This is a genomic window from Nostoc sp. NMS7, assembly GCF_017115085.1.
Taxonomy (GTDB): domain Bacteria; phylum Cyanobacteriota; class Cyanobacteriia; order Cyanobacteriales; family Nostocaceae; genus Nostoc.
The window spans coordinates 1-103112 of the sequence record NZ_JABXKJ010000097.1 but is presented as its reverse complement, the minus strand read 5'-3'; the positions used below and the strand labels follow the sequence as shown (position 1 = coordinate 103112).

Annotated in this window: 84 protein-coding genes and 1 pseudogene; 54 read left to right on the top strand and 31 right to left on the bottom strand. The window is 40.4% G+C overall.

Annotated elements, in window-relative coordinates; translation table 11 throughout:
- Window positions 1-364: 364 nt before the first annotated feature.
- On the top strand, window positions 365-541 hold the full coding sequence (locus HWQ38_RS10535; RefSeq protein WP_292792987.1) for a hypothetical protein: 177 nt from the start codon (window positions 365-367) through the stop codon (window positions 539-541).
- On the opposite strand, the gene HWQ38_RS10530 is transcribed toward HWQ38_RS10535, so the two are convergent.
- The 3 genes from HWQ38_RS10530 to HWQ38_RS10520 all read right to left on the bottom strand — a co-directional run bounded on the left by HWQ38_RS10530 (window position 505) and on the right by HWQ38_RS10520 (window position 3588).
- Window positions 505-1254, bottom strand: coding sequence for an aldo/keto reductase (locus HWQ38_RS10530; protein ID WP_292792986.1), 750 nt, complete (start codon window positions 1252-1254; stop codon window positions 505-507). The genes HWQ38_RS10535 and HWQ38_RS10530 overlap by 37 nt on opposite strands.
- Window positions 1255-1698: 444 nt before the next feature.
- Window positions 1699-2391, bottom strand: a complete 693-nt coding sequence (locus HWQ38_RS10525; RefSeq protein WP_292792984.1) for a hypothetical protein — start codon at window positions 2389-2391, stop codon at window positions 1699-1701.
- Window positions 2392-2505: 114 nt separating this feature from the next.
- The gene (locus HWQ38_RS10520; protein ID WP_292792982.1) at window positions 2506-3588 is read right to left on the bottom strand and encodes a site-specific integrase; all 1083 of its coding nucleotides are present in this window, start codon (window positions 3586-3588) and stop codon (window positions 2506-2508) included.
- A gap of 258 nt (window positions 3589-3846) precedes the next feature.
- Here HWQ38_RS10520 and HWQ38_RS10515 point away from each other — a divergent pair, with 258 nt between their 5' ends.
- The gene (locus HWQ38_RS10515) at window positions 3847-4329 is read left to right on the top strand and encodes a hypothetical protein (RefSeq protein WP_292792980.1); all 483 of its coding nucleotides are present in this window, start codon (window positions 3847-3849) and stop codon (window positions 4327-4329) included.
- Window positions 4330-4331: 2 nt separating this feature from the next.
- A complete protein-coding gene (locus tag HWQ38_RS10510) occupies window positions 4332-4475 on the top strand; it encodes a hypothetical protein (RefSeq protein ID WP_292792978.1) in 144 nt (47 codons plus the stop codon).
- 42 nt (window positions 4476-4517) lie between these two features.
- On the opposite strand, the gene HWQ38_RS10505 is transcribed toward HWQ38_RS10510, so the two are convergent.
- The 5 genes from HWQ38_RS10505 to HWQ38_RS10485 form a co-directional block, all read right to left on the bottom strand.
- The gene (locus HWQ38_RS10505) at window positions 4518-5723 is read right to left on the bottom strand and encodes an AIPR family protein (protein ID WP_292792998.1); all 1206 of its coding nucleotides are present in this window, start codon (window positions 5721-5723) and stop codon (window positions 4518-4520) included.
- A gap of 118 nt (window positions 5724-5841) precedes the next feature.
- On the bottom strand, window positions 5842-6015 hold the full coding sequence (locus HWQ38_RS10500; RefSeq protein ID WP_292792976.1) for a hypothetical protein: 174 nt from the start codon (window positions 6013-6015) through the stop codon (window positions 5842-5844).
- Between the two features lie 264 nt (window positions 6016-6279).
- Window positions 6280-12645, bottom strand: a complete 6366-nt coding sequence (locus HWQ38_RS10495) for a DEAD/DEAH box helicase (protein ID WP_292792974.1) — start codon at window positions 12643-12645, stop codon at window positions 6280-6282.
- The gene (locus tag HWQ38_RS10490; RefSeq protein WP_292792972.1) at window positions 12642-13565 is read right to left on the bottom strand and encodes a hypothetical protein; all 924 of its coding nucleotides are present in this window, start codon (window positions 13563-13565) and stop codon (window positions 12642-12644) included. Before HWQ38_RS10490 ends, HWQ38_RS10495 begins: the two co-directional genes overlap by 4 nt.
- Window positions 13566-13569: 4 nt before the next feature.
- Complete coding sequence (locus HWQ38_RS10485) at window positions 13570-16473, bottom strand: chromosome partitioning protein ParA (RefSeq protein ID WP_292792970.1); 2904 nt, start codon at window positions 16471-16473, stop codon at window positions 13570-13572.
- Window positions 16474-16942: 469 nt separating this feature from the next.
- Between HWQ38_RS10485 and HWQ38_RS10480 the strand changes: the two genes are divergently transcribed.
- Window positions 16943-18118 (top strand): WYL domain-containing protein, encoded by a 1176-nt coding sequence (locus HWQ38_RS10480; RefSeq protein WP_292792968.1) that lies wholly within the window; start codon window positions 16943-16945, stop codon window positions 18116-18118.
- A 91-nt stretch (window positions 18119-18209) separates the two neighbouring features.
- Here the strand turns inward: HWQ38_RS10480 and HWQ38_RS10475 are convergent, their stop codons facing one another.
- Complete coding sequence (locus HWQ38_RS10475; RefSeq protein WP_292792966.1) at window positions 18210-21446, bottom strand: DEAD/DEAH box helicase; 3237 nt, start codon at window positions 21444-21446, stop codon at window positions 18210-18212.
- A 46-nt stretch (window positions 21447-21492) separates the two neighbouring features.
- On the opposite strand from HWQ38_RS10475, the gene HWQ38_RS10470 reads away from it, so the two are divergent.
- A complete protein-coding gene (locus HWQ38_RS10470) occupies window positions 21493-22029 on the top strand; it encodes a tetratricopeptide repeat protein (protein ID WP_292792964.1) in 537 nt (178 codons plus the stop codon).
- Between the two features lie 212 nt (window positions 22030-22241).
- Here HWQ38_RS10470 and HWQ38_RS10465 read toward each other — a convergent pair whose 3' ends face one another.
- The 5 genes from HWQ38_RS10465 to HWQ38_RS10445 all read right to left on the bottom strand — a co-directional run bounded on the left by HWQ38_RS10465 (window position 22242) and on the right by HWQ38_RS10445 (window position 28216).
- On the bottom strand, window positions 22242-22409 hold the full coding sequence (locus HWQ38_RS10465; protein ID WP_292792962.1) for a hypothetical protein: 168 nt from the start codon (window positions 22407-22409) through the stop codon (window positions 22242-22244).
- The gene (locus HWQ38_RS10460; protein WP_292792960.1) at window positions 22406-24916 is read right to left on the bottom strand and encodes a caspase family protein; all 2511 of its coding nucleotides are present in this window, start codon (window positions 24914-24916) and stop codon (window positions 22406-22408) included. Before HWQ38_RS10460 ends, HWQ38_RS10465 begins: the two co-directional genes overlap by 4 nt.
- 49 nt (window positions 24917-24965) lie before the next feature.
- Window positions 24966-26285, bottom strand: a complete 1320-nt coding sequence (locus tag HWQ38_RS10455) for a DNA cytosine methyltransferase (protein WP_292792958.1) — start codon at window positions 26283-26285, stop codon at window positions 24966-24968.
- Between the two features lie 48 nt (window positions 26286-26333).
- Window positions 26334-27563 carry a hypothetical protein gene (locus tag HWQ38_RS10450; RefSeq protein ID WP_292792956.1) on the bottom strand — a complete coding sequence of 410 codons (1230 nt, stop codon included), beginning with the start codon at window positions 27561-27563 and terminating at the stop codon, window positions 26334-26336.
- Window positions 27564-27625: 62 nt separating this feature from the next.
- Window positions 27626-28216 (bottom strand): hypothetical protein, encoded by a 591-nt coding sequence (locus HWQ38_RS10445; RefSeq protein WP_292792954.1) that lies wholly within the window; start codon window positions 28214-28216, stop codon window positions 27626-27628.
- 305 nt (window positions 28217-28521) lie between these two features.
- Here HWQ38_RS10445 and HWQ38_RS10440 point away from each other — a divergent pair, with 305 nt between their 5' ends.
- The 11 genes from HWQ38_RS10440 to HWQ38_RS10390 all read left to right on the top strand — a co-directional run bounded on the left by HWQ38_RS10440 (window position 28522) and on the right by HWQ38_RS10390 (window position 51333).
- Window positions 28522-29493, top strand: coding sequence for a hypothetical protein (locus HWQ38_RS10440; RefSeq protein ID WP_292792952.1), 972 nt, complete (start codon window positions 28522-28524; stop codon window positions 29491-29493).
- Window positions 29494-29513: 20 nt separating this feature from the next.
- Window positions 29514-30308: a hypothetical protein gene (locus HWQ38_RS10435; protein ID WP_292792950.1), complete on the top strand. Its 795-nt coding sequence runs from the start codon at window positions 29514-29516 to the stop codon at window positions 30306-30308.
- A gap of 14 nt (window positions 30309-30322) precedes the next feature.
- Entirely contained in the window at window positions 30323-31174 is an 852-nt protein-coding gene (locus HWQ38_RS10430; protein ID WP_292792948.1) for a hypothetical protein, read from the top strand.
- A 620-nt stretch (window positions 31175-31794) separates the two neighbouring features.
- Entirely contained in the window at window positions 31795-32043 is a 249-nt protein-coding gene (locus HWQ38_RS10425; protein WP_292792946.1) for a helix-turn-helix transcriptional regulator, read from the top strand.
- 272 nt (window positions 32044-32315) lie between these two features.
- Window positions 32316-34886, top strand: a complete 2571-nt coding sequence (locus HWQ38_RS10420) for a hypothetical protein (RefSeq protein WP_292792944.1) — start codon at window positions 32316-32318, stop codon at window positions 34884-34886.
- On the top strand, window positions 34879-40800 hold the full coding sequence (locus tag HWQ38_RS10415) for a DUF4433 domain-containing protein (RefSeq protein WP_292792942.1): 5922 nt from the start codon (window positions 34879-34881) through the stop codon (window positions 40798-40800). Before HWQ38_RS10420 ends, HWQ38_RS10415 begins: the two co-directional genes overlap by 8 nt.
- Entirely contained in the window at window positions 40781-41470 is a 690-nt protein-coding gene (locus tag HWQ38_RS10410; protein WP_292792940.1) for a macro domain-containing protein, read from the top strand. Before HWQ38_RS10415 ends, HWQ38_RS10410 begins: the two co-directional genes overlap by 20 nt.
- A gap of 501 nt (window positions 41471-41971) precedes the next feature.
- Complete coding sequence (gene drmD / locus HWQ38_RS10405) at window positions 41972-45142, top strand: DISARM system SNF2-like helicase DrmD (protein WP_292792938.1); 3171 nt, start codon at window positions 41972-41974, stop codon at window positions 45140-45142.
- 1 nt (window position 45143) lies between these two features.
- Window positions 45144-46481, top strand: coding sequence for a hypothetical protein (locus HWQ38_RS10400; protein WP_292792936.1), 1338 nt, complete (start codon window positions 45144-45146; stop codon window positions 46479-46481).
- A 67-nt stretch (window positions 46482-46548) separates the two neighbouring features.
- Entirely contained in the window at window positions 46549-50802 is a 4254-nt protein-coding gene (locus HWQ38_RS10395; protein WP_292792935.1) for a DNA methyltransferase, read from the top strand.
- Window positions 50803-50811: 9 nt separating this feature from the next.
- Entirely contained in the window at window positions 50812-51333 is a 522-nt protein-coding gene (locus HWQ38_RS10390; RefSeq protein WP_292792933.1) for a DUF559 domain-containing protein, read from the top strand.
- Between the two features lie 60 nt (window positions 51334-51393).
- On the opposite strand, the gene HWQ38_RS10385 is transcribed toward HWQ38_RS10390, so the two are convergent.
- Window positions 51394-51690, bottom strand: coding sequence for a DUF4351 domain-containing protein (locus HWQ38_RS10385; RefSeq protein WP_292792931.1), 297 nt, complete (start codon window positions 51688-51690; stop codon window positions 51394-51396).
- 156 nt (window positions 51691-51846) lie between these two features.
- On the bottom strand, window positions 51847-52671 hold the full coding sequence (locus HWQ38_RS10380; protein ID WP_292792929.1) for an Rpn family recombination-promoting nuclease/putative transposase: 825 nt from the start codon (window positions 52669-52671) through the stop codon (window positions 51847-51849).
- Between the two features lie 291 nt (window positions 52672-52962).
- Between HWQ38_RS10380 and HWQ38_RS10375 the strand changes: the two genes are divergently transcribed.
- The 7 genes from HWQ38_RS10375 to HWQ38_RS10345 all read left to right on the top strand — a co-directional run bounded on the left by HWQ38_RS10375 (window position 52963) and on the right by HWQ38_RS10345 (window position 64055).
- Complete coding sequence (locus HWQ38_RS10375; protein WP_292792927.1) at window positions 52963-53217, top strand: UPF0175 family protein; 255 nt, start codon at window positions 52963-52965, stop codon at window positions 53215-53217.
- Between the two features lie 199 nt (window positions 53218-53416).
- Window positions 53417-55585: a UvrD-helicase domain-containing protein gene (locus HWQ38_RS10370; RefSeq protein ID WP_292792925.1), complete on the top strand. Its 2169-nt coding sequence runs from the start codon at window positions 53417-53419 to the stop codon at window positions 55583-55585.
- A gap of 64 nt (window positions 55586-55649) precedes the next feature.
- Window positions 55650-59687, top strand: coding sequence for a DISARM system helicase DrmA (gene drmA, locus HWQ38_RS10365; protein WP_292792923.1), 4038 nt, complete (start codon window positions 55650-55652; stop codon window positions 59685-59687).
- A gap of 48 nt (window positions 59688-59735) precedes the next feature.
- Window positions 59736-61688, top strand: coding sequence for a DUF1998 domain-containing protein (locus HWQ38_RS10360; RefSeq protein WP_292792921.1), 1953 nt, complete (start codon window positions 59736-59738; stop codon window positions 61686-61688).
- Entirely contained in the window at window positions 61685-62500 is an 816-nt protein-coding gene (gene drmC, locus HWQ38_RS10355) for a DISARM system phospholipase D-like protein DrmC (RefSeq protein WP_292792919.1), read from the top strand. Before HWQ38_RS10360 ends, drmC begins: the two co-directional genes overlap by 4 nt.
- 468 nt (window positions 62501-62968) lie before the next feature.
- Window positions 62969-63229 (top strand): hypothetical protein, encoded by a 261-nt coding sequence (locus tag HWQ38_RS10350; RefSeq protein WP_292792917.1) that lies wholly within the window; start codon window positions 62969-62971, stop codon window positions 63227-63229.
- 169 nt (window positions 63230-63398) lie between these two features.
- Window positions 63399-64055 carry a hypothetical protein gene (locus HWQ38_RS10345; protein WP_292792915.1) on the top strand — a complete coding sequence of 219 codons (657 nt, stop codon included), beginning with the start codon at window positions 63399-63401 and terminating at the stop codon, window positions 64053-64055.
- A 166-nt stretch (window positions 64056-64221) separates the two neighbouring features.
- On the opposite strand, the gene HWQ38_RS10340 is transcribed toward HWQ38_RS10345, so the two are convergent.
- The gene (locus HWQ38_RS10340; protein ID WP_292792913.1) at window positions 64222-65187 is read right to left on the bottom strand and encodes an aldo/keto reductase; all 966 of its coding nucleotides are present in this window, start codon (window positions 65185-65187) and stop codon (window positions 64222-64224) included.
- A 314-nt stretch (window positions 65188-65501) separates the two neighbouring features.
- Between HWQ38_RS10340 and HWQ38_RS10335 the strand changes: the two genes are divergently transcribed.
- The 4 genes from HWQ38_RS10335 to HWQ38_RS10320 all read left to right on the top strand — a co-directional run bounded on the left by HWQ38_RS10335 (window position 65502) and on the right by HWQ38_RS10320 (window position 68084).
- Entirely contained in the window at window positions 65502-65684 is a 183-nt protein-coding gene (locus HWQ38_RS10335; RefSeq protein ID WP_292792911.1) for a hypothetical protein, read from the top strand.
- A 284-nt stretch (window positions 65685-65968) separates the two neighbouring features.
- Window positions 65969-66664, top strand: a complete 696-nt coding sequence (locus HWQ38_RS10330) for a pentapeptide repeat-containing protein (RefSeq protein ID WP_292792909.1) — start codon at window positions 65969-65971, stop codon at window positions 66662-66664.
- Between the two features lie 105 nt (window positions 66665-66769).
- Complete coding sequence (locus tag HWQ38_RS10325; protein ID WP_292792906.1) at window positions 66770-66973, top strand: hypothetical protein; 204 nt, start codon at window positions 66770-66772, stop codon at window positions 66971-66973.
- A 178-nt stretch (window positions 66974-67151) separates the two neighbouring features.
- Window positions 67152-68084 (top strand): GIY-YIG nuclease family protein, encoded by a 933-nt coding sequence (locus HWQ38_RS10320; protein WP_292792996.1) that lies wholly within the window; start codon window positions 67152-67154, stop codon window positions 68082-68084.
- A gap of 207 nt (window positions 68085-68291) precedes the next feature.
- Here the strand turns inward: HWQ38_RS10320 and HWQ38_RS10315 are convergent, their stop codons facing one another.
- Genes HWQ38_RS10315 through HWQ38_RS10305 form a run of 3 tightly spaced genes read right to left on the bottom strand, consistent with a single transcriptional unit; the run spans window position 68292 to window position 69644 of the window.
- On the bottom strand, window positions 68292-68627 hold the full coding sequence (locus HWQ38_RS10315; protein WP_292792904.1) for a hypothetical protein: 336 nt from the start codon (window positions 68625-68627) through the stop codon (window positions 68292-68294).
- Entirely contained in the window at window positions 68627-68869 is a 243-nt protein-coding gene (locus HWQ38_RS10310) for a DUF5674 family protein (RefSeq protein WP_292792994.1), read from the bottom strand. The genes HWQ38_RS10315 and HWQ38_RS10310 overlap by 1 nt, the downstream gene beginning before the upstream one ends.
- A complete protein-coding gene (locus HWQ38_RS10305; RefSeq protein ID WP_292792902.1) occupies window positions 68862-69644 on the bottom strand; it encodes a peroxiredoxin-like family protein in 783 nt (260 codons plus the stop codon). Before HWQ38_RS10305 ends, HWQ38_RS10310 begins: the two co-directional genes overlap by 8 nt.
- Before the next feature lie 85 nt (window positions 69645-69729).
- On the opposite strand from HWQ38_RS10305, the gene HWQ38_RS10300 reads away from it, so the two are divergent.
- The 17 genes from HWQ38_RS10300 to HWQ38_RS10220 all read left to right on the top strand — a co-directional run bounded on the left by HWQ38_RS10300 (window position 69730) and on the right by HWQ38_RS10220 (window position 82747).
- Window positions 69730-70974: an AAA family ATPase gene (locus HWQ38_RS10300; protein WP_292792900.1), complete on the top strand. Its 1245-nt coding sequence runs from the start codon at window positions 69730-69732 to the stop codon at window positions 70972-70974.
- A 5-nt stretch (window positions 70975-70979) separates the two neighbouring features.
- The gene (locus HWQ38_RS10295) at window positions 70980-71567 is read left to right on the top strand and encodes a hypothetical protein (protein ID WP_292792898.1); all 588 of its coding nucleotides are present in this window, start codon (window positions 70980-70982) and stop codon (window positions 71565-71567) included.
- A 391-nt stretch (window positions 71568-71958) separates the two neighbouring features.
- A complete protein-coding gene (locus HWQ38_RS10290) occupies window positions 71959-72357 on the top strand; it encodes a hypothetical protein (RefSeq protein WP_104899257.1) in 399 nt (132 codons plus the stop codon).
- Window positions 72358-72379: 22 nt separating this feature from the next.
- On the top strand, window positions 72380-72931 hold the full coding sequence (locus HWQ38_RS10285; protein WP_292792993.1) for a hypothetical protein: 552 nt from the start codon (window positions 72380-72382) through the stop codon (window positions 72929-72931).
- Between the two features lie 8 nt (window positions 72932-72939).
- The gene (locus HWQ38_RS10280; RefSeq protein ID WP_292792895.1) at window positions 72940-73200 is read left to right on the top strand and encodes a hypothetical protein; all 261 of its coding nucleotides are present in this window, start codon (window positions 72940-72942) and stop codon (window positions 73198-73200) included.
- 61 nt (window positions 73201-73261) lie between these two features.
- On the top strand, window positions 73262-73480 hold the full coding sequence (locus HWQ38_RS10275; protein ID WP_011316696.1) for a hypothetical protein: 219 nt from the start codon (window positions 73262-73264) through the stop codon (window positions 73478-73480).
- A 10-nt stretch (window positions 73481-73490) separates the two neighbouring features.
- A complete protein-coding gene (locus HWQ38_RS10270; protein WP_292792883.1) occupies window positions 73491-74333 on the top strand; it encodes a phage terminase large subunit family protein in 843 nt (280 codons plus the stop codon).
- 4 nt (window positions 74334-74337) lie between these two features.
- A complete protein-coding gene (locus HWQ38_RS10265; RefSeq protein WP_292792881.1) occupies window positions 74338-74907 on the top strand; it encodes a hypothetical protein in 570 nt (189 codons plus the stop codon).
- 22 nt (window positions 74908-74929) lie between these two features.
- On the top strand, window positions 74930-75418 hold the full coding sequence (locus HWQ38_RS10260; protein WP_292792879.1) for a hypothetical protein: 489 nt from the start codon (window positions 74930-74932) through the stop codon (window positions 75416-75418).
- The gene (locus HWQ38_RS10255; protein WP_292792877.1) at window positions 75418-75759 is read left to right on the top strand and encodes a hypothetical protein; all 342 of its coding nucleotides are present in this window, start codon (window positions 75418-75420) and stop codon (window positions 75757-75759) included. The genes HWQ38_RS10260 and HWQ38_RS10255 overlap by 1 nt, the downstream gene beginning before the upstream one ends.
- Before the next feature lie 4 nt (window positions 75760-75763).
- Window positions 75764-76414, top strand: coding sequence for a M23 family metallopeptidase (locus HWQ38_RS10250; RefSeq protein WP_292792875.1), 651 nt, complete (start codon window positions 75764-75766; stop codon window positions 76412-76414).
- Window positions 76415-76440: 26 nt separating this feature from the next.
- Entirely contained in the window at window positions 76441-77268 is an 828-nt protein-coding gene (locus HWQ38_RS10245; protein ID WP_292792873.1) for a lysozyme, read from the top strand.
- A 9-nt stretch (window positions 77269-77277) separates the two neighbouring features.
- Window positions 77278-79470: a DNA translocase FtsK gene (locus HWQ38_RS10240; protein WP_292792991.1), complete on the top strand. Its 2193-nt coding sequence runs from the start codon at window positions 77278-77280 to the stop codon at window positions 79468-79470.
- Complete coding sequence (locus tag HWQ38_RS10235) at window positions 79460-79918, top strand: hypothetical protein (RefSeq protein WP_292792871.1); 459 nt, start codon at window positions 79460-79462, stop codon at window positions 79916-79918. The genes HWQ38_RS10240 and HWQ38_RS10235 overlap by 11 nt, the downstream gene beginning before the upstream one ends.
- Window positions 79919-79943: 25 nt before the next feature.
- The gene (locus HWQ38_RS10230; protein WP_292792869.1) at window positions 79944-80432 is read left to right on the top strand and encodes an ATP-binding protein; all 489 of its coding nucleotides are present in this window, start codon (window positions 79944-79946) and stop codon (window positions 80430-80432) included.
- A 271-nt stretch (window positions 80433-80703) separates the two neighbouring features.
- The gene (locus HWQ38_RS10225; RefSeq protein WP_292792867.1) at window positions 80704-81969 is read left to right on the top strand and encodes a hypothetical protein; all 1266 of its coding nucleotides are present in this window, start codon (window positions 80704-80706) and stop codon (window positions 81967-81969) included.
- 271 nt (window positions 81970-82240) lie between these two features.
- The gene (locus tag HWQ38_RS10220; protein ID WP_292792865.1) at window positions 82241-82747 is read left to right on the top strand and encodes a hypothetical protein; all 507 of its coding nucleotides are present in this window, start codon (window positions 82241-82243) and stop codon (window positions 82745-82747) included.
- Window positions 82748-82934: 187 nt separating this feature from the next.
- On the opposite strand, the gene HWQ38_RS10215 is transcribed toward HWQ38_RS10220, so the two are convergent.
- Window positions 82935-83390 carry a helix-turn-helix domain-containing protein gene (locus tag HWQ38_RS10215; RefSeq protein ID WP_292792863.1) on the bottom strand — a complete coding sequence of 152 codons (456 nt, stop codon included), beginning with the start codon at window positions 83388-83390 and terminating at the stop codon, window positions 82935-82937.
- 522 nt (window positions 83391-83912) lie between these two features.
- On the opposite strand from HWQ38_RS10215, the gene HWQ38_RS10210 reads away from it, so the two are divergent.
- Together HWQ38_RS10210 and HWQ38_RS10205 are read left to right on the top strand one after the other, a co-directional pair.
- Window positions 83913-85124, top strand: a complete 1212-nt coding sequence (locus tag HWQ38_RS10210; RefSeq protein WP_366933265.1) for a hypothetical protein — start codon at window positions 83913-83915, stop codon at window positions 85122-85124.
- 562 nt (window positions 85125-85686) lie between these two features.
- The gene (locus tag HWQ38_RS10205; RefSeq protein ID WP_292792859.1) at window positions 85687-87915 is read left to right on the top strand and encodes a hypothetical protein; all 2229 of its coding nucleotides are present in this window, start codon (window positions 85687-85689) and stop codon (window positions 87913-87915) included.
- A 137-nt stretch (window positions 87916-88052) separates the two neighbouring features.
- Here HWQ38_RS10205 and HWQ38_RS10200 read toward each other — a convergent pair whose 3' ends face one another.
- The 4 genes from HWQ38_RS10200 to HWQ38_RS10185 all read right to left on the bottom strand — a co-directional run bounded on the left by HWQ38_RS10200 (window position 88053) and on the right by HWQ38_RS10185 (window position 91372).
- Window positions 88053-88193, bottom strand: coding sequence for a hypothetical protein (locus HWQ38_RS10200; protein ID WP_292792857.1), 141 nt, complete (start codon window positions 88191-88193; stop codon window positions 88053-88055).
- Window positions 88194-88360: 167 nt separating this feature from the next.
- Window positions 88361-89164 (bottom strand): hypothetical protein, encoded by an 804-nt coding sequence (locus HWQ38_RS10195; RefSeq protein ID WP_292792855.1) that lies wholly within the window; start codon window positions 89162-89164, stop codon window positions 88361-88363.
- Window positions 89127-90482 carry a replicative DNA helicase gene (dnaB, locus tag HWQ38_RS10190; RefSeq protein WP_292792853.1) on the bottom strand — a complete coding sequence of 452 codons (1356 nt, stop codon included), beginning with the start codon at window positions 90480-90482 and terminating at the stop codon, window positions 89127-89129. Before dnaB ends, HWQ38_RS10195 begins: the two co-directional genes overlap by 38 nt.
- The gene (locus tag HWQ38_RS10185; protein ID WP_292792851.1) at window positions 90479-91372 is read right to left on the bottom strand and encodes a helix-turn-helix domain-containing protein; all 894 of its coding nucleotides are present in this window, start codon (window positions 91370-91372) and stop codon (window positions 90479-90481) included. The genes dnaB and HWQ38_RS10185 overlap by 4 nt, the downstream gene beginning before the upstream one ends.
- Window positions 91373-91655: 283 nt before the next feature.
- Here HWQ38_RS10185 and HWQ38_RS10180 point away from each other — a divergent pair, with 283 nt between their 5' ends.
- From HWQ38_RS10180 to HWQ38_RS10170, 3 genes are all read left to right on the top strand, one after another.
- Complete coding sequence (locus tag HWQ38_RS10180; RefSeq protein WP_292792849.1) at window positions 91656-92030, top strand: XRE family transcriptional regulator; 375 nt, start codon at window positions 91656-91658, stop codon at window positions 92028-92030.
- A 222-nt stretch (window positions 92031-92252) separates the two neighbouring features.
- On the top strand, window positions 92253-92840 hold the full coding sequence (locus tag HWQ38_RS10175; protein ID WP_366933264.1) for an IS607 family transposase: 588 nt from the start codon (window positions 92253-92255) through the stop codon (window positions 92838-92840).
- Window positions 92725-93891 (top strand): transposase, encoded by a 1167-nt coding sequence (locus HWQ38_RS10170; protein WP_366933263.1) that lies wholly within the window; start codon window positions 92725-92727, stop codon window positions 93889-93891. Before HWQ38_RS10175 ends, HWQ38_RS10170 begins: the two co-directional genes overlap by 116 nt.
- Before the next feature lie 29 nt (window positions 93892-93920).
- On the opposite strand, the gene HWQ38_RS10165 is transcribed toward HWQ38_RS10170, so the two are convergent.
- On the bottom strand, window positions 93921-94379 hold the full coding sequence (locus HWQ38_RS10165; protein WP_292792845.1) for a hypothetical protein: 459 nt from the start codon (window positions 94377-94379) through the stop codon (window positions 93921-93923).
- Window positions 94372-95136, bottom strand: coding sequence for an AAA family ATPase (locus HWQ38_RS10160; protein WP_292792843.1), 765 nt, complete (start codon window positions 95134-95136; stop codon window positions 94372-94374). The genes HWQ38_RS10165 and HWQ38_RS10160 overlap by 8 nt, the downstream gene beginning before the upstream one ends.
- Before the next feature lie 585 nt (window positions 95137-95721).
- On the opposite strand from HWQ38_RS10160, the gene HWQ38_RS10155 reads away from it, so the two are divergent.
- Together HWQ38_RS10155 and HWQ38_RS10150 are read left to right on the top strand one after the other, a co-directional pair.
- Complete coding sequence (locus HWQ38_RS10155) at window positions 95722-96684, top strand: ParM/StbA family protein (RefSeq protein ID WP_292792841.1); 963 nt, start codon at window positions 95722-95724, stop codon at window positions 96682-96684.
- A gap of 2 nt (window positions 96685-96686) precedes the next feature.
- Complete coding sequence (locus HWQ38_RS10150; protein ID WP_104902259.1) at window positions 96687-96977, top strand: hypothetical protein; 291 nt, start codon at window positions 96687-96689, stop codon at window positions 96975-96977.
- 331 nt (window positions 96978-97308) lie between these two features.
- On the opposite strand, the gene HWQ38_RS10145 is transcribed toward HWQ38_RS10150, so the two are convergent.
- On the bottom strand, window positions 97309-98940 hold the full coding sequence (locus HWQ38_RS10145; RefSeq protein ID WP_292792839.1) for an AAA family ATPase: 1632 nt from the start codon (window positions 98938-98940) through the stop codon (window positions 97309-97311).
- A 324-nt stretch (window positions 98941-99264) separates the two neighbouring features.
- Here HWQ38_RS10145 and HWQ38_RS10140 point away from each other — a divergent pair, with 324 nt between their 5' ends.
- From HWQ38_RS10140 to HWQ38_RS10130, 3 genes are all read left to right on the top strand, one after another.
- A complete protein-coding gene (locus HWQ38_RS10140; RefSeq protein ID WP_292792837.1) occupies window positions 99265-99921 on the top strand; it encodes a primosomal protein in 657 nt (218 codons plus the stop codon).
- A gap of 172 nt (window positions 99922-100093) precedes the next feature.
- On the top strand, window positions 100094-100525 hold the full coding sequence (locus HWQ38_RS10135; protein WP_292792835.1) for a hypothetical protein: 432 nt from the start codon (window positions 100094-100096) through the stop codon (window positions 100523-100525).
- 185 nt (window positions 100526-100710) lie between these two features.
- On the top strand, window positions 100711-101025 hold the full coding sequence (locus HWQ38_RS10130) for a hypothetical protein (protein ID WP_292792833.1): 315 nt from the start codon (window positions 100711-100713) through the stop codon (window positions 101023-101025).
- An 82-nt stretch (window positions 101026-101107) separates the two neighbouring features.
- Here the strand turns inward: HWQ38_RS10130 and HWQ38_RS10125 are convergent, their stop codons facing one another.
- The 3 genes and pseudogenes from HWQ38_RS10125 to HWQ38_RS10115 all read right to left on the bottom strand — a co-directional run.
- Window positions 101108-101653: a hypothetical protein gene (locus HWQ38_RS10125; RefSeq protein ID WP_292792831.1), complete on the bottom strand. Its 546-nt coding sequence runs from the start codon at window positions 101651-101653 to the stop codon at window positions 101108-101110.
- Window positions 101654-101805: 152 nt separating this feature from the next.
- Window positions 101806-102591 carry a DUF6753 family protein gene (locus HWQ38_RS10120; RefSeq protein WP_292792829.1) on the bottom strand — a complete coding sequence of 262 codons (786 nt, stop codon included), beginning with the start codon at window positions 102589-102591 and terminating at the stop codon, window positions 101806-101808.
- A gap of 19 nt (window positions 102592-102610) precedes the next feature.
- Window positions 102611-103112 (bottom strand): annotated as a pseudogene (locus HWQ38_RS10115) (mobilization protein); the annotation flags it as partial.

The following is a 103112-nucleotide window of genomic DNA, read 5'->3' as shown; positions in this document are numbered from 1 at the left end:
CTACTGCCAAAACAATTTTATCTTAGTTACCGCTCTACACAGCATCATCCATCCAGTTTTACCAAAGAGTGATCGCAGTTGCAACTGATGGTGACACCGGACTACACCAATTCTGTAGATAAAGGATGGCGTAATTACAGCGCTTTCTGCTGTTATGAAGTACAGTTTCTCCCCTTCCTGCTATCTCTTATACCCTTTCAGGACTGAGAACGTACCTCACAATAGCGGGAACTTCTGTATCTGCCACTCCCCTGAATGGTTACGTTTTGAAGTTACACAAGCTGATGAAGTTCAAGATATTGAAAGACTCATAACTAAATCGTTTATATTTTACCGACATCAGTGGGTGTGAAGCCATCGCCTTTTGGTTAATGGCATTATTAATGCGGTGGAAGAAAAAGATAACCACCTAATGCCTTTGGAATTTAAAAAGGGACGTGTGACAAACCACCAAAGCGATCGCACCAAGCTCACTGCCTTCATGCGATCGCAACTGGGATATTTTTATTGTGGAATGCGTTCAGCCCCGAACTTGCGCTGATGCCAGTAAGGATAGATTGGCGCGTTGGCGCTAACCTGATTGAGCCGATTTACTTCCTCTAATGTTAGCTCCCACTGAGCGGCACCAAGGTTGTCTCGAAGTTGTTGTTCATTCCGCGCTCCGATAATAACGGATGTAATACCAGACTGACGTAACAGCCAGTTGAGTGCGACTTGAGCAACACTGACACCACGGTTATTAGCCACTTCGTGCAGAACTTCCACAATGTCGTATCCCTTTTCCAGGTCACTGACAGTGCCAATATCACCGATTTTTGCTCGTCGCGTCCCCTCCGGTTGGGACTGACCACGGCGATACTTACCTGAGAGAAAACCAAAAGCAAGCGGACTCCACACCAAGATACCCACACCTTGATCTAAAGAAAGAGGAATTAGTTCAAATTCCAACTCTCGCGCCACAAGCGAGTAATAAACCTGTTGTGACACATAGCGCTCCAAGTTCAAACGCTCTGATACAGACAGCGCCTTCATTAAATGCCAAGCTGAATAATTAGAGCAGCCAATGTAGCGAACTTTACCACTACGTACAAGTGAATCTAAGGCGCGAAGCGTTTCTTCTAGTGGAGTCAGAGCATCGAAACCATGAACTTGATAGAGGTCGATGTAATCTGTGTCTAATCGTCGCAGGCTGTCCTCACAGGCTCGAATCAGATGATAACGTGACAGTCCAGTATCATTTGCTCCTTTTCCCATACGACCATAAGCTTAAACATAAGTGATTGCACTTGTAAAAGTACGCTTTCGTTTTTATAGATAGTTTTAAGTTTAATTGTATCACGAGTATGATTTAAAAGACTTTTCAGGCTCTATGAGCTATTAGCTATCGAAAAGTGTTTACTTCCTCAATTATGGTCGGGTGCTGTAGTTGTTATGGGTAATGTTCCAGCACATAAAGTCGAAGAGATTGAGCCTTTAATCCTATCAAAAGGCGCAAGTGTTCTTTATCAGTCTCCTTATTCTCCTGACTCGCCTAACTATCTCCTAAGTACAAAAGAATATTTATTACGCTTTCAATAATATTAATATTTAAAGCTGCTATTTTGAGCAAAAAAATATCTAGCACTCGTGAGAGAAATTAAACTGGTGTTATGCCAAAAATCAACAAGTGTGTAGGCGTATTTAAAATTAATAAAAATCCTAACTTACCGGATGATATAATCCCGTATTTTCGTTAAATTCCCACCCCATACCCGATTTATCCTTGCCCTTGCACCATGCCACAAAAAGCGGTGGGTGCAACTTAATTCGCTGTTCGCGTACAGTTTCTACACTGACACCAAGTCTTGAAGCTAAACCTTCTTCGGTTAATGGTTGCATTCGGGGAGTATGCACTTTGAAGGATGAATTGTTGTAGTACGATTTATTGCCCCGCCTCGGTTGGTTGTTGAGATGATTTTGAATTTTAATAATCGCCTCAGTAAACTGTGTCATTCGGGCTGTTATCCCCTCAATTTTTTGTGATAAATCGGCGAGATTATGGATTGCTGTGGTTTCCTTGCTATTAGATTCACTTGAAAACTGTGACTCCAGCTTATCAAGTCGTGAGCAAATAGCTAATATCGTTTCATTGGTCGGGTTGGGGTGACTATTGTTGCCAACAACTAAGTATTCCTCAACACTTGCCTTAATCTTAGAGTCCAAGCGTTTATCTAAATTATCGCCACCAATTGCATCAAGGTTATCTATATCATCTAGGTAAAGTTCGATAAATTGGGTCAGCGTGGCTGTTGCCGTCGTCCCTTTCGACTTACAACGGGCGATAAACTGCTCCCACATCTTTTGGTCGCAGTTAAAAGATGCCAGCTTCTTGTTTTTCCCTGTTTGGCTCATGTCTAGGTAATGTCTAGGTAAAACGAGACTGGACGCGGCTGAGTGAGCGCGTCATCCCGAAAAGATAACTACCTTGACACTATCATTTTGGAGCGCATGAGTGCGATTGCTTTTTTACCGATGTTTGCTTTTTTTACGCAGTGCGTGAGAAGTCCCAACACGCCCGACATGGTGAATGTACTTTGCAGTCGTCGCAGGCGAAGCATGGCCCAAATCTGCTTGCAAGTCAAAATCAGAAGCTCCATTTTTCTTAGCCAGCGTCGCGTGGGTGTGGCGCAGAAAGTGGGCGCTGAACTTAATTCCCGCACTAGCAGAAATGGACGCCATCATCAACCGCAATCCGCGATCGCTTAGAGGTTTACCTCTGTCTCGACGACTGGGACTAGGAAACACCGGCTGATCATTGCTGGCATCGCCACGGTAATCCAGTAGCACCGCACTCGTCTCCGGATCGAGACTAATAGTTCTGGTTTTATTTCGTTTCCCCGTCACAGTTAACAATAGACAATCCCCATCCTCCCGAAACTGCCGCCAAAATAACCCCGGCGTAATTATGCGCTTACCATAATCAGAAGTTTGCCGCGCAATTTCTCCCGCCCTCACTCCACTGTAAAAGACGAGAGTCAACAGCAGCCAATGCATCTTATTAGTGTTGTGTTGCAAATCTACTTCAATCGCCGCTTTTTCCAACTTAGCAATCTCGCGTTCCGACAGAATCCGCTCTGCGAGCTTATCGTCCCACTGGATACTTAAGTCCTTGCCCAAGTCGATAGCAAAATAACCAATAGAAGCCCTAGTACCCCACTCCCACAAACTTTTAATCGCCGCCGTGTATTTAGCCGCCGTATTTTTACTAATTCCATAAGTATTTTTCTGTCCCCGTACTGGCTTTTCATCCTTTAGCCAAGCAAGATTTGCGTGTAGATGGAATAACGTTACCATCCTCAAATCAGATATCCCAAACCGCGACTGCATATAATCAGCAAGCTCATAACCAATTTGCCGATATGCCCGTCGCGTTTGGTCGCTTTTAATAGTGACAGAATGCACCCATAGCTCAATTAGCTGCTCCGTCGAATTAATTCTCTGGCGGTTGGGAAAATAATAATCCACAAGCGCAACCCGAGCTTCATCAAGCGGCAGAGTCACCATCTCCACAGCAAGTGATTCCACGCTTAATACAGGTAAATTTTCCATAAGATAAATCCCCAACCCCCACTGATAATTATGATGCCGAGAATAACAATTCCCGGTATCTTTATGATAGTTGTTTCCCAGACACGATCCAATTGCCCATCTAGAATCATCTATATCGTATATACGCGGATATCCTGTATGCGATGATAGTAGTGGGAGATAGAGAGGTAGGGGGAGTGAGTAAATATTAGAACTCGAAGCAAATGGTTAAAGAACTGGTTAGAAATCACTTCTCCACAACAAAAGCGCGAGGGACTGGTGGAATATCCGCAGATAAATATAAAACTTCTGTCAGAAGAAGACCGGGAGTTGGTGAAGCAGGCCAAGCAGCGTGCTGAGGATTTGCGCTTAACTTTTAAAGAGTTTGTGCTGGATTGTATTAGAAATGCACTCTTTGAAGAGAGTCCCGATAGTGCAGATAGTGCAACTGCTGCCGAAATTGAAGCTTTGAAAGCTCAAATCGCCGCCCTGTCAGAGAAAGTGAGTATTCCTTCTGCGACCAAAACGGAAGTGCATACGCTCCAGGAACGGTTAAATCAATTGCGGGTGGGGATTTCAAATGAAATTAAGAAGGATAGGGAGCAACTTGCTTCTTTGGCGCTGGCGCTCTCCCGGCTTGAAAGCCAAATTGAACAGTTGGTGCCTTCTTTAAATCTTCAAGTGGATGGCGAGGTAAATTCAAACAGTGATGGCGATTGGCTTTTTGGGGAAGACTCCGGTGCTGAACTACCGTTAACTTAAGCATGGGAATTGAAGAATGGGGACGGCGTAAAGCCTGCGGCATAGCTACGCTTAACGCGCAGCGTCTCGTAGAGAATAAATTCGCCTGCGCCTTTCTTCTATGCTTGAAAGCACCAGGTGTCCCCGCAGCAGAACACTTGGTGTAGTTCACCTGACTTGAAATCTGCTGTAATTATTTAGTGGAGATTTTAGCCTTGTGTGAGCGTTAATTCTTCACGCTTGGCGGAATTGACAATTTTCACCAAATGTTGGTTTAAATAACTTTGGGCCGAAATGTACAGACTTTCCCAAATTTCTGAGTTACGACAAATTTTAGTCCCCACTGTATTTCCTGCTGTTTTCTCCGATATCAAGTATTTACGGTAATAGTTAACCCACAGGTGTTGGAGAAAGTTTTCAGCAAATTCCTCAAAAGGAATAATCCAGTTATAGTCTTGGTCTAGGAATACCCGATAGGATGCAATTATGGGTAGTGCCAGGTCAGTTGGCGCACCAAACCCAAACGAGTACTTGCTGTCGGGAAGCAGGGTACTTTTGCGTGTATCAATTGATGCTAAGTCGTTAACACCCTTTCTTCTGGGGTTGCTGATATGTTCTTGGATGATTTCGTACAGTCTTTGCTCAATCCACAGAGCTTTGGGAAGTAGAGGCAATAGAAGAGTTAATCTTTCTCTCTCAGTGTCTGTGATTTGGCTTGGGGTGTTCGTACCTGTAGGGTGCTTGCTTCGTTTATTGCCGTCGGGATTGTATCTATTTCTGTCGAGGCAGTTTAGAAGCTTAAACAAGTGGTTAACATTACACTGAGCATTTCTAGGAGCGCCGCTTTGGTTTTGGTAATAGGCGATTCTAAATTTTCTATCTTCTGCTCTTTCTAACTGGGCTAAATACTGCTTGATGAATTTGTAATCTCCCCTAGCGTTGACTTTGGAGCGAGAATCCACTGGCGATGTGGTATTGGATGCGAGAGCGATATCTTTAGCTTCCTCTTCTTGGAGTCCGATGTGGATGGTAACTTTGACTCTGGCAAGGCTGAGGTCATATTTGTAATTTTTAGCACTTTCAAACGCTAAAACTGTGTGACCTCCGTTGATAATGCCATCGCTACCCCCCTCGCTAGCTTCTAAGACTTCTAACTCCAGTTCGGTTTTGTTTTTGCTGGGCTTAACTTTATTGGCTGACAGAACTATTCCACTGTGACGAGAGAAGAATTTTTCTGGTTGAGTCGTCACAGAGTCGAAGATTTGTCTGTAGGTTGCACTTTTGCGGTTTGGTTCCCGGATGTTGGGTTCTAGGGGTAGGTTTGTGGGAAACGTGTCCACATGGGCGGTGGCGATGATGCAATTGGGGTTTGCATGGAAATAGTTGTCTACTTTAATAATCCAGTTTTTCGGCATAGGTGGTTTCTGCATCTTAGCGATACATTCTCAATTATTCTTCTCGTGGGAAGAAGCTCGCGCTTAAAGATTATATTTTTAATTGATGTCTAAAGTTGTTGCAGTTGACTGGCAACGTCTAAAGTTGTTGCAGTTGACTGGCAACGTCTAAACAACTTGCGGTAGTTACTACTCGAACCCGAAGTAGAGGTTGATGGCGAAGGAAATTCCGACAGTGATAACGACTGGCTTTTTGGGGAAGGCTCCAGTGGTGTGGGAGCAGAAAATACTGAAGGTTTTTGAAATTGATCATAAAACAATTGTATTGACCAAAAATAAGCCCCAATGAATTGAGCCAGAGGTTTTCTGGATTGAGGAGTGAATTTGACGGATAATACAGAGTTCTAAACAGCCCTCTAGGGAACTCCAAAAAATAAATTATCCAATTTCTGGACTTCACTACAGCTTTGCCTCCCCTGCTCCCTACTCCCTGCTCCCTTGCCTTCAGAGCGATGGGATATTTTTTTATTTGGAAATCCCGTATTGTGCAACGCCAATTCTTCGCCATCCTCAAATTTTAAATGGTTTTCTCAACTACTACATAAGTAGTAAATTTAACACGATATTTTCCGCGCTCTCTTGCTAAAAAGGTCATCCCGATGTCAAAAATCACTTGATAATGCAATCCGTCTTGTCGGTAGATTTCCAGAACGCGACCGTGAGGAATAAGGTGACTCCATTGTTTGAAATCAACTGAGCGTTTAACTCGAACCAACAAATTATTTTCATTCGGTTGGAGTTGAACAAATATTTTTTTAAGCTCTTTCTCTATGGTAAAAGCGTTCTTAGCATCCTTATCTTCAGTTGTGAGAATTTCGACATGAGATTGAGTATCAAATCCACCCCATTTTAATAATTCAACTAAAATGGAAGCCCCTTCTTCCCTCAGATAGCGATCGCGGTAGATAATCTTCGTCACCTGGCTTCCAGATAAAGCAGCCTCTAATCTCAGTTTATTTCTAAGTTCTGACATGCTGAAGTCACCGTGCCATTCCTTTTGGGAAGGGTTTAAGAAGATTACGGTAGTGTTTATATCTTCTAACTCAGATGCTTGAACAAGTCTTGCTTCTTGGCGTAATTTTTCTAACCGACTAAAAACTGTTTTAACACCTTCTAGGCTTCGGGTTTGAAACCATACCTGTGGTTCATTGTTTGAGAATTGCTGCAATGACAGTGCAATACGATTACTTTGGTTGCTATTGAAACAGAGAGTTGGGACATCCTGATGTAAATTTTCAGGAAAATGTTCAGCACAAGCCTGATAAAGTTTTACTAAACCTTGGTCTATCAACTGTTGTAAGCGTTTTCGCCAAACCTTGAGGTGATTTCGTTGGTCTAAAGAAGCATCTGAAAGTGTATTCTGGTCTGGCAAATGGTTTACTATTAATTCAAGTGGCTTATTAATCGCTCTCATAGAGTAAACTGCATCTGTAAGCAGATTTAACCAAGGCAAATTTGAACCTTTATTTAAACCAAACTCATCGGTTAGTTTGGGTAAATAAATTAAAGTATCTGGTGCAGCCGCTCGGCAAATTGCTGGTAAGATATCTGCGATGAGAGACAAACTTATTCTGTTAGAGTTGGGAGCAAATTTTTGTAATTCTTCATCCGGACTGACTTGCTCAACTATCGGTCTAAGAAAATCTGCCACTAAATGACGGTTAAATTGGTTGTGAAATGGCTGATTTGAGTAAGTTTGCAAACAGTCATAACAACTAGTTGCACAGTTGCATGATGAAACTATTTTTAATGCTATCTTTAAAACTTCATCAAAGCGTTCGGCAACGCGACGGCTGTATCCTGCCCCTCCAGGCACATTGTCATAAATAATAATGTTAGCGCGTTTGTCCGAACGAGGCGTAAACAGCCCATCTAATTCTGTACGCGGTACGTCAATTACTTGGGCTGCTGCTGCTAACAATGCATAGGTGAGAGAACGCCAAAATTCTAAACCTCGGTTGCGATTTTTTGTATTGGTAAAAATTTCGCCGTCATCTTCGCGTTCTCCATCTTCGCCGAACAGGGGTGTGGGTTCAGTTTTGGAGTCAAAGACAATTTTTAGTAAATCGCTACAAAATTCATGTCCCAAATGCATCAATGTATAGCGGCCAGAACATGGTTTTCCTGTTCTGGGATGAGTATGAGGAATTTGCGATGATTGTTGGCTAGTTGCAGAGTTTTTATTGGCTCCTTTTTTACCTCGGCTTTTTTTCGGTTCTCCTTTGGGTAATAAATCGCTCAAATCGCGTCCACAGGTAGTACAAATTGCAAATCCTTTTCTATCAAATCCTTTGTCTTTACCATAGGAACCTTGATTAGCTAAAAAGAAATTTCCACCTTTGCTAACAGTAAGAGTATACAAACCCAATTGTGGTGGTAAGGTTTCTGATAAATCCCCATCATTTATTAAGAAAATCTGAGATACTGGTTGACGCTGCGGTTTGATATAGGGAGTGACTTCTGGAAGTTTTTCCCAATCAGTTGTAAATGCTTTGGGAACTTTGTAAAGTTTCATTTTTTTAGCCGCAGGTGAGGATGGCTCATCACCGCAGACGGGACAGGATTCTACTAGTTCATCTCCCGTATTAGCATCTAAAAAATGATTACAATTTTGACAAACCCAATAAAATTTTTGTTCTAATTCTGTTGGTTTGAGAATGCCAACACTTTTGTACATTCGGTCATCTACTATTATTTCTTGGTCTGGAGCATATTCACCAAGAGCAAGTCGGCGATCGCGTTCTAGTCGATGTTTTCCTTGTGCCGAATTATACTCATTGCTTTCCCCGGTCAAAAGGCGAACTACGTCAATAGGAAAACCATAAATTGGTAGGATACTGGCTTGCGCTAGTTCGTTGTGTAGGCGACGAGAGCCAACTTTATCAAGTTCGCGCTTTGTCCCAGCGATGAGTCTGGCTATTTTCTCTAAATTTTTTGTTTCAGATGGATCGGTAATGCGGTTTCGTAGTTCAAGCATATCTTCCGCTAAACTATTCCAATCTTGAAGTTGCTGCTCTTGAAAATCTTCAATCCCATCTTTAAAGCCTCTCAGCACTATAGCTGCTTGACTTTCAAAGCTACCTAACCGAGTTAGCCACTGCGCGGTTAGCTCTGCTGCTTCATCACTATTTAACCATTGTTGTAACTTACAAATCTTGGCTTCAGCAGCAGGAGTGAAATTTTCAGAGGAAGCAGGATTTTCTAGTGGTAAATCCAAAAACTCTGCTATTTTTATTTCTTCTGCACTGAGATTCCAGTTTTCTCGTAAAAATGCAGCTAGTAACTCAGCATGAATGTGACGCTGCTGTATTTGGAAGTTAGCAGAATCAAGCTTGGGAATTTGATTGCTACCAGCAATTAACTCTTTTGGTTGCTCAAAATAAAAGCGGTCGTGGGGACGACGTTGACCGTACATTAAAGTAATAGCTACACCATCTGTGCGTCGTCCAGCGCGTCCGGCTCGTTGCTGGTAGTTGCTAACATGGGGAGGGAAATTGCGAAGAACCACCGCTTGCAACTCACCAATATCTACACCCATTTCTAAGGTTGTCGAACAACTGAGCATATTGATGCGACCTTGGCGAAAACGATTTTCGCGTTTTTCTAGTTCCGCAACACCTAGCTGTGCTGTATGTTCTTGCGATCGCAGTGGCAAGGGTGAGCGTTGTTTAATTAAATACTGCTGGTAATGTTCGGCAGAGGTTTGTTCAATTTTTTCAGGTGTGTAAGGCTCAAGAGTACCACCACATTTATAAGCCGAACATCTTTGAACGCTAAGTTTTCCAAGAATGATTTTTGATAAACTTGGAACATGAAAAATCTGCTGGCAGCAATTACATTTATACCAATCTTGCCGCGTCTCTATAATATTTAACAGTCCCCAGTTGAGTTGAAATCCCTTTTTAGCTGAAACAAGTAAGCCAAAGTCTTGAAGTTGCCGGAAAAGCCATATAAAATCTTCTTTACTAGGAAGTTCCTCTTCGCCAAATATTTGTAAGAAGTACCAACCCAAGCGATTTGGTGGTTTTCTCACCTTTCCTTGTTTCCAAGGCATAAAAGAGGGAGAGTCTTTATATTTTTTTGTGTCATCATCTGATTTTTCTAAAAATAGGTAATTTTTAGACTTACCCTGAGCATCTATCATTTCGGGACGGCGACCATCGCCTCCGGTTTCTTGAAAGTAGCTGGATGAGCCTTCAATGCTAACAATTCCTGTGCGACGGATGATGTCAGTAATAACTGTCAAGAAAATCTGTGCCTCATCATTGCTGATTTCAAATTTACCAGCAACTGACTCTATTAAATGCCTCTCCAATTCTATATGACAAGTTAACAATGCAAATGCTTCTAAGGTTAAACGACGGTTAAAATAAAGAGCAAATTCCTTAACTAATATTTCCTTAGCTCGTTTCTGAGCTAAATCTTCCGCATCTATTTTATTTTTTCTATCTTTAGGTTCCTCTTCTGGATCGTTAGGACGGTAGCTTTTATAATTTACATCAGATTTTCGGTCAGGGTGAGGAATATAAAATTCTAAAAAGTCTGCTTTCAGTTGGTGAATTACTTGATTAACAGATGTAATACCTTCAGTATTTTTTACCTGGTTAAATGCTTGCCAAAGCATCTGGCGGTATAGCATTTCGGTATGGGTACGTTGATAGTCAGAGGCAAAAAAGGCTGCATCTTGACGACCATCGGAAAAGGTAAGTATTTTCCGCTTTGAAGAGTTTTTATCAGTCTTTTCTGTTTCGGGTAGTAGTTCAAATAGACTATCAAGCATCGCCTCTAATGGGCCATCTGTATAAGTTACAAATCGATTAATTGCTAGAGTAGTGCGTCCAGTTCCAGCACCACAAGCAGCACATCTGTTTAAATAACAACCGCCTTCATCCTCATCATTTTTTTTGTGATGCCATGCTAAATTAAATTCATTTTCTGGTGTTACTTTGTTTGTAAACGCTTCATCTGGAAGTTTACCAATCCAGCCGTGCTTCTGAAGTTCAAATTTAAAAGTTTTTAGTGTTGTTGATTCTTGTTCCTCTTCATCTTCACCCATTTCCTCTTCTTCTGTTACACTGTCTAAATTGCCAGAAGTCAAAGTGTAAATATTGGTACTATCCTTTAATGCTTGAATTGATCTGGGTAGAGATTCTAGTTCTCCCGAATCTTGACGTTGAGTAAATACATAACCCTGACCGCATTGAGAACAACTACCCAATTCTAATACAGGGGAACCACAGCATTCACAGGTTTTTTTCTCATTCAAATAAAGTTGCCCATACCGTACTTCACGGTCTGAATAAATTGGGTCGTGCGCGGCTCCCGAACATTTGGGATTAATACAGGCATAAAGTCCCTCTAAACTGCGAAATAAAAGATGCAATCTCACAGGAAGTAAAGGTAAATCATCTGGATTTGCACGAGCGAGAGTACCTATTTGCAGCAAATGAGCTAGTGCAACTTCTGCATCTGTATCATCAACGCTACCATCTAATTTAATTGGCAGATTTACACCCCATAATTCTGTAGAGCGAACTATTTCTTCCCAAGGTTTAGGTTCGCGACAAAGTATGTTAATCAGTCGATGTATTAAGGGATGTCCCTTGAGAGCAAACCAGAGGAATTTGTGGATATCGCTATCAGCTTGCGACTCAGCTAATTTTAGTTTTTGTTCGGGTACAATAGCGCTCAGTGGGTCAAACCAAGAACTAATTGGAGAACCTTGTTGTGGTAATTCAATAATACTTAAATATTGTATAATTTCTTCATTAGTAAGTGCAGCAGGTAGGGTATAAGGTTTGCCTAATCGGTCTTTGGCATTGAGACGCTGACCGCGAATTACTTGACTAAAAGTTTCACCAAAAAACTCTCCTGCAAATGCGATAACTTTATCATCAACCGAAGCATCTCCTAAGCTGGCACTGGTAGCGATGCAGCGAATTTTACCTTTTTGTTCCACACCTACGGAAGCTTTAAAACGCTCCAACAGCATGGAAACTTCACTACCCTTAGCACCATCATAGGTGTGAGCTTCATCTACTACTAACATTTTGAAAGTATTTACTGAAGCCTCAAAAATTTTTTCTCGCTCCTTGGGTCGAATCAACATATGCTCCAGCATGGAGTAGTTGGTAATTAAAATATGGGGTGGTGCTTCCCACATTTCTTCTCTTGAGAGTAATTGCACTTGGCTAGTTTTTTCAATAGCTTTATCAATTAATTCCTCATTTTTTATAGATTCTATTTCAGCCAAGGTAAATAATTGCCGCAGTTCTTCTGGATCGTAAGCTGCAAATTCTTCTCTTAATGACTCTATTGCTTTACCTCTGTCCTTTTCGGTGCGACTGGTGTAGAATCCAAATTTGATTTTGGTTGTCGTCTTTTGGCGACATAATAATTGCCGTAGACGTTTAACTTGGTCATTTACCAGAGCGTTCATCGGGTATAAAATTAGCACCCGCACTCCAGCGATCGATAAATTATCTCCTTCTTTCATCAGCATATCGAGCATGGGTGTCAGGAAACACTCAGTTTTTCCCGAACCTGTACCAGTTGCAACGACTATATTTTGCTGTTGTTCCACAACTGCGCGGATAGCTTTTTCTTGATGTTCGTACAACCAACGGCTACTAGGTATAAATAGTGTTGCCATATCAGGGTGTAAAACCCCTTGTTCGACCAAATCATTGATACTAAGACTTGATTTATACGGCTGAGAACCTTCGAGGTAAGGATGTTGCCAAAGGTTTCCAGGTTGCTCTAATAATTCCTTAAAACCGTAGCGGAGATGGGGGTCACGTAGGGGGTAAGCTGTAAGTAAATAGCGAATAAAGTCTGCACGGGGTTGTTCAACTGCTGCAATTGGATCTAGATATTTAGTCATACTAATTTAGCTCCTAAACGTTTAAATGCTTCTTTTACAAGTGGCCAGTTTTTTGATTGAAAATTTCGAGTTCTGTATTCTTCTCCAGGCTCAGAAATATGCCATAACCACCGTGCATAGGTACTGGGAAAATAGACACCTTGCAAATTTAACTTTCCTGGAGGTTCATCCCAAATTATTTTTAAAGGACATCCCATTTGTTTGTCTTGGTAGAACATGGCTAAAATAGCTAAATCTGGCTCTAATTCATAAAAATTTTGGTCTTCAAACCAGAGATATTCACCTGTGGGTAAGTGCAATATATCTTCATTTTTGATACTTTCGCGGCTTGGATTGCGCCAACGTTCTTTCTGCGCTTCATTACAGGGTACGTATCGCTGAATATAGCTTCCATTTTGCCAATTTTTGATAGAAAAAGGGTCTTCTGTCAAAGTTGAACGCAACTCCGATTTCAAGGGTTTTCTTGGGATTGGGAAATTTTCAATACTATCTGAAATAGTCAGCAAACGAATACCAACTTGATTAAGACGGTTTTTAATCCTATGAAATTGATTACTTTGAGGGCGTAACACTAAAGGATTTGGAGGGTTTTGTTGACTTTCTAGGACTTGATGAGCCAGAGTCAAATAAGCGCGATCGCCCCGAAATAGCAAACTTGTTAAATCTTCTTTATTCTGGGCTAAAACCATCGGAGGAGCAATGCAGTAATGGTTTCGCGTTCCTGCTAATATTTCACCTTCTGCTTGTAATTCATTTAAGGTATTTTGAATTGTATCTGTTAGGTTTTCTTGAGATTCGTTGGGAGAAAGACTTGAAACTAGCAGCGAAATAATCTGATGCTTTGTTAAAGGCTGTGGAATTGTCTGATTATCGGAATGACGATGATTGCTGAGTAGTCGAGTAATTTTTTCGGCAAACATGATTTTATGATATTAATATTTTTTGAGCCTCATTTGAGGTTAAAGGCTGAGTTTGTTGAATGTATTCTAGAGGTATATAGCTGTTAATATTATTTATATTCTTGTATTTCAATACTAGAATATCATTGTAAACAGGTTGTTTAGGAAGATGAATACTTAAATTTCCTTTCTGCCGATGATTCTTTTCAATGTTTATTTCTATTTGTTTAAAAACAAAATTACGTTTTTTAGGGTTTGTTAAACTTATTAATAACCAATTTTCTTGAATAGCTGCTACATGAACAGTATCCGCTCCTTTTGATATTGTTACTTTTTGCGTACTTGGCGGACTTTTCAACTTGACTTTTAGATTTTCAACAATAGCTTGGAGTTTCTCTGTAAGAGAATTAATCTGCAACCATTCTGGAAGATAGCAAGGTAAGTTTTTCAGGCTATCAATAGCTGTTTGTAATAAATAGGGGTCATAGTCATATTTATTGGCAGATTTCACAAAATCACTAACAGATTCATTATCTAGAATGGTGTAGCAGTAATCTGCCAAATCTTCATTTTCTAATGTTTCATCCGGTAAATCATTTTGATTGCTATTACACCACCAACCAAGGTTATGTCGTAGTTTACGTGAGCCTAATATCTGAATATTATAAATTCCAGGTTGCAATTTTAACGGAACATTAATTCTATCTTCATTTGACGAAACTCGGGAAATTTTAATTTCTACTGGCGGATTTTCAGGTAAGAGTAAATTCCAGCATGAAAGAGAATAAAGTTCGTTAGGTAATAAACCAGATATTTGAACTGCTTGATTATCCCAAGTGCAGCTAATTACCAGGGAAGCAATTTCCATTTCTATTAAACGTTGTGTTTCTCCACCTATCCTCTGGAAATCTAAAGCATACCAATTAGAATCAGGAGATAATAAATTATAGAAAGATGCCAAGTTTATGTGTAAATTACCCAATGAATCTGCTTGACACTGAGAAATCTGGGTTTCCTGCCCATCATATAAAGATAAACCGATAATTTCTAGAGGTAAAAGACCTTTCATTTTAATTTCTTCTGCCCAAAAAGTATCAGCAGAACCATTATGAATAGGTAAGTTTTCTACCTGTCCTTGCGAACTGCTACTAATTAGTAAATTTTTAATCTCTGGCTTGCTAGCCATCTGATAGTTTGACTGAGTTTCAAACTTATATGACCAGCGATGAAATTGACTCCAAAACCGGGCTTCATATTTCCCTGGTTCAATAATCCATTTATCGAGAGGAATTGCTTGCCATTTATCGCTTGATTGTATTATTTCAGTTGTAGTAATAATTGTTTTTTGATGGGTGATATTTTCGATAGAAACATTTAAGGATATTTGTCCCTCAATAGGCGGATACCAGAACGTGGGAATTTCTAAATAAACAGATTTTTTACCCTTGAGCTTCAGTCCTCTTAAGCTTGGTTGTTCCTCAGAAGAAAGTTTCCAGCTAATCGTTGGGAATGTAGTAATCTCTTCATCGGAGAAAGCTATGAAGACAATTGATGATTCTTTCGTTGTCAGTGTCAGCTGTTTACCTTGCCAGCCTCTAATACTAGATGGTACACAAGTATCTACAATTTCAATACCATTACCAAAGTCTAGACAAACGCCTTTAGGAGTAAAGAAAATAATTTCTTTGGCTCCCCTGATGCTAGGATTAGTAGAGTCTAAATTTAAGTGTTCGCCTGTCCCAGCATCGAATATTAGACAAGGCAGATTCCTGGCTACACCCTCAAGCTTCCACTCATTTAAGCAATTTTTTCGATGATCTAAGAGTTGCCATTCCCATAGTTCAGCCCCACTTTTGATATTTACAACTTGTTCGGGAATCATTAATCCTGGATTATTGGGAATAGTACCTTCCCAATGTGCTGCTGGAATTTGGCAGAAAGTACCACTTAAGCGTTCCCAACCTTTCTTCCAAAGGCTTTGTTCTGGCAGCACTAGCTGCATATTCAATGATTCAGTAACATCTAAAACCAGTGATAGAGGCTTTTGGCGACGACTAATTATTTTACGGCTATTACCAAAACGACGCTGTTTAGGAGTTAAAACCTGAATTAGACTGTTCCAATCCCTCAAGAAAAAATTGTTTGGTAAGTAATAGTTTCTCAGCAGCTTTTCGCGCTCATTGTCATCTTTCAGCGCTTCCGGTAATGTTCCTTGACGTTCAAGTTCAACAGCAATAATAGCAATACCTTGAAGTAACTGCCCGGAGATTGGTTCAACTTCCTCGTTTTCTTTCTGCGGGCAACTAGCTTTGAGAAAATGAATTAGAGTAGCCCATTGAGGATGCTTTTCTTGACAAAAATCAAACAGTTCTTCAGAAATATCTTCACATGAGCTATGGGCAATTTCCCACCATCCATATTCATTTGAGAATTCCTGAACTAAGTGGGCAAAATGATTGAGGTTTTGTTGAGGAATACCACTTTGCAGCCATAAAGTTGATACATAGGGATACCCTCCTTTAGCTTTGACAAGACCAAGTAGGTCAAACCCATCACCAACAATCCGACGTAGTGTCTTCTCTAGGCTTTGATTACACGAAAGTTTTAACTTTTGACAAAAACCATACCAAAATTTTTCTTCAACGCTTGAATAATAATATGCATACTCAGATAGAGCAAAAGTTAGAATTTTCAGCCAGTTTTGCTCAGGTTCATCGAATCTTTCATATAACTTATTATAAGTAACTGTACTTAGGTTGCTCAAGTTATAGCCTACAACATCTAAAACTTGGTCTGTGGCTTTTTGACTAATCTGAATGCTACCCAAAAATCGCTGCTTATCTGGACGATTATAATGAGACCAATGTGACGAAATTGTTTGCCAAAGATGTTGCGTTTGTCTTGGTATAGAGAAGTTAAAAGTAGTCATTGTTTAGTAGATAACTAACTTAGTTAAACTGCGTCGCTAACGCTGGGCTATCGGGCAATCGGAGAAGGGATTTATCCCTTCTGCCTTTTTCCCTCTGCTTTCTTGTTCAATTTTTACTAACCAGACAACCAACAAAGTTCGGTTGCTGCCCTGACAAAAAAGTATCTCTATACTTAAGATTCCCTGCCAAGGGTTTTAAGTAACTATTTTTACACTATATCTACAATTTACGCGGAAAATTATCTATTTAAGATATCGGTCTAGTACTTCTGCCGTTTGAGTGCAATGTAGGCTGAATGCCTTGATTTACCTTGTATAAACTGCATAGTAGCAAAAGGTATTTCAAGAAATCCATTAAATCCGAGTATTTATTTGATTATTTAAAATTACCTAAAAAGCAAGACTAGTAGAGCTTTGAGAGGTTAATTTAAGTACTAGTTGAATATTTTCTTTTACTTGACAGGTCAAAATGCCCAAGAAGTCTATTGCTCATCTTTATACTGACCTCCAGGCGTTTGAACGGTTGATGCTACTGATTGCGACTTTTGTGCGTTATCCCGGAGTGGGCAACAGTGATTTTAATGATTCAATCGATACAAAATCTGGGGGTTATCATGATGCACTTACTGAGGTGTCGGTGCGTTTGCAGGAAGTTGCTCGTGACTGCGGTATTGATTTGCCAGCTTACTCATTACACACGCTGCGAAAAGATTTGCGGACATTGCGTCACTACAATATCCTAGACAACCGTATGTATCGTTGGGGTTATTATCTGGGGACTGGTGCAATGAGTCTGGTCGAATTACAGGTTGCGTTCAATGCCTTAACCTCTCAAGCAAAATATCAACAAGATCCGCAAGTTAACAAAATTTATCAAATATTGATGCAACGATTACGGGGACTGAACTTAGCAGAACAATTTGCCTATCCAGTGCGAGCGCAAATCAATCGAGCAATTATTTACACTGACCCGCAAGAAATGATGGCTGATAGTAAGTATCGTGGCACCCTTTTTGAAAAACTAGAACAGCTAGAAAGCGCTATTATTCGGGGCCAGGCAATAGAAATTTACCGCAGTCGTAATGCTTATCAAAAAGGTATTACTGAGTTTTTAAATATTTACCCTTTACAACTTATCTATTCAGATATAGCTTGGTATCTATTGCATGAAGATTGTCAGAATGGACATTTAGCTATCTCAAGGTTGGATAGGTTTACCGAACACTTTAAGTTGCTTGACTCTAAAGGACGGGATTCAACAGAACAATGGCAAAGCCTCCAAGTCGCACATCAACTACTGGAGAATGGCTGGGGGTTATATTTAGGTAAACAAGAAGAACAAAGTTTAGAGCGACAGGGAAAATTAGATTTTGTTAAAGTAACCGTGCGCTTCTTCCCTGATGTTATGGTGTTTATTCAAGAAGGCGAAAAACGCCATAAAAGCCAGAAAATTTCTTTTGGAACGAAAACTCCAGATGGAAAACCAAGCTACCTAGATTACAGACTCAAACTTCCATCGCGATCGCTGACGGAATTTAGCCGTTGGGTTTATCGCTTTATGGGTAGCGCCCAATTCCTTACACCCAAGGAATTGGTGGAAAAACACAAGCAAGCTGCTCAGGAATTGCTCGCTCGTTATCTTTGAACTATTGGCATCTCCTTTCTTTTCTAGCCCTAATTGATTAAATGCTTGGTTAGAGCGATCGCAAAGGACACTAAGCGGTTAATTTCAGCGGCTAACTTTCAAAAGGTTCAAGAATTGGTGAAAGGAGAGTTGGCTCAAGTTCTTGCTGACGGTGTTGTTCCACAGCCTTTCTCACAATGGCTAGCTTTTCGACATCATGGTTGAGGTGAGGGAGAATATCTGAATCAGACACTGTTTCGATCACGTCTATATTGCAAAGTCCAGCATTAAGTAATTGCAGATATTCACCCCGTGTCAAACGGGTGGCCACCTGCCTTGCCAAATCAACAGCTGCTGGCGGAACTCCAACATTCAGCCGTATAAGCAAACGAGAAATAGGTTCGTCTAAATCAAGGTTAGGATGCAGTATTCCTGCGACTTGAGCCACAGTAGGTAATAAATCACAGGTTCGTTCAGCAACGTCACGAATTGCTCCTGCTGCTCCACCGGGCGCACCTCCAAACTGTGTAAGAATACTCTCAATTTCAGCTGTTGGTCGATGGGTTACAAATAGAAGACAAGCAACTGCTTTCTTTGCTCTTAAAGTGCTTTGATGCTGAGTGGTAACACCCCGTTCCAGAGCATTCAGTAACAAATGAGGAACACCTTGTCTTAAAAGTTCTTGTTTCCAAACAGTAGGTTCTTTGTTTGTGCTTCTCCAATTGATCGGAAACAAAAGTCGATCCAACTCAACTGTTAACTGTGTTGCAGCCAAAAGCGTTGGTTCAAGAATAGATTCAGGATTGAGTTGGGAGAGGCAGGCGACTAGACGAATGACCGACTCAACCTCAACGCCTGCCTCTCCAGCTAATCGTCCCAAAGGGGTTAGATAATAGAAATTGTTTTCATCTGGCTCAATCAGTCTATGCTGCGACAAACTCTGAAGTGCTGTTATAAGCTGGTTACGATCCCATTTCCATTGGTGGGCAAATTGCATTTGTTGAAATGCACCAAAGCTAGATTCCAAAAACTCAATTAAATCCTCTGCCTGCATTCCTTGCATATGTAACTGCTGGGTTGCTTTTAGCTTGGATAACTTTTGGATTGCAGAAAGAATCCGTAACAGCAGTGCTCGTGGATCTGTATCAGTACTTAAGAAGCGAGAAGTAAGGGATTCTGGATGACCTTTGACGTATTGTGTCCAAAAGTTGTGTACTTGGAGTGGATCTAAAGCTAAGAGGTAAGACGTTCCTCTTTCTGTCAACTGAAGCCGTCCGGCACGTCCAGCCAAGTTTTTGTACTCTGCTACTGAATAAGGACTAGATCCTTTGTTAGCCAAAGGATGGTTTAGACCAACAATAACAACAGCTTCAGCTGGTGTGTTAATTCCCATTGCCAGAGTGGTTGTAGCCGCAATCACTCGCAAAGTTGTCTTTTTGGCACGAAACCGCTCTTCAACGACTCGTCGTTCTTCTGCGGTAAGTTCGCTAGTATGGAATGCAACGCCAGCTTGCAATGCTAACTTCAAATCGTTTGAAGCTTTCGAGTCGTCGCCAGTTGGTAAAGAATCTAAAGCTATTTGATCTGATGGCAATCCTAGTTCTCTAGCCAAATAAAGTGCACATCCACGAGCCTCTCCCTTTTTCTCACGGAAAACAAGCACCTGTTTCCCTTCACTAATCAATTTCTGAACCAGTGGAATCACATAGTCCTGGCTAGAATTCTTAATGGGCTGGGGTTGAAAGAGTGGCTCCGTTATCTTTTCTTCACCAGAATCTCCATCAATAAACCGGAAACGCCCATCTGCGAGTAAAATTCCTTCATCCAAAGGAACAGGTCGTTCTTCCCGCCGCAGTAAGCGTGCACCTAGCCAATGTTCCAGCCCATTTGTATTTCCAATAACCGCTGAAAGCGCAATGACTTGAGGCTCAAGCCCTTGTTGTCGTCTCACTCGGAGCAAAGTTAAGATAAACTCTAAATTCACACCCCGCGTTTCATCCGCGATCATCTGCACTTCATCAATTACGACTGTACCAACCAGATTCAGAATATGTGGATTTGTCAAAACAACAGATGCAAATTTCTCATAGGTGAGCAGGCAAATGTCATACCGTCCTTGTAGTAAGGGTGTAATATCGTCTGTTTCCCCTGTAGCTTGCATTGTGATAATGCCAAACGAACCGTAAGATTCATTAAAAGTTCTAAATTTGTCACTAACTAATGCTTTGAGTGGCAATAGGAATAGCGCCCGCTTGCGCTCTAGCACACTTTTCAACGCAGCCAGCTCTCCTATGGTCGTCTTGCCTGAAGAAGTGGGTGCTGACACAACCAGATGCTCTCCTTCTAATACCTTAAATTCATTGATTGCTGCAAGTTGGAGCGCATTGAAGGAGGGAATGACTGTTGCCCAAGTTTGAAGTAAAGTTTCTGGAAAACCATAGGCAGCAAGGCTTTGAAGATCAGATGTGACTTTAGGATGCGATCGTTCTGGAAATGCCGTTCGGTACAATGAACCAGGTTTAAAAATAGGTAAAAGTAACTTACCGTCAATTTTGCCCCTTAGTGTGGGATGCTGTGGCTTACCAAGCTGAGTGGATGCGTCAATAACTCGCTGCGTAATGTATTGAAGCATGGGGTAAACAGCGAGTTTGCCAGATTGTTGTACTTCTTCTGCTCCTTGTAGGGCTTCCAATAAATAATGGGTCAGTAAGCCATGCCCAAGTCGTATATTTTCATAGGCTGATTCCGCTGAACCTGATGCCGTCAAAATTATTCGTCCTTCCCCGGACAATTGAGATAGCGCAGCATCAACAGATTCCAAATTGCGTGCCACAGTTTCAACCCGAAATACTTTGGCTTCCACACCACCAGAAAAGCAGCAATCTAAGAAGCAGATGAGCCGACGTGCTGGAATTTGTGCAATTTGCTCAGCTAAAAATTCAAGAGAGATTGATGTGTTATCTAAGTTGTAAGTATCCGTGTCATACGCAACAAGCTGATGAGAATTGGTTCCATGGCCAGAGAACGCGATAACAACAAGATCCTCTTCGTTACAAGTTGCTAGAGCGGCCAAACATTCGAGAATGGCTTGGTAAGTGGCTTGCTGGTCAATCAAAAGCTCAGCTTCACCACCCAACGTGTCACAGAATAAAGCATGGAGTGCTGTGGCATCACGTTTGGCACAGCTTAACCACGAGATTTTGGATGAGTCGTGGCGATCAATACCAATGAATAATCCTTTGAATCTCATACCCTGACGTTCCGTGCTTGGCAGTTCATTAAGCTCAGGCTGAAAGGCCATGGCATCGCGTAGGTTGGTAAGTAGATGACAATGTTCAGCAGAACTCACGCTAAGCTCCTAAGAAAGGGTAGGTTAATTTTTAACAGGTATGTAAGTGGACAATATAGCAAAAATACAAGCTGACGATCTTATTCATCAGGGCTTGGAATTTTATCAAAACCATCAGTTTTCTCAAGCACTTCAAACTTTGCAGCAAGCCTTAGACCTGTATCGAGTAATAGGAGATCGTGAATGGGAGTCTAATACGCTTGGTACATTAGGTATTATTTACTATCAGTTACAGGACTACCCAAACGCGATTGCATATTCTCAACAGAATTTAATAATCGCTCGGCAACTGGAAGACCAATGGGGAAAGACTCAAGCGTGGATAAATTTGAGTAATGCTTATCAAGCGCAAGGAAATTACGGCCAGGCGCTGGAATACCATCAACAGAGCTTAAAACGAGCTAAAGAAATGGCAGATCGGGAATGTGAAGAACAAGCCTTAACAAACCTAGTAAATCTCTATCTTGCACTAGGAGAATTTGAAAAAGCTGTAGAGTTACACCAAGCCTGTTTAAAAATCTTGCGAACTTTAAACGATCGCCAACACGAAGGTGAAACATTGAGTAATATCATGTCCGGGTAATTAGTTATGATATAAAATTTCCAGAGTCGTTATATTTCAACATCTCAGCGTCATTTTTATCGTAAGTGTTCAGGCGGACATGATATAACTTGGGCATTGCCTATCATGCCTGTGCAGAATACGAACGAGCCATTCGTTCGTAAAGCATAGTTTTTACCTATCAGTTGCTTTGCAAGAGCCACATGTTCAAATATTTTGTTCGCTGGGCGAAGTTATCCTGAATTAGTATCAATGTTCTTTTGAGAGGTATAAAGCGCTTGAGCTAGGTTTTTCAATCCATGAGGATTGGTAAAGTAGGTAAAGTGATCGCAGGCTGCATCAGGTTCCAAAATGATAGGTTTGGGCGAACGCTCGGCATTAACACTTTTAATGCTAGTCAAGAGTACTGCAATGTCGTTTGGTGGTTTGGAGTATTTATACCTCTACCTAAAGGCAAGAAAAACTCGCCATCATACGCAAATGGCAACAAATGCTCACCTTCTCTAAGACTAGTGTTTACCAGTATCTTCAACGGTGACTCTGGAGTTACTGCCTCCGGATTTGCGACTTCAGATAGTTGTAAGACGCTAAGTCCAGGATCGCTTCCCCGACTTGTAGTAAACTGGAAGGGCTGAATAATACTCGCGTCAGATTGCAAAATAGCAGGCAAAACAGAACTACTTAGCGATCGCACTTGCGGTACAGTTGTTAAACATGCTTTCGCCTCCAAACTTGGATGGGGCAGGATTTTAGCAATACCTTCTTGCAAAACAACATCTTGATTGGATTGGATAAGTTTAGCGTCTTGAGGGCGTACAATTGTGATTGTGATCGCCTGCGTCGTCCAATGGTCATTGCTTTCATTAGAAAACGGAACGCCATTGCGAGTATAAACCTGATCCATTAAACGATTCAAAAGTCCCTTGGGAATTATGGCAGAGCGTGTTCTAGTGGCGGGAGCTAAACCTTCTTGTTCCAAGAGACTGGCATCAAAGTCAGTTGTATTGACAATCAACTTGAGAATATCCTTGTATTCGGTAATACCCTGCTCCAGATAATCAGGTGGGATAAACAAACCAATCTGCTTACTCGCAATCTGTTCATTGGGTGGAATTCTTACACTACTCTGTGCTTCAAAAAATGGCAGATCCACCTTGTAATTTTCTGATAGCAGCAAAACATTACAATAAAGTGTTTTATTACTATGATTAGTAAGTGTTAGTTGAATGCCTGGAAATTGCCACTCAGTATTGTCATTGTCATAGACATATTCAAGACGCATGTCTGCAATTGTGGATTTGCTATGAGTAGAATCTGAAACTGGAGTAGTTGCTTGATCTCCTCGCAAAATCTCAATTTCCAGGGTAATATCGGTAGACTTAATGCCACTATTTGCTGGGCTGGCAAGATCCAAAATGTTCTGCCAACGTGCGATCGCTTCCAGATGTCGAATCACCTCGGAAGCGGACTGGGGTGTGTAATCACCTTGTGGATGAGGTTTACTTGGAACGGGAGGGATCAAAAGACGATTATCCGCAGGATGGATGATCCAATACTGTCCACAGCGAGCTAGAAGGTGATAATCAGCAGTTTCCGGCTCTGTTGTTTGACTGAGATATAGTGAAGGGCGTTGATTATAATTCCGAGTCTGAAGAGCTTGCGTGGCATGGTCTATTCCTACTGTACTATGAGTATCGCTCTCAAAGTAAATATTCAACCGTTTGAGCGGCAAACTGATAATCACTGCCCAATAGCTTGATTGGTCATCCAATGGTTTTTCGTTATCAATAATTTGGACAACACTGTAATTTGACCGTACTTTTGCAATCTTGGCTGTAGCTAAAGGATCTGACAAGTGACGTAAGCGCTCTTCATCGTTGGTTGGAAAAATTGCCACTAGAGCTTCTTCCCGCTCAGCAATCTTAGGAACACCGTGTATAACACCTCCATTAATTACCCAGTTATTTTCTTGGTTGCGGGTCAAGACAAAATAAAAGGGACGTTCTTTAATTGCATCTTTACCTAGAAAACTTTGCTTAAGGTCGTCGGGGTTGATTGCCTCTGCTTGAGGTGACTGACCTTGAACTTTACCTGTGACCAACGCATTAATATTCCAGTTTAAATCACGATAAGAAATGTTTCCCTTTGTCTGTTGTAGTGTTTGTAACAAGAAGTAAGAAAACACACCTCTGCGTGACCCATCCTCTGTCAAATATTCCTTAGCTTCCTGATGATCGCGGCAGGCGGCGAGGAGGACGTGCTTCCCTCGAGGGAACAGCAGACGGTTGGGCTTTTGGGCAGCATCGTTAGAAGTGAGTAAATATTCTGCAAATGCTCGATCTTCTGCAAAGATGAAATCGTGCAGTGATCGTACTCGTGCATCTGGCGGTGCAGTACGCACATCCGTAACCAAAACTCCCTCTCGTGTACCAGAACTAGAGTGACAGCAATCTAAAATTACAATAATGTGTGGTTTTCGTTCAGCAAGTTTAGCAATCAAATAAGATAATTCCTTATCAACTAAATCCCAACTACCTGCTGTGCGGCTGTCGTAGCAAACTAGGGTTTCGTTCAAGTGGTCAGGCTCGATATGCCAGAACTCTTCTGGTGCCTTCTCCTGAGAACCGTGACCAGCATAGTAGAAAAGCACAACATCATCAGAACCTGCATTGCATAGATGGTGGTCAAAGCCATCTATAATTGCTTGACGGGTTGCATCTTGATTCAGTAGTATGCATTTTATATCTTGAGGTTTTACTAGTTCATACTCATCCTTATTAATTCGTTCATCTAAGTAATCTCCGATAGCTTCAATATCAGCAACACAGCCTTGTAGAGAGGGTACTGGAGGATAAGAAGCAGGATGATAATTGTTAATCCCAACAAGAAGTGCATAAATCTTACGCATAATTTTTTTGTTTACACATGCTTGCGCTTAAAGATGTAGAAAAGGTCAACTAACAATCACTGCATCCCTGAATATTCTTTAGTAGTTTCCGCTCCTTAATAAAGTTAATGTTGATCCTAACATCTGCTCTTTGCTTTCTTTTAGCCAGATGTGGAGGCGATCGCCCTTTGCCGATTTTGCTTAACCCGCTTAAAGACAGCATTTCATTGACAAAAACGAATATATTCTTAAAATTGCAACAAATTGGTAAAAATAGGCAGTTTTGCCAATTTTGGCACTTAATCTGATAAGTGATATTGCATTCTAGATGTTCTCTAACCTGCATTCCCACAGCATATGCAAGCAATGGGGGCACCGAATTTCCAATTTCTCTTTGAGCGTGGAGTATTGCCTCACTGAAATTAAACCAATCAGGATAACTGTGCAAACGAGCAGCTTCTCTAACTGAGATAACCCGTGGTTGTTCTGGATGGAGGGGACGTAATGCGGTGCGGTTGCCACTCCCCGCTCTTAACGTCACGCAGAATCCATCCCATTGCAGCTTTTTTGATTTGGATTTAGCTTCCCTTGCACCTGGGGGAGTGTTGATAAATTGCTGAATTACTTGTGGTGCATGTATTGTCGCTGCGAATCCCGTCTCAATGTTAGTTACTATACCAATATTTGGGAATATTTTTTCAAGATACTTAGCATATTCTCCCTTCACCCAATCTGGATGCCATTCTTGAGTGTTTTGCTTGGGGAGTAGGGGGACTGGCGACAAGTCCGCGATCGCATCTCTAACTGTATGTTGAGATTGATGCTCTGGCAGTATAATTTCTCCAAACTTAGATGCAACAAAAAACACCCTTTTTCTAGCTTGCGGAACCCCGTAATCTGAAGCGGTGAGGTTCCATTTGCTAAGGAAATAATGTTCTTCTAGCACTGCTTGGAGGTTAGCAGTAATGCAGCCAAACTTCTGATTCTCAATCCCCGGCACATTCTCCATGATTGCCGCAAGGGGATTGAGTTCCAACACCAGCCGAACAAACTCCCCTACCAACGAGTTTCTCTCATCTTCAACATTTTGCAGTCCAGCAACACTAAATCCTTGGCATGGTGGCCCACCAAAAACGGCATAAATTTCCCCGTCCCAATCTACATACTTCGCCTGAATATGGGCGCGTATTTCTTCCGCCGTCACCTCCCGAATGTCTTTGCACAAAACTGTGGCGTGCGGGAAATTATGTTGGTATGTTGCTAGGGCGATGGGATTGTTATCAATGGCGATCGCTATTTCAAACCCTGCTGCTTTAAATCCCAAGTCAAATCCACCCACCCCGGAGAATAGGCTAACAGCTATTTTTTTGTTTGTTGCTGTTGAGTTCATTGAGATTCCAATTAATGTTAACTTCTTGCACTTGGCTTTAAAGACATGTCAATTACAATCGGAGTTCTGCCTGACTTTCAAATCTGCCAGCCATCTGTCTAACCGACTATTACTAACTGTTTCTTCTATTAGTGGGTAATCTGTAGTGAAGACTTTATATACCCCTCCTGACTCCATCTCATAAAAGTTGACAATCAACCCTTCACGTTTGGCATTACTAAGCTTTTTGATTGCCTCTGGAAGCATCTGCCATACAGATTTCCTTTCCGAATCCGAGAGGAGGTTCCAAGCTTCTTCCTTAGCTTGTTGATATTGCCATAGCCCCCGGCGCACTGAGGAATAATCTGAAGCTTTCCGCAATATGTCTGCGAGGACTTCTGCATCAGTTCCTGGAACTTGATTTGTACCGAACATCCCAGCCAATGTACTTTCTACTGCCTCAATCTGATCTTCTTCAAAGTCAATATTTGACTCTTCAGGTTCTTCCAGGTATTCTTCGCAGTCATATTCTTCTGTATCCCTTTGCCACAAGGTTTCAAGTTCTCGCTGCATTACCTCAAGGTTTGTTGGGTTGACGACACTTTCATCGTTGGCAGGAATCAATTCTTCTATGGTGTCAGTGAGTTGTTCACAAGGGATTAGTTCTTCAAAAGAGCCGATTTCATTCTTGGCTATTTCAGCTTGATGCTTTTCATATAAATCAGCGATCGCCATTCTGACAATTCGCTGCGGTGACAATCCCAATTCCTCTATTAACTTCTCGGTAAACACCCCTGTTTGGTGGTCATCCTCCATAATTTTGCCGAAGGTGTAATATCTATTTCCATCTGGTGTTGCTCGCCAGTTGCCATCTTTTCTTTCTTGATTCATGGCTCTGAGAAATAATCTTCTTTCCTCAATCAGTTCTAACACTAATCCACAAGTCAATCCACCAATAGGAATATCTTTCAATTGATCAATTAGGATTTTGTAGTTCACAGAACATAACCGAAGTAGTACCGATATTGGTAAAACCGCTAAGTGTTGCGGGCAACTGATAAATGCTTGAAAATTCTCGGCAATTCGGAGCGATCGCCTTGACTCAGCACTGCCCTTGTCCCACCCGTACTCTTCTAACAGTGCGCGATATTCTTTTTTGGTGTAAGTCTGCTTGTACTCATAGAGTAGGAAAGCCGTATGGAGGTACTCTAGGGTACTTTGCTCTATGTGGGTGGTAGGATTGGAATCTACCTGATGCTGCTCGACGTATAATTTATTTGCAAAAGTTGTTGTAGTCATGATATTATATGCGCGGTCTTAATCTCTAAGACCAAGTTTCCTAATTCGACTAGTTGAATAAGTCAAGCTGCTTTCTGCAAGTTTTTTGATGATGATTTAGAAATAGCAGCCAAGGCATAGCCCAAGGTGTACTTGTGAATTTTAGGCATTTTGTGAAACGACATATCCTGACCCCAATCTTGGACTGACTTGGTGCCAATATGTAATACTTGCGTGAGAGTTTTGACACAAGTTGCGCGAAAATTGGCGTGAGAGACAGTTTGTAATACTTGTTGTTCGCTTAATCCTTCGAGGAGTATTTTTTCTAGAAACGTTTGAGCATTTACTTCCGGTGCGTTGTATTCTCTTCTCAAGATGCTTTTTAGCTGCTTTGGCACGATTTCGGCAGCATGAATGTAAGCAAGTGAAACTTTGCAGTAGTTGGGTATCCCATCAAAATTGAGATCACTTCCCCACTTGCGAACTGTTGGTCTTTGTACACCTAAGACTGCACATAGTACAGTGATACATTTTTTGCGGTATTGTGAGTCGGTTTCTTCTTCGAGCAGTTCTCTGGGAGTGAGTTCGGCGATATCAAAACATTGGCGTAGAAATTGTCTGGGTTCTAGTCCTTGTTTTGGTAGTACTTCTAGTATTTTGTAGTTATTTGGCATCTTTATTAGCTCTTGCACGATTTTTACCGAGTTAGCTCGATTTATCTCAAGCCCTTCTTTTGTGCTTTTTAGGTAAAGTTTACCGATTTGCCGAGTTAGTGATGCATTAAATTAATATTATTTAACATTTAGTGATGTACTAATCAGATTTAGTGCATCACTAAAATGACAAGGTTTATTGATGGTGAGGTGTTTAGTTGTTCTAGCGATATAGGTTTTGATATAAAACTTAAGGTTTGTAACTAAAACCCCTGTTGTTTCTATAAACTGAAGAGAAATCTCGATAAACCAAGTTCAAAAAACGTGTGTCAAATCAGCGCGAACGCTTTTCTGGAGGGGATACTGACCGAGTATCTTTTACCCTTGCGCCCGGTGTGCGGCAAAAGGTAGATGATTTACTGCCGATATTGGGTGGCACTTTGGCGAAAGCTTTAAGGCGTTTAGTTGATTTGGGTTTAGATTTAGTTGACCTAGCTCAAAAAAGTGGTAAGCCGGTTCCTCAACCGGGTAGTTTGGAGCAGATGTTTTCTGGTTATACCTCTTTGGGCATAGAACTGATATTTGCGTGCGAATCCTTGGGTTTATCAGTACCAGAAGTAGGCCAGGTAGGGGTTTGGTTTGTAGATAATCTCTCCCTTGGCCTGGGTGATATTGAGGGTATCAAGAAAGACAATGATTTTCAGGCATCACGTATATTTCGCTTAAGTCGAGAAATTCAAAAGTTTTTTCAGCAGCAGCTTAATGTCTTATCGGAAGACGAGTATGCTGCATTTCTGAAAAATTTGCATAGAGAAGCTGTTATTGGACAAGAGTTTGTAGCTGCTTGTCGGACGCTGGATTTGCAGCTACCAGAGATAGGAAAACTACAGGAGTGGTTGCAGGATTTGGTGGTGCGATCGCCCTTGGCGGCTCCTCAAGGAGCATCGCGCAGCGTTTCCGCAGTAGAATTGCAATTATCAAACGAGTTATTAGAAGAATGCGATCGACTGGGGATAGACCCGCCAAAACCTGGTGAGGTTGTAGCATGGCTACAAAATACCCGCCCTGCGGTATTTGAGCAGTCAATGCACCAACATAGGTTACCTTTTACGGATGATGGTTTGCCTTTAGGGGGGTCGCAACCTTTTTTGGAGCATTTACTTACACTAAATGCACCGCCAACTGAAGATGAGGAGTATGACATTGCTCATAGGTTTGGTGTAGATCCAGCGCATCTTAAGGATTTGATATCCCGCATGAGGTTTGACAAAAACGGACAGACAAATAATTGTCATTAATAAGCTTGGGGCATAAATGCATGGATGCCATTGAAGATTCTTCTGCGTTATGGGCTTTACTATGCAAGCCTGGATGGGAAATTAAACCCAATCCAGTAAAGCATCTACTCAAAATTAAAGCTCCTGACTATCAGGAAGCATTAATGCTTTATACCAACTATCGAAAATTTCTAGCAATGTGGGCGGCATCCCTCGATTGTACCTGTGCTTTGATTGGAATTCAGGGAATGCGTGGGTCTGCATTTAAAATTATTGCAGCAACGCCAGCATCGCAGCAGAAGTTATATGAAGACTTGATTTTTGCAAGCTTACGAAAGTCGGTTAGTTGTGACTCCGAAAGACTAGTTGATCGGGAATTTGAGAAAGATATCAGCAAGTATTCAGGGTTTTACATTGCCGAAACTTGTTTGCACCCTGAGCTTAGACCAATTGTTGATGAAATATTCTCAAACCCAGACAAGAAACTTGCCTTAACGCGAATGTCTGACAATTTGCAATTGATCGTGTCCGCATCAGCAGCACGGGCGATGAGTTCTGACTCCCAAGATGTGGTGCGTCGCCGAACAACTGATTTTTGGCACGCTAGAGACTACGAATGTTTTTTGCGGATGTTCAAGCAAGATGGGGGAGCGGGGTTTGAAATTACTTACCAAGCAACAACCAATCTCCCAAAAATTAATCCTTTGGCACCGTGGGCGCGGTTTACTACAAGCTATCGGTTTTTTGAAATTGATGTTGGCGATCGCACAGAAGTGTACCGTTTGGGCGAAGGTAAAGATATCACCCTAATCAGTCGTCCCAAGGTTGTCTCATAATATAACGAGGTTTTATGGCAGTAAGATTCCTAGAAAACAAGGGCAGTGGCAATATCTTAGAAATTAGTCGAGCTAGGCTTTTAGAACTTACCCCCAATGTTTATCCCCTGACTTGGGAAGCGATTCTTTCAGGTAATGGTGATAGTGCAGCTATCTTGGGTGCAGGTTTTGCCGAGCGTGAAGTTTTTTTTGGTTTTGAGGGAGTTGACTTGACGCGCTACCAACTTCCGACAATCGACTGTTACGACATTGCTACTAATCCGCCAGAAAAGTTTTTAGCTTTACGCAGCCAATACCCAAACCTACAGTTAAATTATTTTTGCGATCGCAATCTAGCAGAACTAGAACTGACAAAACTTTATGCTCCTAAAACCTTACGGTTGGTTTCGGTTCATGGAGTGTTAGATTATTTACAACCAGATGCTGTTATGCAGCTGTTACTCGATATAGCGAAGGTGCAACCGGAGGCAATATCAGTGCGGCTATTTTTAATGGGCAACCCGTGGTCGCGGAATTTTGCGAGTATAGAGCAACTGGCGATGGAATTAGATTCAATAGAAATTACTACAAGTGGCTTAGTCGAGTCGATTGATTTTGATATATTTTGTCGTACAGGTGTTGTGCAATTAAATATTTTAGACCAGGATAAAATTGAACATAATTTGTTACCAAGTTACGGTGCATCTCATGTAATGCCTGATAAATTAGTTGGTTATTTCAATACTCAAGGATATCAGCTTGTTGAAACTGATGTGTACTCACTTTCAAGTCAAGATTTACAAGGGGATAAGTCGCAGGATCACAATAGTAATACAGATGTATCTTTAGATAATCCACATGGAATGTTGTTATTTTTTAAACGATAAAACACTCATTTTAATCGAGCTAATCAACGAAAATGAATCCGTCCACAATGAGAATTTATGAAATAATGTTGGTAATTAATATTGGCGACTGAGGTGAAGTAATTGATTCTGGTGATCCGCGATGGCTGCGCCAACGTCTTCTCTTCGAGACGCTGCGCGAACGACGAACGCGCGACAAAAGAGCAACTTGACGAAATGCTCAAAACCTGGGGAGTGTTTATAAAATCGATATAGACAGATAAATTCTTGCTGGAGGCAGTCAACTTCATTATGAATGTGAAGAATTTTTTCTGAAAAATGATAGCAGATAAAAAGATATTTGGGGTGAAATTTTCACAATTAACTTATTATAAATCAAAGGTTTGTTATAAGTCAAAGGTTATTTTACTTGACGGGGAATGCCTGTTTCAACAATGAAACGGAGCCATCAGCAATAAACCGTTAGGTTAAATTCAAGTTCAACATCACTTAAAAAATTCCCTTAACCAAAGAAAAAATTTTACTATCACAAACACAAATTCCGCGTATTTACTGATGAATGCTCAGGTTTACTATGGTTAATATGTAGCAAATAATATAGCATTGGCTACTTAAGCTAGTGGATCAAGTTTAGAAGTTAAATGACTATCAAAAAACCCTTGGCTATCAACCAGCCAGAGGTGGGGCAGATCATTCGTGATCTGCGGCTTTTGGCTGCGCTAACGCAAGAACAATTTGCAGCCAATCTAGGCGTTACTTATACCACGATTAATCGTTGGGAAAATGGACGCTCTAAACCGTCGCCGATGGCGATGAAGCTTATTGAGCAGAAGCTTGATGAGATGGGCAGTCAGGGTCAGGATTTATTGGCTAAGTATTTACCGAATTAGCTGTTTGCTCAGTTTTGGTATGGGCGGTGGGTTTTGCCCATCGCAGATTTAAGCCGCAAATTCAGGATTAATGAAGATAAACGCACTATTTTCAATTGGCTTAAATGTCAACAGTCAGATTTTCCCCCACCAGAGAAACTACCGCCAGTTGAGTTTGACAGGATGGGATCGCACCTTACGTAATTATTGCGTCAAAGCTTTATCCTGTATGAACTTTGCTCGTTTTATGTGCAATTAGACGGAAAATTTCAATTACAAGAAGAGTATTAACTATGGCAGGTTATCAAATTCCACCTGGAACAATTGTCAATAATATTAAAAGTCTATTACGGGAGAGGTATAAGCAAGGGTTTCCTATCATTAAAGAAATAATTCAAAATGCCAACGATGGACGAGCCACAACTTTAGAATTTGGAATAGTCAAAGAACTGGGAGATGCAGTTAAGCATCCCCTTTTAAAGATACCGGGACTATTTTTCCTCAATAATGGTACATTTTCTAAATCTGATAAAGAATCTATATCTTGCTTTGGCATTGATGCTAATGCTAAAGATAAAGGTAAAATCGGTAAATTTGGACTTGGACAAAAGAGTATTTTTCATTTTTGTGAAGCCTTCTTTTATATTGCTCGTTCTCAGGATATTCAAGAAGGTTGTGGTGAATTTATTAATCCTTGGGCTAATCGTGATGGGATTGATTCTAAACGCCCAGAGTGGGGAGAAATTTCTCTTGAAGATCGCCAGTTTTTACAAAATTATTTAATCCAGCAAAACTTAGTAAAACCTACATCTAATTACTTTTTATTATGGATACCACTGCGCCAAAGAATGCCAGATGAACGTTGTATTTTGGCTAACTATTATAATGATGCCAAATCAGTGGAATCCAATCTACCTGAAGACATGAAAATGAGGATTGGGCAATTATTACCCTTGTTACGTCATATTAGAAAAGTTAGATATTGGCTAGAAAATAATAGCGGTTCTCTTCAGGCGCAATTTTCTGTTACTTTAGATAGCCAGAATCCCTGCGATCGCTGTATTTATCCAAATTCAGAAAGTAAAATAATACAACAAGATGAACACGATTTGCAAGGGAGAATTATCATTAGTGCAGATGCAACAGGAATCCGGTTTGCAGGTAAAGAACGAATTTTACCAGCGAGTGACTTTTCATTACTACTAGGTCAAGATTCAGAAAGCGTATCAAATACTTTTTGGGATGATTTACAACAGTCACCTTATTGGACAAAAAGAGTATCAATTAATGAATCGGCGGAATCAGAAAGTATACCTGATAAATCAATCCCTCATTGTGCTGTAGTTTTTACCAAGCAATCGCTAAACAATAGACATAAAGCTAGATTAATGCTGCAATGGTCGGTTTTTCTACCTTTAGCCAGTGATGAAGCTAGCTATAGTCAAGAGGGAGCCGAACAAGAAGCTTATGAAGTAATTGATTGCAAAGGTGAGCAAGATTATACAATTTTTTTACATGGTTATTTCTTTCTTGATTCTGGTAGAAAATATATTGAAGGATTGCAAAAAATTCGCACTGATGGGTTTGTGCAAAAGACTCCCACGAATGAAGATGAAATGATAGCTCAGTGGAATTATTTGCTGGCGACTAAAGGAACTTTAAAAGTTTTTCTTCCTTCCCTTGAGAAATTTGTGAAAATTCATAGTTTATCTACTCCAGATATATCTAACCTTTCTGAAGGAATTTTGCGATCGCAGTTTTTCAAAAGTAAAGTATACAAACAGAGTATTTGTAGAGAGGCTCAGTGGGTATTTAGGATTAAACCATCTCGTAGTGCTTGGGAACTAATTCCGGTTAATGCAAATGTGCGATCACTGCCTGGTGTTCCCCCCAACTGGGAAATCTTCCCTGAATTAAGCAATTTAGTAGAAAGGTATTATTTAATTGACAAGGAACAACCTAATCTTCTGTCAAATGAAACATCTGTAGATTGGCAAAAGCAAGAAATTATTAATCTACTGACATCGTTAGATTTAAATTTGCTTTTTGCTCAACCTAAAAATGTCAACTACTTTGTGAATTTTCTCATCCAAAATAGACAACTTATTGGACAATCGGAAATTCAAACCTGCCTAATAAATATAGTTCGAGAAGCATTTATAACCATTGGTATCGAAAACCTCCAACAAGAGCAATACAATGAAGCTATTAAAAAAATAGTTGCATTAATTCATCCTGAAAAAAGGTTGAAACTTAAACAAGTTACTTACAATTGGCAAGCTATACAACTTGTTTTAAACGCATTATATCAGCTAGATATTGAACAACCACTATTAATTTATGAATTATTTGAGCCAAATTCCCCTGTTAGTACTGGTTCTTTGAGTAATGAACAAGTAAAATTTATTCTGACTTGTCTTAGCCAATTATTGATAACAGCAACTACCGAGCAGGTAGCTAAAAAAATTCTTGAGCAAATTCTTGAGCAGATTAATTCACTAGAAACTGTTTTAAACCTTGTGTCGAATCTTACATTATTTTTTGGGTATAATCATCAGCAGAATAAAACCTATATTTGCTCCTACTTAAGTTTACAACAATACAAACAAAAATATTTGCTATTTCAAGTTCATAAAAGAGACTATGAGACACCTATTGCTACTGCTGTAAAAGCAGCATTACCAGAATGCAAACTAATTTTCATAGAACCAAAAATTTCGCTGATTTTAGAAAAAACTAGCACCTTAAAAGCTATCCCTAAATTGGAACCTCAAACTTGCTTACAGCTTTTAGCCACAAAACCAGATTTAGGCAATTCCAGGCAACGAACTAATTTATTGAAGGAGTTAATTAATCATGTCTAAGCAATTGCGTTACTTGTTGCATGGAAATAAAGAAAAATACGAAGATATTACAACTCCTTTATATATCACTTCGCAAGAAAGTACAGTATGGCAAAAAGTTGGACAACAAGTTTTACAAATACGAGGTGAAGATTGGCGATTAATCGATCCGCTCATTGTTGAGTATATTCCCTCGGCTAAACGCCAAATACTGGGAATTAAATTATTACAAACTGAAGAAGTTGTAGATTTAATTCGTGAGTTAGGAGCAGACTGTGTAGATGGGAATTTGCTAGAACCATCTGAGAGATATGAGCTATTGCGCCATATTAGGCCAAGATATAGCAATCAAGAGTTATGGAAATCTCTACAACTGCATGAAACAGTAAATGGGGAGCTAGTTTGTATTGAATCTGGCAAAATGTATTTAGAAAATCCAGATTTTTTCCTTGATGAACGCCTTAAAGAATATATTATACTGATTCGTCAAAACAAGCAGGAAATAGATCAAGATTGGATTCCCTTGTGGACACCAGATCAAGCATTATCCACAATTTTAAAATTTTCTAATGTTAATAAATACTGTGATTTAATTTTGAATGCTATAGAAAAATTATCTCTAGCAGAAAAAGATAAATGGGAAACTGAACTGAAAAATATTCATTGGTTAGTGGATATAAATGGTAATGCAATACAACCAAGAGATATCATTAAATTACCAGCTAAATTATCAAAACATCAACAAATAATCTCCACTTTAGACGATAGTAAATATTCTGAATCTTCCTTACTTAACTGGATAAAAAAACATCAGGTATATAATTGGTTAAGAAATTTATTTATTTTGTGGAATGCACAAATCATATTAGAAAAAGTTTTTTCTTATCCTCAAAAATCAGTTATTTATTGGAATAACTTTGAGTTAGTAATTTTAGACGTATTACAAGATATAGACATTTCTAAAAATCAAAATCTAGCAACATTACTGAAAACAGAAACATGGTTAGTTGTAGATCACGAATTAACTTCTCCACAACAAGTAATTGAAATTATACCCAAAAGAATTAGTAAATATTTATCTAAATTAGTGGAAATTAGTAATAGTGAATATACAGAATTATCATTGTTATCTAAAGAAATTCAAAATCATGATAGTTTGAAAAGAATTAGAATATTATTTACAAAATGGCATGAAAATGATGTAATTGAATTTATTCTATATCAGTCTCAATCTCATTTATATATTGATATAATTCTTGATAGTTTAGAAGGTTTATTGAAAAAAGAAAACTTCAAACTTACTGAGCAAAATTTTAAACATCTAAAAACAAAATCTTGGCTTATAGATATAGATAAAAATGCTATTTATCCTCAAGATATTCTTCATTATCCAGATATTGAAATTGAAATTGAAGAATTACTACAAACAGTTTCTAGTAATTATATAGCATCATCACAATTAAATAAAAAAATTCGTGATCATCAAACTTGCTGGGAATGGTTAACTAAAGAATTATTTGTAACTCAAGATAAAGCATTATCGGAAATTGGCAAAATTTTAGAAATAGCAAATGATTATAAATTAGGAGAATTTAATATTAATGAATTTCCATTAGATGAGATATTGCAAGTATTTAATAATATTGATGTTAGTTTTTTACCAGCTTGGCAATTTGCACAAAAATTAAGTAAAGAACAATTCAAAAAATATTTACTACCAAAATTATTAGGTAAATTAGAACAACAGAGACTCAGTAAAATTTTGCAAAATATTGTTTTTGTAAATAACAAACCAGATTGCAATACAATTAATGTTTTTAACTGTTATCTACAATTAGCAGTTAATTATGATAGTTTCTCACAAATTCTAGAGAAAATTCGCTTGATTAACGGTCGTGGAGATTGGGAAATACCTTATCAATTAACTTGGGGAAATAGAGAAAACATTGACAATATACATCTTTTAGATAAAAAACAGGAGTTTATTCTTAAAGTTTATTTAGAAAAGGTAGAAACAAGTGAATTATTGTCAATTTTAGAACCTCCTGAAAAAGAAGTAGATCAAAGTAACTTTGATGTATTAAAAAATTATTTCCAGAATTGGGAAAAAGATTGTCCTTCCGAACCAATAGGAGCATTTTTGACATTATTATATGGTGGTGAAGGTAATGTTAAACAATTGGCTCATCTTTATCTTGGTAAAACAGATTTAGGAGGTTTACGGCAAAGTTTATTTGAAAATAAACCTATTCAAAATCATATAAACAACAAAAATTTCAAGATTTATGTAGGTCAAGCTAGTGAACGCACTAGAAAAGTACAATCTATTATGGGATCTACCTTTACAGCCAGTCTTATAAGTACACAAAATCCTCCTCATCTTTTTGTTAGTAAATTATCACCTGATATTACAGAAATTGAATTATTGCCTATTCAACCTCAACAGTTGATTCAATCAGAATTAGTCAATCTTTTAAAGAACTCAAGCAAGCTATTACTAGAAGAAGTTTATCAAATAGTTCCTAAATCACTAGAAATAACTTGGGAAAATTTAGAAAATTCAGATCAGCTAGATATTCAAATAGCAAAAGACTTGTTATTAGATACAGCAATACATACTTTACAAGAATTAGGTTTAAAGAAACATAGTCATGCGTTTCAAAAATTTATCAAGTCATTTGATGAATTACGTGAAAAGAAAGCTAACTTACAAATCAACAACCAATCTATAGAAAACATAGAGAAGCAAATTTATAATCTCAAGTCAGAACTAGTTACTTTACTTACTGGTGAATCTAGTGAAAGTATGCAAATACAAGAACAAACTTTAAAAGCTGTTAGAGAGGAAATACAAGAATGTGGTTACAGATATCCAAGTATTCCCTTTGAATTATTTCAAAATGCTGATGATGCAGTAGTTGAATGGCAATTGATGTCATTATCACCCAAGTTGGATGATACTAGAAAACAATTTATTGTTAAATACGATGATCGTAAAATTCAATTTATTCATGCAGGTAGACCTATTGGTTGTTTTCAACATCCCGACTATCCAGATAAAGAATATCGTGATAAATATCGTGATAAAGGATTTCATCGTGATTTAGAAAAAATGCTAACTTTCAATATTTCTGATAAAGAAAAAGGAGTAACAGGTAAATTTGGTTTAGGATTTAAAAGTATATATCTTGTGTGTAAAAAACCTTATGTACTTAGTAAAAACTTAGGTTTTACCGTAGAAGGTGGATTAATACCTTCACGGTTAAATACAGAAAAAACTAATCAACTACGAAATGATATTAACAGTTATATTAGCCTCTCTGACAGTACAATTATAGAATTAAATCTTGATGAAAAGCTGTCTGTTGACAATGTACTTCAATATTTCTGTTCTGTAGCTAATCTTCTTTTAGTTTTTTCCAAAGTTATCAAAAAATGTACATTTGTTAATCATCAAAATCAAATAACCAATTTATCTTGGTATCCTACTTCTGTGTTGAATATTTCGGGAGTAGAAATAGGTAAATATCAAACAGGTGATGATCATGAAAGTTCTCTCCTATTATGCCTAAAAACTACCCAAGAAAAAAACGCAACTTTAGTTTTAGGAATTTCTGAAAACAATGAAGGTATTAATAATATCTTACCTAAAAATACTGCTACTTTTTGGGTAACAGCACCTACTAGAGAACAATTATTTTTAGGTTTTGTTTTAAATGCTGATTTTGATATTACTAAAGGAAGAGAAAGTTTAGTAAAATCTTCAGAACACAATCGTTATTTAGCTAGAAAGATAGGAGAAGATTTAGGCAAAATTCTTGATAATCTTTTCTGTAAAAGTCATGAAAATTGGCAAGATTTTACAAATACTTTAGGCTTTAAAAACATTGATCAATATGAATTTTGGAACTTTTTATGGAATGAATTAGCAGTAAATTGGCAACAAAAAGACCCCAGTGAAGGAATTGATATTATCAGTAATATGTTGGCGGGCGATCGCGCTATGGGTTATCTCATCACTCGCTGTCAGTCTTTACCCAGTGGTTTGTATGGTCGCTACCGTCAACTCGTCTCACTTGATAATGTGAACTATAAATTAACAGGTAAAATCTCAGAGCAAAACACTTTTTTACAAGTCGCAAATTGGCCATGTTTTCAGCAACAGTATCAAAATAATCTCATCGCCCGTGATAAATGGCAAGAAGTTAAGAAGCTATTAGGAGAAGATTTGGTTCAAACACGTTATGTTGTCAATGATTTACGGTTAGTTGATATATTAAAAAATGAAATAGGAAATAGTCAGCCAAGAGTGGGAGTATCCCAAGCTATATATCTTGGTAGTCTGATTTCCAAAGATTTTCTTAATAACTTTAGTGCAGCTTATGAACTTAATGAACTTCAGAATTTTTTAGAGACAGTTTACTTTATGTCTCAAGCTGGTAGTTATTTGCCTTGTCAGCAACTATTAATCAGTAATTCTAATGCTATTGAGGAAAAATTGTTAGTTGATTTTGCACCAGATAGCCGCATCCTCCACAATGAGTATAAGGATACTGCTTTAAATTTATTCTATGCTTGTCGTTCCAGGAGAGATAGTATTTCTAAAGACGAAATTATTAGGTGGGCGCTACAGGCAAAAACTGAAGAACAGCGTCAAGCAGTATGTGTTTATCTTTTGAAGGGAGAGAAAAAACAAGAAATAGCTCCTTTATTATATTCTAATCGTGAACATTCTTGGTTTGCCAATGATAAACAGATTATAGACATACTTGAATACATGGTATTAATTGCTATAGAAATAGCGAATTTAGATGGTGAACCTAACCCTCTGCAAACTGCAACCATAGAGATAGAGACTACAGGGACAGAAGAAGTAGATAATTATAACCCTTTCTTTGAAATACACAGCAATTGCATAAGTAATGATTTTTATTTAGAGAGAACACCAGAAGAAATAGAAGAATTTGCACGTAAATTTCAAGCTGGGCTAAATCGTCAGAATTCCACTTGGAAAGGATACATCTACCACTTTACCCATATTGAAAATGCTGTTTCAATTCTCACAGATGAAAAACTACTAGCCAGAAATCTTTGTGGTAACTTCAGCAATTCAGCTGGCGCAAACCTTATCGGCCGGACCAGAAGCGATGTAAAAGATTTTGCACGTTTCTATTGCCGACCACAAACTCCAACTCAATGGCATAATGAAGGGTTAGGCAAACGTAGAGGAAATATTTATGCTCTTTGTCCTGTACCAATTTTCTTCCGCTTCGATCTAAAGCGAGTGCTGGAAACTCATGGCAGCAAATGTGGTATAAGTAGTGGGAATCTTGCAGCTTCAGGCTCTCATTATGGTAACAGTACAACTTTCTTGGAGCAGTGTTTTGATTTTGATCATGTCTATTCTACACTGGCAGCTGGCAAAGAGACTTTTCTGAGAGCATCCCAACAAGAATTTATCGTTCATAATTACCTCGATTTTACTGAGTTTAATTTAGAGGATATAAGTATTATTTGTCGTACAACCCAGGATAAAGATACTTTGCTAAAGCTCATTGGTACAGAATCAAAATATGCTAATCGCGTATTTCAAGAATTGGAAATTGTTCGTGAAGGGAGTTTGTTCTATCATAATAATCCTTATGTAACAATTAACGATCGGGGAAATTTTATTGATATCCAAATTGATAACTACGATAAATATGGAAACATTCATGGAGAATTAATTCTTAGCTTTACAGAACAGCTTCCATTTAATAGAGAAATTATTTCGCCGTTTAAAGACATTTCAAAAATTAACTTTGGACAATCTATTAATGTTAGTTCATCTCGTTCTATCCAGCTACAATATAAGCCTAATACTCCTATGAGTGTTAGGTTTCAAGAAAATGGTCAAGAATGGTTAATTTATACAAATGAGTCTCAAAATTATTAAAGGCAATTTATTTACTTCAAATTGTCAAACACTAGTCAACACTGTTAACTGTGTGGGGGTGATGGGTGCTGGTATTGCATTGGAATTTCGCTTAAGATATCAAGAAATGTATACATATTATGTAGAAATATGTAATCAAAATTTGATGGATATTGGTAAGCTGTGGCTGTATAAATGTGACAAACATTGGGTTCTTAACTTCCCAACTAAAAAGCACTGGAAGAAACCATCAAAGTTAGAATATCTGGAATTGGGTTTGCAAAAATTCGTCGATACCTACATAGAAAAAGAGATAACTTCTATCGCTTTTCCTCTGCTTGGAACACAAAATGGAGGAATTCCCCAAGAGCAATCTCTAGAAATTATGAATAAGTATTTAGGTGAATGTGAATTACCTATAGAAATATATATATACGATCCTCATGCACCTGATGATATATTTAATGAATTAAAAACTGTTTTTCTTTCACTATCAGATAGAGAAATTTTAGAGGTAACTGGCTTGGGGAAAACATACATTAAAAAAGTCAAGCAAGCAATGCAAGAGGAAAGTATATGTAATTTATCTAAATTTTTATCAACGAAAGGAATAGGGATTACTACAGTACAAAAAACTTTACTCCTACTCCAAAAATTTTACCCAACTATCTTACCTAACACTTACCAATAAATTTTCATTCAAAATCTAGGTGCGGAAATATCAGCGTTCGAGTTGGGTGTTGTTAGTTGACGAGACAGATTGCAATACAAACGACATTAGCGATAGCGAGGAACGAGCGTCAGCTATCCCGAAGGGAATCGCGCGACAAAGGAGCAACTTGACCAAATGCTCAAAACCTGTCTACGACAGTCACTGAGCTTTGTCGTACCTTTCGGGATCTTGCTACGCGCAGCGTCTCGTAGAGAAGTGCGGGCTGCGCCTACGCAAACTACAAAAATTCCAATGAAGTAAAAAATTTAGCATACATTTCACGGTTTGAGTTACTGAGTGTGTTCTCACGGCAGATGCTTTGCACCACTATCTTGAGAACATATCACTGAGAATTTTGACTGTATAGGAAAAGAGAAGTAACAATAATAACAACACAAACCTGTCTTTGATAATTGGTGATTGGAAATTCCCAATTTCCAATTCCCTACTCCCCACTCCCAATTCCCCATTCCCCAAATCATGGCTATAGTCAGAGCTATCCCAGAACAAGGTCAACTGGTTAACGTTCGCTCCCGGCAATTCGTCGTCACGGATGTGCGTAATACGACTTTACCCACCAATCCAATGCTGAGTGCAGTGGAAAAAACTCAGCATTTGGTCAGTCTGTCCTCTGTTGAAGATGATGGTTTGGGTGAAGAACTACAAGTAATTTGGGAATTAGAGCCTGGGGCATTAGTTTATGAAAAGATGGAGTTGCCCAAACCCACGGGTTTTGACGCACCCGCAAGGTTAGATGCATTTCTCGATGCTGTGCGCTGGGGTGCAGCATCAATAGCTGATATTCGCACTTTACAATCCCCCTTTCGCAGTGGCATTGATATTGAAGATTATCAGCTTGATCCAGTAGTGCGAGCAATTCAAATGCCTCGCGTTAATTTATTGATTGCAGATGATGTCGGATTAGGTAAAACCATTGAGGCGGGGTTAGTTGCTCAAGAATTAATTATCCGTCATCGCTGTCGGCGGATTTTGATAGTTTGTCCATCTTCACTGCAAATTCAGTGGCGAGACCAAATGCGCGATAAGTTTGGTTTAGATTTCCGCGTCGTGGACAGTACCTTAATGAAGGAACTGCGAAGGAAGCGGGGAATTCACGTCAACCCTTGGCAGCATTTTCCCCGGTTGATTACCTCAATAGATTTTCTCAAACGCGATCGCCCTCTGCGCTTATTCCGCGAAATCTTACCAGGAGAAGGCGAACCGATGTATCCCCGGCGATTTGATTTGCTGATTGTGGATGAAGCACATAATGTTGCTCCCTCTGGCGGTGGGAACTATGCTGTTGATTCCTTGAGAACTGCTGCTATTCGGTTTTTAGTACCGCATTTTGAACACAAGCTATTTTTGACGGCGACACCGCACAACGGTTATCCCGAAAGTTTTACAGCGCTGTTGGAATTACTTGATAGCCAACGGTTTGCACGGGGGGTATCACCCGATCGCAAGCAGTTACAAGTAATCATGGTTCGCCGTCTCAAATCCGAAATGAAAGGTTGGGACGGTTCTGATTTATTTCCGCAGCGCCAGCTAGAAGCTATACCTGTAGACTATCCTGAAGCAGAAAGGCAGGCACACGCTAACCTCAAAAGATATACTGAATTGCGCTGTAAGGGCGTAGCAGATAATACTGAAAAATATGCCACTGAATTTGTCCTCAAGCTGTTAAAAAAACGCTTGTTTTCCTCTTCACAAGCCTTTGCAACTACTTTGGCACAGCATGAAGAATCGCTAAAAAATGCCCGTCGCCGCACTTATAGCAGTTTATCTCGACCGACAGAAGGTATTTTGCGCCGTCAATTGGCACAAATTGAAGAAGATTTTGCGGATGATGAAGTTTATGAAGAATCGACAGATGAGGCAATTACTAATACAACTAGGTTATTTCGAGAACTGAGTGCAGAGGAACAAGGTTTGCTGCGACAGATGCGGGAATGGGCAGAAACGACATCGAGAGTGTCTGATGCCAAAGCCAAAGAATTACTTAACTGGATTCATACCCACATTCAACCAAATGGCAAATGGTCAAATGAAAGAGTGATAATTTTTACAGAATATCGAGCTACCCAGAAATGGTTGTATAACTTGTTAGCGGTAGAAGGTTTGGTGCAGGGCGATTCCCCTTCGGGGACGCGATGCGAACGCCTAATGACACTTTACGGCGGGATGAAGTCAGAAGACCGAGAACAGGTAAAAGCCGCGTTTCAAGCATCTCCTGATATATCCCCAGTGCGGATTTTGCTGGCGACGGATGCGGCGAGTGAGGGTTTAGATTTGCAGAATTTTTGTTCGCGCCTCATCCACTATGAAATTCCCTGGAACCCGAACCGGATGGAACAGCGTAACGGTCGAATTGACCGTCACGGGCAAAAAGCTCAAGAAGTGAAGATTTACCACTTTGTCGGCAAAGATTATCAACATAATACAACTGGGCTACGTCCCGGTGAGTTAGAAGGCGATTTAGAATTTTTGATGCGGGCGGTGTTAAAAATTAACAATATCCGCGAAGATTTAGGCAAGGTGGGGCCTGTCATTGCGGCACAGGTAGAAGAAGCGATGTTGGGGTATCGTACAGTTTTGGATACCACGGTGGCGGAACGGGAATCTGAAGTTGTACGGCGGATGTTAAAGTTTGAGCGTCAGGTGCGGGAGCAAATTGAGAAACTGAGAGAACAGTTAGATGAAACGCGCCAGCATTTGCGACTAACGCCAGATAATATTGAGGCTGTAGTCAAAATTGGTTTGAAATTAGCCCAACAACCACCTTTGATTGCTACCGAGATAGAGGGAATAGATGGACAAGGGTTTTACTTACCACCATTAAAAAGCAGTTGGGCAGTTTGCAGCGAAGGTTTAGCCCATCCCCACACCAAAGAAATTCGTCCGATTGTTTTTGACCCGCAATTAGCACATGGTAGAGATGATGTAGTGTTAGCGCACTTGAATCATCGTTTAGTGCAGATGTGCTTGCGGTTGTTACGCGCTGAAGTTTGGTCAAAAGAAGGTAGAAAAGCTTTGCACCGAGTAACGGCGCGTTTGGTTCCCAATTCGGTGTTGGATACACCAGCAGTTATAGCTTACGGTCGATTGGTGATTTTAGGTAGTGACCAGCAACGATTACATGAAGAAGTAATTACGGCGGGTGGGTTGCTCAAAGAAGGAAAATTTAACCGTTTGGGTGTGATGAAGATTCAATCGTGTTTAGCAGCTGCTTTACCAGAATTAGCGCCGTCAGATATCAGAGAGAAATTGGCGCAGTTATGGGATAGCCACGCATCAGCTTTGATGCAAGCTTTGGAGGCGCGAATGCAAGACCGTAGTAAAAGTTTACAACGAGATTTAGGCGATCGCGCTCAAAAAGAAGCGGCTGATATTACAGCAATTTTAACGGAATTGCGTCAAAGCATTCTCAATGAACTGGATGAACCTGAGTTTAAGCAGTTGGAATTGTTTAATACCGCAGAAAGAGAACAGTTTGAGCGCAATGTCAACAGTCTTAAGGTGAGAGTAGAGCAAATTCCAGCAGAAATTGAGCGCGAAGTGGCTGCAATTCAAGCTAGGTTTGCAAATCCGACACCGCGACTGTTTCCCCTGGCGGTTACTTATTTAATTCCCCAAAAGCTAGCACGATAATGTGACTGAAAGGATTCGAGAATTTACTGAAAAGAAAATTCACCGATTTTATGCTCCCTATGAAATTTTGATTGTAAACCAAATGAACATTGATATTGAATTAATTCCTACCGTCAAAAAATCAAGTATTAAGGAAAGGTTGAAGGAGTCTTTGTGTAAATGTGAAAATGTTAAAGGGGCTGTTGCTTACTGGACAATTGATACTGACTTTATTAAGGAATTAGCATTAGTCCTCAAAAGAGAGAATTCCTATTATTGTATTGATCTACACAGCCCTACTAATATTGATTATTTAGCAAATTTTAAACGTTCTGGCTCTAATATTTTTTTACATAATTACGAGATTAAAAAAAACTCAGAGAATTATGAGCTAAAAGACAAAAAGAAAGTATCTTATTTATTACATTCCAAAATAATTCTGTTTGAGATGCCTGATAACAATGTTGAAATTTGGTTAGGGAGCCATAATTTCACTCAAAGAGCTATTCTTGGGGTGAATATTGAATCTTCTTTTATTGTTAAAAGTAATAAAGATAGCAAAATATACAAAGATGTATTAGATTATCTTACTTTTATTAAAGATAATTGTATTGTTTTTGATGTTAATGATGTAGAGTTTTATAAGAAATTGCAAGGAGAGCAGGAACAAGATACTGGGGATTTGGTTTTAGAGTTAATTGGTGAAAATGTAGATAAGTTAGTTGACGAGAAAACGATACAGTTATTAGGTGTTGGTAATAACGATATAGGTGATATATTAGGGAAAGAAATTATTATTCAGATTTTAGATTTAGATAACGGTAAAGAATATCTTTATAAAGCTAAAGTCATCCAAGCAGGAGAAATAGATCCGCAAAATCCAAAGTCATTAGAAATTGAATTTTCGGCGAGACGATATGCTGTACGCGGGTTAGATAGAATTCCATATTTAAAAAAAGAAAAGGAAATAGATTCAGCGATTTTAATGGAGCACAATTACTTTATCAATTTGGAAGTCACTAATTTAGTGACGGAGCATAAGATTTATGTGAAACCACAAAGAGGTAAATCTATTTGGAGTGATATTTCAAGCTCTCCTCATTTAGAAAGAATGAACGAGGAAGATGTAAAAATAGTATTTAAAGGTACAGTTAAACCTATCAAACGTTCATGTAAATCCGAAGTGAAATATAAAGAGTTTTCGCTAAAAAAGATTTATAGTTTTAGGAGTGAAATCACAAATTACTTGTTAGAAGACAATATTACTTCCTCTAAAAATGAAGAAATGATAAAGGAAATGAAAAGAAAAACTATCCTAATTCAAAGATTATTAAAACCAGTGAATAAAGATGAGAAATAATTTCAAACTTATCGCTAACTTGATCATGTAACTCTTCAAATTATAATCTCTCCCTTATTTATTTCCTATGTCTACAGCCCGTCACCACGCCGAATGGTTATCGCTAGTTGAAGCTTCTGGCCCCTTTCTCAGTCTACCTGTACTCCTCAAAGTATTTCCTAATGGTTTAGATGCCCACGATCCAGAACACTTAAAGCTATTACGATTAGCATACGAAGAATGGCAAGATAATCAATTAGGGGCAAAACCTGAAACAGCAATTCATCGGGCGTGGGTAGATTTTGTGCTGCGGCAGACTTTAGAATTGCCGGATGAAGTTTTATTAACAGGTCAACGCATTCCCACGGGGCTGGCTGCCACAATTGCTGAACAGGGTGAAACTTTGCGTCCCGACTGGGTGGTAGTTGAACCGGATGGGAACAAACCTCGCTTATTAGTGCAGATTGTATCGCCTCAGCAGAATTTAGAAAAACCCCTCAAAGACCGCCGTTGGAAAGCAAGTCCAGCGACGCGGATGATGGAGTTGCTGCACGCCTGTAATGTGCGGTTGGGATTGGTGACGAATGGAGAACATTGGCTGCTGGTAAACGCCCCACGGGGGGAAACGACTGGTTTTATTTCCTGGTATGGGGCGCTGTGGCTGGAAGAACACATCACACTGCGGGCATTTCGGAGTTTGCTGGGTGTACAGCGCTTTTTTGGGGTAGATGACTCGCAAAGCTTGGAGGCGTTGCTGCAAGCAAGTGTTAACGACCAGCAAGAAGTTACCGACCAACTTGGCTATCAAGTCCGCAAGGCGGTGGAAGTGTTGGTAGAGGCGTTAGACCACATCGACCAAGATAAAAACCGCACTCTCCTTCAAGGTATTTCTGAAACCGAACTTTACGAAGCTGCGTTGACGGTGATGATGCGGCTGGTGTTTTTGTTTTCGGCGGAGGAACGGGGTTTGTTGCTACTGGGCGACCCGCTTTATGACCAGTATTATGCTGTTTCCACTCTGCGGGAACAGTTACAGCAACGGGCTGATAAAGAAGGGGAAGAGGTATTAGAACGGCTTTATGATGCTTGGTGTCGGCTGTTGGCGACATTTCGGGCAGTTTATGGCGGTGTTCAGCATGATATTTTGCAACTTCCCGCCTATGGTGGTAGTTTATTTGACCCTGACAGGTTCCCATTTTTAGAAGGTCGAATGTCGGGGACAAGCTGGGAAGAAACTCCCGCAGAACCGATTCCAGTAAATAACCGGATTGTGCTGCACTTATTGGAAGCTTTACAAATATTACAAGTTAAGGTAGCTGGTACTGTAGAACCACGTAGGCTATCTTTCCGGGCGTTAGATATTGAACAAATTGGTCATGTTTATGAAGGTTTACTCGACCATACAGCAGTAAGGGCAACTGCGCCTGTTTTAGGGTTGATGGGAACGCGATCGCAGGAACCTGAGATAGCGCTGGAGACTTTGGAGGATAAGCTGGCGCAAGGTGAGGAGGAGTTAATTAAGTTTCTTAAAGATGAAACTGGTAGGTCAATTTTGGCACTGCGTAAGACCCTCACCCCAGCCCTCTCCCCCTGGGAGAGGGGGCAAGATCAAGATGGGGGGCAAAATCGCCCCTCGCCTAGAGGGAGAGGGGACGGGGGTGAGGGCAAACTTCTCATTGCGTGTAATAATGACCAGGAATTATTTAACCGGGTGTTGCCTTTTGCTGGATTAGTCAGATTAGATACTTTAGGTTATCCGGTGGTGATTCCTACGGGAAGCGTGTATGTGACGCAGGGAAGCGATCGCCGGGAGACGGGGACACACTACACGCCGCGTAGTTTGACGGAAGAAATTGTGCAGTACACTTTGGAACCGTTGGTGTATGAGGGTGTGGCTGAGGGGAAGCCGAAGGAACAGTGGAAACTCAAGTCAGCAGCAGAGTTATTAAAGTTGAAAATCTGCGATATGGCGATGGGTTCGGGGGCGTTTTTGGTGCAGACTTGTCGCTATTTGGCGGAACGGTTGGTGGAAGCGTGGGAAAATGCGGAAAAGGCGAATCCGGGGAAGGTGGTGACTGCACCGGAGGGAACTTTATCTAAGTCGCGTCCAGAGGAGTGTGTAATTCCCAAGGATGCGGATGAACGGTTGATGGTGGCGCGGCGGATAATTGCGGACAGGTGTTTGTATGGGGTGGATAAAAACCGCTTGGCGGTGGAAATGGCAAAGTTATCGCTGTGGTTGATAACGTTGCAAAAGAATCGTCCGTTTACCTTTGTGGATCATGCCCTGAAGTGTGGGGATTCGCTGATTGGGGTGAGTTTGGAACAGTTGCGTTATTGGAATTTAGACACAACTGGGACACCGGAGTTATTTGCTGAGGAGATTCGGCGGGAAGTTGATAAGGTGATTGAGTTACGGCGAGAGATTGCATCGCTTCCGGTGTTGACGAGGGAAGACCAAAATCGCAAGGTGTATTTGTTAGCGCAAGCGAATGCGAGAAGTTTTGATTTACGCAGAGGTTGCGATTTATTAGTTGGGAGTTATTTTAATGATTGGTCGGAGAAGGAACGGGAAGGTTTAAGGAAGACTTTGTTAACTACTTTTCGGGAAGGTGCAGATATTCCTGAAGGGATGGGTAAGGCTTTACCTGATTTTGAAAAGTTGCGATCGTTTCATTGGGAGTTGGAATTTCCAGAGGTGTTTTTGCCCTCACCCCAGCCCTCGCCCTCTGGGAGAGGGAGTAAAGTCACCCCTCGCCCAGAGGGAGAGGGGACGGGGGTGACGGTTGGATTTGATGCGATCGTGGGAAATCCGCCGTTTATGGGTGGATCAAAAATTACAGGTGCATTGAGTACAGCTTATCGAGATTTTTTAGTTAAATGGATTGCGAATGATAAACGTGGTAGTGCTGACCTTTGTGCTTATTTTTTCTTACACGCCAAGCAGTTATTAAATATAAATGGTGGGTTTGGGTTAATTGCTACGAATACGATAGCGCAGGGTGATACGCGAGAAGTAGGATTAGACCAATTAGTTGCTGATAAATGTGTAATTACTCGTGCTGTACCGAGTAGAAAATGGTCGGGTATTGCTAATTTAGAAGTTGCTTATGTGTGGTTGCGACAAAATAATTGGTTGGGTGAGTTTGTTTTAGATGATAAGGTTCTTGATGGCATTACAGCATTTTTAACAAATCCGGGTAAAGCTGTCGGAAATCCACATAACTTAATAGCGAATCAAAGTAAATCTTTCATCGGTTCTTATGTGCTGGGAATGGGTTTTGTGATGACACCAGAGGAAGCACAAGCACTGATTGAAAAAGATGCTAAAAATAAAGATGTATTATTTCCCTATTTGAATGGTGAGGATTTAAATTCTAGTCAAACTCAATCACCAAGTCGTTGGGTAATTAATTTTAAGGATTATCCTTTGGATGCTGAACATGATGACTTAAAGAAGCCTAAAGGTAGACCTTATGCAAGTGATTATCCTGATTGTTTGGAGATTATAAGAGAGAAAGTAAAGCCAGAGAGAGATAGACTGAAAAACAATAATTCAACTGACCGTGACACAGCAAGACGTTGGTGGCAATTTAAAAGACCAACAAAAATTCTATATGATGCGATCGTAAACCTAAAACGAGTGTTAGTCCTTTCCATCGTTAATAATCATTTGGGATTTGCATTTGCATCAGAAAACATTGTTTTTGCTCATAGATTAGCTGTTTTTCCATTTGATAACTACACTGCATTTACAATACTACAATGTAATTTTCATTATCAATGGGCTTGGGAATATAGTTCTACGTTACGAAAAGATATAAATTACTCCCCCTCAGACTGTTTTCAAACCTTTCCCTTCCCCGCATCAACCGCAAACCTAGAAGAAATAGGCGATCGCTACTACAATCATCGCCAAAATATCATGCAAACACGCCAAGAAGGATTAACCAAAACCTACAATCGCTTCCACAATCCCGACGAAACCGCCGCCGATATTCAACAATTGCGCGAATTGCACATAGAAATGGATAATGCTGTAGCTGCTGCTTACGGTTGGCAAGATTTACTCCCCTCTCCCAGTGGGAGAGGGGCTGGGGGTGAGGGTTTATCTCATGGTTTCCACCAAACCAAACAAGGCTTACGCTTCACCATCAGCGAAACTGCACGGCGAGAAGTGCTAGATAGATTATTAGAATTAAATCACCAACGCTATGCTGAAGAGGTAGCACAGGGTTTACATGATAAAGGTAAGAAAAAAGGTAAATCTGGAGGTAAGAATAAGGCGCAAGCGGAATCTAAAAAGCAAGATAATGATAATGGGCAATTAAGTTTTTTTTAGGTTGAGAATATGGAAGATGAACCCTCACCCCAACCCTCTCCCTCTGGGAGAGGGAGTAAAGAAAGAGAAAAAGAACCACAGAATAAAAATAAACAAGAAAAATATAACGATAAATCTTGTCCCCCTCTCCCAGAGGAAGAGGGGCTAGGGGTGAGGGCAGAAATCTCTAAATTAGCTGGTAGCAACCGACAAATTCCCAAACTATTATTAGAACGCGCCCGCGAGTTAAGACAACGACAAACACCAGCAGAGCAAATATTATGGGAATGTTTAAGAAATCGACGTTTATTAAATACAAAATTTCGCCGACAACATAATATTGGTAGATATATCGCTGATTTTTATTGTCACGAAAAATTATTAATTATTGAGTTAGATGGTAGTATTCATGCAAATCAGCAAACTCAAGATTCTATCAGAGAAAACTGGTTAAAATCTAATCAGTTTATTGTAATCCGCTTTAGTAATGAGCAAATATTTGATGATATCGAGTTTGTTTTATATACAATTGCTCAAGCCCTCATCCCCTAGCCCCTTCTCCCTTGGGGAGAAGGGGGACTGGAACTATAATTTGGCAGGGTGGGTTATAATTTATCGCCAATTAAATACCTTTTTTACAAACCGATTTTTCCAATCCTTTTCATGTTCATATTCATCTAACCAAACCTTTAAATCAATTGAATCCGTAAATTCCATAAAAGCTATTGCAAATCCTTCTAACTGTTGCAGATTCAATCTGCGAATGCGTTCGGATATTCCAGGTATTTCTTCCTCAAGTTCACTAATATCACAAAAACGACTACGAACTAAACAATTAAACAAATGATATACACCTGGATATAAAATATCTTCATCATTGACTGACTCTTGCATAAAATCTTCACTCAATAATTGATCGGATATGAATATAGTACATTTTTACTATAATAGCCTATTGTTGTAAAAATATGAATTAAGTTAAATTTACTTTAATAATTATGAACAATCACTATATAAAAGACCGGAGTTTTTACCTCCGGCTTTATAGTTTATCAAAACCTAAAACTAATTACTTTCCTGCTGATCTAACCAAGTAATTAAATCAGATACTTCTGAAATGTTGAACAATGCAGCACCTAAAGCTTCGAGCTTCTCAACAGATAAAACTTGAACTCTCTCAATTGTGAATGAATTAAGCTCCCCAAAACGTTGATTGAGTAACCGCAAACAAAATGAAAACGCTTCTTGTTGTTTCCCCTTCTGCAAAATATCCTGATAAATTACAGATTCTTGCATAATTTCCTCTCCTAAAAATTGCTGAATTAAATCCTTCTCAAACTTCAAACCTGCTAATATTTCTGTGTAAGCGGCGATATTCTGCCTTGTCTCCCTATCCGAAATTCTAGCAACACTTTGGGCAACCTGCGATAATAACCTTTGGGGTGAATCTGTCTGTGTTAAAGGTGCTAACGGTAATAATGCAGGATTATCCAGAAATAACGCCGAATCTTGCTCCCACATTCTGACAACACGATAGCGGTGATGTGTCATTTCATTTACATATTCTTCGGTAAAAGCGATTTCGTTACTTGTCTCTTGTAAGAAAATTACTACTTGCGTTATTGGAACATCATACTGTCGCACTAACCTAACAAAGTAATCCAACATTCGTAAAGGAATGGGAGTTTCAGATTTTGCTCTTGTTTGAAATTCCAAATGCAAAATACGATTCTCTGTTTGTAAAAAAGTGACAGAATCTGCTCGAATTGGTTCGATGCTTAATTCAGTCTTTAATACTTTGATTTGTCGCGGTTCATGAGGTAGCAGCCACCGGGCAAAATCGGTTGGATATTTTTCTGCTAATATTTTACAAACGTTGTCAAAAGCCACTAATTTCACCCAAATTTATACTGATATAAACCACGTCTATCTTGAAACCTGTAGTTCAACTCTTTTGAAAAAGATTTGCCCTCATCCCCCAACCCCTTCTCCCCAAGGGAGAAGGGGAGCTAGAATTTCAAAGTCCCTCTCCCAGATATGGGAGAGGGATTTAGGGTGAGGGCGAAAACTACGGTTCTCAACTTAGATGAGATTTAGTAATTATAAAATTACATTGGATATAATAAGCACATAATTTTACTTTTGTTATGATTCATTCAACCTGATAAACCGAAAAGAATTATGCGAACAGTACCAATCCAATTACCAGAAACAGCATTTTCAGCACTCCGCAAAAATCCTGAAGAATTCATCCAAGAAATGCGAATTGCAGCAGCAGCTAAATGGTATGAATTAGGTGAAATATCACAAGCTAAAGCAGCAGAAATTGCTGGGCTAACTCGTGCTGAATTTATTAATGCATTATCACGCTACCAAGTAGACTTTATGCAATATACTGCCCAAGAGTTAGCCGAGGAACTAACAAATGTCGATTAATCGTCTAATTATTAACTCTTCACCTTTGATTGTTCTTTTGAAAAGTCAACAAGCGCAATTAATTCGCTAACTTTTTCGATAACCTGTAAACCTCCAAATCTTCAAAATCCGGTCTTCCCATCCCCATTCACCATTGAGTATAATTTTGAATAACACTTAAAAAAACCTAATCATATCTACGTATAGATACCCATCTACCATGATCTTCGAGATTATCCACAAACCCACCTTCACCAATCAACTCTTAGCTATCCCTAAAGAGTATGTGGTGCAAATATTGGAGAAAATCGAAGTATTGCGGGATGATCCCAAACCCCACGGTAATTTAAAGAAGAAATTACATGGCTACAAGGGTGATGTCTATCGCCTGCGTTCAGGCGACTACCGCATAATTTATACTTTTGCTGATCAATGGGTAATCTTGCTAGGTGTAGATGCCCGTAAAGATGTATACAAAGGCGATAAGCTAGTTGCTGAAACAACCGATATTGATATCAGCACTCTGCCAGATGTAGAAGCATTGCTGGCTGTAAAACCAACTTATACCCCAAACTTGGTTTTACCTGATACATCCAAGACAGAAAGCCCGCTACCCGTGGAAATTACCGAAGATTTGCTTCATAGGTTGCGACTACCGGAAGAATATTGGGCAACATTAACCGCGTGTCGGACGTTAGATGATTTAATGGCAGTCAATTTACCAGGGAAGTGGTGCGATCGCATTTTTGATTGTATCGCTGAACCCAATTTTGACCAAGTTCTGAACCAACCCAGCTTTGTTACGGGTAGCACTGATGATTTATTGCGCTTCACTGAAGGTGAGTTGCTGGGATTTTTACTCAAACTCAATCCCGAACAAGAAAAGTTCGTCAGTTGGGCAATCAACGCTTCTGGCCCTACACTGCTAAAAGGTGGCCCCGGTACGGGAAAAAGTACCGTTGCACTTTACCGTGTTCGTGCGTTGGTAGAAACACTCCAAGCCAACGGAATCGAAAAACCTAAAATCCTATTTACAACCTATACAAATGCACTGGTTGCGTTTTCTCAACAACTTTTAGCAAGTCTGCTAGGCGAAGACATACAGTATGTTAATGTCAAAACTGCCGATGCAATAATTGCGTCAGTCATTTCCCAAAGTACCGGAAAACCCAATATTGCTTCTGGTAATGTCCTGCGAAAAACCATCAAGCAGGCGCTAATCTACGCAATTGATTCTCTAGAAGGGAATTTACTACAACGTCAAGCGCAAGAACAAACGTTAAAACGTCTGAGTATTGATTATCTCATCGATGAAATTTGTACAGTTATCGAAGCACGCGAAATCAAAACTCTCGAAGCATATCAAGCAACGCCACGAAGCGGTAGGGCAATTTCCCTTAACAAAACGCAACGTCAAGCAATCTGGCACTTGCGTCAACAATTTTACCAGCTGATAGAAAAACAAGAACTCGAAACTTGGCAGCAAGTCCGTACCCGTGCCTTGGAAACGTTACGGGAGATGGATAATCCGCCGATTTATGATGCAGTGGTAATTGACGAAGCCCAAGATTTAGACCCCAATACTTTACGTATTTTGACTCAAGTCTGCCGTCACCCTAACCGCCTGTTTATTACCGCCGATGCCAATCAATCCATATATGGTAGTAGCTTCCGATGGAGTGACGTTAGCCAAGACTTGAAATTTGTCGGACGCACAGGAGTACTGCGCGTTAATCACCGCACCACCCGCGAAATTAACGAAGCTGCAATATCTTACTTGGCAAATTCGATTTTAGATGATGAGGGAATCGGAGAAATTTCCCATTCTTCATCCCCCATACTTCGACTGCACTCAGTACAAGTTCCCCATTCCCCAACTAGAGACTATATCCACAATGGCCCACCACCGGCTGTCCGTGCCGTAAATAATCCAGGGGATGAAGCAGAACTACTGGTACGATTTTGTAAAGGTGCTGCCCGTGAATTTCGGTTGGGTATTAACGCTTGTGCCGTAATTGTGCCGACAGAAAGTGCTGGTACAAAAATAGCTGGTCAACTTTCATACTTAGGTTTAGAAGCGCATTTCATGTCTAGCAAAGACTTGGACTTAAATAAACAAGGTGTTAAAGTTATTACGCTTAAAGCTGCAAAGGGGTTAGAATTTCCCATTGTAGCGATCGCCGGATTTTCGGATGCAACCTATCCAACAATTCCCAAAGGTACACCAGAGGATGAAATTACAGAAATTTTAGCACGCGATCGCCGGACTTTGTTTGTTGGTATGACTCGCGCCATGCGAGCATTGTTGGTTATTGTTCCTGCAAGCAACTCTTCTCTCCTCTTGGAAAAATTTGATTCTCAATTGTGGAATCTTGGGAATAGGGAATAGGGAATGGGGGATGGGGAATAGAATGATTATTAATATTTAGTAGGTTATTACTTTTATCAGCAATATGGAAATTATTAAGCTTCTTTCTGTACTTCCAGGTGAATTAGATTTACTAAATATCAATAAAGAACTGCGGGAACATAACATTCAGCTTGATTGGAGTGCGGTTGTATCTGCACCAGAATCTCAGCTTGTGGTTTTGCTGGACGGAATTGATCAAGTAGAAGATGCCGATTGGTTGATAAATGGAGATATTGCAGAGAAAATTGCCACTGATATCATCAATTTTTTGAACAAGCAGAAGCCGAAAGTTAAAAAATCGCGTTCTAAGAAAAAGCCGCTAGAAACTAAAGTAACTCCTCAACTTTGGGAACAGAGGAAACTATTAGAAACGCAATTTATACCTTCAACAAACGAAGGTCAATTATTAGAAGAAAAATTTATACTTGCGATTGATCCGCTTATTGAGGAAAAGCTAGAAGTAAAAGCAGATGAAACTAATAAAATTCTGGAATCGCAGTTACCCACACCTTATAAAATCCGTGATGAATTAGAAAAAGCAGTATTGGCAGATTTACTTGGACCTGCGGGTGGTGAGGAAGAAGAAGTAGATGAGGATAGTGTAAGCGATCGCTATCTTGTAGGGTTACTCGCACCGCAACAACGCCGTATCAGTGCTGAGACTGTAAATAAATCGGTTGTGGCTGACGAAGTGCAAGACGAATTATTTAGAGAAGTTGACTATCAACAACCAGAACTTCTTGATGAATTGGCTGTAGTTGGTAAAGGTACTGTCGAGGAAGGCACAACTGAGGTTAGTGTACCACCTGCTGAAACGATGTTTCCGTCATCTTTTGGGATGACTTTTTGCGTTAGTGGTGCAGCCAAAGTATTGCAAATTAACGCAGGTTGGGGACAATATAAACGCACTAAAAGCGAAACTATTACCAAAAAAGATGATACACCAAAAATGGTGTGGAAGCGCCAACAAATTATCGGAAATTCACCTCCCATTCCTCTAATTGAGGGAGAAATTCCTAAATGGACGGTGCATTCAGAATATCCCCAGGTGCAAGTACAAGGCAAAATTCGCCAACAAAGTAACGGGGATTGGATTGTTAGCTTGTTTTTAATTAACGGACAAAAAGAACCCGCCAAGTTACGTGATGAAGCGTGGTTATTTCAACCAGAATTAAGCGTACAATCAGCAGATTTTCAACATCTTGATATTTTTCTCAAGCGACACAAACCGCGTCAGGCTGGTAGGCTTGACCCGGTGATTTATGCTGAAGAAAAAGCAATGGCGATGCTTTATCGTAAACAGGTAGAGTTCGCCATTGGTCATGGGGTAAGCGTCCATGCCGAAACAGCACAAAATACTACAGAATGTGCTGTTAAATTATCTACCAACGTTGTACCTGTCTACGAAGTTCCCAAAACCTCTCCACCTCAAGCAGATGAAATTCCTGAATTGGCGGGATTGGTTTTAGATATGAAAGAACTGGCGCAAACTCCAACCGCAGATTTTATAAGTAAACTAAATCCCCTGGTAACAGCTTACACAGTCTGGATTCAACAACAAGCACAACGCATTTCTAATCCTAATGAAGGATTGACAGATTACCAAGATGTAGCTGAGGATGCAATTAAAAATTGCGATCGCACTCTTCAACGCATTCAGTCAGGTTTGACGCTGCTGCAAACTAACCCGGAAGCAGCCGAAGCTTTCCGATTTATGAATCAAGCCATGCACTTACAGCGTCTTCATTCTATTTACTCAGAACAAGTACGCCAAGGTAAAATACCAAAACCAGAATTAGACAAAATCCCCAATCCTACTTGGTTTCCCTTCCAATTAGCCTTTATCTTGCTGAATTTACCCAGCATAACCGACTTACACCATTGCGATCGTAGTCACGAAACCGATGCTGTTGCAGACTTACTTTGGTTCCCCACTGGTGGTGGTAAAACCGAAGCTTACCTGGGATTAACCGCCTACACAATCGGCTTGCGGAGGTTACAAGGGGTAATTTCGGGACGTTCTGGAGAATATGGCGTTGCAGTCCTGATGCGCTATACCCTGCGCCTGCTTACCCTGCAACAATTTCAACGCGCTACCACCTTAATTTGTGCTTGCGAATCTATCCGTCGAGACAACCCAGCTAAATGGGGGAAAGAACCATTCCGTATCGGGTTGTGGGTAGGTCAACGCACCACTCCCAACCACACTGACCAAAGTGAAGAATTTTGTAAGCAAGCACGAGGACAGTACCAACAAAGTGCTAGTGGTTCCCCTCACCAACTCAGAAATTGCCCCTGGTGTGGTTCTCAAATCGACCCAGGCAAAAATATTGAAGTCGAATCTTTTAGTAAAGGTCGCGCCCGTACCCTAATTTATTGTGGCGATTCTTTGGGGCATTGCCTATTTAGTAAAAAACAATCTTCAACCGAAGGTTTACCCATTCTTGTAGTTGATGAAGAAATCTACCGTCGCTTACCCACATTACTAATTGCTACTGTAGATAAATTTGCCCAAATGCCTTGGAAAGGGGAAATTCAAATGCTATTTGGGCAAGTAGATGGTTACTGTGAACGGCATGGTTTTCGGACATCAGATATCGAAGATACTGATTCACATAAAAAAACTACGTATTTACCCGCAGCCAAAACAATTCACAGCAACCCTTTACGTCCACCCGACTTAATCATCCAAGATGAGTTGCACTTGATTAGCGGCCCCCTCGGTACGTTAGTAGGACTTTATGAAACCGCAGTAGACCAACTCTCCTCTTGGGAAGTCGATGGTAAAAAGGTTCGCCCCAAAGTCATAGCTTCTACTGCAACAATACGTCAAGCAGAAACTCAGATGCATAACCTATTTCTGCGGAAAGTACAGGTTTTTCCACCCCAGGGCTTAGATGTGGAAGATAATTTCTTCTCACGCCAGAGGAAACCAAATGAGACTAATCCAGGACGGCGCTATGTCGGTATTTGTGCCACAGGGCGACGGCTAAAAGCTGCATTAATTCGAGTTTATGTTGCTATTCTTGCTGCTTCTCAAGACCTGTATGAAAACAAACAATACGGAAATCGTGCTGACCCCTGGATGACGTTGGTCGGTTACTTCAACTCTATGCGGGAATTAGGGGGTATGCGACGCTTGGTGGATGATGATATTCGCATCCGCCTTGCGAAAATGGATAGCCGAGGACTAGCAAAACGTCTGCGGATTAACTTGGAGGAACTTACATCCCGTAAGGATTCTACAGATATTCCCGTAGTTTTAGATAGGCTAGAAACATCCTTCGATCCGGTGCGAGAAGCACAAATCAAAGCCAAACGCAAAGCTGGGCAAAAAGTCGAGCAGCTTGAACCACTGGATGTTTTACTTGCTACTAATATGATTTCCGTGGGTGTAGACGTGAAACGCCTGGGTGTGATGGCTGTTACAGGTCAACCAAAAAATACTGCCGAGTATATTCAAGCTACCAGCCGTGTCGGGCGGACATTTCCTGGTATTGTATTTACAGTTTATAATTGGGCGCGTCCTAGAGATTTATCCCACTACGAAAGATTTGAGCATTACCACGCTACATTTTATCAACACGTAGAAGCGCTATCTTTAACTCCCTTTGCGCCCCGTGCGATTGACAGGGGTTTAGCCGCGTTATTTATATCACTGGTGCGGTTGGCGGGTAGAGAATTTAACGGTAACAACCAAGCAGGACGAATTGAACGCAACCATCCTTATATCCAGTCTGCCATTAATACAATTTGCGATCGCGCTAATTTAGTTGCGGGTACAGAAGCCCAAAAACTCGTTAAACAAGCACTGGAAGCCAAATTAGATATCTGGTTGAGTAAAGCACAAAACTTGATTGGAGGCGGTACTCTCAAATATCAGACAGACAAGCGTGATGGTTTAACCATTGAACTATTAGAATCAGCAGGTCAAGGAATTTGGCAAGAATTTACTTGTTTGAACTCCCTGCGAAACGTCGAACCGACAGTAGGGTTAATTTTTCAAGATCAAGTACCCGATGATGACTTTAGTCGCTTACCTCAAGCAATGAAAGAAGAGGGAATGGGGAATGGGGAATAGGTAAAAAATACAGTTTAATGATCCACAATTCTCAATTCCCAATGCCCAATGCCCAATGCCCAATTCCCAATGCCCAATGCCCAATGCCCAATTCCCAATCCCCAATTCCCCAAAATGAGCCAATCTAACTATAAATACAGAGTAGGCGAACTACGACCCAGCCAAATTTTATTTTCCTTCGGTGTAGGTGCTGTACTCGACCTGCCAAACCTTTCAGTTATGGTTATGGGTTTGGAGGACTGGAACACCCAACAGGGAGTAGTTGAATTGGGTGAACAGCGCCTCCTTGCAGCCATTCGCCGCGAATTGGGTCAACAAGTTAAAAAACTACTTGCGCCTCCAATACCTGCTGAAGATGCCTCTTCATCTAGTCCCTTTGACGAATATGCCAGAATAGGAATTCCCGTCGCTCCCTTTCCTGGATGGATGGTATGTCCGAGATGTCGATTGCTAGCCCCTTTATATCCTTATTTCCAACTTAAAGAAAATTCTTATCGTCCAGACCAAACCCGTTACGTTCATCTAAACTGTCCCAAAAGTCAAAGAAAAGACCCAACCGCAATACCATCGCGCTTCCTCGTTTCCTGCGATCGCGGACATTTAGATGACTTTCCTTGGTTATATTTTGTTCATCGTGGCAATACAGCCTGTAAGGGACCACTCAGGCTGGAGGAATACGGTGTATCGGGTTCACCTACAGATATTGTAGTGAAATGCAATGGCTGCAACACCGAACGTCGATTATCCGATGCTTTTGGTGAATTAGGCAAAAAAAATATGCCGCGTTGTCGCGCTCGTCACCCGCATCTACGTAACTTCGATGATAGCTGCGACGAACAGATGAAAACCATCTTGTTGGGAGCATCCAATAGTTGGTTTCCAATTACACTTTCAGCCTTATCAATTCCCATCACCTCCAATCAATTAGAGCAGTTGGTCAATCAAAACTGGACTATTTTGGGAAAAGCGAGTAACTTTAGTGCCTTAGATGCTGTACTGCAAGCTTTCTTCGCTATGGGGCAACTTCAGGAATTATCTAAATACACAACAGACAAAATCTGGTCGCTAGTTGAACAAAAACAACTTCAGCAGCAAAGCAATTTTGATGATGAAAGCGTCAGGGACTTGAAAACACCTGAATGGCAAATTTTCTCAGCAGCAGACCCAAATCTTAATACCCCAGATTTTCAACTGCGGACTGTAAACCCACCATCTGGGTATGAAAATTACTTTTCGCAGGTGGTGTTGGTAGAAAGATTGCGAGAAGTTCGTGCCTTAATTGGCTTTACACGCATTCAATCCCCAGGTGATTTTATTGACTCTGGAGAAATTCTCACAGAGCATCGGGTTCCATTGAGTCGCAGCAAACCTAAATGGGTATCAGCAAGTGAAGTCAAAGGCGAGGGTATCTTTATCCAGTTCAAAGAAACGACACTTCATCAATGGGAGCAAAATCAACTATTGCGAGATTATGAGCGTCAAGCATTCGATGCTCATAAAAAGTGGTGTAATGTTCGTTCTCTCGATCCAGACAAAGTTAAATTTCCCAGTGTACGCTACATTTTACTACACTCCTTTGCTCACGCCCTGATGCGGCAAATGGCCCTTGAGTGTGGTTATAATGCTGCCAGCTTAAAGGAGCGAATTTACTCCAAACGACCAGAAGAAGAAGGCGGCCCAATGGCAGGCATACTAATTTATACCGCCGCACCTGATAGTGAAGGTACCTTGGGTGGTTTAGTCAGTTTGGGAGAGCCTAAAATACTTGGATATCATATAGACCAAGCTTTAGAACAAATGCGGTTATGTGCTTCTGACCCCTTGTGTGCAGAACATACCCCCTTTAAAGGAGCTACATCACTACATTGGGCAGCTTGCCATGCTTGTCTGTTTAGCCCAGAAACCTCCTGTGAACGCGGCAATAAGTATCTGGATCGCGCGGTACTTATTCCCACTGTACTATCCGCAGACTTAGCGTTCTTCCCAGAGGAGAAAACGTGAGCTTTTTACCACCGCTTTTATTGGCTCAAATTCGTACCTGTGCCAAACAACTTCCATCTCCTGTTTTAGATGCTGTAATTAATTTGTTGATAGCTACTCCAGCAAGATATTGTGATTTTGCGTTGAAAGCATCAATCTTGAAACAACTGCCCAATACTAATTTTCGCCGACTAGTAGGGGAATTGTTAGAAACTTGGTGTCGGGAAGCTGTTTATTTGGACAGTAGTGCGATCGCGTCTGCATTAGCTACAGCAATTTACTGTGAGGTGGCGGCAAAGGATGAGTTGTCTGTTGAGTTGGTTTGGACTGGCCCCACAAGTGAGGGAATACCACTTCGCAGAACAGAACAAGTGTTACTACAATTAATTCACGAAGCGCAACGGGAAATAATTCTTGTCAGTTTTGCTGTTTATAAGATTCCAGAGATTGCAAAAGCATTATTAACAGCAATGAAACGAGAAGTCACTGTGCGAATTATTGCTGAAACCCCCGAATCTAGCAAGGGTAAAATACCTTTTGGAGTCAGTGCAGCATTGGGACTGGAAATTGCCCAACAAGCACACATTTTTATTTGGCCACGAAATAAGCGGCTTACAGATTCAGAAGGAAGGTATGGTTCCTTACACGTTAAATGTGCGATCGCCGATAGAAAGCACCTGTTTATTTCCAGTGCTAACCTCACTGAGTACGCTCTGACATTAAATATGGAAATGGGACTACTAGTTCATGGTGAAGATTTAGCTCATCAAGTAGCGGAACATATCGACCGTTTAATTCAGGAAGAGTTTCTCGTATCTTTAAACTCGCTGTAGGCATAAGTATTCAGTAGGTAACTCATTTTTGGCTATACATTTCTGTTAGAGCAGTTTTTTACCTAAAGAGTTATTTTTCTATTTCTTTTACTCATATATACAAACGTGCTTGCATTCTCAACAAGTACGTTTGTAACTTGGCAAGTATGCAGGTTAGGTAATACAAACATAGAATAGCTCCTGCTGAACTGATATATGCCAGTTTGATTTTGGGAATCAATGGCTCCTACGAGGCTAACGAGTGCCCAAAATATCTGTGTAAAGTATTGTTACATCTGCGCGAAAAAGAAATTTGTATCCAATTGATAAATTCTTCAGCAAGGGACTCGTATTTTCCATAGATTTGCTGTATCTTGTTTATTCCGTGCAATTAATTATTAACACCCAATTTCTCCCAACTTTGCTGTCATCCAGATTTTCAGCCAATGCCTTGGGGAGCAGTGAATGAAAACATTAACAAGATAAATTATGAAGATCATCAAAAAATCCGACAAGCTGACTCTGAAGAAAATGATGGAAATCCAACACGCTGAAGACCAAAATCTTCTCTTCTGTACCGTCAATTCTTCAGCCTCTGTGGTTGATGAGCAACCAGCAGCAATTCCAGTGGCTAGAGTTCCTGACTATATTCCATTCTTTGACAATCCTCCAGTACAGTCTGTTGGCAACTCTGGCTGGCAGATTTCTGACATTTGGCGGGATATCCGGGTGGATGATTTTTGTAGGTGATAATCATCGCAAATATAGGTAAAAAAGAATACGTTGCTCTTGTGGTGTACGTACCGTCACAAACAGGAGTTGCTCTTTGGTAAAGAAGCCTACCAAATAATCAACGATAGCATTAAAGTTGAGTGCGTAGACGTTTAGGCGGCAAGGCGATAGACATTGCAATGGATCAATGGGTAAACGAAAGAGAAAACATCAGAAGACATCCTTCCCTTGGATGGTAGAAGAAGAGAATCTGTTCATTGCAAAGACTGGTAACGAAATAGTTACAGATGCTGGATGGGAGAAAATTTCATTTGAAGAAGCGAGAAAACTATTTAGTCCCGAAACATTTCAAGAATGGTACGAACTGTTCCTAGAAAATACAGATATCTCGGAAATACTTTCAGAATCTAGCGTAGATATAGATTTAGATGATGAATCAGCAATAGATAAGTTTTTACAAAGGAGCAACTGGACACCAAAACAAGTCAATTTAGTTGTAGCGAAGGCTATCTATAAAAATCATGCCTGGGTGAGAGTATTGCTGATTTCTACACCTGATGTTGAAGAACCCTACTTTCAAAATTATGAAATGGAGGCAATTCGTTTAGGAGTCCAATTGCGGAAATACATCAAAGAAGATATTCCAGTAATTAATGACTGCAAAAATGCTGTCAGACATTTACATGGAAGATATGCCCTCATTGGCTGGCAACCAATAAATTGTGTGACAGCAGCTCACAACCTAAAAATATCTCAAGCAACTAAGGTTTACAATGAACTTCTCTGGGATGAAGATTGGGTAGATGAAGAAGACTGTGCAGCAGTGGATAAATCAGCACCATGACTATAATTAAATTCTGCCGTATTAGTTAGTTGTCTTTGCTGCGATCGCCCTCACCCCCCAGCCCTTCACCCAAGCCAACCATCGAAATGTGCCGCCCTTTTTCAAAAAGGAAAGCTCTTTATATGGGGGGAATAACTGTTGACTATTGACTGACAAGGTAGCCGTACTAGCTATTTGAGGAACTAGCTTGATTAAGAAGGTCAATAGCATCTTGATCGAGATGAAGATTGACAGCTTTGATGATATCGTTGAGTTGTTCAACCTTTGTTGCACTAACAATAGGGGAGGTAATGGTAGGATTAGCAATCAGCCACGCCAAAGAAACTTGGGTGGGAGTAGAATTATAAGTCTTTGCCACCTGATCAATTGCCTTTAGAATTCGCAAACCACGAGGGTTTAAATATCTTTTTACAGAACTACCACGGAGACTAATAGACAAATCTTCTTCTGAGCGATATTTACCAGAGAGAAAGCCACTGCACAGAGAGGAATAGCTAATCACACCAATTTCCTGTTCTTGGGAAATTTGTTGTAAATCCTGCTCATAACCATCTCGGTCATACAAGTTATAACGGGGCTGAAGGCTTTCGTAGCGAGGATAGCCATGCTGACGGCTAATTTCTAATGCCTGTAATAAACGCTCTGCACTATAGTTGGAAGCACCAATCGCACGTACTTTTCCCTGACGAATCAATTCTGCGTAGGTTTCAAGGGTTTCTTCAAGTGGAGTGTTTTCATCGTCGATATGCGATTGATATAGATCGATATAATCAGTTTGTAACCTCTGCAACGAGTCTTCAACAGCTTGTTGGATGTATTTGCGAGAAAGCCCTTTGCCTTTAACACCCATATCGTTGCCAACCTTCGTTGCAATCACAACTCGATCGCGGTTGCCACGCTGCTTGAGCCACTTTCCTAAGATGATCTCCGACTCTCCACCCTGATTCCCAGTAACCCATTTGGAATAAACATCAGCAGTGTCAATAAAATTACCTCCAGCTTCAATAAAGTGATCTAAAATGTCAAATGAACTATTTTCATCAATAGTCCAGCCAAACACGTTGCCACCAAAAGATAGTGGCGATACTTCTAGTTCTGAACGTCCAAGTTTACGTCTTTGTGTAATGACCATAAGTTTTCTCTCAAGACAGTTTTGGAATTACTTCTGCCAACTATGACTTTATAAAAAATACAATATGCTATTTTGCGATAAGGCTATCGAGAAACAGTATTTTAAGAGGTATACGTAGATTATCATGGAAAATCATCCAAAATCAAGTCTTCTTATCGTAATGGTCAAATACCTCTGCCAATTCAAGAGACAACTTTTAGCAAGCGTTCGTTAAGCACGTCTAATAATGGTCGGTTGTTACACACACCAGTCTGATTGCTATTCGTCAGAATATAGTAGTGCACTGTTACAAAAGCTAAATACAGAGGTAAAATATGTTTCCTTTTTGGGGTAATGCCTGTTATGGAAGCGAACCCATTTCGCACAAAGCTAGCTTAGAGCGGAAATTAAAATTCTTGATTTGGATGCGAGATGATTTAGAGTCCAAATTGGCTGGCATCAATGCTTCTATTGATACCATTCGGCAGCAAATAGAACGCTCCTCTTCAGCTGCTTAGAACTTAGTTCTTGCAGACATTTTTACTTAAGTCGATTGTAACTATGAAAGTGACTGGGGGCTGTAAAGGTGCTGCAAAGCGTGTTGTAGGTCTTTGTGCAGCGCTCTGTCACCTTCGTAGCATACAAAAGAGGCAGTCTTGAAAAAGTCAGCCCAGTTCTTTGTGCTAGTGACTGGTGAAACTAACCCTCAATATTTAACTCAAGACAGAGGTAAAGTAAGCAGAGTTGATTAATATCTGGAAGTTAGAGCCGTAATCGTTTGAAAGTGCCAAAACTTATAGAAATGAAAAATATTATCTCGATTGGTTTGAATAATTGGTTAAAACGGCACAAAGACTCTGTTTTACTATTTGACTCAATTGCTGCCGCTAGTGAGATTGCCCTGATGCTTAACGGTGAGTGGGATGGCTGCAATGGTGTAATCATAGCTAAATGTGATGAAGTAGCTGTTAACACTGCTACTAAACTATTAGAAGCTGGATGGTGTTATCAAGGCGCATCAAAAGCTGTTTTAGGCAGAGTAACAACTGATCAAATTTTACGCCGTTATGCAATCGGAGAAAGAAATTTTGTTAATGCTAACTTGAGGTGTGCAATACTTGCATCAGTGAAACTGAGTGAAATTAACCTAAGTTATGCCTCGTTGAGTTGGGCAGACCTCAGTCAAGCCAATCTCAGTAAAGCTGATTTAACAGCAGCAGACCTAAGCCAAGCTAATTTAAGTGGAGCGGATCTGAGTAAAGCATACCTAATGAGGACAAACCTAAGCGGGGCAGACCTGCAACAAGCTTCACTTCATGGGGCTAACTTAAGTAGTGCTAATTTAAGTGAAGTTAACCTCACTGGTGCAGATTTAACTCTCGCTAATCTATCACTAGCAGACCTAAGAGGGGCAAATTTTCACTTGTGCAATTTGAGTGGGGCTAATCTAACAGGTGCCTTGTTTATTGAAAGTGACTTGGCTTTTGCTAGACAATGATCGCGTCTGGAAGCGATCGCACCTACAAATGATTAACTGTGATGCATAAGTTGTTAGATTATTTCAGTTAAATATATATATTCAATAACCAACACAGAATAACCTATGAAACTCGCTAAACCGCTCAATTTGGCAAATCTTGTTGGTTCTATTTTACTGCCTAGAATCGCTAACAATCAAACAGCTACTTCTAACAAGAGTGAAACATCAATTACTTTACCCAGTAATCCCATAAATATCAATTACCTGCAACCCTTTGATACTGCTGTTATTGCTTATTACATGATGGGTATTGGCAACTTTGAATAAAGCATAGTTTCAGTACAGCCTTTGAAAAGCTACTTTACCTCTCCAACCTTGGAGGGGTTTTTAGTTAGTGCATTAATTATTCAAATCAACATTATATTACTCCAGAAGATAGAGACATATTGGAAAAGTTAAAGCACACTAGTAAGAGCAACTTTAACTATTCAGTAATGGTGTGGCAATGTGGCTAAAATATGGTGTAAATGAAGAAGGTATCTTGATATGTATTGAAGATATCAACAGGGGTAAGACTTCACTTAAGTGTCCTTACTGTAATAGTAGTCTAACTGCTAAAAAAGGCAAGGTGAAAGAGCATCATTTTGCTCATAATGAAGAAACCTGCCGCCCCATAGCTAACCGAGAATTCCCTACTCTGCCACTCTATGACAATTTCAACGTTCAATTATCTGGCAAGGATTTGGCACAGTTAAAGCTGCTTTGGCAGGAGTACGGAGCCAAAAATTACCCTATTAGTTCCTACTTAATTACTTCTGGTTTACTCAAAGCAGGAGTGTTAAGAAAAAACCTATACTTAACCCCAACAGAATATGAATTTAGTGATTTGGGTAAAATTCCTGTTGGATCGCTAGAGTTTGCGCGGTTCAATGATGTACAGGAGCCACTATTACTTAAAAAACTGCTGAAACTGGAGCTAGCTTTTAAACACGCCGAATACAAAAATGCTCCAGATTTAGCATATCGATTTACTGATTTGAAGCTGTATCGCGCTCAACTTCAACGTATTCTATCCTCTAGCCTATATTTTTTAGAGATTGAAACGAATATTGGCATTTTGTACAAGATAGGAGTAACCCAAAGACCCGTTGTCAAGCGAGTAGCAGAAGTAAAAATTGATTTACTTGCTCATTATTCGAGTGTTGCTATTAGAGTATTAGGAACTTGGGAGCATAGAGGGAATATTGAACTGTATTTCAAACACCGCTATCAGGGCTTTAATTATCCCATCGGCAGTTTAACTGAGTATTATAAGCTTAATAATGAGGATGTCAAAATTCTGCTGCATTATCTCCACCAAATGCAACCTAAAATACTATCTCAAGATGAAATAGATATTCTTGAGGAGAATTATAGCTGGGAGCAAATTGCTGTGTAGTATTCTCATAATCCCGTAGCAAAATCTAATTAATTACCAGGTAAAAATAATTATTTTATTGCTATATCTCTAAATACTCTACCACTGATGATGAGGCAACTGCCGACTCTTGATACAGCAGTATTTACCGAGGAGCGATGGCGTAACCGCCCAGCGTAGCTGATCGCAGTGGTCAAGCGCATTACTTAAGACTATGCACTCAACGATTTAAGAAGCTAGCAAACCCGACATCTCCAATACTCGCTGTGACCAAGTAGACGCAACAGATGCAATATCTGTAATTTCCATTGATTTGCCCCAAACATTAATCCAGTTTTGTAATAAGTCTTGGAGTTGATTTAATTCAACATTATTTATTTCACTTTTCTGTTGTATTAAAGACACGTACAACAAACTTTCTGACAACAATATTGGAACTAATTCACGAATTGCACTCTTTTGTGACCAAGAGTTAAGGCGTGCCAAACTTGCTGCCAATTCTCCTAATTGTTGCGCGTAGGGTTGACGTAAAAAACTCGCTTCAATTGCACTCCAGTTAGGCATTACAATCCTCCTAGCAATTGCTTGGTAATTTGGCTAACTTGTTCTCGAATTTGGTTAGACTGTATTATCATACTACGGTTATTCTGGCTTGGGCGAATGTTGATGATTGACTCAAACACGATTTCTTGAGTGAAAGGAGACCAATCCACACCCCAAATATCTCGTTGTCTGCTACCGTCTTTAAGTAACTCTTGTTCACATTCGTAATGGCGAACGCCACCACCTGCAAGAACTTTAGCTATTTGCTTCGATAAAGGATAAAAATGATAGAGGCTGACTCATATTAGCAGCAAAGCCCAGAATTCCTGGATCTCGATGAGAGTAAAGTAACTGGCCTTTGCTATCAAACAAAAAAGTTCCACCACGCTGAGTTAAGTAGGCAGAATTTGGTACATAAGTGTGCCAATTGCTTAGAACTTCCACCATGTTACGTAGCCGGAGAGTTGCTAATTCAAAAGGACGTTGAAAACCATTTGGGCCAGCTAATCGGAAAAATGAGCCTTTAAAAGCAGGTAGAGGAGTACCTTGAATAATTTCATCATCAAGAATTAGTTGAGGGGCTTGACGATCTCCTCTGTATCCCCGAAAAACTTCTCTTAGTGTTCCTGGACTTCCAAACCCTGCACACATTAACATTAGATTTAGCCAAGCTTGATGAGAAAGAGAAAGTCCAGGGAGAGTCAGATTCAGACCTGAATAAAGATTGAGTTGGTGATGTAGTTCTGCATTGGGTTCAACAAATAAATTTTCGGGTGGAAATCCTGTATATTGACAGAATCTTGTTCCAGAGGTGCGTGAGCCAATTCCCACTGCACGAATAGTGAGTTTTTCAGGAGTCAATTTTTTAGCTTTGCGCTGTAACCACCATGCATATTCAAGACTATCAAAATCCCCAAGTTGTGGCCAGACTAAAATCAGGATATGTGAGGCAGTCTCGCAATTTTCTAGTAGGGGTCGGGTTATGCCATCACTAACACACTGAAGTTCAGTCTGATTAAGGATATTGTAGGGATTCATTAAAAATGATTAACTACTATTGAGCTATCCAATTTTAATTTATAAGAAGTAAGTTGATCAATATAAATTTGTGTATGAGTGCCAAATGTTAAAAGAACTTCACCTCCAACAAGTTGGTCCTGCTGCCCATTTTGATGTCGCATTTGCCGATAGGCTCAATATATTTACGGGTGATAATGGTTTAGGTAAAAGTTTTTTACTCGATATTGCATGGTGGGTGATGACTACAAATTGGGCAGAGCAACCAGCGTACCCACAGCGAGTCAAAGGTGAAAATCCACAAATTACAGCCGTAGTTAGCAATAAAAAAAATATAAGAGAGTATCAGAGCTACTTTGATTTTTCTGAACAGCAATGGCGTAATTTACAAATGCCTCCTTTATTAAAAGAGGTAGTTATTTATGTGCGGGTTGATGGTAGTTTTTCTGTTTTTGACCCAGCTCGCCAACGCGATATTCCTTTTGACTTTAATCCAAATACACTTTGGAATGGATTAAAGTCAAAAGATAAAGTTATTTGTAATGGTCTAATTCAAGATTGGGTTACATGGCAGAATCAACCCAATAAATATCCATTTGAACTCTTTTCTAATGTCATTAAAAAACTTGCACCTCACCCTTCCGAATGGATACAAGTGGGAGAACCAACGCGAGTTTCTATTGAAGACGTGCGCGATATTCCTACAGTTGATCTGCCTTATGGGAATGTTCCTGTTACTCAAACATCAGCCGGAATGAAGCGTATTTTGGGACTGGCTTATTTACTAGTGTGGACTTGGTACGAACATAAAAAAGCTTCAGAACTGCGACAACAAAAGCCAGTAAATCAGATAGTTTTACTAATTGATGAAATTGAATCTCATTTGCATCCTCGCTGGCAGAGGGTGATTTTACCAGCTATTTTATCTGTGGTGACAGAATTACAACCCAGGATGAAGATACAGGCTTTAGTAACTACTCATTCTCCACTTATTCTTGCTTCCTTAGAGCCAAATTTTCATGAGCAAGAAGATAAACTATTTTTATTTAAATTACAAGATAGAGAGGTTAGCCTTGACGAAGTACCTTGGTCAAAACAAGGGGACATAGTTGGATGGTTAACCTCAGACATTTTTGGACTCAAACAAGCCCGTTCCAAAGAAGCAGAAATCGCAATTGAAGCAGCAGAGGCTTGGATGCGTGATGATGATATGAATGCGTTTCCAGAAAATCTGAAAATACCAACAAAAATTCATCAGGAACTTCAAAGAGTTTTACCAGGACATGATCCATTTTGGCCCCGTTGGATAGTTACAACGGAGAAAAGAAATTCTGGGTTATCAGGGGTATAACACAGATGATGCCATTTAATCCTCCTCCAGAACCACCTGATTTTGATAAAAAAGTGCGACAACCAGGAAATGCTTGGTTGGCAAAAAATCCAACCCCTAAAAAAGGAACCAGAGATTATTGGTCGCCTTTCAAAAGTGATTTAGCTGATGGATTTAATAATCTTTGTGGCTATAGCGTTATGTATGAACCAGTTGGTACAGTAGAGCATTATCTCAGCCGGGAAAATTATCGCAATTTAGCTTACGAATGGAGAAATTTACGCTTTGCTTCTGCTTGGATAAATAGTAGTAAAGGTACGCTTGATGACCAAGTACTTGACCCTTTTGATTTGGGAGAAGATTGGTTTGAAATTTTGCTTCCTTCCCTACAATTAGTATTAACAGATAAAGTTCCTCCGCAACAACGTCAAAAGGCAGAATTTACTTTGGAACGGTTGCGATTACGGGATGATGAAAGAGTCCTGCGCCAGCGTCAACAATGGTATCAACTTTATTTGGATGGGGATTTGACTCTACAAGGATTAGAAAAAAAAGCTCCTTTGATAGCGCGTGCGGTAAAGAAACAGCAGCAGGCTATTTCTCAACAAGAATAAGCTTTGCAGTCATCAGATTGTGAAGGCAAATATTTTCATAACATGATACGGCAAGATAAATGGGTAAAAGTCCGATTAACTTGTCACAGACTCTTAAGTTGCACATCGCGTTATATATTTCTGTTAGAGCAGTTTCTTACCAAAAGAGGTATTGTTCTATTTTTTTTACTCATATATACAAACGTGCTTGCATTCTCAACAGGCAGTATGTAACTTGGCAAGTGTGCAGTTTAGTAGGAGAGGAACTGAAGTTTAGTTGTATCTGAGTTGAGCTATACCTGTACTAAAGTGACATAAATTGTAAATTACTTTTTAATTTACAAGCAGTTTGGTAAGGTGCTAGTTTAATTTGCTTTCAATTGATGTTGTCTTTCAGTTGGAATAGAGTTTGATGATATGTGAGAACGTTATCTATACCCAGAAAACCCTTGCCGAAAGATACGGGATTTCCATTGCTGCTTTACAACGGTGGTATCCCTATGCCGGTATAGTCAAACCCCGAAAGCGGGGAGGATATTTTGATGCAACAACAGTCGAAATTGCCGACATTTTTTACGTTGCTATCAAGATTCGGCGGTTAACTTGTGAAGAATATTTACAACAGGTGATTCCTGCTGGTGGCTTAGATGCTTATTTGCAAAAAGTCAATGATGTAAGCCTTTATGACTTTTTGACTAAGCATATATCTGATGAAGAAAAAAATAACCCAATTGTGCAGGCAGTAATTAGGAGAATTGAGCGAAATGAAGCATATCAACAAAGTGGCAGAGACTTTGCAGGTGTCGCCTGATGTAGTACGTACATGCTGTCGGTTGTTAGATTTAGCTTTGCAGCCAAATGATACACTTGACGAAACTGTTGAGCAGCAGCTAGTTAAACTTAAAGAGATAGCCTCTGGTGAAGGTATGTCCCTTGAAGAAGCTGCCCAGCATTTGATTGCAATGCGCGATCGCAAATCAGAAGTAGGCGAACATAAGTTCGACAAGCGTGAGTATATCAAACAGCGGTTTGGAATAGACCCAGAACAAGCTTCACCCGACAGCTTTGTAGGAATACTTTACCGAGATGCAGATAGGGGTATTCAGTTAGGGGAATTACGCCATAAAGTGGTGCTTGAATCTTCGACACTTGCTCTAGAAGAATTTGTTTTTCATGGCAGCAGTTCGCCTGCTGAAGGTGATACTTCCGTTCCGCCTGGTTACGATGAAGCGCAAGAGCGAATTAACTCGCGCATTAATAACGATTTTTTCGGCAAAGTGAACTGGGGGGAAGAGACTCATCCACTGTTAGTCGGTACATCGACACCGCAGCCGAGACAGTTGAAGTCCTCGCAGCCGAAAACCGGGCAATCTCCGAAGAAATAGTTAGCCAGATGCTACCTATCTGCTATCGAATACGGGATGATAGTTTACTCAACTTGAGAAAGACATCTACCCAGGCAGTTGGTATAAATTTGCTTTCGATAGTAGCTGGGACTGTGATTGGGATGTGGGTAGCAGTCCCCCCAACTCAAGAGAGACAGGAAATTCCGAGTATTCAGCCAATTTTGATTGGTGTGGGTATAGGTGAATTAGTTGGTTTAATTTTGGCACTAGTAATAATCTGGTTTACCACGGACGAACAAAAAACCTAATCAACTTTTCTCTCATCAAGGGAATTACTCATTTTAGTCGCATTATTGCCAGGGAGCAGGTATGAGTGCAGCATTTGACTTTTTGGTTAACACGGCAGGTGGTTTGTTGATGAACCTGGGTGTTTCCGGGATGGTAGGACAATTATTGGGAGTGGGGGCGACCCTTGCCTTGCATCCTCTGTTGCTACTTACTGGGATAGTTGTGGGTGGTGCGGGAATTGCGATCGCGCGCGAGTTAAACAAGCGCCCTCAGTTGCAGTTGGTTGTTGATAATACATGAGGGGTAAATTATGTTTACTCCTACACCTGTACGAAATAAACAACCAAGTCGCAGAAAGAAAAAGGTAAATGTTACCCTGTGGACGGTTTGTTCAACTGTTAGTGCGCTGTCTGTTATAGGGGCGGTTGCATTGATGGTTGGATGGAAGCAACAGGTTCCAGGTAATCAAATATCGGAGGTACAACAGGTAAAGGCGCAAGTTTCCCAAATTCGGGAAGTGTACTTAGAAAAGCTTTCTCGTACTGACTACAATATAGACCATCTTTCCAGTTACTCCTCAGTCGAGGGTGCGCCTACTCTTACAGGCTGGCGACAGTTGGCGGCGGCATTGTGGGGACAGCAATTGCGGAGTGAAATATCCAGAATGCAGGCTAATGATAAATCTGGGTTTTACCGCCTTCACTATATGCCGGCACTGGAGATAGTTAAGTTCAACTCGCTGGATGTTTTACTAGAAGCGGCTTCTGGAAATAATACTTTTTACTGGGGATACCGCAAAACCGATGGTACGAAAGTTGAGGAGAAGATACCAACTGGAGCGGCTGCTGTTTTGATTTTGGGTAAATTAGAGGCGATTGATTACGCTCAAAACTTGGAATCTCAACCATCGGTTGATCTGAATCAAATGCTAATTCAGATTAAGAATGCTCAAGAACCATATTCTCTTGCACAGGCACAGCTGTTACGAGCGCGGGGGTATTTAGACCCAGTAGAGCAGATGGCACAGGTGGCAGACATCCGCGAGAGAATACACCAACGGGAGGAGGAAAGGCGGATGTATATCCAACAAATGAAGAAGCAATTACCTCAGCCAGTTCCTAATAAACAGCCTGTTAATAAATCAGGGGGGTGATGTTATGTATGCCAAGTTTGCTGCTGCGATAATTTGCATAGCTTTGTGTTCGCTCAATGTTGTAGCGGCAGTCAAACGTACCCCTATTCGTACTACCCTTGAAGGTTCAACTCGCACGACCGTCGAGATGATGCCATCTCCCAATTCAGGAGTGCATTGGATGAGTGCAGTTATATTTCTGGCTGGATTTGCTTATTTTTTGGGCTGGGGAATTTCTGACTATAACAATGCAATTGAAGAAAGAGATGAACTGTCTGATAACTTGGCTAATCCTGGCAATCGACAACTTCATGTTGGTGTTTCTGATACTGATATTCAGCCTTCTTTAATGCCCCCAGTGTCACCTACTCCTGGGATGAGATTAAATAGCGAGTTTTCTGCCAAGAATGTAGTCCAATTTTCTCCTCGTTCTAGTGTTTCTGGATTAGGGCGAGTACATAGTAGCCAATTTGTTGAAGATGGAGTGCAAAATCAATCTGGAATGTTATCTCCAGAGGAGTTTTACGCCCAACTTCAGGATGAAGATTTCTGGGAAGATACTAACTCCCAGGTAAATGATAAACCCGCCAGCTAGTTACTTAATTTGAGGTCATATTATGAGCAGAAATCAGCGCCGCAACTTTGATGTTGATTATTCTGAAGGTGGAGCAATTGTGCCTGCAAACCGCTTGCAAAATATGTTGCAGCAGGTACAGCAGGGAGGAATAGTAAATCAGCAACCTAACGTTTCTCCTATGACTACTTATGATACTCAGCCAGTAGAAGTTAGATATATTAATGCACCGACTGCTTACAAGCCGAGGGTTCCTCAAATAGAAATTCCTTACATTGAGATTTGGAAAGCACATCGGCTGCACCCACAAAACCCCTGGAGATTTGGCTGGTATCCAGTATATTTTTTATCGGATGTAATTAAATCTCCTGTGGGTGTGGCTGGTGTGGGAGTGTGGTTGTTAATAATGCTGTTGAATTTTTTCCTTAATGGCAGTTATACCGGGCCGGGGTATGCGTCTGGAAAGAAGATTGAAGTTGTACCCAAGGAAGTTCCCTCTTTTGCCCTGCCTGTGGTTAAGCAGTTGGAATAATGTGGGTAAAGGCAATTTTTTGGTTCGTACTGCTGGTATGGATTGCAGATATTTTGCAACCGGGATATTTGCAGTTTTATAACTGGCGTAATGCTGTGGCATTGGTACAAAAGCTTCAGTTTTCATCGTCGGCTGTTGTCCCAACTGCCGCACCTGGCCTGAATATGTCTTCTACTCCTGTTCCTACACGGTATTCCCCTAAAGTTAGCGAACCTGCAACATCTGGGGATGGGCTAAATTCTCCTGATTGCCGTGTGGCTAGGAATGACTTTGAGGAAGTATTGAGTACTGCAAAGATTGGTTGTTGGCAGGTTTCTCCTGCTAATGCAAAAAGGCGTTGAGGGAATGCGAATAATCTTTGAAACTGACGGTGACAAGGAGGTTAGTAATTCGACTGTAACTAGTTTGAATGAGACGGTCGATACTAGTTCGAGTGCAAATTGGGGATATGCGATCGCAACCTCAGTTTTGATTGCAGCTATGGTCATTCCCCAAGTTTCTGCGTGGGTTGAATCTCAGTTGTTAGTTAAATCTCTCCAAAGTCTAATACTACCTAAAACTATTGGTAGTAATCATGTTTTAAATAACGATCGAATTGCCTTTCCAACTGCGGCTGGTACTCCTATTACCTCAGAGTTTGGTTGGCGGACACACCCCATTACAGGCGATCGCAAGTTTCATGCGGGGATTGATTTTGGTGCAGCAAAGGGTACGCCAATTTATGCGATTGATGCTGGCCGAGTGGTTTTTGCAGGCGACAAGGGTGGTTATGGCAAAGCAGTTATTATTCAGCATCAGGGAAGTTTATCTACTCTGTACGGTCATGCCAGTCAGCTGTATGTACAGCAAGGACAACAAGTTGTGCGTGGGCAGATGATTGCGGCAGTAGGTAGTACGGGCTTTTCAACGGGGCCGCATTTGCATTTTGAAGTTCGCTCTTATGGTGTAGCGCAGAACCCCCGCCCTTATTTACACAAGTATTTAGCTAACCGTTGAAGGTTATTTAGCTATTGGCAAGAGAGATGCAAATTGTACCGATTTTTATATCAGGTGTAGTTGGTGCAGCCGGCTCTGTTGCATTTTCTTACGGAGTAGCTTCACTGCCATGTGGATTGGTATCAAAGGGTGCGGATACTGTTTGTCAGGTACGTAGTTTTGATAAGGCACTTGATAGTTGGAAATTTGGGTTTATTGTTGGTGGTTTGGTTGGGTCGATTTTGAGTCATCGCCGTCAATTTATACTCCGTTTTCAACCCATTCATTTGTCAACTGCTTCCTTAATTACTTTGGGTATTTATTTTTCAATTTCTCAAAGTACTGGGGTTTCTTCAGCATCATTAAATAGTTTAAGAGGAAGAGTTAGTACAAGTTCTTCCTTACCACATCCTTATTCACCACGATTAAGTGCTTTTTTAGCGACAATTCGTTGGGCAGAAACAGGAAATAGTGAGCCAGAAAGTTATCGCAAATTAGTATTTAACGGAACTTTTAATAATTTTTCTACACACCCGTTAAAGAAACAGTGCGCTCCTATTAATGGCAAAAATGTTTGTTCAACTGCGGCTGGTGCTTATCAAATGTTGGATAAAAGTTGGTATGATATTCAGCCAAAGTTAAACTTAAAGGACTTTAGTCCAGCTTCTCAGGACAAGATGGCAATTGAATATATTCGTCGTAATAATGCCTTAAGTGACATTGAAGCAGGAAGGTTTGATACTGCGATATGTAAAGTAGGTAGGGTATGGGCCAGTCTTATTTGCAACTCGTACAATCAAAACCCAAAATCTTTAGCGCAGTTGAGAATTTACTATCAGCAGCAATTACAAAAATTTGAAATTTCTAGGAGGTAAAAATCAGTGATGTTATTACCATACAATAACACTAATGGTAATATTGAAGTTCAAAAACAACAGCTTTTGACTGCAATTGTGCAGGCAAAAAAAGATGGTTTGGGCAATGAAGAGATTACAGAGAATATACGGGAAGCTTTACCTGACGTAATGGTTTCTTATGCTGAAACTGTTTTAAAGCAGATTGACTTTAGAGCAAAATTATCACGTCAGGTTATAGAATTTAATTTAGAATTTTTATTTCAGGTAATATACGAATCAGTAATTGCAGGTACAAACGATGAAGAAATATTATCAATATGTGCAGAACACTGTACTTTAAACCAGTACGAGTTTGCACGTTATGCACTTCAATATATTCATCTCAATCGGATGCCATCACAGTGGGAGCAAAATAACGTATATAATAAGATGATTGAGATAGTTAATCTATCACCCATTGAATGTTTATTTGAATATATTGGGGCAATCAAAAATATTTATCTCAAGCAGATTGGTTATAAAGTAGTTCAGGAGAATCTTTATAATTTATTTTTGAGCAATAAACAAACTAGTTATTTTACTGATTTAGCTAATAAATCTAGAGATAAATTCATTAAAAACTATTGCTGCCGAACGGCAGTGCTTGTTGCGCGTGCCACAGGTAAGCCATTAGATTCAACGCTGACAGCAGATGGCTTAATTATTTTAAAAGAGCCTAAATATTTAGATATAAATACTGGTGCAAATGAGATTGTTGCTTCACAGATTTTAACTATGGGACAGGCAGGTAAACTATTAGTAGATACTCTCGAAGAATTTAGTATTAATGCCAAATATGTTGATGCTAAAACGGGTCCAACATTCAACCGCATTAAGGTAAAATTAGGACGAGGTGTAAGTTATAAAAAAGTAGAAGATATTGGCAATGACTTAGTGCAGCAGCTTGGTGAAGAGTTAAACTTGAAAGTTGCACCAATGGTAAGTGTTGTGCCTGGGGGAGTTGTATTTGACATACCCCGGTTAGACAGACAATTTGCCTATTTCCGCGAATATCTTACTTTTGACGGCGAACCTGATATTCATTCCGTATCTATCCCCGGTGGTGTTGATGTTGATGGCACCTATGTGGAAATTCAGCTTTATAGCGACAATGTAACCCATATCCTGGGTGGTGGACGGACGCGGGGTGGAAAGTCGCAGTTTGAGAAAGCAGCAATCTTATATTTAGTGCGACGATATCCCCCTTCGATTGTTAGATTAGCGCTTTCGGATGTAAAACGCGTGACCTTTGGTAAATTTGATGGGCTACCCCATCTTGTTGCCCCAGTTGCGCGTGATGCAAAGTCTACCGCTAACTTGCTAGATTACTTGGTTGAAGAAATGGAATTGCGTTACCAGGAATTTGAGCGCCACAGTAGTATTGAAACGATCGCACAGTACAACCTGCGGTTTGCACCTAATTTTGTCATGCCGCGAGTAATTTGTCTGATTGACGAGTGTTTTGATCTACTTTCCGATGATAACTACTGCGATCGCATTGAGACTGCGCTGATGAAGTTGCTTGCAAAAGCGGGTGGTGCGGGTATTCACGTATTGTTATACACCCAGCGGCCTGACAAAAATGTGATAGACCCATTGATTCGCTCAAATTTTCCAGCCAAGACAGCCTTTGTTACGACTCGCCCTGAAGACAGTTGTATTATCCTTGGGGACGATAAAGACAAGCGTGCGGTTTATTTACTGGGATACGGAGATTTCTTGTACAAAACGACTGAGGTGGTGCGACTCCAGGCGCTTTATGTAGCTGACGATGAAGACCCTGAATACTTCCAGCAGTTACTCTTGGAAGCAAAAAATCAAAACGACCCCTACACAGCTTGGCAGTCTGGGTTAGACTTTGATGAATTTGTTGCTAATTTGTATGGAGAGAGTAGTAATAATGACAGTAGTAAATTTAAAGCCACTGCTGGTACTAAAACTCATACTAAAACTAAGCAGCCTAAGACCGATTTTGAGGGCAGTTTTAACTTTAAGGTACAGCTTGACGAGGAAGCAAGAAACTCAATTTTGAATTTGCATCAAAAGGACTATCAACTTGATGAAATTGTCAAAGCGGTATTCAATTTATCCCGTCAAGATGGTAGGTCTTATAAGAAATTTAGAAATGTTGTTGAGGAGTTTTTAAATAGCTTGAAAGAGGGCGAGGAAGATGATATTTGAACTAACCATGCCTTTACCCCCTTGTATGAACGAAATTATTAACCAGGCACGGTCGAGTTGGCAAGCTAGTGCTGAACTTAAGAAATATTGGACAAACTTAATTGGTGAATTTGTTAGAGAATGTGATTTTTGTTTGGATAGTAAAGTTTGGATTGAGTTCCATTGGTATCTCAAAAATTTTGGACGAGATAGCGATAACGTAGCTGCTGCCGCCAAATTTATCATGGATGGTCTGGTTACAGGACAAGCAATCCGTAACGATAACTTGACAGTTATCCAATCACCTGTTGTACATTACTATCATCGCAGTAGTGGTGATGATGGTGTGCTGTTGAGACTTTCACAATCACCTGACTTTCTGTTAGATAATTTTATTTTATCTAACCAATTTTCTAGAAAAAGTTTAGAAAGACACAATCAAAAAATCACATATTTAGTGTCAATTTAATTTATGGATAGATTGGATTTAAAGGATGACGATAATGTTACGTTATAAAGACTACCGTCAGTTAATCGCTCAGGTAAATGCAGGCAAGAATATTAACCTATGGGGCAAGCCAAATATTGGTAAGACTCTTACTGTTAAAAACTGTTTATTCAAGGATATTAACTTAGAGTCTGTTTACCTCAATCTTGAATATCCTTTTAGTGTGGCTCATCTATTCAAAGTTATTCCTATTAGCTTCAGCTTTTACTACCAGCAGGATTGGCAAAATATCATAAGCAAATTATCTGATGGTTATAATAGGCTGCTGGTGATAGATAGTTTTGATAGATTGCACTTTGTTAGCAATACTTTTATCGACGACTTGTTCCAATTACAACAGTTAGCTCAACTAGAAAATTTTTCTTTAATATTAATATCTCGGATGCGGCTAGAATATTTCCACTTTCCAGGTTTCGCTAACTATTTTGAAGAATTGGAATTAAACGAAACTAATACTTGGACTCTTGGACAGTAGATATGTGGCTTATAGATATCGTTTTTTGATGATATTCCACTCTGGGTGGATGATTGTTTTAAGCAATCAAGCAAGTTCGACTCTTGCTATCACCATTGAGGATGAAACTACTGCCGATACTGAAAATTAACCAGGACGAATCTATGAAATAGTTTTGGAATTGTTAATAGAGTAAGGGGTAGGTTAGTCGTGTAGTTCTCAAGAAATCCCAATCCTTACCGGGGCGAGAGTAATTAAAAACCTTGTAACCTGCATTTTGGAGGGATGAATTATGTTGAAGAAGTTTGCGTTTAATTGCTTAAGAAACATTAATGCTGCTTTTGGAATGGTGTCTTTGACTGCTATTGGTTTGGGCGCTATAGCAACTTTTTCTGGTTTGGGCTTATTGTACTTAGCTAGGGGCGGATTCCCAATTGTTGAGAAAGAACGCTCTGAACAAATTGCCTATATTGGCACTGGTGCTATTGTATTAGGCTTTACCGGAATTATTTTTGCTTCCTTGGGTGGTGCTTTCTTAAGTATTGTTGAAGAATCGGAGGAAACTAATTCGAGTAGAGAAACTGCACAAATAGCTGACACAAAACCGCTTGTATTAACAAAACCTGAGAGCTTTGAAAAATCTAATGGTGTACCTTTTATTTACACTTACACGGTGATTAATTTTGAGGGACATCCTGATTCAAAGGGCTTGGTTGTTTGTAGATTTGAGGAAGAACCGTATAGGAAATTGCTACTTTACGAGGAATTACGTTCTCACCACATTGACGACTTGGCAGTAATCTGTGATGAAATTGATCCAGATAAATTAATTGGACAAACCTTTTCCTCATATAAGTCTTTACCTTGTGAAGCTTTAGAGGAACATTTAGATATACACCGACGCTATGTTAATGCAGTTAATAGCGAAGAATTTACTTCTTGCTATTTGCAAGTGTGTGCTGGGTGTAAGTTACTGCATGGTGCCAATAATATTGTTTGTGGCATTCATCCATACGGATGGTTTGAAGATGGTTGCTGTCCAGATAAGCAATGGGATGAACGTAAGGCGTTGTTTCCATTTGAAGATGATGCTGTTGTCGAAAGCTTAAATAGAGAAATATCGTCCAATCAGGCGAATCTTTGGAAGTTTTACGGCGACCTTATTTTGTGGGATGAATACGCTAATCGTAGGTTTTCTTTTTCTTATTCCGGTATCTTGCTGAAACATTCTGATAGACTACTTGAGCTTGGTACGGAAGCGAGACTTCTTTCTTACATCCAGTATTTCCGCACTCGAAATGTAGTGGTCTTTGACTACGTAGCATCAAGGCGAGTTTCGGAGTTTGCGAAGGAACTTAAGGGCATAGCCAAAATCGAGTTTGATGGTGATGAGATATCTATCTTTTTTGATATATATGCGCCATGTCACCGCTTTCGCCGTGATGGTGTAGCGCTGCATCCTTACTCAACTTTTGTTCCCCAAGAACTCAAATATAACTACAACTTGGTTAGTTACGTCAACTACCTTAAGAGTAAAAAATTTGGAGTGCTGGGATGAATAAGGAAGTTTCTAAAAGCTGCGGGTGCAAGTTGGAAAAATCACATTTTTGCAATTTCTGTATCTTGGATTGGTAATTTCTAAAATTCAACAACTGCAAATTTTGGAAAACTTCGTTTGTCTAATTGCTTAAAGGCAATTTACCCTCCTTCCTCCTACTGGTGGATGGGATACGTATAAAAGCTTTCACTCAGTACGGGGGTTTTCCCCCGCTACTGGGTGGTAAGCCGCTATAACGCCGCCCATCAGTAATTCATGGAGGAATCACATTATGTCTGCTTTTGCAATATCACCTTTTGTGCAATCTGTTAACGATGTTTTGTTTCCAATCGAGTTGTTTTTAATTATCTTCCCAATCTTATACGTGATTTTTGTCCCTGCTAAATCAGTATCACTTCAAGTTAGTAATAACGCTGCGGTGATTTCTGAGGAGTCGTCAGTTTTTGAAACTCAGAGGGATTTGACTGTAGTTGGTGCTATTTCTAATGAGAAAGAATTTTCTGAACCAGAATCTTCGATTATTGAAACTGCGCCGCCACTTGTTGAAACTAGGTTTGCGGATGAAGCCAAACAACTTGTGTTAATAGATGTTACGGAAGAGAGGAAGAAGCTTTTGGATTTAGGTGCGCGGAAGCTGCGACAGTTCTGCAAGGAACGCCAAATTCAAGGCTATTCTACCGTCTACAACCGTAAAAAACTCGATGGACTCGTTGACTTTCTGATTGCACAACAAGTCACTTCTGCTCAAGTGGTCGAGTTTGTGGAAATGCTTGCTTAGAGTTTGATGAAAAGCCCCGGTTGGTACTGGGATTTAAAAAGTTGTCGTGAACAATAGACTTATCCAAAAAATCACAAACCAGTCTGTGCAAAGCTTTGAGATCAAGTTTTGAAATTGTGCAACTATTTTTGGTGTCAACTAAAAACCACCCCTTTAGGATAGGATGGTTCTTGCTTGATAATTTTTTCTATTGGAGTTGGGCTTCCAAGATGCGTCCTATACTTCTTGGCGATAATGTCGGTAATCCCCTCTGAGTGGCTTCCTCAGCTACCTGCATATGGTAATGATGCTTTGAACGACTGGGTTTTCGGTTCTTGCTCCATTTGCTGATTTCGACGATTTTGCTCGTTTCTGTACTTTTGCACTTCTTAGGTCTGCCCACGTTGACACCTAATACCTCGTTAGCTTTTGCGATCGCCGACTCCTGGGTTTCTGACAAGATGGTACTTGATGTCCATCTTTTCTTCCACTTTGCTATTGAGTTTTCGGTTACGCCAATCTCTTGGGCTAAGGCTACATATTTTTTGCCTTCGTTTAGTCCCAGCAGAATTTTCGCTCTTTTGCTAACTTCATCGCTGCTGGTTGCTGCTATGTACTCTAGTGCTTGCTTTTCAATAGAATTTAATATCTGAAGACGAGGCATCTAAAAATTTACCCCTCTTTACTGTACAATTTTGCCAAATGGAATGAAGCCTGATATACTTTTTTTGTAGAGTCCATTTTTCCTAAAGATTCACTCAAGGCCCTGGTGCAAACAGGGCTTTGAGGAAAAAACAAGCCCACCTGTTACTAGAACAGGACGGAATTTTGTTTTGTCAATTTAGTTATCTAGAGCCATCATATCATGAGTTTACACACTTTTACAAATCTTTCTTTAGATAGATGCTTTTTTTTTCAATGCCATTGTGTTAAATATCTCTTCAGTCGTATTTCTTTTCAATGGGTTGGGAATAATAGTTACTGCGCGAGAAAATTCTCTTTGAGAGGTTTTCTGGTAGTTAATCCTTTGCCATTTACAAGATTTAATTATTTTTTCAAATTGTCACTTTTTCCAAGGGATGAAAGTGCTATAAGTCTTGCTGGTTAAGATTTTTCTGCTTTCTGCTTAGGTTTTTCAAGATGGAACCTATCTTTTGAGTGACAATTTGTGACCCGGAGTATAAATATGTCTGAGGTGAAGAATCCGGCAATTGTATATATTTCTCCTGCGGAGTTGGTTATTCATCCGAAGCTGATAGAAATATATGGTGAGAATGAGGAACGTCCCGCTTTAGAAAAAAGTATCTCTGAAAGAGGGATTATTGAATCTTTGAAGGTATCTGCACGTACTGGTGTCAATGTAGTCTTGGCAGGTAAGTGTCGCTTGCAGATAGCTCGCAAGCTCTTAATTTCCTCTGTGAAAGTGGAATTTGTTGAGTCTGGTTCACCTGAAGAAGATTTGAAGCTAGTGCTTGACTTTAATCTCCACCGGGAAGGTGGGAAAACTCATTACCAGAAATTTCACCAGGGGCAGTACTGGGAGAGCGTACTTCGTCCCCAAGCGAAAGAAAGACAAAGGGAGAGCGCTCGTCGTTTGAATGAATCGAAGTGTTCAAATTTGAATCATTCGATAAATGAGAGTACCTCTCAATTAAAGAAGGGTAAACCTGTGATTCAGGAGGTTTCGGAGAATCTAAATATAAGTGTTGGCAGTTATCACAAGGGTAAGAAAGTTTTTGAGTTGATTTCTCAATTACGAGAAATGGGAAAATTTAAGGCAGTTGTTGCACTGGAGATGGAATTTAACCGGAGTATTGATGCAGCGTACAAGTTTGTTTGCAATCAAGATATCTGTTACCAAGTGATAGACCTTCTGGAAGCAGATGAGATAGGTAGTATAGGCGATGGTATTGCTTGGATGCTGAATGGCGATAAGCAAAGCTTTAACCCTTCGGGTTATCGCAATCCGTTTCGACGCTTCCAGCTTGACCAAGTATATCAATTCAAGAAGAGACTGCGGCCCGAATTGGAAATTGTGGGACGGGTTATTGGTATAACTAATGAGTTTGTTGTATTTGGATTGAGGAATTTAGGGAATATGAGCCTAGAAATTGTGAATCTACGTCCGCGACAAATCGATGCAGAATTGCAGGATGAACCATCTGCATCACAGAGGAAGAGAATATTTCACTTAATGCAAAAGTTTAGTGATGTTTTCCCCGTTCAGGTGTCTTTGGCGGAGTTGTTAAAACTCCCAAATTTAACTGATAAAGAGGAGGTTTTATTGCGGATGTATGAGTCTGACGTATTTGAAAAAACTTGGGAGGATTATAAGACCCAAATGAAAGCAATGGAAGTTTCTACAAATAGAAAAAAGGATAAGATTTGTGCTGCATAGGTAGCTGTAAGCAGTTAATCTAGCAGAGAATTTATCCCACAATTTAACATTACTTACTAGATTAGCATCTCAATACTGATTACAGTACGAGTTCACTGTTTTGAGTGCTGAACTCGTATCAAGATATTTGACTGTTTTTTGTTTTTTAACTCGATGGTGGAGTATGAGTAATTTCATCTTCACCAGTTGTACTAACAAGAGCCAATGTGGGGTGACACTTGTGGGTGTTACTAGCTTTGCATTGTTATCCCAAAACTAAGAATGTCGATTTAGTGACAACTTCGCTAGAACTGCCTCATTTAAATAATAACCAAAAAAAAGTTGGGTAGTCGCATTGTTGTTGGTGAAGCGTGTTGGACTAAATCTTAGCCTAAGCCTACGTATGTCTAAGCCTAAACAAGTATAAACCTTTGTTTGCTTTCAACCACGAGACGATTACCAGTCGCCTCCAACAAGCGGATAACCAACCGCTTAATTCAAAATAAAATTTCAAATTTAGGCTAACACATTTTGACCAACAGCGAGACTACCTGATGCACAAAAATCATCAGGACAGTCACTCATGTACCAAGAAAGTTTCTCTTCAGATGTCGAGAACAAGCCCCAATTAAGCCTTTCACAGCCTTCAAAAAAGAAAATCAAACCCCACCTGCTCGCAGATTATGTGGGCAAACGCTACGTAGAGCGTTTTTGGCATCCATTTGGGGCAATTATCGCCCCAAATCAAGCAGAAGGTGATGAAAAACCAGCATGGCGTACCATCGATTATTACCTGCAACCCTCCCAACTGTGGAACCTACACCAAGACAAGTCGAAACTAGTAGGTCTGCGCTTTAACGACACAACACGTTACGCCACAATCGATTTAGACTTAGAAGGCGACTACCATAACATTGAATCCATAAATCGGATCAAAGCAGCGCTAGAGGACATTGGCATAGTCGATATCATTATCCTCCAGTCCAGCTTTAGTGGCGGCTATCACCTAATCCTAACCTTTGCATCTCCCCTGCCCACTTTTGCCCTAGCCTGCGCCTTAGAGATTACCTTGAGGAATGCAGGTTTTATCCTGCGCCAAGGACACCTAGAAATCTTCCCCAACACCAAACCATATAGTGCCAAACAAATAACCAACTACAAAGCTATCCGTTGCCCCATGCAACCGGGTAGCGGGTCATTTTTACTTAATGACGACCTGCAAGCTATTAGTGACTCAGTTTCTATCTTCCTCGACCATTGCGATCGCGCGGCAAGTCGGCAAGATTTAACCAAACTAAAACGGGTAGCGAACAAAGCCAAAAAACAAATTTCACGGGAGAGATATCGCAAGCAAGAATCTGCTGACGTTGTACAGTGGCGTGCCAACTGGGAAGAAATCATCACCACAGGCTGGACAGGAAAAGGACAAACAAACACCCTCCTACAAATCTTCGTAGGCTACGGAATCGTCTTTTTAGACTTAGAGAGTGATAAATTAGTTGAATTTTGCCTTACTACCGCAATTAACGCCCCTGGCTACAGCCAATATTGCCGACACCAGCACGAAATCGAAGCTAGAGTGCGGCATTGGGTAGAATCCACAATTCGCAACAAATGGTACAGCGCCTATATTAGTTATCCCGAACGGCTATTGGGTACATTCGCCAACACATTTGCAGAAGCCATAGCAGGCATTAGCAGCATCCATAAACCCAAAGACAACGTAATCCCATTTGACCGTCGTAAGCAACAGAACTGGGAACGCAGCCAAAAAGCTCAACAACGTATCCAGTTAGTGGTAAGGGCAATAGAGTGGGATAGAGGGTTGCCAGTAGGGGCTACTGAACGGGGGAAAGCAATACGTGCTGAATACAAACGCCGTTTTCACAAAACTATCTCACAAGAGACATTACAAAAGCACTTGCATTTGTGGCATCCTACGCGCTACATCTTAGACCCTTGGACAGAAAATAGCTCAAACCCTTATAAATCAACAAATGACGGGCAATTTAATAGCTTTCAAAACTCATTTGCAAAACAAAGTGCTGAAAACCCTTACCAAAAGGAAAATGACGGTCATTCTTTCTATATGAAGGTTTTTTGTAAATGGTTACCTCCTGCTGCCGATGCCCCTACAGGGCAGCAGGCAGTAGCAAGTTTTGAAGAAGTTGCTGTGTCTGAAGGAGAATTGTTTTTACTGCAAATCCAAGATGAATCTGAAGAAATTAATATTAATTCCGAAGAATTGAATTTATTACAGCTAGAAGATTTGTCTTTAACCTCAACTGTCAAGAAATCTGATAATTCATTAGTTTCTTCAAATATTATACAACTAGCTGAAAATGTTAATGAAAGTAATTCACATAAGGATTTTAAATACCTTTCTAACCCCGGCGCGGTTGAAAATTGCAATAACAAAAACTTATCAATCAATTCTGTGAGTATTCCACCTACTGCGCCTACATCTGCAATTGTGCCGCCTGAAACGTCACAAAAAGCTGAAGTTAGTGAGCAAAGCACATCTTCAGGCGACCCAGCAGCAACTCTCGCTTTGTCAGAACTGAAGAAACTGACTAAGTTGCGACTCCAAGCAGCATCCCACGCCAAGCGTGTAGCTAGAGAGTACTGCCTAATTGCGCGACGCTTGATAGGAGGCAGGGAACGCGAAAGACTGGAGCAGAGTGCCAAAATGCAATTTTATCTCGATTCGGGTAACAAAACTCTAATTGCAGAAGCTAATGAGTGGGCAGCTGCTAATCCTGGGTGCCTACCGTTTTCGTTGGAGTTAGCGTTTCAAGAAAGTGAGACGTGATAGCCGAATTTTACAAGTGGGAGTGATTTGGATGCCTATAGGGTTGCTGATAATAAATACTTACTTCTCAGTAAAACGCCAAACACCATCCCATTTCTCTGTCCTATTACCTGATTCTAAAAGATAATTGACTCGACTCAGATATAAATCAGCAGTTTAATTACTTTTTTTAATTCTTGGATAGACGAAGCCTGCTCAATTACCATCTCTACCAGTTGTCCTTGTGACAACTGGTAGAGGCTTTCACGAGCTAGTTCGAGAGGCTGGTTTTTATCCATAACTTTGATAATCTGCCTTGCGTGTTACACCTGTCAATACCCCAAAACATTTTTGGCGTTTTGACAATATTTTTTTATTTTTATGGCGCCGTGACCCCCAAAGGGGGTCACGAGCTTAAAGTTTTGGGAAGGAGAGCAAACTAGCGACCTGAATCCTTACGGTTTTTCTATAATTTTACCCGCAATATTAGCAAAATTTCTCTAACTGGGGCTTTATCTGCTTCTAGCTTCTCTATTCTGCTTAATAGTCGTTTTGGAATATACTTGCACTTTTTAACCAGGCGATTACCATCTTTCCAAAACTCATAGTGATACCAAGCTTGGGGATAATCTTTGCCGTGAAGGGTGATGGTTTTCCACTGAATGGAGCCACTACCTAATCCTTTGTGTCGTCTAGTTTTACTAGGGTTATTTTTACTGGGGGTTATTTCTGACTGTTCGACATCGTTACTAGGGTTATTTTTACTGGGGGGTATTTCTTTGTGTGGTCTAGTTTTACTAGGGTTATTTTCGATATCCCCCAGTAATGTGTTTTTACTAGGGCTAGGCACAACACCCAGTAATGTCAAAATTTCTCTAATTGGGCGCTTGTTGAACTCTGCTTCTTGAATATCCCCAAGTATTTGCTTGGGAATGTACTTGGTCTTCTTTCTCCCTTGTTCTTGCCAATGATAATAAGCCTGGGGGTAGTCCTTTCCACCCCTAGTAATGGTGCGCCAATAAATAGTGCCGTTACCCTCACCCCAATTTCTGCGCTTTTTACCAGGGTTGTCTTTACTGGGGGATATCTCTATTTGTTCAGGCTTTTTACTAGGGTTATCTTTACTGGGGGATATCTCTATTTGTTCAGAGTTTTTACTAGGGCTATTATCAATACCCCCCAGTAAAAGTTCCGATACAGGAGGCGGATGGGTTTGACAGCAGTTTGAAGACTCAGATATTTCCGGAGCGCAAATTCTGGATAATTCCATAGGACTTGTCAAAAAATACCGTTGCTGTGCCTGTTTCACCGTGTCGTGCCTTAGCCATGATGAGTTCTAATATTCCTTGATCTGTAGTATCTGAGTTGTAGTACTCATCCCGGTAAGCGAGAATAATATTGTCTGCCACCATTTCTAAAATTCCCGATTGGCTGAGGTCGCTCATCATTGGGCGCTTATTCTGTCTGCCCTCAACTCCCCTAGAGATTTGCGACAGTGCTAGCACAGGTACATCCAGTTCCCCTGCCATTTTGTAAAGTCCCCTGGCCACATCTCCTAGTTCATAGCTACGGTTCCCTCCAGAGTCCTCTGCCATCATTTGTAGGTAATCAACTACAACCAACCCCAGTTTTCCTTCTTTGACCTTAATTTGACGGCATTCTGACGCAATTTGTGAAACGGTGATGCCCCTTGAGTCATTCATGTACAGCGGTAATTCTGAAGCAACACCGACGATTTTGGCAATGCTTGTAAATTCCCAGTCTGCTAGGGGTTTATTACCTGAGCGATGTCTGCGGATGCGATCGCTTTTTAGTGGCGTTAACTCTAGATGCTTGTAAGCGTTGGTAATACTAATTAAGCTCCACAGCCTGTACTCCAATTGTTTCTTTGTCATCTCCAAGGAGAAGATGACCACAGGTAGCTCATGGAACAGTATCATTTGGAAAGCCAAAAACAAGGCAATTTGGGACTTTCCCATTGATGGCCTACCCGCAACTATGGTGAGTGTGCCGCTTTCAAATCCCACCATCAAATTATCGAGTTCATGAAGTCCTGTAGGGTAAATGGGGTTTCCTGAATTTAAATCCTCGTAAGCAGCAACGTTAATCGTGCTGTTGTGTTCAGTGTTTGAAGATAGGGTTTGATTAGATAATTGGAAAACTTTCTGTTCTGATTGGTCAAGGATTTGTGGTAACTCAGTTTCTGTCTCGTAACCCAGATGTACAATTTCATTTCCAGCCTTGATTAACTGTCTACGCGCGAATTTGTCCATTACCAACTCGGCTAAAGTGTCAATGTTGACAGCTGACACTGTGCGGTCTACCAGAGTTGCTAATTTATTTCTCCCGCCGATACGGACTAGTAAATCGTGGTCAGTAAGCCAAGCTGTAACTGTGAGTAAATCAGTGGGTTTACCAGAGTAATGAAGGCGCTGGACGGCTTGATAGATATCTTTATGGGCGCTAATGTAAAAGGCTTCGGGAATAAGGCGATCGCTGACTCTACCAATTGCTTCTGGGTCAAGCATGATACCGCCTAAAATCGCCTCTTCCGCTTCGATGTTTTGGGGTGGCAATTTATCAATCATGTCGCACCTCCAGTATCAAGAGCGAGATTTTGCCTTTGCGACTCTTCCCAAGCTCTTTGAGCCTGTCGCTGCCGTTCCTCGATTTCTCGGTGGAATTCGTCTCGAGCATTTTTTGTTTCAGTTTTTTTGGCTTGTACCTGTTTTGAAGCCAGATATTTTTCGTAATAAACCTCCCAGCGATTTCTTCCGGCTTTGTTCTTATGAGCTAACCAAGCCTCAATGTCGTTCACTGGCTGGCTAAGATTTTTGGTTTTTTCCTCACAAAATTCCAAAAAATTCGCTCGCTCGTCTTCTGAGAGAGTCTTTATAAAGTCTAAATAATTCTTATTGATCTTAGGGTTTTGTAATCCTCTCTCCACAAGGCTTTCAGCCTCCGCATGGTGCGTGGCGATCGCGCATGGTGCGTCATGATCCATCGTGGTGTGTGGTGATCCAGCGTGGTGCGTGGCGATCGCGCTCGGTGCGTCATCACACCTTGGGTGCGTCATCACACCATCGGTGTCTTCACACACCTTGGGTGCGTCATCACACCTTGGGTACGTCATCACACCATCGGTGTCTTCAATAAATTCAGGTGTGTTATTGCACCATAATCCCTTTGGCTTCACCTTGGTTCTGACTTGCAATAGCTCTAGATCAATGAATCCCTTTGCGTCTAATTCCTTGAGAGCGCGGCTTACAGTTTGCCTGTGGACTATCCGCTCTGGTGCTGACAGCTTACGAGCTACCTCGGCGGCATTGATGTCAATCCCTTGGTTATAAGGATCAATGGTTCGGATGTAGTAGAGGATATCCCTCTGTGCTGGTGTGAGTTCACGGCAGGCTTTCAGCCATTCTTCATGCTGAAGTGGATAGAAACGTCCCTGAATTTTTGAATTTGGTTGTGTCACAATTTTGCTAATACAAATGAAAAGACAAAATTTCACCTCGATCCGTTGGGATAGAGACTAATTTTTTAGGTGTCCATCATTAACACTTAGTCAACGAACTTTTATATTCAATCGTGACAAGGTATTTATTTGATGGCTATGCTAGTAATCTGAAGATTAAAGATATGTCTGGAAAAAAGCACTCCTAGCAAGAGTTTGGTAAGATTAGGGTATACATCATCGTTGTTGTTTCATCAAACATCAAATAGTATAACCGTTAAACTTAAGTATAATTAGCAAAGCAATGCAAAGTTTTGTATCAGAAAAAACTCAAAGTTATCAGCAGTTATTCGATGAGATGATGAATCGCTTCAATTTGGAAGCGAAGAAAACTGCTGAACAGGCTAAAGTGTCGGAAGTAATGTTATCCCGCTTTCGTCGCGGGAAGGCGGATCTAGGAGCATCAAAACTAATATCGCTACTTTTGGCTATTCCGGTAGAAGCTAGGGTGTGGTATTTATCTGAGTTATTTGGTCAAAGGCCAGGAATTAGCCTGCGATCGCTAATTGCTGAAGCACCTCCAGAAGAACAGGCTGAAGTTTTACGACTAATTGCTGATATTTTTGTGAATAACAGCCGTGAGGCTACAGAACCAGTGCAGTTCCTTAAAGCTTTATAACTCACCATTGGCAATAGAATTTGACTAAGAGTAATTATCCACCAAGTTGCAAATATCCAGCAATTCTCATTATGAGAATTACTGCTTTTTCCTACAACATCCCAGATATTAGTGCAATTACCTTAACCTCTCACGGATGGATTAGGGTTAGCCAATAGCTAACTATTTGCTAACAATAGATTACGTATACTAACAAATGCTTCTCGTAGTGGTACATAAACCATACCACTACGAGAAGCAGTCAAAAGACTTGGACTGCATCCAAACACTTTAAAGAAGTACGCAGGTAATGGCAAGATCGAAAGCATCAAAAACGAGGCAGGGCAAAGACTGTTTAACGTCGAGTCTTACCTCTGTGGTGCAAGCCAGAAGCTCTCCTTTATTTGTTACTGCCGAGTCAGTTCAACCAAACAACGAGACGACCTTGGTAGACAAATTGCTTACATGCAATCACTCTACCCAGATGCCGAAATCATCAAAGACATTGGCAGTGGAATCAACTTCAAGCGGAAAGGACTGCAAGCCTTATTGGACAGACTTATGCGAGGAGATAAGCTCACGCTTGTTATTGCCTGTCGTGACCGGCTCGCAAGGTTTGGATTCGAGCTTATTCAGTACATGGTCGAGCAAAACGGTGGACAAATCGTGGTTCTCGACAATACTGTACACTGCCCCGAATCAGAACTTACCTCGGATCTTCTCTCCATCTTCTACGTCTTCTCTTGTCGGATGCACGGATTCAGGAAGTACAGTAAAAAAATCAAGGAAGATCCGGATCTTCCTCACGGCGGCACAAAGGCAGATTCTTAAATCTTGGTTTGGTGTGTCTAGATTTGTCTATAACACTACTGTTAAATCGCTGCAAGATTCTAGCATCAAGGCTAACTGGAAAGCGATTAAGACTGACATATTGAATGGACTACCAGAATGGAGTAAATCAGTCCCTTATCAAATTAAATCAATCGCCATCAAAGATGCCTGTAAAGCTGTTAGTAACGCCAAGAAAAAATTTAAAAATGGTGGTGGTATTAGCAAGGTTAGATTTAGGTCAAGGAAAGACACTGTACAATCTTGCTACATTCCCAAGTCTGCGGTAAAAGACTTAGGAATTTACCACACTATATTAGGTGAGGCAATCTTCAAAGAAGCCTTGCCGCAAAGCTTTGGCGACTGTCGTTTAATATTTGCCTACCGTGATTACTATCTGACAGTTCCAGAGAACGTGCCACAAGAAAAATCTGATAACCAAGGACGCGTTGTGGCACTTGACCCCGGTATCAGGACGTTTATCACATTCTTTTCTGAATCTAGTTTTGGTGAAATTGGAACAGCTGCTAATTTGCAAATTCAGAAGCTATGCTTCCGCTTAGATAAGTTGATTTCTAAACTCACCAAAGCTAAATGCAAACAGAAAAGAAGAATGAAACTTGCGGCAAGTTCACTACGAGGTAAAATCAAAAATCTTGTAGACGAACTGCACAAGAAAACTGCTCGATTTTTGGTTGACAACTTTGACATTATTTTGCTACCAACTTTTGAAACATCTCAGATGTCTAAGAAAGCAAAGCGGCGAATTAGGTCAAAGTCAGTACGCCAGATGTTAACACTCTCCCACTACCGATTTAAGCAGTTTCTTAAACACAAAGCTTTTGAAACTAGCAAGTCAGTTATGGATGTTAACGAGGCATACACATCAAAAACAGTCAGTTGGACTGGTGAAATAATCCCCAATCTTGGTGGCGCTAAATTCGTCAAGTCTCCATCTGATGGGCAAGTGATGAGCCGGGATCTAAATGGTGCGCGAGGGATTTTCCTTCGTGCATTGCTTGATACGCCCTCTCTCCAAGAGTGTATTTGTTAATGAATGTTAGCAAAAAGGTATCGGTTAACTTAATCGTTAACGTTGATTTTCTTAGACAATGTCTGAAATTTGCGTTGTTCACCAGCTTGTTTACGCTGTTGATAACGTTTTCTAGCTTGGTTTAGTACCTCTTGCAATAATTCCTCATTTTCTGAGCAGACGATAAATGCAGCTTCTAGGAAAGTATCTCTAGTAATTTTATTTACATTGCAAAACGTATCTAGTTTGGTATCAATATCCTGTTCTAACCTAATTGTTCGCCTGATGATCTGGGTTAACTCTAACTGCTGTTCTTGATTAGAAGTGCTTACCTTATCGTTTATTACTTCCTCACTATCTAAATCTGGTTTTGGTTTTTCAGGTAAATGACTAAATTCAGTAATTTCGTCATTTATTAATTTATCATGTTGTACTTTTACAAGTGTTGTATCCCGTGCTGGAACACTTGGACGTGTCTTTTTCTTAAGGCGCTCAAAAACATCAGACATTCTTTTGTAACCTCTCGATAATTTGTTGGAAGGGAGTTTCGAGTTGTTCAAATCCTAGAGAGGACAAACTTACACCTTTATCTATGGCCTTTTTAAATTGTTCAGATTCTAAAATTGAAGGTAAAACGACTATTTCTTCGGCAATTGTTCGCATTGCACTGATACTCGCCTTACTTTGTGCGACTTGGTTATTACCTACCCATTTATCTCTGAATGGCAAGATGCCAAGTACTATCCCTGAAAAAGCATCAATTTCTTGAAGCTCCTCAACTAAACTCAGAGTTCGGATGAGAGAATTTACACCTTTGGATGATGCTTCTACAGGAATGATGATATGGTCAGCTGCCCCCAACGATGTAAGGCAGATTTGCGATCGCTGAGGTGGCGCATCGACAATGCAATATTGGAATAAATCTGATATCTCTTTTAAGCGTTTGCTCAGAACAATAGCTCCCATACCGCTCCCAGACAAAAATTCTTGAGCATTATCTAATCCATCATCAGCAGGAATTAACCATAGGTTTTCTCCGATTTCGTAAATACCATCTTCAGTATTGATCTGTTTTTTGAGAACTTCTAGAAGCGTGGGTTGATTCTGCTGAACTTCGTGCCCCAGGTAAAAAGTTAGGTTCGCTTGGGGATCGGCATCAATCATCAGTACACGCTGTCCTGTTTGAGCAAGCATTCTACCCAACAAGATTGCAACAGTTGTTTTTCCCTGGCCACCGGACAAGGATGCACAAGTAAGAGTTAACATTTTACTGACTATCAGCAGCATAGTGTAAATTAGTCAATATCATAATGCATAATGTTGTTTTTAAGTTGTTTAGTCATTATATAATTTAGTCATTTATAAATGACTAAATTGTGCTTAACGCTATTTAGTCATTACTTTAGCTCTCAAAAAGTCCTACTCTTCGAGAAGATAGCTGTAAAGATAGGTTTTTGTCCCGTTTAGTTGTTGCTGATTTTAGTCAAGACATAATTTAGTCATTCAAAAAAGACTAAATTGTATAATGACGTAATCTAGTAAAATAGTTTTATTTTATTCATAAAATAAAACTTAAAAAAATGCTGTTGGGGGCTATGTAGGGGCTATATGTACCCCAAAATGGTTTGGGACTTTGATGAATACTTAACACCTACATAGGGTATATATAGGGGTCTTATGGGGTATATTTGACTGTTTGACACTTTATACCCCACTTAGCCCCCAAGGGGGTATGATAAGCTCTTGAGGCTGGAGAAAAAAGAGGTAGTCATTTTATTCTTCTATCCTCTGCTCCCCCATATCTCCTCAACTGCTAACTTTTACAAATTGAACCGTATTACCTTTCCCCCAATGTCGAACATTCATACCTTACAAAAAATTTTTCCTGCTGGCTTTGATAACGGTTATGGAAGCCTAAAACTTTTAGTCGATGGCTTTGAAGTTGTTCGTGTCCCCAGCTATATTTCCACAGCCGAGATGGAAGATGTACCCGGACGAGTAGTTTTTAATGGTACTGCTTACACTGTTGGAGAATCAGCCTTCCGCACAGGTTATCATTTTGACCGGAATACAGACAACAATGAAAATAAAGTCAATAATGCGCTATTGACATTATTCGGTGCATTGGCACATCTGCCACACCGTAAGGCTTGGCACTTAAAATTAGTCGTCAGCTTACATGATGTTGGTCTGGCTGACGAATTACAAAAAGTACTAAGTGGAGAATATCAGCCAATACTTGCTGGCAAACAATCAGAGGTGAAAGTAGAAGTGCTGAAAGTTGTGCTAGAGGGGATGGGTGCATTATTTGGGCATCAACTACCGAAAAAATTAACCATTTTAGACTTTGGTAATGGTACGACTCTGTATTCTCGTTACAACCAGGGGAAACGAGAAGTTCACACTGCCTATCCCATTGGTGTAGAAGTTCTCATTGATGATATTTCCCAAAAAATGAAACATCTAAATGGCGGAAAAATCGGGGATGCATCCAAAATCCGATTTTGTCTGGAGATGGGACATACCAAGTACAGCCGTGACATCGATATCAAAGATATATACAGTGCTTGTTTGAAAGATTGGTATGAAAAATACTTGAAGAAAGTGGTGAATCTGACACTTGATGCCAAGCACCAAGGGGATGAAATCTGGGCTATAGGTGGAGGTTGCCTCTTACCTGGATTTAAGAAGCTCTTAGAAAAGAACGGTTTCAAAATTCTGGATAATCCAGTGGAAGCTAATGTTTTTGGGCTTCTAGAAATGGCAAAAACCATTATGAGCAAGAATCCAACAACCACATCTGGGAAGCTATAACAATGACAGACAAACAAGACTTGACACCGGAAAAAGTTCGGATCAAAGATAGCTACCGGGAGCGGATATTTGCAGAATCACAGCAATTAGGTAAAAGTTACCTGGAGACGCTTTACTTTATCATTGATTGTTATTTTGCTTTCAGAAAGGGTACATTCCCTACCCAACAAGTAGCTTTCACCCCGATTAATACTGAGTCAAACCAACTTATTCAGCCGACTAAAGAGCTATCTACAGACTCTAAACCAGAGGATTCTGATGACCAAACCTTCAGCCTTGATTTTGATTTGTAAGGGAAATATAGGGCTCCCGTGAGGTTGGTCAGCCGATGCTGTAGTCTCTGAGTCAGCGCCCAAGGATGTCACCAGTCGAAGTTAAAGAGCTGTTCACCCAGACATTTTGGTTGTGATAAAAATTACCACGTTGTTCTAATGTAAACCCACCCAGCAATAATCCCAACCATACTTCTAAGCTAAAACACATTTAATTTGCATATTAAAATTTTCTCAATGTCTTGTGGAATGGGCATCTTGCCCGCCCTGATTATGCAACTTTAATGCTGATTAGCTTACCATCGGCATTTTAAAATCCGACACAAGCTGAATTTCAAAAATTCCACTCATATCACCCAAATAACTCCCGATGCTGATAAGCAAATCGAGAAACATCCAGACTAGCTACAGGTTTAGCATAAATAGCCTGATTGCGAATTGCCTGTATCTGTTCTGACTCTCGCTCCATAGCTGGTGTGAATTCTTGTCGCTGTTTCAGCAAATCCTCAAACTCAATTTCCCCTGGCCTACCTTGATAAAAAGCCGACTCTGCACAACGACGGACTGCATTACCAATTTCTGCCGGACTGCAAATGCGATATTCAGCCAACAGTCTACGCCATTGATCATCGCTCCAAGGTGAGTTATTGTCTCGAAAAGCTGGAAAATACTTAGCTAGATGTAGATTGAAAACTTCATATCTTGCCCCTTCATGGGGTAAATCCACAAAAAAGATATCATCAAAACGGCGCACTAATTCCGCAGGTAGCATTGACAAGCGATTAACAGTAGCAATGGTATAAACAGGCTCTTGATGCTCTTGCATCCAAGTCAACAAAGCCGCAGATAGCCGCCGTGCTACACCTCCATCTGCATTGGAATCCCAGCCAGCAAAGCCTTTATCAAAGTCATCCCAATAAAGTACACAGGGAGCAAGGGAAGTCACCAAAGCAATAAACTCCTTTAATGCTCTGTCGGGATGAGGATCACTCAGTAGTACACCCCAATTAGCTGCTAACAGTGGCAATCCCATTTTCTGAGCTGCCAACTTGGCAGAAAGACTTTTACCAGTACCCGGTGGCCCCCATAAGAGCATCCCAGTGGGAAACTTCAATCCATATTGCTTTGCTTTAGGTTGAAGTAGACAGGTAATAGTTTCCAACCTTTTCTCCAGTAAATCTAATCCCCCGGCTGAAGGTACATCCGGTTGAGCAATGTACTCTAAACCCCGACCCCGCAATTTGCTAACTTTATGCTCTAGCACTAATTGGGCGATTTCCTCAAGCTGCTCTGTAAAACCCAGACATTGCTGTAGTAGCATATTTATCTCGCCTATGGGTAAACCTTGACAGGCACGAAAGAGCAATTGTAGTGCTGATGTTTTTTCTGTTGTCTTTAACCAAGAATTGCGATCGGTTACGGCGCGGCGATCGCACTCCGCAAACTGCTGAAGCTGGGGATGGCTACTTCCAACCCACGCATCACAAAACTGCTGCACAACCATCTGCACCTGCTGTTGATCTGGAAGTGGATTTGATAGCACAGGAATAAAAGGCTGTAATTCTAGAGGTAGTTGAACGTAAGTTTCCAATAACACCCAGTAATGACGTTGCTGACTCCAGAGAGCTTGATGACAGGCATTGAGTAATTGATAGCTACATTTTTGACTTATTTTGCTCCCATCACCCTGATTTAGCACTCCCTCCAGTAAATAAATACCCGGTTGATATTCCTCCAGAAGATACTGAATAATGTCCCCGTCTTTACCCCTGTCAGTTGACTGTAAGATGTACTGACCTTGATGCTGAATTAATTGCTGTAGTCCACAGTAACCAGGATTCCAGACAAAGACTGACAAAGAACGTTCTTCACCCCAATGGTAAAACTGCTGTAATATTTGCATTCTGTCAGGCGTATGATACTCCAAAGCTACAATTGCAGTATTTTGGTCAGCCAGAGGAGGCCAGTCTGTTATCAATTTCATAAACCTTACTTTAACAACTTACTTTCCCCTTGTAGAGCAAATTTATTACTGGTGCTTTAGCCACATGGATAGTTATCACTCACGGGTTGGCTATATTTCTGACGTGAAAAAGAGCGATGGCTACGCCCGCCGCAGGCATCGCCTCCATCACAGCGTTAATTTCGGAAACTGCTCCTAGTCCGCTTCTTTATCTCTTAAAAGCATAAATTTATCGTCGCAGCAAAGACAGGTTTGAAATCGCAAAAAAATTGAAATGAAATGGATGTGAAAGCCGCGATTGCGGCAAGGAGGTGAAAAATTCACTTTATTAAAGGAAGCTGTAAAATGGCTTACGCAAAACGCTCCGAAGGAATCGCTAAAGCTAGAACCAATAACAACAATCGCAACGTAGCTAATACTAAAACATCTGCCAAAACCAATGGCACATCCGCTACAACTAAATCAAAGGTAGCGAATGCTTCACCGCAAGAAGAGGCATTAGCATTGTTGAAAGAATTGCGGAACCTAATCTTCAAGGAATACGGCGTTAAATTACAACTACGGGATTCGCGTGTTTCCACAAAAATCGGTCATGCAGCGCGTGAAAAACTCGGACTTGATATTGCAGCCCAAGTCAAAAAGAAAGGTGGTAACAAAAAGTTTGATTGGCAGAAATGGAATACCAAATTATTTACTAAATTGTTTGGACAACCAGATGCACTCAAATATGCACCAGAAGTAGTGGCAATTTTCATGAGTATGCTGTACGACACTATCAGCACTGACCCAGAGCAAGCAATAGTAGATTTAGTGGAATTCAACCGCGCATCTCTGGAACGTCGTAATTCTTTCCAAGAACAAGAAGAGGAAGAACTTGACGATTTAGATGACGAATTGGACGAAGACGTGGATGAAGATGAGGAGGATGACGATATCGAAGATGAACTCGACGAAGATTTAGATGAAGATGACGAATTAGATGAGTCAGATGAAGACGAGTAAATAATTCTGACTTATTCTCAGTAATTGACAGAATAATAACCCAAAATAACCATGTATTGCCTCAAACAATACAGGTTATTTTTTTGCCGAATAAAGAATTTAAATTGGAGCGAATTGCATCTTTCGATGCTGTTTCTATGAGAAAAATACTAAATATCAAGGAGTAATTCTCATGGTTAACGCTAACGCTCGCAAAACTGCTAAAGCATCACGTAAAATTGAAAGGCATATTCCTGCTTTAGAACGAGTAATGACTTATCAGGAAAAAGTACACCTGATGGTAATTGAAGTATTGCGAGAAGAATCAGGAAGAGAATTAGCAGCAGCAGCTAGATTTAACGGACAAGAGTTTGATTGGGATAAGCACAATTCCCAATTCCGTAAGGACTATGTAAATACACTATTAAAAGAACTGGTGAATTATGCCCGCAAGCTTTACGGCTTGAATAATCTTGATGAAATTCGAGATAGACGTGCTTCTCATAAAGCTGCTCGGTCTAAACGAATGGACGGACTCAATGGTTTAAGTAGCAACTCTGATGACTTGATAAATGACGATTTTGAACAAGATGAAGATGACGAAGATGTAGAAATTGACGATTAATTATAATGCCCCGAATTATCTAATTCAGGGCATTCTATTTCCCACCCACCCGCATCCAAAAAACAGAATTGAATGCAGCGATTGCTGCTGAATTCAAGAGATTAAAAAGTGAACTCTAACTCAGAAGGCATCTGTCGATGCTATCTAGGTGAGATGTAGTAATTCGTTAATCAAAGGATAATCAAATGACTCGTAATCAGCAACAAACAAAAGCGTTGGATCAAGTAATAGGTTATCAGGATAAAGTGCGATTAATGGTACTAGAAGTTTTACGTGAGGAATCAGGCAGAGAACTTGCTGCTCAAGCACGTTTTAATCAGCAAGAGTTTGATTGGAACGAACATAACATTCAGTTTCGCCAGGACTATAGCGAAACTCCCATCAATGAACTACTAGCATACGCCAAACGTCTGTATGGACTGAAAGATTTGGATGCAGTACGGGAGCGGCGTAAAGCTCATAAACAACAACGTACAGCTAGATGGGCTGAAGCTTCATAATTAATTACCTGCTGGCTCTCACAGCAGCCCCACTAAAATGTGGGGTAACTTTTTTGCCCACCCACCCTCAACCGTAAAAGCTTTATTTTACCGAAGATGCAGCTTCGCACCCCACCCCACCAAATGTTGTAATTGTCCGACTGGAAAGTTTACTGGTCATCAACTCATAAATCTGCTGGTTTGAAAGTTGAGTTAGCTTGACTTCGACTGTGGGTGCAGTATCTCCCCTGTTGACTTGAATAATGGAATTAGTCCAATAAAACTGCTGCTGGTCAGGTTGGGAATAAACAGGATAACAGCCTTTCGAGGCGATCGCTAATTTATGCTCTACGCTAGAAACTGATGGTAGAGAAATACCAGCACGAACTAATTTTGCCTCTCCTACTGGCCCCCACAAACGTAATTGTTGATTGACACAACGTTTTCCATCTTTTAGCGGGGCAATGATGTTGCCACAAACTTTAACATCCACATCATACATCGGCGGATAATCAGGTACAGTTTGAGCTTGAGCTTGAGTCGTATTCTTCTCATCCTTGCCACTGACATTTACAGTAGTAGGGGTACAAGCTGTAACTATACCTCCTATTACCAGCAGCCAAAGCCAGTTAACTTTGCGGGTAAACATCTGCTGAATCCTCTTCTACGATTGAGAAATTGACAACTAATTTTTTAACTTAAACCCCGTCCATTTTGAAACCTGGAGTTTTTAAGGAGAGTGTATTATTCGTTCATGGCTTGAGTTCTGAACTTTACCCTGATTCCAAAAAACTATGGTTTTCAAGGTAGACGCGGTTTAGATACAAACTGGCGCTGATTGCTAGGTGATGTCCATAATGTGCAGAACCCGGACGAGGCTTTTCTGCTACTTGCTCCAATTTCTAGTGTTACCCCCAAACGCTTGACATCCTTAGCACAAGTAAGTTGACCGTTTTGGTCACGACTCAGCAAATCTTGATTCCATTGCATTAGGTTGTGAGCAAACTTACCTTCATTACTGGTTGCCCATTCCAAAGCATTGGCTTCCGTTTGTGTGAGTTGGCGTGGCCCGGCAGGATCTAGATGACTAGATTGATACCAGGACATTCCACCTACACTTACTAGTCCGCCTACTCCAGCTGCAATTAATAGCAGTATTCCCGCAGCAATTAAAGAGGGAACTGAATGAATAGCACGCTCAAATTCAGTACGCCTAATTAATGCCGCCACTGACTGAGCGATCGCTTTTTGCTGACCTTTTACTGCTGCCTTTTCATATGTCTGGAGATGATCATAAAGCTGCGTTTGCCACAGGTCAAACATTGCTTCCATTTCTTTGGGATTGTCTTCCAACAGTACTTGTAGCCTACCAGTAGCAATCATCATCAGAAATGCTGGGTCATCAGGGTCAAGCCCAGTTTGGACTACTATTTCCCAAACCCTAGCTTTAAATGAATCATCTTTACCTCGAATGGCTAAATCTAGTAAAGTTGGGTAAGGAATTTGGCTCAGTCCTTTGCCTCTAGCAGCTACTGAATCCAAAAACTCATCGTCTAAATCGAGTTCTTCAGTGTGAGAATTACTCATATTTGTATTTGCTTTTAGATTACTTCTTGGTAGCAACCTTGCTGTTGACATTAGCATCATCAACTTTTTCTGTGGGGGAAGTAATTGAAGCTGCCGGAGGGTTCCAAATTTTAGCTTGATCAATTTCCTCAGAAGTTCTTTTGAGAAAATTGTGTAATCGCTGCTTACCCAATACACCTAACTCTCCATAATCTCTAGCCGCAGAAAAATTTATCTGATTTGCATCAAGGATATCCCGCTCTCGATAGCTGAATTTGGGAAAATTGATGACAGCTACTTTATAAGCTTTGATTAATTCCTGTAAATCCTTACGTCCATCTACGTGTTTCCAGTCATCACATAAACCATAATTGCGTACAAAGATATGCTTAATCTTGGTTTCAAAGCGTTCGAGAGATTGAATAAATAATTGAACACTGTCATATCCACCACTACAAACAAACCACTTGTATATTTTGACCTTATTTTGTATCCACTCAGTAAATTGGGGTAAGGAGAAAAAAGAAGAAGGAAGATTGTAC

What these genes read in the sequence shown, in the direction of transcription:
- HWQ38_RS10530 (WP_292792986.1), bottom strand. Translation starts at nt 1,254, where the DNA reads ATGGGAAAAGGAGCAAATGATACTGGACTGTCACGTTATCATCTGATT.
- HWQ38_RS10525 (WP_292792984.1), bottom strand. Translation starts at nt 2,391, where the DNA reads ATGAGCCAAACAGGGAAAAACAAGAAGCTGGCATCTTTTAACTGCGAC.
- HWQ38_RS10520 (WP_292792982.1), bottom strand. Translation starts at nt 3,588, where the DNA reads ATGGAAAATTTACCTGTATTAAGCGTGGAATCACTTGCTGTGGAGATG.
- HWQ38_RS10510 (WP_292792978.1), top strand. Translation starts at nt 4,332, where the DNA reads ATGGGAATTGAAGAATGGGGACGGCGTAAAGCCTGCGGCATAGCTACG.
- HWQ38_RS10505 (WP_292792998.1), bottom strand. Translation starts at nt 5,723, where the DNA reads ATGCCGAAAAACTGGATTATTAAAGTAGACAACTATTTCCATGCAAAC.
- HWQ38_RS10500 (WP_292792976.1), bottom strand. Translation starts at nt 6,015, where the DNA reads ATGATCAATTTCAAAAACCTTCAGTATTTTCTGCTCCCACACCACTGG.
- HWQ38_RS10495 (WP_292792974.1), bottom strand. Translation starts at nt 12,645, where the DNA reads ATGACTAAATATCTAGATCCAATTGCAGCAGTTGAACAACCCCGTGCA.
- HWQ38_RS10490 (WP_292792972.1), bottom strand. Translation starts at nt 13,565, where the DNA reads ATGTTTGCCGAAAAAATTACTCGACTACTCAGCAATCATCGTCATTCC.
- HWQ38_RS10485 (WP_292792970.1), bottom strand. Translation starts at nt 16,473, where the DNA reads ATGACTACTTTTAACTTCTCTATACCAAGACAAACGCAACATCTTTGG.
- HWQ38_RS10480 (WP_292792968.1), top strand. Translation starts at nt 16,943, where the DNA reads ATGCCCAAGAAGTCTATTGCTCATCTTTATACTGACCTCCAGGCGTTT.
- HWQ38_RS10460 (WP_292792960.1), bottom strand. Translation starts at nt 24,916, where the DNA reads ATGCGTAAGATTTATGCACTTCTTGTTGGGATTAACAATTATCATCCT.
- HWQ38_RS10455 (WP_292792958.1), bottom strand. Translation starts at nt 26,285, where the DNA reads ATGAACTCAACAGCAACAAACAAAAAAATAGCTGTTAGCCTATTCTCC.
- HWQ38_RS10450 (WP_292792956.1), bottom strand. Translation starts at nt 27,563, where the DNA reads ATGACTACAACAACTTTTGCAAATAAATTATACGTCGAGCAGCATCAG.
- HWQ38_RS10445 (WP_292792954.1), bottom strand. Translation starts at nt 28,216, where the DNA reads ATGCCAAATAACTACAAAATACTAGAAGTACTACCAAAACAAGGACTA.
- HWQ38_RS10435 (WP_292792950.1), top strand. Translation starts at nt 29,514, where the DNA reads ATGGATGCCATTGAAGATTCTTCTGCGTTATGGGCTTTACTATGCAAG.
- HWQ38_RS10430 (WP_292792948.1), top strand. Translation starts at nt 30,323, where the DNA reads ATGGCAGTAAGATTCCTAGAAAACAAGGGCAGTGGCAATATCTTAGAA.
- HWQ38_RS10425 (WP_292792946.1), top strand. Translation starts at nt 31,795, where the DNA reads ATGACTATCAAAAAACCCTTGGCTATCAACCAGCCAGAGGTGGGGCAG.
- HWQ38_RS10420 (WP_292792944.1), top strand. Translation starts at nt 32,316, where the DNA reads ATGGCAGGTTATCAAATTCCACCTGGAACAATTGTCAATAATATTAAA.
- HWQ38_RS10415 (WP_292792942.1), top strand. Translation starts at nt 34,879, where the DNA reads ATGTCTAAGCAATTGCGTTACTTGTTGCATGGAAATAAAGAAAAATAC.
- HWQ38_RS10410 (WP_292792940.1), top strand. Translation starts at nt 40,781, where the DNA reads ATGAGTCTCAAAATTATTAAAGGCAATTTATTTACTTCAAATTGTCAA.
- drmD (WP_292792938.1), top strand. Translation starts at nt 41,972, where the DNA reads ATGGCTATAGTCAGAGCTATCCCAGAACAAGGTCAACTGGTTAACGTT.
- HWQ38_RS10395 (WP_292792935.1), top strand. Translation starts at nt 46,549, where the DNA reads ATGTCTACAGCCCGTCACCACGCCGAATGGTTATCGCTAGTTGAAGCT.
- HWQ38_RS10390 (WP_292792933.1), top strand. Translation starts at nt 50,812, where the DNA reads ATGGAAGATGAACCCTCACCCCAACCCTCTCCCTCTGGGAGAGGGAGT.
- HWQ38_RS10375 (WP_292792927.1), top strand. Translation starts at nt 52,963, where the DNA reads ATGCGAACAGTACCAATCCAATTACCAGAAACAGCATTTTCAGCACTC.
- HWQ38_RS10370 (WP_292792925.1), top strand. Translation starts at nt 53,417, where the DNA reads ATGATCTTCGAGATTATCCACAAACCCACCTTCACCAATCAACTCTTA.
- drmA (WP_292792923.1), top strand. Translation starts at nt 55,650, where the DNA reads ATGGAAATTATTAAGCTTCTTTCTGTACTTCCAGGTGAATTAGATTTA.
- HWQ38_RS10360 (WP_292792921.1), top strand. Translation starts at nt 59,736, where the DNA reads ATGCCCAATGCCCAATTCCCAATGCCCAATGCCCAATGCCCAATTCCC.
- HWQ38_RS10350 (WP_292792917.1), top strand. Translation starts at nt 62,969, where the DNA reads ATGAAGATCATCAAAAAATCCGACAAGCTGACTCTGAAGAAAATGATG.
- HWQ38_RS10345 (WP_292792915.1), top strand. Translation starts at nt 63,399, where the DNA reads ATGGGTAAACGAAAGAGAAAACATCAGAAGACATCCTTCCCTTGGATG.
- HWQ38_RS10340 (WP_292792913.1), bottom strand. Translation starts at nt 65,187, where the DNA reads ATGGTCATTACACAAAGACGTAAACTTGGACGTTCAGAACTAGAAGTA.
- HWQ38_RS10335 (WP_292792911.1), top strand. Translation starts at nt 65,502, where the DNA reads ATGTTTCCTTTTTGGGGTAATGCCTGTTATGGAAGCGAACCCATTTCG.
- HWQ38_RS10330 (WP_292792909.1), top strand. Translation starts at nt 65,969, where the DNA reads ATGAAAAATATTATCTCGATTGGTTTGAATAATTGGTTAAAACGGCAC.
- HWQ38_RS10325 (WP_292792906.1), top strand. Translation starts at nt 66,770, where the DNA reads ATGAAACTCGCTAAACCGCTCAATTTGGCAAATCTTGTTGGTTCTATT.
- HWQ38_RS10320 (WP_292792996.1), top strand. Translation starts at nt 67,152, where the DNA reads ATGTGGCTAAAATATGGTGTAAATGAAGAAGGTATCTTGATATGTATT.
- HWQ38_RS10315 (WP_292792904.1), bottom strand. Translation starts at nt 68,627, where the DNA reads ATGCCTAACTGGAGTGCAATTGAAGCGAGTTTTTTACGTCAACCCTAC.
- HWQ38_RS10305 (WP_292792902.1), bottom strand. Translation starts at nt 69,644, where the DNA reads ATGAATCCCTACAATATCCTTAATCAGACTGAACTTCAGTGTGTTAGT.
- HWQ38_RS10300 (WP_292792900.1), top strand. Translation starts at nt 69,730, where the DNA reads ATGTTAAAAGAACTTCACCTCCAACAAGTTGGTCCTGCTGCCCATTTT.
- HWQ38_RS10295 (WP_292792898.1), top strand. Translation starts at nt 70,980, where the DNA reads ATGATGCCATTTAATCCTCCTCCAGAACCACCTGATTTTGATAAAAAA.
- HWQ38_RS10290 (WP_104899257.1), top strand. Translation starts at nt 71,959, where the DNA reads ATGATATGTGAGAACGTTATCTATACCCAGAAAACCCTTGCCGAAAGA.
- HWQ38_RS10280 (WP_292792895.1), top strand. Translation starts at nt 72,940, where the DNA reads ATGCTACCTATCTGCTATCGAATACGGGATGATAGTTTACTCAACTTG.
- HWQ38_RS10275 (WP_011316696.1), top strand. Translation starts at nt 73,262, where the DNA reads ATGAGTGCAGCATTTGACTTTTTGGTTAACACGGCAGGTGGTTTGTTG.
- HWQ38_RS10270 (WP_292792883.1), top strand. Translation starts at nt 73,491, where the DNA reads ATGTTTACTCCTACACCTGTACGAAATAAACAACCAAGTCGCAGAAAG.
- HWQ38_RS10265 (WP_292792881.1), top strand. Translation starts at nt 74,338, where the DNA reads ATGTATGCCAAGTTTGCTGCTGCGATAATTTGCATAGCTTTGTGTTCG.
- HWQ38_RS10260 (WP_292792879.1), top strand. Translation starts at nt 74,930, where the DNA reads ATGAGCAGAAATCAGCGCCGCAACTTTGATGTTGATTATTCTGAAGGT.
- HWQ38_RS10255 (WP_292792877.1), top strand. Translation starts at nt 75,418, where the DNA reads ATGTGGGTAAAGGCAATTTTTTGGTTCGTACTGCTGGTATGGATTGCA.
- HWQ38_RS10250 (WP_292792875.1), top strand. Translation starts at nt 75,764, where the DNA reads ATGCGAATAATCTTTGAAACTGACGGTGACAAGGAGGTTAGTAATTCG.
- HWQ38_RS10245 (WP_292792873.1), top strand. Translation starts at nt 76,441, where the DNA reads ATGCAAATTGTACCGATTTTTATATCAGGTGTAGTTGGTGCAGCCGGC.
- HWQ38_RS10240 (WP_292792991.1), top strand. Translation starts at nt 77,278, where the DNA reads ATGTTATTACCATACAATAACACTAATGGTAATATTGAAGTTCAAAAA.
- HWQ38_RS10235 (WP_292792871.1), top strand. Translation starts at nt 79,460, where the DNA reads ATGATATTTGAACTAACCATGCCTTTACCCCCTTGTATGAACGAAATT.
- HWQ38_RS10230 (WP_292792869.1), top strand. Translation starts at nt 79,944, where the DNA reads ATGACGATAATGTTACGTTATAAAGACTACCGTCAGTTAATCGCTCAG.
- HWQ38_RS10225 (WP_292792867.1), top strand. Translation starts at nt 80,704, where the DNA reads ATGTTGAAGAAGTTTGCGTTTAATTGCTTAAGAAACATTAATGCTGCT.
- HWQ38_RS10220 (WP_292792865.1), top strand. Translation starts at nt 82,241, where the DNA reads ATGTCTGCTTTTGCAATATCACCTTTTGTGCAATCTGTTAACGATGTT.
- HWQ38_RS10215 (WP_292792863.1), bottom strand. Translation starts at nt 83,390, where the DNA reads ATGCCTCGTCTTCAGATATTAAATTCTATTGAAAAGCAAGCACTAGAG.
- HWQ38_RS10210 (WP_366933265.1), top strand. Translation starts at nt 83,913, where the DNA reads ATGTCTGAGGTGAAGAATCCGGCAATTGTATATATTTCTCCTGCGGAG.
- HWQ38_RS10205 (WP_292792859.1), top strand. Translation starts at nt 85,687, where the DNA reads ATGTACCAAGAAAGTTTCTCTTCAGATGTCGAGAACAAGCCCCAATTA.
- HWQ38_RS10200 (WP_292792857.1), bottom strand. Translation starts at nt 88,193, where the DNA reads ATGGATAAAAACCAGCCTCTCGAACTAGCTCGTGAAAGCCTCTACCAG.
- HWQ38_RS10195 (WP_292792855.1), bottom strand. Translation starts at nt 89,164, where the DNA reads ATGGAATTATCCAGAATTTGCGCTCCGGAAATATCTGAGTCTTCAAAC.
- dnaB (WP_292792853.1), bottom strand. Translation starts at nt 90,482, where the DNA reads ATGATTGATAAATTGCCACCCCAAAACATCGAAGCGGAAGAGGCGATT.
- HWQ38_RS10180 (WP_292792849.1), top strand. Translation starts at nt 91,656, where the DNA reads ATGCAAAGTTTTGTATCAGAAAAAACTCAAAGTTATCAGCAGTTATTC.
- HWQ38_RS10165 (WP_292792845.1), bottom strand. Translation starts at nt 94,379, where the DNA reads ATGTCTGATGTTTTTGAGCGCCTTAAGAAAAAGACACGTCCAAGTGTT.
- HWQ38_RS10160 (WP_292792843.1), bottom strand. Translation starts at nt 95,136, where the DNA reads ATGTTAACTCTTACTTGTGCATCCTTGTCCGGTGGCCAGGGAAAAACA.
- HWQ38_RS10155 (WP_292792841.1), top strand. Translation starts at nt 95,722, where the DNA reads ATGTCGAACATTCATACCTTACAAAAAATTTTTCCTGCTGGCTTTGAT.
- HWQ38_RS10150 (WP_104902259.1), top strand. Translation starts at nt 96,687, where the DNA reads ATGACAGACAAACAAGACTTGACACCGGAAAAAGTTCGGATCAAAGAT.
- HWQ38_RS10145 (WP_292792839.1), bottom strand. Translation starts at nt 98,940, where the DNA reads ATGAAATTGATAACAGACTGGCCTCCTCTGGCTGACCAAAATACTGCA.
- HWQ38_RS10140 (WP_292792837.1), top strand. Translation starts at nt 99,265, where the DNA reads ATGGCTTACGCAAAACGCTCCGAAGGAATCGCTAAAGCTAGAACCAAT.
- HWQ38_RS10135 (WP_292792835.1), top strand. Translation starts at nt 100,094, where the DNA reads ATGGTTAACGCTAACGCTCGCAAAACTGCTAAAGCATCACGTAAAATT.
- HWQ38_RS10130 (WP_292792833.1), top strand. Translation starts at nt 100,711, where the DNA reads ATGACTCGTAATCAGCAACAAACAAAAGCGTTGGATCAAGTAATAGGT.
- HWQ38_RS10125 (WP_292792831.1), bottom strand. Translation starts at nt 101,653, where the DNA reads ATGTTTACCCGCAAAGTTAACTGGCTTTGGCTGCTGGTAATAGGAGGT.
- HWQ38_RS10120 (WP_292792829.1), bottom strand. Translation starts at nt 102,591, where the DNA reads ATGAGTAATTCTCACACTGAAGAACTCGATTTAGACGATGAGTTTTTG.